The 109,939-nt window shown below is 68.1% G+C and carries 112 protein-coding genes, 1 tRNA gene and 1 other RNA gene (1 of these 114 cut by a window edge); 79 read left to right on the top strand and 35 right to left on the bottom strand.

The window, feature by feature from the left end:
- The 7 genes from M4578_RS02255 to M4578_RS02225 form a co-directional block, all read left to right on the top strand.
- Positions 1 to 785: the 3' portion of an aldo/keto reductase gene (locus M4578_RS02255; RefSeq protein WP_258091806.1), read on the top strand. 208 nt of this gene lie to the left of the window's left edge; the window shows 785 of its 993 coding nt (coding positions 209-993); its start codon lies beyond the left edge, outside the window; it ends in the stop codon at positions 783 to 785.
- A 114-nt stretch (positions 786 to 899) separates the two neighbouring features.
- Positions 900 to 1,127, top strand: coding sequence for a hypothetical protein (locus M4578_RS02250; RefSeq protein ID WP_258091805.1), 228 nt, complete (start codon positions 900 to 902; stop codon positions 1,125 to 1,127).
- 232 nt (positions 1,128 to 1,359) lie between these two features.
- Positions 1,360 to 3,036, top strand: coding sequence for a 30S ribosomal protein S1 (gene rpsA, locus M4578_RS02245; RefSeq protein WP_258091804.1), 1,677 nt, complete (start codon positions 1,360 to 1,362; stop codon positions 3,034 to 3,036).
- A 305-nt stretch (positions 3,037 to 3,341) separates the two neighbouring features.
- Entirely contained in the window at positions 3,342 to 3,623 is a 282-nt protein-coding gene (gene ihfB / locus M4578_RS02240; RefSeq protein ID WP_258091969.1) for an integration host factor subunit beta, read from the top strand.
- Positions 3,624 to 3,633: 10 nt separating this feature from the next.
- Positions 3,634 to 3,984, top strand: coding sequence for a LapA family protein (locus M4578_RS02235; protein WP_258091803.1), 351 nt, complete (start codon positions 3,634 to 3,636; stop codon positions 3,982 to 3,984).
- A gap of 68 nt (positions 3,985 to 4,052) precedes the next feature.
- The gene (locus tag M4578_RS02230) at positions 4,053 to 4,724 is read left to right on the top strand and encodes a phosphoribosylanthranilate isomerase (protein ID WP_258091802.1); all 672 of its coding nucleotides are present in this window, start codon (positions 4,053 to 4,055) and stop codon (positions 4,722 to 4,724) included.
- Positions 4,725 to 4,858: 134 nt separating this feature from the next.
- On the top strand, positions 4,859 to 5,686 hold the full coding sequence (locus tag M4578_RS02225) for a transglutaminase family protein (RefSeq protein ID WP_258091801.1): 828 nt from the start codon (positions 4,859 to 4,861) through the stop codon (positions 5,684 to 5,686).
- A gap of 161 nt (positions 5,687 to 5,847) precedes the next feature.
- On the opposite strand, the gene ykgO is transcribed toward M4578_RS02225, so the two are convergent.
- Complete coding sequence (ykgO, locus tag M4578_RS02220; protein WP_007792261.1) at positions 5,848 to 5,973, bottom strand: type B 50S ribosomal protein L36; 126 nt, start codon at positions 5,971 to 5,973, stop codon at positions 5,848 to 5,850.
- An 82-nt stretch (positions 5,974 to 6,055) separates the two neighbouring features.
- Positions 6,056 to 6,130, bottom strand: a tRNA-Val gene (locus tag M4578_RS02215).
- 203 nt (positions 6,131 to 6,333) lie between these two features.
- On the opposite strand from M4578_RS02215, the gene M4578_RS02210 reads away from it, so the two are divergent.
- The gene (locus tag M4578_RS02210) at positions 6,334 to 7,200 is read left to right on the top strand and encodes an N-formylglutamate amidohydrolase (protein WP_258091800.1); all 867 of its coding nucleotides are present in this window, start codon (positions 6,334 to 6,336) and stop codon (positions 7,198 to 7,200) included.
- A 35-nt stretch (positions 7,201 to 7,235) separates the two neighbouring features.
- Here M4578_RS02210 and lpxK read toward each other — a convergent pair whose 3' ends face one another.
- From lpxK to rbfA, 7 genes are all read right to left on the bottom strand, one after another.
- Entirely contained in the window at positions 7,236 to 8,225 is a 990-nt protein-coding gene (gene lpxK / locus M4578_RS02205) for a tetraacyldisaccharide 4'-kinase (protein ID WP_258091799.1), read from the bottom strand.
- A complete protein-coding gene (locus M4578_RS02200; RefSeq protein ID WP_258091798.1) occupies positions 8,225 to 9,469 on the bottom strand; it encodes a 3-deoxy-D-manno-octulosonic acid transferase in 1,245 nt (414 codons plus the stop codon). Before M4578_RS02200 ends, lpxK begins: the two co-directional genes overlap by 1 nt.
- Positions 9,470 to 9,474: 5 nt before the next feature.
- Positions 9,475 to 9,717 carry a DUF4170 domain-containing protein gene (locus M4578_RS02195; RefSeq protein WP_258091797.1) on the bottom strand — a complete coding sequence of 81 codons (243 nt, stop codon included), beginning with the start codon at positions 9,715 to 9,717 and terminating at the stop codon, positions 9,475 to 9,477.
- A gap of 142 nt (positions 9,718 to 9,859) precedes the next feature.
- Positions 9,860 to 10,639, bottom strand: a complete 780-nt coding sequence (locus M4578_RS02190) for an inositol monophosphatase family protein (RefSeq protein WP_258091796.1) — start codon at positions 10,637 to 10,639, stop codon at positions 9,860 to 9,862.
- Positions 10,626 to 11,972 (bottom strand): TldD/PmbA family protein, encoded by a 1,347-nt coding sequence (locus M4578_RS02185; RefSeq protein WP_258091795.1) that lies wholly within the window; start codon positions 11,970 to 11,972, stop codon positions 10,626 to 10,628. The genes M4578_RS02190 and M4578_RS02185 overlap by 14 nt, the downstream gene beginning before the upstream one ends.
- 85 nt (positions 11,973 to 12,057) lie before the next feature.
- Positions 12,058 to 12,807 carry a phosphodiester glycosidase family protein gene (locus M4578_RS02180; protein WP_258091794.1) on the bottom strand — a complete coding sequence of 250 codons (750 nt, stop codon included), beginning with the start codon at positions 12,805 to 12,807 and terminating at the stop codon, positions 12,058 to 12,060.
- A 4-nt stretch (positions 12,808 to 12,811) separates the two neighbouring features.
- Positions 12,812 to 13,207 (bottom strand): 30S ribosome-binding factor RbfA, encoded by a 396-nt coding sequence (rbfA, locus tag M4578_RS02175; protein ID WP_258091793.1) that lies wholly within the window; start codon positions 13,205 to 13,207, stop codon positions 12,812 to 12,814.
- A 94-nt stretch (positions 13,208 to 13,301) separates the two neighbouring features.
- Here rbfA and dapB point away from each other — a divergent pair, with 94 nt between their 5' ends.
- The gene (gene dapB, locus M4578_RS02170) at positions 13,302 to 14,117 is read left to right on the top strand and encodes a 4-hydroxy-tetrahydrodipicolinate reductase (protein WP_258091792.1); all 816 of its coding nucleotides are present in this window, start codon (positions 13,302 to 13,304) and stop codon (positions 14,115 to 14,117) included.
- Positions 14,118 to 14,272: 155 nt separating this feature from the next.
- Here dapB and M4578_RS02165 read toward each other — a convergent pair whose 3' ends face one another.
- The gene (locus M4578_RS02165; RefSeq protein WP_258091791.1) at positions 14,273 to 14,470 is read right to left on the bottom strand and encodes a DUF1674 domain-containing protein; all 198 of its coding nucleotides are present in this window, start codon (positions 14,468 to 14,470) and stop codon (positions 14,273 to 14,275) included.
- Positions 14,471 to 14,541: 71 nt separating this feature from the next.
- Here M4578_RS02165 and M4578_RS02160 point away from each other — a divergent pair, with 71 nt between their 5' ends.
- From M4578_RS02160 to purH, 3 genes are all read left to right on the top strand, one after another.
- The gene (locus M4578_RS02160; protein WP_258091790.1) at positions 14,542 to 15,804 is read left to right on the top strand and encodes an RsmB/NOP family class I SAM-dependent RNA methyltransferase; all 1,263 of its coding nucleotides are present in this window, start codon (positions 14,542 to 14,544) and stop codon (positions 15,802 to 15,804) included.
- Between the two features lie 94 nt (positions 15,805 to 15,898).
- Entirely contained in the window at positions 15,899 to 17,647 is a 1,749-nt protein-coding gene (locus M4578_RS02155) for a heparinase II/III family protein (protein WP_258091789.1), read from the top strand.
- A gap of 22 nt (positions 17,648 to 17,669) precedes the next feature.
- A complete protein-coding gene (gene purH, locus M4578_RS02150) occupies positions 17,670 to 19,259 on the top strand; it encodes a bifunctional phosphoribosylaminoimidazolecarboxamide formyltransferase/IMP cyclohydrolase (RefSeq protein ID WP_258091788.1) in 1,590 nt (529 codons plus the stop codon).
- A gap of 103 nt (positions 19,260 to 19,362) precedes the next feature.
- Here purH and M4578_RS02145 read toward each other — a convergent pair whose 3' ends face one another.
- The 4 genes from M4578_RS02145 to lspA form a co-directional block, all read right to left on the bottom strand.
- Entirely contained in the window at positions 19,363 to 20,679 is a 1,317-nt protein-coding gene (locus M4578_RS02145) for a M16 family metallopeptidase (protein WP_258091787.1), read from the bottom strand.
- Positions 20,676 to 22,040: a M16 family metallopeptidase gene (locus M4578_RS02140; protein WP_258091786.1), complete on the bottom strand. Its 1,365-nt coding sequence runs from the start codon at positions 22,038 to 22,040 to the stop codon at positions 20,676 to 20,678. Before M4578_RS02140 ends, M4578_RS02145 begins: the two co-directional genes overlap by 4 nt.
- A gap of 221 nt (positions 22,041 to 22,261) precedes the next feature.
- Positions 22,262 to 22,792 (bottom strand): DUF3035 domain-containing protein, encoded by a 531-nt coding sequence (locus tag M4578_RS02135; protein ID WP_258091785.1) that lies wholly within the window; start codon positions 22,790 to 22,792, stop codon positions 22,262 to 22,264.
- A 53-nt stretch (positions 22,793 to 22,845) separates the two neighbouring features.
- Positions 22,846 to 23,325: a signal peptidase II gene (gene lspA / locus M4578_RS02130; protein WP_258091784.1), complete on the bottom strand. Its 480-nt coding sequence runs from the start codon at positions 23,323 to 23,325 to the stop codon at positions 22,846 to 22,848.
- Between the two features lie 170 nt (positions 23,326 to 23,495).
- On the opposite strand from lspA, the gene M4578_RS02125 reads away from it, so the two are divergent.
- Positions 23,496 to 24,236, top strand: coding sequence for a hypothetical protein (locus tag M4578_RS02125; protein ID WP_258091783.1), 741 nt, complete (start codon positions 23,496 to 23,498; stop codon positions 24,234 to 24,236).
- Positions 24,237 to 24,340: 104 nt separating this feature from the next.
- Here the strand turns inward: M4578_RS02125 and dapA are convergent, their stop codons facing one another.
- Complete coding sequence (gene dapA, locus M4578_RS02120) at positions 24,341 to 25,216, bottom strand: 4-hydroxy-tetrahydrodipicolinate synthase (protein ID WP_258091782.1); 876 nt, start codon at positions 25,214 to 25,216, stop codon at positions 24,341 to 24,343.
- A gap of 135 nt (positions 25,217 to 25,351) precedes the next feature.
- Between dapA and M4578_RS02115 the strand changes: the two genes are divergently transcribed.
- On the top strand, positions 25,352 to 27,301 hold the full coding sequence (locus M4578_RS02115; protein ID WP_258091781.1) for a transglycosylase SLT domain-containing protein: 1,950 nt from the start codon (positions 25,352 to 25,354) through the stop codon (positions 27,299 to 27,301).
- A 24-nt stretch (positions 27,302 to 27,325) separates the two neighbouring features.
- Here the strand turns inward: M4578_RS02115 and M4578_RS02110 are convergent, their stop codons facing one another.
- The gene (locus M4578_RS02110; RefSeq protein ID WP_258091780.1) at positions 27,326 to 27,877 is read right to left on the bottom strand and encodes an LOG family protein; all 552 of its coding nucleotides are present in this window, start codon (positions 27,875 to 27,877) and stop codon (positions 27,326 to 27,328) included.
- Positions 27,878 to 27,979: 102 nt separating this feature from the next.
- On the opposite strand from M4578_RS02110, the gene M4578_RS02105 reads away from it, so the two are divergent.
- The 7 genes from M4578_RS02105 (at position 27,980) to M4578_RS02075 (ending at position 36,128) form a co-directional block, all read left to right on the top strand.
- Entirely contained in the window at positions 27,980 to 29,299 is a 1,320-nt protein-coding gene (locus M4578_RS02105) for a LysM peptidoglycan-binding domain-containing protein (RefSeq protein ID WP_258091779.1), read from the top strand.
- A 135-nt stretch (positions 29,300 to 29,434) separates the two neighbouring features.
- Complete coding sequence (locus tag M4578_RS02100; RefSeq protein WP_258091778.1) at positions 29,435 to 31,243, top strand: ABCB family ABC transporter ATP-binding protein/permease; 1,809 nt, start codon at positions 29,435 to 29,437, stop codon at positions 31,241 to 31,243.
- Positions 31,244 to 31,428: 185 nt separating this feature from the next.
- Complete coding sequence (locus M4578_RS02095; protein WP_258091777.1) at positions 31,429 to 31,812, top strand: hypothetical protein; 384 nt, start codon at positions 31,429 to 31,431, stop codon at positions 31,810 to 31,812.
- Positions 31,813 to 31,938: 126 nt separating this feature from the next.
- Positions 31,939 to 34,083: a malate synthase G gene (locus tag M4578_RS02090; RefSeq protein WP_258091776.1), complete on the top strand. Its 2,145-nt coding sequence runs from the start codon at positions 31,939 to 31,941 to the stop codon at positions 34,081 to 34,083.
- A gap of 152 nt (positions 34,084 to 34,235) precedes the next feature.
- Positions 34,236 to 34,664, top strand: a complete 429-nt coding sequence (locus tag M4578_RS02085) for a GlcG/HbpS family heme-binding protein (RefSeq protein ID WP_258091775.1) — start codon at positions 34,236 to 34,238, stop codon at positions 34,662 to 34,664.
- Positions 34,665 to 34,729: 65 nt separating this feature from the next.
- Entirely contained in the window at positions 34,730 to 35,506 is a 777-nt protein-coding gene (locus M4578_RS02080) for a gamma-glutamyl-gamma-aminobutyrate hydrolase family protein (protein ID WP_258091774.1), read from the top strand.
- A gap of 79 nt (positions 35,507 to 35,585) precedes the next feature.
- Positions 35,586 to 36,128 carry a flavodoxin domain-containing protein gene (locus M4578_RS02075; protein WP_258091773.1) on the top strand — a complete coding sequence of 181 codons (543 nt, stop codon included), beginning with the start codon at positions 35,586 to 35,588 and terminating at the stop codon, positions 36,126 to 36,128.
- A gap of 174 nt (positions 36,129 to 36,302) precedes the next feature.
- Here M4578_RS02075 and M4578_RS02070 read toward each other — a convergent pair whose 3' ends face one another.
- Together M4578_RS02070 and M4578_RS02065 are read right to left on the bottom strand one after the other, a co-directional pair.
- Positions 36,303 to 38,537, bottom strand: coding sequence for a xanthine dehydrogenase family protein molybdopterin-binding subunit (locus tag M4578_RS02070; protein ID WP_258091772.1), 2,235 nt, complete (start codon positions 38,535 to 38,537; stop codon positions 36,303 to 36,305).
- Between the two features lie 4 nt (positions 38,538 to 38,541).
- Positions 38,542 to 39,000 (bottom strand): (2Fe-2S)-binding protein, encoded by a 459-nt coding sequence (locus M4578_RS02065; protein WP_258091771.1) that lies wholly within the window; start codon positions 38,998 to 39,000, stop codon positions 38,542 to 38,544.
- 135 nt (positions 39,001 to 39,135) lie between these two features.
- Here M4578_RS02065 and M4578_RS02060 point away from each other — a divergent pair, with 135 nt between their 5' ends.
- Positions 39,136 to 39,678 carry a TetR/AcrR family transcriptional regulator gene (locus M4578_RS02060; protein WP_258091770.1) on the top strand — a complete coding sequence of 181 codons (543 nt, stop codon included), beginning with the start codon at positions 39,136 to 39,138 and terminating at the stop codon, positions 39,676 to 39,678.
- A 211-nt stretch (positions 39,679 to 39,889) separates the two neighbouring features.
- On the opposite strand, the gene kynU is transcribed toward M4578_RS02060, so the two are convergent.
- Positions 39,890 to 41,083 (bottom strand): kynureninase, encoded by a 1,194-nt coding sequence (kynU, locus tag M4578_RS02055; RefSeq protein WP_258091769.1) that lies wholly within the window; start codon positions 41,081 to 41,083, stop codon positions 39,890 to 39,892.
- Positions 41,084 to 41,216: 133 nt separating this feature from the next.
- Between kynU and M4578_RS02050 the strand changes: the two genes are divergently transcribed.
- The 6 genes from M4578_RS02050 to M4578_RS02025 all read left to right on the top strand — a co-directional run bounded on the left by M4578_RS02050 (position 41,217) and on the right by M4578_RS02025 (position 47,873).
- Complete coding sequence (locus tag M4578_RS02050) at positions 41,217 to 42,164, top strand: MBL fold metallo-hydrolase (protein WP_258091768.1); 948 nt, start codon at positions 41,217 to 41,219, stop codon at positions 42,162 to 42,164.
- A gap of 106 nt (positions 42,165 to 42,270) precedes the next feature.
- Positions 42,271 to 42,726 (top strand): methyltransferase family protein, encoded by a 456-nt coding sequence (locus M4578_RS02045; RefSeq protein ID WP_258091767.1) that lies wholly within the window; start codon positions 42,271 to 42,273, stop codon positions 42,724 to 42,726.
- 132 nt (positions 42,727 to 42,858) lie between these two features.
- Positions 42,859 to 44,433 (top strand): Re/Si-specific NAD(P)(+) transhydrogenase subunit alpha, encoded by a 1,575-nt coding sequence (locus M4578_RS02040; protein WP_258091766.1) that lies wholly within the window; start codon positions 42,859 to 42,861, stop codon positions 44,431 to 44,433.
- Between the two features lie 16 nt (positions 44,434 to 44,449).
- Positions 44,450 to 45,883: an NAD(P)(+) transhydrogenase (Re/Si-specific) subunit beta gene (locus M4578_RS02035; protein WP_258091765.1), complete on the top strand. Its 1,434-nt coding sequence runs from the start codon at positions 44,450 to 44,452 to the stop codon at positions 45,881 to 45,883.
- A 393-nt stretch (positions 45,884 to 46,276) separates the two neighbouring features.
- The gene (locus M4578_RS02030; protein ID WP_258091764.1) at positions 46,277 to 46,591 is read left to right on the top strand and encodes a hypothetical protein; all 315 of its coding nucleotides are present in this window, start codon (positions 46,277 to 46,279) and stop codon (positions 46,589 to 46,591) included.
- The gene (locus tag M4578_RS02025; RefSeq protein ID WP_258091763.1) at positions 46,527 to 47,873 is read left to right on the top strand and encodes a DNA-packaging protein; all 1,347 of its coding nucleotides are present in this window, start codon (positions 46,527 to 46,529) and stop codon (positions 47,871 to 47,873) included. Before M4578_RS02030 ends, M4578_RS02025 begins: the two co-directional genes overlap by 65 nt.
- Before the next feature lie 50 nt (positions 47,874 to 47,923).
- Here the strand turns inward: M4578_RS02025 and M4578_RS02020 are convergent, their stop codons facing one another.
- Positions 47,924 to 48,403 carry a GNAT family N-acetyltransferase gene (locus M4578_RS02020; RefSeq protein WP_258091762.1) on the bottom strand — a complete coding sequence of 160 codons (480 nt, stop codon included), beginning with the start codon at positions 48,401 to 48,403 and terminating at the stop codon, positions 47,924 to 47,926.
- A 226-nt stretch (positions 48,404 to 48,629) separates the two neighbouring features.
- Between M4578_RS02020 and M4578_RS02015 the strand changes: the two genes are divergently transcribed.
- The 17 genes from M4578_RS02015 (at position 48,630) to cysE (ending at position 62,071) form a co-directional block, all read left to right on the top strand.
- The gene (locus tag M4578_RS02015; protein ID WP_258091761.1) at positions 48,630 to 49,820 is read left to right on the top strand and encodes a phage portal protein; all 1,191 of its coding nucleotides are present in this window, start codon (positions 48,630 to 48,632) and stop codon (positions 49,818 to 49,820) included.
- Entirely contained in the window at positions 49,813 to 50,040 is a 228-nt protein-coding gene (locus tag M4578_RS02010; RefSeq protein WP_258091760.1) for a GTA head formation protein, RCAP_rcc01685 family, read from the top strand. The genes M4578_RS02015 and M4578_RS02010 overlap by 8 nt, the downstream gene beginning before the upstream one ends.
- Positions 50,041 to 50,063: 23 nt before the next feature.
- Positions 50,064 to 50,606: an HK97 family phage prohead protease gene (locus M4578_RS02005; RefSeq protein ID WP_258091759.1), complete on the top strand. Its 543-nt coding sequence runs from the start codon at positions 50,064 to 50,066 to the stop codon at positions 50,604 to 50,606.
- A gap of 30 nt (positions 50,607 to 50,636) precedes the next feature.
- Complete coding sequence (locus tag M4578_RS02000; protein ID WP_258091758.1) at positions 50,637 to 51,821, top strand: phage major capsid protein; 1,185 nt, start codon at positions 50,637 to 50,639, stop codon at positions 51,819 to 51,821.
- Between the two features lie 163 nt (positions 51,822 to 51,984).
- Positions 51,985 to 52,578, top strand: a complete 594-nt coding sequence (locus tag M4578_RS01995; RefSeq protein WP_258091757.1) for a head-tail connector protein — start codon at positions 51,985 to 51,987, stop codon at positions 52,576 to 52,578.
- Positions 52,575 to 52,913, top strand: coding sequence for a head-tail adaptor protein (locus M4578_RS01990; protein ID WP_258091756.1), 339 nt, complete (start codon positions 52,575 to 52,577; stop codon positions 52,911 to 52,913). Before M4578_RS01995 ends, M4578_RS01990 begins: the two co-directional genes overlap by 4 nt.
- On the top strand, positions 52,910 to 53,317 hold the full coding sequence (locus M4578_RS01985) for a DUF3168 domain-containing protein (RefSeq protein ID WP_258091755.1): 408 nt from the start codon (positions 52,910 to 52,912) through the stop codon (positions 53,315 to 53,317). The genes M4578_RS01990 and M4578_RS01985 overlap by 4 nt, the downstream gene beginning before the upstream one ends.
- 24 nt (positions 53,318 to 53,341) lie before the next feature.
- A complete protein-coding gene (locus M4578_RS01980) occupies positions 53,342 to 53,764 on the top strand; it encodes a phage major tail protein, TP901-1 family (RefSeq protein WP_258091754.1) in 423 nt (140 codons plus the stop codon).
- A 1-nt stretch (position 53,765) separates the two neighbouring features.
- Positions 53,766 to 54,089, top strand: a complete 324-nt coding sequence (locus tag M4578_RS01975) for a gene transfer agent family protein (protein ID WP_258091753.1) — start codon at positions 53,766 to 53,768, stop codon at positions 54,087 to 54,089.
- Positions 54,086 to 54,289, top strand: a complete 204-nt coding sequence (locus M4578_RS01970) for a rcc01693 family protein (RefSeq protein ID WP_258091752.1) — start codon at positions 54,086 to 54,088, stop codon at positions 54,287 to 54,289. Before M4578_RS01975 ends, M4578_RS01970 begins: the two co-directional genes overlap by 4 nt.
- Entirely contained in the window at positions 54,286 to 54,951 is a 666-nt protein-coding gene (locus tag M4578_RS01965) for a phage tail tape measure protein (protein WP_258091751.1), read from the top strand. The genes M4578_RS01970 and M4578_RS01965 overlap by 4 nt, the downstream gene beginning before the upstream one ends.
- 10 nt (positions 54,952 to 54,961) lie before the next feature.
- Positions 54,962 to 55,594, top strand: coding sequence for a DUF2460 domain-containing protein (locus M4578_RS01960; protein WP_258091750.1), 633 nt, complete (start codon positions 54,962 to 54,964; stop codon positions 55,592 to 55,594).
- Positions 55,594 to 56,475 (top strand): DUF2163 domain-containing protein, encoded by an 882-nt coding sequence (locus tag M4578_RS01955; RefSeq protein ID WP_258091749.1) that lies wholly within the window; start codon positions 55,594 to 55,596, stop codon positions 56,473 to 56,475. The genes M4578_RS01960 and M4578_RS01955 overlap by 1 nt, the downstream gene beginning before the upstream one ends.
- Positions 56,472 to 56,912: a C40 family peptidase gene (locus M4578_RS01950; RefSeq protein ID WP_258091748.1), complete on the top strand. Its 441-nt coding sequence runs from the start codon at positions 56,472 to 56,474 to the stop codon at positions 56,910 to 56,912. Before M4578_RS01955 ends, M4578_RS01950 begins: the two co-directional genes overlap by 4 nt.
- Positions 56,912 to 60,814: a baseplate multidomain protein megatron gene (locus tag M4578_RS01945; protein WP_258091747.1), complete on the top strand. Its 3,903-nt coding sequence runs from the start codon at positions 56,912 to 56,914 to the stop codon at positions 60,812 to 60,814. The genes M4578_RS01950 and M4578_RS01945 overlap by 1 nt, the downstream gene beginning before the upstream one ends.
- Positions 60,811 to 61,146, top strand: coding sequence for a DUF7742 family protein (locus M4578_RS01940; RefSeq protein WP_258091746.1), 336 nt, complete (start codon positions 60,811 to 60,813; stop codon positions 61,144 to 61,146). The genes M4578_RS01945 and M4578_RS01940 overlap by 4 nt, the downstream gene beginning before the upstream one ends.
- A gap of 106 nt (positions 61,147 to 61,252) precedes the next feature.
- Positions 61,253 to 62,071, top strand: coding sequence for a serine O-acetyltransferase (gene cysE / locus M4578_RS01935; protein WP_258091745.1), 819 nt, complete (start codon positions 61,253 to 61,255; stop codon positions 62,069 to 62,071).
- A 75-nt stretch (positions 62,072 to 62,146) separates the two neighbouring features.
- Here cysE and M4578_RS01930 read toward each other — a convergent pair whose 3' ends face one another.
- From M4578_RS01930 to pdhA, 4 genes are all read right to left on the bottom strand, one after another.
- On the bottom strand, positions 62,147 to 63,343 hold the full coding sequence (locus M4578_RS01930; RefSeq protein ID WP_258091744.1) for an MFS transporter: 1,197 nt from the start codon (positions 63,341 to 63,343) through the stop codon (positions 62,147 to 62,149).
- Between the two features lie 301 nt (positions 63,344 to 63,644).
- Positions 63,645 to 64,976 carry a pyruvate dehydrogenase complex dihydrolipoamide acetyltransferase gene (locus M4578_RS01925; RefSeq protein ID WP_258091743.1) on the bottom strand — a complete coding sequence of 444 codons (1,332 nt, stop codon included), beginning with the start codon at positions 64,974 to 64,976 and terminating at the stop codon, positions 63,645 to 63,647.
- A gap of 13 nt (positions 64,977 to 64,989) precedes the next feature.
- Positions 64,990 to 66,354: a pyruvate dehydrogenase complex E1 component subunit beta gene (locus tag M4578_RS01920; protein WP_258091742.1), complete on the bottom strand. Its 1,365-nt coding sequence runs from the start codon at positions 66,352 to 66,354 to the stop codon at positions 64,990 to 64,992.
- An 18-nt stretch (positions 66,355 to 66,372) separates the two neighbouring features.
- The gene (pdhA, locus tag M4578_RS01915) at positions 66,373 to 67,395 is read right to left on the bottom strand and encodes a pyruvate dehydrogenase (acetyl-transferring) E1 component subunit alpha (RefSeq protein ID WP_258091741.1); all 1,023 of its coding nucleotides are present in this window, start codon (positions 67,393 to 67,395) and stop codon (positions 66,373 to 66,375) included.
- A 199-nt stretch (positions 67,396 to 67,594) separates the two neighbouring features.
- Between pdhA and M4578_RS01910 the strand changes: the two genes are divergently transcribed.
- From M4578_RS01910 to M4578_RS01880, 7 genes are all read left to right on the top strand, one after another.
- Positions 67,595 to 68,149, top strand: a complete 555-nt coding sequence (locus M4578_RS01910; RefSeq protein ID WP_258091740.1) for a helix-turn-helix domain-containing protein — start codon at positions 67,595 to 67,597, stop codon at positions 68,147 to 68,149.
- Complete coding sequence (locus M4578_RS01905) at positions 68,146 to 68,673, top strand: GNAT family N-acetyltransferase (protein ID WP_258091739.1); 528 nt, start codon at positions 68,146 to 68,148, stop codon at positions 68,671 to 68,673. Before M4578_RS01910 ends, M4578_RS01905 begins: the two co-directional genes overlap by 4 nt.
- A gap of 318 nt (positions 68,674 to 68,991) precedes the next feature.
- Positions 68,992 to 69,780, top strand: coding sequence for a ribose-5-phosphate isomerase RpiA (gene rpiA / locus M4578_RS01900; RefSeq protein ID WP_258091738.1), 789 nt, complete (start codon positions 68,992 to 68,994; stop codon positions 69,778 to 69,780).
- A gap of 135 nt (positions 69,781 to 69,915) precedes the next feature.
- Positions 69,916 to 71,373, top strand: a complete 1,458-nt coding sequence (locus M4578_RS01895; RefSeq protein WP_258091737.1) for an FAD-dependent oxidoreductase — start codon at positions 69,916 to 69,918, stop codon at positions 71,371 to 71,373.
- A gap of 70 nt (positions 71,374 to 71,443) precedes the next feature.
- Positions 71,444 to 72,604 carry an FtsH protease activity modulator HflK gene (gene hflK, locus M4578_RS01890; RefSeq protein WP_258091736.1) on the top strand — a complete coding sequence of 387 codons (1,161 nt, stop codon included), beginning with the start codon at positions 71,444 to 71,446 and terminating at the stop codon, positions 72,602 to 72,604.
- A gap of 3 nt (positions 72,605 to 72,607) precedes the next feature.
- Positions 72,608 to 73,492, top strand: a complete 885-nt coding sequence (gene hflC, locus M4578_RS01885) for a protease modulator HflC (RefSeq protein WP_258091735.1) — start codon at positions 72,608 to 72,610, stop codon at positions 73,490 to 73,492.
- Positions 73,489 to 73,680 carry a DUF2065 domain-containing protein gene (locus M4578_RS01880; protein ID WP_258091734.1) on the top strand — a complete coding sequence of 64 codons (192 nt, stop codon included), beginning with the start codon at positions 73,489 to 73,491 and terminating at the stop codon, positions 73,678 to 73,680. Before hflC ends, M4578_RS01880 begins: the two co-directional genes overlap by 4 nt.
- 14 nt (positions 73,681 to 73,694) lie before the next feature.
- On the opposite strand, the gene M4578_RS01875 is transcribed toward M4578_RS01880, so the two are convergent.
- Both M4578_RS01875 and M4578_RS01870 read right to left on the bottom strand, forming a co-directional pair.
- Entirely contained in the window at positions 73,695 to 74,336 is a 642-nt protein-coding gene (locus M4578_RS01875) for a response regulator transcription factor (RefSeq protein ID WP_258091733.1), read from the bottom strand.
- Positions 74,337 to 74,514: 178 nt separating this feature from the next.
- On the bottom strand, positions 74,515 to 76,824 hold the full coding sequence (locus M4578_RS01870; protein WP_258091732.1) for a cache domain-containing protein: 2,310 nt from the start codon (positions 76,822 to 76,824) through the stop codon (positions 74,515 to 74,517).
- 420 nt (positions 76,825 to 77,244) lie between these two features.
- On the opposite strand from M4578_RS01870, the gene M4578_RS01865 reads away from it, so the two are divergent.
- Both M4578_RS01865 and M4578_RS01860 read left to right on the top strand, forming a co-directional pair.
- On the top strand, positions 77,245 to 78,861 hold the full coding sequence (locus M4578_RS01865; protein WP_258091731.1) for a Na/Pi cotransporter family protein: 1,617 nt from the start codon (positions 77,245 to 77,247) through the stop codon (positions 78,859 to 78,861).
- Positions 78,862 to 79,027: 166 nt separating this feature from the next.
- Positions 79,028 to 80,497 (top strand): DegQ family serine endoprotease, encoded by a 1,470-nt coding sequence (locus M4578_RS01860; protein WP_420854790.1) that lies wholly within the window; start codon positions 79,028 to 79,030, stop codon positions 80,495 to 80,497.
- A gap of 78 nt (positions 80,498 to 80,575) precedes the next feature.
- Here the strand turns inward: M4578_RS01860 and M4578_RS01855 are convergent, their stop codons facing one another.
- Together M4578_RS01855 and M4578_RS01850 are read right to left on the bottom strand one after the other, a co-directional pair.
- Entirely contained in the window at positions 80,576 to 81,373 is a 798-nt protein-coding gene (locus M4578_RS01855) for a pyrroline-5-carboxylate reductase family protein (RefSeq protein WP_258091730.1), read from the bottom strand.
- Between the two features lie 106 nt (positions 81,374 to 81,479).
- Entirely contained in the window at positions 81,480 to 82,019 is a 540-nt protein-coding gene (locus M4578_RS01850; protein ID WP_258091729.1) for a peptidoglycan-binding domain-containing protein, read from the bottom strand.
- A gap of 211 nt (positions 82,020 to 82,230) precedes the next feature.
- Here M4578_RS01850 and M4578_RS01845 point away from each other — a divergent pair, with 211 nt between their 5' ends.
- The 5 genes from M4578_RS01845 to M4578_RS01825 all read left to right on the top strand — a co-directional run bounded on the left by M4578_RS01845 (position 82,231) and on the right by M4578_RS01825 (position 86,993).
- Positions 82,231 to 82,554 carry a 2Fe-2S iron-sulfur cluster-binding protein gene (locus tag M4578_RS01845; RefSeq protein ID WP_258091728.1) on the top strand — a complete coding sequence of 108 codons (324 nt, stop codon included), beginning with the start codon at positions 82,231 to 82,233 and terminating at the stop codon, positions 82,552 to 82,554.
- Positions 82,555 to 82,574: 20 nt separating this feature from the next.
- Positions 82,575 to 83,312 (top strand): VCBS repeat-containing protein, encoded by a 738-nt coding sequence (locus M4578_RS01840; RefSeq protein ID WP_258091727.1) that lies wholly within the window; start codon positions 82,575 to 82,577, stop codon positions 83,310 to 83,312.
- Positions 83,313 to 83,456: 144 nt separating this feature from the next.
- On the top strand, positions 83,457 to 84,269 hold the full coding sequence (locus M4578_RS01835; protein WP_258091726.1) for a TIGR00282 family metallophosphoesterase: 813 nt from the start codon (positions 83,457 to 83,459) through the stop codon (positions 84,267 to 84,269).
- Entirely contained in the window at positions 84,266 to 85,192 is a 927-nt protein-coding gene (locus M4578_RS01830) for a DMT family transporter (RefSeq protein WP_258091725.1), read from the top strand. Before M4578_RS01835 ends, M4578_RS01830 begins: the two co-directional genes overlap by 4 nt.
- A gap of 22 nt (positions 85,193 to 85,214) precedes the next feature.
- Entirely contained in the window at positions 85,215 to 86,993 is a 1,779-nt protein-coding gene (locus M4578_RS01825) for an SLC13 family permease (RefSeq protein WP_258091724.1), read from the top strand.
- Positions 86,994 to 87,063: 70 nt separating this feature from the next.
- Here the strand turns inward: M4578_RS01825 and M4578_RS01820 are convergent, their stop codons facing one another.
- Positions 87,064 to 87,798, bottom strand: a complete 735-nt coding sequence (locus tag M4578_RS01820) for a glutamine amidotransferase (RefSeq protein ID WP_258091723.1) — start codon at positions 87,796 to 87,798, stop codon at positions 87,064 to 87,066.
- Positions 87,799 to 87,975: 177 nt separating this feature from the next.
- On the opposite strand from M4578_RS01820, the gene M4578_RS01815 reads away from it, so the two are divergent.
- From M4578_RS01815 to M4578_RS01765, 11 genes are all read left to right on the top strand, one after another.
- Positions 87,976 to 88,716 (top strand): YebC/PmpR family DNA-binding transcriptional regulator, encoded by a 741-nt coding sequence (locus M4578_RS01815; protein WP_258091722.1) that lies wholly within the window; start codon positions 87,976 to 87,978, stop codon positions 88,714 to 88,716.
- Between the two features lie 153 nt (positions 88,717 to 88,869).
- Complete coding sequence (locus tag M4578_RS01810; RefSeq protein ID WP_258091721.1) at positions 88,870 to 89,610, top strand: alpha/beta fold hydrolase; 741 nt, start codon at positions 88,870 to 88,872, stop codon at positions 89,608 to 89,610.
- A complete protein-coding gene (locus tag M4578_RS01805; RefSeq protein WP_258091720.1) occupies positions 89,607 to 90,200 on the top strand; it encodes a histidine phosphatase family protein in 594 nt (197 codons plus the stop codon). Before M4578_RS01810 ends, M4578_RS01805 begins: the two co-directional genes overlap by 4 nt.
- Before the next feature lie 26 nt (positions 90,201 to 90,226).
- Positions 90,227 to 90,664 (top strand): VOC family protein, encoded by a 438-nt coding sequence (locus M4578_RS01800; RefSeq protein WP_258091719.1) that lies wholly within the window; start codon positions 90,227 to 90,229, stop codon positions 90,662 to 90,664.
- Between the two features lie 112 nt (positions 90,665 to 90,776).
- Entirely contained in the window at positions 90,777 to 91,790 is a 1,014-nt protein-coding gene (locus tag M4578_RS01795; protein WP_258091718.1) for an ester cyclase, read from the top strand.
- A 196-nt stretch (positions 91,791 to 91,986) separates the two neighbouring features.
- Complete coding sequence (locus M4578_RS01790) at positions 91,987 to 92,697, top strand: alpha/beta fold hydrolase (RefSeq protein ID WP_258091717.1); 711 nt, start codon at positions 91,987 to 91,989, stop codon at positions 92,695 to 92,697.
- Positions 92,698 to 92,744: 47 nt separating this feature from the next.
- Positions 92,745 to 93,242: RNase P RNA component class A (gene rnpB / locus M4578_RS01785), an RNA gene on the top strand.
- Between the two features lie 106 nt (positions 93,243 to 93,348).
- Positions 93,349 to 93,516, top strand: coding sequence for a 50S ribosomal protein L33 (gene rpmG, locus M4578_RS01780; RefSeq protein WP_008885060.1), 168 nt, complete (start codon positions 93,349 to 93,351; stop codon positions 93,514 to 93,516).
- A 111-nt stretch (positions 93,517 to 93,627) separates the two neighbouring features.
- Positions 93,628 to 94,077, top strand: a complete 450-nt coding sequence (locus M4578_RS01775; RefSeq protein WP_258091716.1) for an HIT family protein — start codon at positions 93,628 to 93,630, stop codon at positions 94,075 to 94,077.
- Between the two features lie 61 nt (positions 94,078 to 94,138).
- Positions 94,139 to 95,290: an aminodeoxychorismate synthase component I gene (locus M4578_RS01770; RefSeq protein WP_258091715.1), complete on the top strand. Its 1,152-nt coding sequence runs from the start codon at positions 94,139 to 94,141 to the stop codon at positions 95,288 to 95,290.
- Between the two features lie 8 nt (positions 95,291 to 95,298).
- Positions 95,299 to 95,889: an aminotransferase class IV gene (locus M4578_RS01765; protein ID WP_258091714.1), complete on the top strand. Its 591-nt coding sequence runs from the start codon at positions 95,299 to 95,301 to the stop codon at positions 95,887 to 95,889.
- 385 nt (positions 95,890 to 96,274) lie between these two features.
- Here the strand turns inward: M4578_RS01765 and M4578_RS01760 are convergent, their stop codons facing one another.
- Together M4578_RS01760 and M4578_RS01755 are read right to left on the bottom strand one after the other, a co-directional pair.
- Entirely contained in the window at positions 96,275 to 97,012 is a 738-nt protein-coding gene (locus M4578_RS01760) for a Bax inhibitor-1/YccA family protein (protein ID WP_258091713.1), read from the bottom strand.
- A gap of 135 nt (positions 97,013 to 97,147) precedes the next feature.
- A complete protein-coding gene (locus M4578_RS01755) occupies positions 97,148 to 97,360 on the bottom strand; it encodes a DUF1127 domain-containing protein (RefSeq protein WP_258091712.1) in 213 nt (70 codons plus the stop codon).
- A gap of 124 nt (positions 97,361 to 97,484) precedes the next feature.
- Here M4578_RS01755 and M4578_RS01750 point away from each other — a divergent pair, with 124 nt between their 5' ends.
- Positions 97,485 to 98,357 (top strand): LysR family transcriptional regulator, encoded by an 873-nt coding sequence (locus M4578_RS01750; RefSeq protein WP_258091711.1) that lies wholly within the window; start codon positions 97,485 to 97,487, stop codon positions 98,355 to 98,357.
- Between the two features lie 22 nt (positions 98,358 to 98,379).
- On the opposite strand, the gene M4578_RS01745 is transcribed toward M4578_RS01750, so the two are convergent.
- A complete protein-coding gene (locus M4578_RS01745; protein WP_258091710.1) occupies positions 98,380 to 99,345 on the bottom strand; it encodes an NADPH:quinone oxidoreductase family protein in 966 nt (321 codons plus the stop codon).
- Between the two features lie 304 nt (positions 99,346 to 99,649).
- On the opposite strand from M4578_RS01745, the gene M4578_RS01740 reads away from it, so the two are divergent.
- The 5 genes from M4578_RS01740 to M4578_RS01720 all read left to right on the top strand — a co-directional run bounded on the left by M4578_RS01740 (position 99,650) and on the right by M4578_RS01720 (position 103,417).
- On the top strand, positions 99,650 to 100,021 hold the full coding sequence (locus M4578_RS01740; RefSeq protein WP_258091709.1) for a helix-turn-helix domain-containing protein: 372 nt from the start codon (positions 99,650 to 99,652) through the stop codon (positions 100,019 to 100,021).
- Between the two features lie 55 nt (positions 100,022 to 100,076).
- Positions 100,077 to 100,877 carry a histidinol-phosphatase gene (gene hisN, locus M4578_RS01735; protein WP_258091708.1) on the top strand — a complete coding sequence of 267 codons (801 nt, stop codon included), beginning with the start codon at positions 100,077 to 100,079 and terminating at the stop codon, positions 100,875 to 100,877.
- A gap of 110 nt (positions 100,878 to 100,987) precedes the next feature.
- Positions 100,988 to 102,346: an 8-oxoguanine deaminase gene (locus M4578_RS01730; protein ID WP_258091707.1), complete on the top strand. Its 1,359-nt coding sequence runs from the start codon at positions 100,988 to 100,990 to the stop codon at positions 102,344 to 102,346.
- A gap of 25 nt (positions 102,347 to 102,371) precedes the next feature.
- Positions 102,372 to 102,830, top strand: a complete 459-nt coding sequence (locus M4578_RS01725; RefSeq protein ID WP_258091706.1) for a CAP domain-containing protein — start codon at positions 102,372 to 102,374, stop codon at positions 102,828 to 102,830.
- 86 nt (positions 102,831 to 102,916) lie between these two features.
- Positions 102,917 to 103,417 carry a CAP domain-containing protein gene (locus tag M4578_RS01720; RefSeq protein ID WP_258091705.1) on the top strand — a complete coding sequence of 167 codons (501 nt, stop codon included), beginning with the start codon at positions 102,917 to 102,919 and terminating at the stop codon, positions 103,415 to 103,417.
- A 280-nt stretch (positions 103,418 to 103,697) separates the two neighbouring features.
- Here M4578_RS01720 and guaD read toward each other — a convergent pair whose 3' ends face one another.
- Positions 103,698 to 104,981, bottom strand: a complete 1,284-nt coding sequence (gene guaD / locus M4578_RS01715; RefSeq protein WP_258091704.1) for a guanine deaminase — start codon at positions 104,979 to 104,981, stop codon at positions 103,698 to 103,700.
- A gap of 119 nt (positions 104,982 to 105,100) precedes the next feature.
- Here guaD and mgtE point away from each other — a divergent pair, with 119 nt between their 5' ends.
- From mgtE to dps, 3 genes are all read left to right on the top strand, one after another.
- Positions 105,101 to 106,495, top strand: a complete 1,395-nt coding sequence (gene mgtE, locus M4578_RS01710; protein WP_258091703.1) for a magnesium transporter — start codon at positions 105,101 to 105,103, stop codon at positions 106,493 to 106,495.
- Positions 106,492 to 107,067 carry a 5-formyltetrahydrofolate cyclo-ligase gene (locus M4578_RS01705; RefSeq protein WP_258091702.1) on the top strand — a complete coding sequence of 192 codons (576 nt, stop codon included), beginning with the start codon at positions 106,492 to 106,494 and terminating at the stop codon, positions 107,065 to 107,067. The genes mgtE and M4578_RS01705 overlap by 4 nt, the downstream gene beginning before the upstream one ends.
- 104 nt (positions 107,068 to 107,171) lie before the next feature.
- On the top strand, positions 107,172 to 107,657 hold the full coding sequence (gene dps / locus M4578_RS01700) for a DNA starvation/stationary phase protection protein Dps (RefSeq protein WP_258091701.1): 486 nt from the start codon (positions 107,172 to 107,174) through the stop codon (positions 107,655 to 107,657).
- Between the two features lie 69 nt (positions 107,658 to 107,726).
- Here dps and M4578_RS01695 read toward each other — a convergent pair whose 3' ends face one another.
- Together M4578_RS01695 and purD are read right to left on the bottom strand one after the other, a co-directional pair.
- Positions 107,727 to 108,389, bottom strand: a complete 663-nt coding sequence (locus M4578_RS01695) for a hypothetical protein (RefSeq protein ID WP_258091700.1) — start codon at positions 108,387 to 108,389, stop codon at positions 107,727 to 107,729.
- A gap of 259 nt (positions 108,390 to 108,648) precedes the next feature.
- Positions 108,649 to 109,911 (bottom strand): phosphoribosylamine--glycine ligase, encoded by a 1,263-nt coding sequence (purD, locus tag M4578_RS01690; protein WP_258091967.1) that lies wholly within the window; start codon positions 109,909 to 109,911, stop codon positions 108,649 to 108,651.
- Positions 109,912 to 109,939 lie beyond the last annotated feature (28 nt).

Raw genomic sequence — 109,939 nt, 5'->3', positions numbered from 1 at the left:
ACCCCGGGGCCCGCGACAGGGTGCATATCGCCACCAAGGCGGGGATCACCGCCGATGCGCAGGGCAACCGCTGCTTCGACAATACGCCGGAGCATATGGAAGCGCAGCTCGATGCCTCGCTGGGCCGGCTGGGCGTCGATTGCGTCGATCTGTTCTATGTCCACCGCTATCAGGCCGAGATCCCGGTGGAAGAGGTGGCGGGAACCATGGGCCGGCTGGTGGCCAAGGGCAAATGCAAGGCCATCGGCCTGTCCGAGATCGCGCCGGCGACGCTGCGCCGGGCGCAGGCGGAATATCCGGTGGCGGCGGTGCAATCGGAATATTCGCTTTCGACCCGCGCGCCGGAACTGGGGCTGATCCAGACCTGCGCCGAGTTGGGCGTGGCGCTGGTGGCGTTTTCGCCGGTGGGCCGGTCGCTGCTGACCGACGATCCGGTGTCGCGCGCGCGGATCGAGACCAACCCGTTCCTGTCGATCAATCCGCGTTTCCTGGAGCCGAACTATTCGGCGAATCTGCGGCTTCTCGAGGGCTTCCGCGCGCTGGCCGCCGAGATGGGTCTGAGCGCGGCGGGGCTGTCGGTGGCCTGGGCGCTGCACAAGGGGTCGCATGTGATCCCGATTCCGGGCACCCGCTCGGTGCCGCATTTCCGCGAGCTGGTGGCCGGCGCCGAGGCCGCGCTGTCGCCCGAGGATATGGCGCGGATCGAGACGGTGCTGCCGGTGGGCTGGTGCCATGGCGACCGCTACGCCACAGTGCAATGGGTGGGGCCGGAGAACTACTGCTGAGCGCCGACGCGCAGGGGGTTCGGAAAATCGGGGTTTCGTGTTAGCCTGCTTGCCCGGGCGCCGGGATTTTCGGCGTCTCCGGATATTTTTGTCTGAATTGCAGGATTACGGATCATGGATCATTTCGTTTTCAAGAAACCCGGCGCCCAGGTCATCAACACCCTGAAGATCCCCGACATCGACGGGGAAAGCCAGATCGACATCTACCCCGTTGGCGGCAGCGGCGGCGTGAGACTCGTACATGTGGAGCCGCGCGCCTTCGACGGCGTGGACGGCGAAGCGAAGGATTTCGATCCCGGCCCCGCCGCCGTGGTCAGCTTCGACGACCCGCTTCTCGGCTGACAGGGGCGGATCAGAACCGGCCATCCGCTCTCCGGGCTTGATCCCGGGGGCGGCTTTGCGTATATCGCGCGCGTCAAGCAAGGCAAACAACGCCGCGGATGAAGAAACGAGCAGGGGTCGGCACAACACCGGCCCTCTTTGTTTTGCGGACCGCCCGAAGGACCAACCTCAAGACCGGTGGAGACAACCGCCCGGCCAGAAAAACTGAAGATGAAAAGGACATATACGCCACATGGCTAATGCAACCATGGAGGAATTCGAGGCCCTCCTTAATGAAAGCCTCGAAATGGACACCCCGGACGAAGGTTCGGTTGTCAAAGGCAAGGTCATCGCGATCGAAGCGGGCCAGGCCATCATCGACGTCGGCTACAAGATGGAAGGCCGCGTCGAGCTGAAAGAATTCGCAGAACCCGGTGAAGCGCCCAAGGTCGAGGTCGGTGACGAGGTGGAGGTCTATCTCCGCGCTGCCGAAAACGCCCGCGGCGAAGCCGTGATCTCCCGCGAGATGGCCCGCCGCGAAGAGGCCTGGGACCGTCTCGAGAAAGCCTATGCCGACGACGCCCGCGTCGAAGGTGCGATCTTCGGTCGTGTCAAAGGCGGCTTCACCGTCGATCTCGGCGGCGCCGTGGCCTTCCTGCCCGGTTCGCAGGTCGATGTGCGCCCCGTGCGCGATGCCGGCCCGCTCATGGGTCTCAAGCAGCCGTTCCAGATACTCAAGATGGACCGTCGCCGTGGCAACATCGTTGTGTCGCGTCGTGCGATCCTCGAAGAGAGCCGCGCCGAACAGCGTGCCGAGGTCATCTCGAACCTCACCGAAGGCCAGACGGTCGACGGCGTGGTCAAGAACATCACCGAATACGGTGCGTTCGTTGACCTGGGCGGTGTCGACGGCCTGCTGCACGTCACCGATATGGCATGGCGCCGCGTGAACCACCCGTCCGAGATCCTGTCGATCGGCGAGACCGTCAAGGTCCAGGTCATCAAGATCAACAAGGACACCCACCGTATCAGCCTGGGCATGAAGCAGCTCCAGGAAGATCCGTGGGATCTGGTGGCGGTCAAGTACCCGCTGGGCTCGGTCCACAAGGGCCGCGTGACCAACATCACCGATTACGGCGCCTTCGTGGAGCTGGAGCCGGGCGTCGAAGGTCTGGTGCACGTTTCGGAAATGTCCTGGACCAAGAAGAACGTCCACCCGGGCAAGATCGTCTCCACCTCGCAGGAAGTGGACGTCATGGTGCTCGAGATCGACCCGGCCAAGCGCCGCGTCTCGCTGGGTCTCAAGCAGACCATGCGCAACCCGTGGGAAGTCTTCTCCGAGACCCACCCCGAGGGCACGCAGGTCGAGGGCGAGGTCAAGAACATCACCGAATTCGGTCTGTTCATCGGGCTCGACGGCGAGATCGACGGCATGGTGCACCTCTCGGATCTCAGCTGGGATCAGCGCGGCGAGGAAGCCATCCAGGAATACCGCAAGGGCGACGTGGTTCAGGCCGTGGTCACCGAGGTGGATACCGAGAAAGAGCGCATCTCGCTCTCGATCAAGGCCCTGGGCGGCGACAAGTTCGCCGATGCCGTGGGCGGCGTGAAGCGCGGCTCGATCGTCACCGTGACCGTCACCGCGATCGAGGACGGCGGCATCGAGGTGGAATACGAAGGCATGAAATCCTTCATCCGCCGCTCCGACCTGTCGCGTGACCGTGCCGAACAGCGCCCCGAGCGCTTCTCGGTCGGCGACCACATCGACGTGCGCGTCACCAACATCGACTCCAAGACCCGCCGTCTGGGCCTGTCGATCAAGGCACGCGAGATCGCCGAAGAGAAAGAGGCCGTGGAACAGTACGGTTCCTCCGACTCGGGTGCGTCGCTGGGCGACATCCTGGGCGCCGCGCTCAAGGGCGACAACTGAGACCCACGCGGTTTCTGATGTGACAACCGACCCCCGCCGGAGCGATCCGGCGGGGGTTTTTCATGGCGCGGGCACCCGCCCGCCTGCCCGTTGCGCGCCCGAATCGTCGCCGCGCCGGTCGCTAGCCGCGCCGCAGCATTCCCGGGGCTTCGGGGCCCCATCCGGCGGAGCCTTGCCGAACCGGGCCTCAATGCGCTGCTTTGCATGGCTTTTTTGTGCGATCCCAAGGTTTCCATTTGGCGGGAAAGGGGGAAGTGTCGTAGAACACCGGGGCGCGAAAAGACGCCGCAAGGGGATGTGTGACGATGATCAGATCGGAATTGATCCAGAAGATCGCGGAGGAGAACCCGCATCTCTACCAACGGGACGTAGAGCGGATCGTGAACACGATCTTCGAGGAGATCACCAATGCCATGGCCCGGGGCGACCGGGTCGAACTGCGCGGCTTCGGGGCCTTTTCGGTCAAGCAGCGCGATGCCCGGCTGGGGCGCAATCCGCGGACCGGCGAAGCCGTCGAGGTCGAGGAAAAGCACGTGCCGTTCTTCAAGACCGGCAAGCTGTTGCGCGACCGGCTGAACGGAAAGTAAGACAAAGACCATGCGTTACATTCGCTACGCGTTTCTGGGCGCCCTCGCGGTTGTCCTTGTGGCCATCGCGATGGCCAACCGCTCCATGGTGGAGCTGCAACTGCTGCCGGACGAGCTGGCGGGGCTTCTGAGCTTTCAGAAGACGCTTTCGCTGCCGCTGTTCCTGGTGTTCTTCGGCGGGATCGTCGCGGGGCTGCTCATCGGGTTCTTCTGGGAGTGGCTGCGCGAGCACAAGCATCGTGCGGCGGCGGCCGAGCGCAAGACCGAGGTGCGCAAGCTCGAGCGTGAGCTGAAGAAGACCCAGGCCGAGCGCGACAAGGACAAGGACGAGGTCCTGGCGATTCTGGATCAGAGCGCCTGAGATCCCGGCAGGGCGGGGCGCGCGCGGGGATCGCGGGCGCCGGTGGACAAGCTGAGAGCGGGCGCGGGATGACCGAGATTCGCGTGAAGATCTGCGGGCTGAAACGGCCCGAAGAGATGCAGGCCGTGGCTGCGGCCGGTGCCCGCTATGCCGGGCTCGTGTTCTTTCCCAAGAGCCCCCGCTACGTGAGCATCGCCGAAGCGCGCGATCTGGCGCTTTCGGCGCCGGTCGGGCTCGCCAAGGTGGCGCTGGTCGTCGACGCGGAGGACGCGCTGCTCGACGCGATTCTCGCAGAGGTGCCGCTGGACATGTTGCAACTGCACGGGCGCGAGAGCGTGCAGCGGGTGGCCGAGGTGCGCGCGCGCTACGGGTTGCCGGTGATGAAGGCGGTGGGCGTGGCCTCGGAGGCGGATCTGCCGGCGCTGCTGGACTATGGCAAGGTGGCCGATCAGATCCTGGTGGATGCCAAGGCGCCGAAGGGCGCGGTGCTGCCGGGCGGCAACGGGCTGGCCTTCGACTGGCGCCTGATCGCCGGGCGGCGCTGGCCCTGCCCGTGGATGCTGGCCGGCGGGCTGACCCCCGAGAACGTGGCGCAGGCGGTGCGGATGACCGGGGCGCGGCAGGTGGATGTCTCCTCCGGGGTGGAATCCGCCCCCGGCGTCAAGGATCCGGCGCGGATCGCGGCGTTTCTGCGCGCGGTGACCGATGCCGAAGAGGCGGCGGCGGTGCCCCGGCTCTGAACCGTCGCGCGCGCGGAAAAATCGGGCGCGCCCGGGGCGGGGCCGCGGCTGCGGCGTTGAATTGGCTGGTCTTGACGCCCGCCGCGGTGCTTTTCTGATCTGCGGAGCAAGAGGCTGCGGGCAGAGAGGCCGTGATGCGATTTTCCGTCCGACATGAGACGCTTTACCGCTATGCCACGCCGGTGACCCTGGCCGCGCACCGGCTGCGCCTGACCCCGCGCGGCGATGGCGGGCGGCTGCTGCTGCGCGCGCTGGTGATCGAGCCGGAACCCGCCGCGATCGTCGAGCAGGAAGACGCCCATGGCAATGTGCTGACGCTGGTGGAATTCGGCGGGGCGACGGATCTGCTGCGCATCGACAGCCAGTTCGAGATGGAGACACAGGCGCCGGTGCCGCTGGCGGGGGGCGCCGTGCCGCTTCTGCCCTGGGCGCTGCCGGACGCGGCGCTGGCGCCCTATCTGGAGCAGCCCGATCCCGGGGCGGCGGTGCGGGCCTTCGCGCAGTCGATGGCCGATGTCGCCCGGGGCGAGGCGCCGGTCTTTCTCGACAAGCTGACCGAAACGCTTTTTGCGCGCACCGACCGTCGAATCCGCGACACCGGCTATGCCCAGAGCCCCGAGGACACGCTGTTGCGCGCTGTGGGCGCCTGCCGCGATCTGGCGGTGCTCTTCATCGCCTGTTGCCGGCTGATGGGCCTGCCCGCGCGGTTCGTGAGCGGCTATCAGGCGCGCGCCGAAAGCGTCGATGGCAAGCGCCATTTGCACGCCTGGCCCGAGGCGTTTCTGCCCGGCATCGGCTGGCGTGGCTATGATCCGACCCATGGCACGCGGGTCAGCGACGGCCATGTGGCGCTATGCGCGGCGCCGGGGCAGGCCGAGACGATGCCGGTGGAGGGCGGGTATTATGGCGCGCTCACGGGATCGGAACTCAGCTACCGGGTCGAAATCGTGGCGGAGGAGTGAAGGGGGCTGCGCGGCAACTCGCCGGCACGGACAAGTCGCGCGGCGTTTGGGCGCCAGAGGCGCCCCTTCCCGCAGAGGCCGCGACAATCATGCTTCGGGCCCAAACAGCAGAAAGGCCACCCGAAGGTGGCCCATTCCGTCTTTCGCGATCCGTTGCCGGTTCAGCCCTGGCGGGCTTTGAAACGGCGCTGGGTCTTGTTGATCACGTAGACGCGGCCCTTGCGGCGCACAACGCGGCAGTCGCGATGGCGCTTTTTGAGCGAGCGGAGCGAGTTTGCGACCTTCATCCTGGTCTCTCCTCTTGTCGCGGCGCGCGAGCGCCTGGCGTTGCGATGACCCCCGGGCGAACCCGCGGGGCGGTGAAGTCCATGGTGGGCGGTACTGGGATCGAACCAGTGGCCCCTACGATGTCAACGTAGTGCTCTACCGCTGAGCTAACCGCCCATTCATGGCCTGCGCGATACTTGTCTCTGTGCCCCAGAATGAAACGGGGCGCGGAGAGACCGCGCCGGTGGAGGGCTCTATAAAAGGAGTCGGAGACGGTGGCAAGGGCTTTTCCCGCGCCCGGTGTCGGTTTCCTAAGTGCTTGCAAAACGGGCTTTTGGAGACGGGGGAATTGGGGCTAAACTGCGCTCGAAGGAGCCCGAATGCCGAAAGTCGCCTATCACCTCGATCTGCCCGAGACACCCACCTCCTGCGTGGTCTTCGCCTCACCGCATTCCGGGCGTGATTACCCGTGGAGCTTTCTGCGCGGCACCGTTCTGGACGAGCATTCGATCCGCTCTTCCGAGGATGCCTTTGTCGACCGGTTGTTCGATTGTGCGCCGCAGTTCGGCGCGCCGCTGCTGCGCGCGGGCGCCCCGCGCGCCTTCATCGACCTCAACCGTGCCGCCGAAGAGCTCGATCCTGCGCTGATCGAGGACGTGCGGCGCGGCGGGCACAATCCGCGGGTCTCGAGCGGGCTGGGCGTGGTGCCGCGGGTGGTGGCGAATGGCCGGGCGATCTATCGCGGCAAGCTGCCGCTGGCCGAGGCCGAGCGGCGGATCTCGCGCTACTGGCATCCCTATCACGAGCAGTTGCGGCGGTTGCTGGAGCAGGCGCGGGTGCAGTTCGGCGAGGCGATCCTGATCGACTGTCACTCCATGCCGCACGAGGCGGTGGACGGGGTGGCGCGCACCGCCGCGCGGCGGCCCGAGATCGTGATCGGCGACCGGTTCGGCGCCTCGGCGGCGCCCGAGATCGTGGCGCGGGTCGAGGCGGCCTTTGCCGGCGCCGGGCTGGCGGTGGTGCGCAACGCGCCCTTTGCCGGCGCCTATGTCACCCAGGCCTATGGCCGCCCGTCGCGGGGGCAGCATGCGATCCAGATCGAGATCGACCGTTCGATCTATATGGACGAGGCGCGGATCCGGCCGAACGCGAATTTCCAGGCGTTCCGGCGCCTTCTGCGCGGGGTGGTGGCCGAGATCGCCGCCATCGGGCACCGCGACCGCGAGCAGCCGCTGGCGGCGGAATAGGCGGGCGCCGGGCCGCGCGGAACTCTGCCCGGACTCTAGCCGAACAGCCGGGAGAGCGCGGTTTCCAGCGGCGCGGGGTCTTCGATTTGCAGCCGCACCGGCAGGGTCAGCACCTTGGGGCGGAAGGCGGCGGGCAGGCGCACGGCGTCCTTCTCGGTGGTGACGAGCTGCGCGCCGAGCCGGGCGGCATCGGTTTCGAGCCGGGTCAGCAGCGCCTGGGTAAAGGGCTGGTGATCGTCCAGCGCCTGGGTTCCGCGCAGCTCGGCCCCGAGCCCCTTCAGCGTGGCAAAGAACTTTTCCGGATGGCCGATGCCGGCAAAGGCGAGCGCTGGCAGCCCCTCCCAGTCCATGCCGGTCTGCAACGGCGCCAGATGGCCGGTGAGATGGGGCAGGGCGCTTTGCGCGATCTGCGTGCCCCAGGTGGCGGCAAAGCGGCGCTGCGCCGGGTCCGGGCCGATGGACAGCAGCAGATCGGCGCGCGCCAGTCCCGGGGCGACGGGTTCGCGCAGCGGCCCCGCCGGCAGGCAGCGCCCGTTGCCGAACCCCTTGGCGGCATCCACCACGATCAGCGACAGGTCCTTGTGCAGCGCCGGGTTCTGGAACCCGTCGTCCAGCAGGATGACCCCGGCGCCGGCCGCGACCGCCGCGCGGGCGCCCGCCGCGCGGTCGCGGGCCACCCAGACCGGTGCGAAGGCGGCCAGCAGCAGCGGCTCGTCGCCAACATCGGCGGCGCTGTGGCTGCGCGGATCGACCTGGACCGGGCCTTCCAGCCGCCCGCCATGCCCGCGCGAGACCACATGCGCGCGCGGACCCAGTCGCTCGATCAGCGCGATCACCGTCGGGGTCTTGCCGGTCCCGCCGGCATTGAGATTGCCGACGCAGATCACCGGCACGCCGGGCTCCGTTCCGCGGCCCGCCACGCGGCGCGCGGTGGCACGGGCGGTGAGTGCGCCAAGCGGCGCCAGCAGGCGGGCCTGCCAGCCGGGGCGGTCGGGCGGGTGATACCAGAAACCGGGCGGGCGCATCAGGCGGCCTCACCCGTGCCGTTGCCGCCGTCGTCGCCGTCGAGCCATTGGAAGGCGAGCGCGATCACCTCGTCGGTCAGCGCCGCGCCCTGGCTCACCACATCCCAGCCGGCATGGGCCATGGCGGCGGCGCGGTCGGGGGCGACAAGCTGCGAGACCGCCGCGGCCAGCGTGTCGAAATCGCGCACGATGCGCGCCGCTCCGGCTTCGACCAGCCGCGTATAGGCGGAAAGATGGCGCCCGACATTGGGGCCGTAGAGCAGGGCGGCGCCATGGGCCGCGGCCTCGAGCGGATCCTCGCCGCCATGGCCGGGGCGCAGCGAGCCGCCGAGAAAGGCGATGGGGGCCAGCCGGTACCAGAGCCCCAGCTCGCTGGCATCCTCGGTGAGCAGGACCTGGCAGTTCTCGTCCGGCATCTCGCCCGCATCCCAGCGCGCGACGCGCAGGTCGGAGGCGCAGGCGGTCTCGGCGATGGCGGCGCCGTCCCGGGGGCTTGCGGGCACCAGGATGAGGATCAGCCGGTGCGCGAGCCGGGTGGCGCGGCGATGGGCGCGCAGGATGTCCGTCGCCTCGTCCGCGCGCACCTTGGCGGCGAGCCAGACCGGGCGGCCGGACAGCGTCTGCGCCATTTCCTCATGCAGCTCGGGCGGGCAGTCGAGCGGCGGCGCCGTCTCGCTCAGCGGGCCGGCGCGGCGCAGCAGGCTGTCGGGCAGCCCCATGCGGCGCAGGCGGCGCAGGGCGGGGTCGTCCTCGGCGAAGATCCGGTCGAAGAGGGCCAGCGCGGCGGTGGTGCAATCGGGCACCCAGAGCGGCGCGGGCACGTACCAGGTCTCGTTGCGCGCGCCCAGATGCGCGAGCCGGGTGCCCGCCTCGGAGAGTTTCGTCAGCAGCGCCGGGCGCAGGGTCTGGCCGGTCCAGAGCCCGAGATCCGGGCGCCAGTAGGCGGCGAAGTCCTGCGCTTCGGACAGGCTGTCGCCGGGCAGCGGCTGGGCAAGGCAGTAGCGCGGGGCATCGGGGGGCGTGGCCATGCCGGCGGGCCAGGTGAGCAGCGCCGCGACTTCGGGGCGCTGGACCTGCATGCGCGCCGCCAGCGCCGCCAGGGCGCGGGCGGTCTCGGCCCGGTCGGCATGCAGCCAGATCAGCGGCCCGTCCGGGCGCGGTGCCGGCGGCGGCGCGGGGGGCGCGGCGGGGCGCCCCCGGGCAAAGGCCAGATAGGCCGAAAGCGCGAAAGGTTTGCGCGTCAAGACGGTCAGCCGAGCTCCTCGGTGGTCGAGGCTTCGGTCTCCTCGTCGCGCAGCCGGTGCAGATGGGCGATGAAATAGCGCATATGGGCGTTGTCCACCGTGCGCTGCGCCTCGGCCTTCCAGGCATCGTGGGCGCTGGCATAATCGGGGAAGATGCCGACGATATGGATGTCATCGACATTCTTGAAGGCGTTCTTTTCCGGGGTCACGAGTTCGCCGCCGAAAACCAGGTGGAGTCGCTGAACCATGCTGAAGTCCTTTCTCGCACTGACGGGGGCAACCTACGGCCTGTCCGGGCGAGGTCAAGCATCGAGCGGGGCGCGCAAAAGTTTTCGAAAACTTTTGCAAATTTCTTCAAAGAAATTTGCAGCGCCGGTGACCGGGGAGGCGTCAGGGCATCTGCCGCAGGCGCCTGAGGATGTCGTCGTGCAGCGCCGGGTTGGCGGCGACCAGCCCTTCATGCAGGGGCCTGGCGGCGTTGAAGCGGATCGGCGCCCCTCTGCGGTCGGTCAGCCGGGCCCCGGCCTCGGAGAGCAGCAGCGCGCCCGCCGCGATGTCCCATTCCCAGGACGGGCGGAAGGTGAACATCGCGTCATAGCGGCCTTCGGCCACCAGCCCCAGCCGATAGGCGATCGAGGGACGGTGGCTGCGGGTCAGCTCGGGCGTGGCGCGCCAGTGGGTCGGGTCGAGCGCCGGCTTCGTGGCCAGCACATGCGCCCGCTCCAGTACCGCGACCCCGCTTGTGCGCAACGGCGCGCCGTTCAGCCGCGCCCCGCCGCCCGCCGCCGCCTCGTAGAGCTTGCCGCGCTTCGGCAGCAGCACCACGGCGGCGGTGATCGCGCCGTTGCGCGCCACGGCCAGCGAATGCGCCCAGCTTTCAGACCCTTCGATGAAGCTGCGGGTGCCGTCGATCGGATCGACGATGAACACATGCTCGGCGCCCAGCCGCGCCGGATCGTCGGCGCTTTCCTCGCTCAGCCAGCCGTAATCGGGCCGGGCGCCGCGCAGGATCTCGCCCAGCACCGCGTTCACCGCGAGATCGGCATCGGTGACCGGGCTGCCATCGGCGGGTTTGTGGCGGACGTTCAGCGCCTCGCCGGCATAGCCTGTCGCGACCTCGGCGGCGGCCTCTGCGGCCCGGATGAGCAGCGCAAGGTCACTCTCCGGCAAGGGTGAGCCCCTCGACCAGCAGGGAGGGCACGACGCGCGAGAGCCAGGGCCGGGCGTCGTTCGCGGGGGTCATCCGGCGCAGCATGTCGCGCAGATTGCCGGCGATGGTCACGCCGGAGACCGGATAGGCGGGCGCGCCGTTTTCGACCCAGACCCCGGCGGCCCCGCGCGAATAATCGCCGGTATTGGGGTTGATCGTCGCGCCGATCATCGAGGTGACGATCAGCCCGGTGCCCATCTCCGCGATCAGGTCCTCGCGGCTCTGCGGGCCCTGGGTCAGCGCCAGGTTCCAGTTGCTGGGCGCGGGCGCGCCGGAGGTGCCGCGCGCGGCGTTGCCGGTGGGCGCCAGGCCCAGCTTGCGCGCATTGGCGAGGTCGAGCGTGAAGCCGGTCAGCACGCCGTTCTCGACAAGCGCCCGGCGTCGGGTCGGCAGGCCCTCGGCGTCGAAAGGCCGCGATCCCGAGATCCGCGGGCGCAGCGGATCCTCGATCAGCGACAGCGCGGCGGGCAGCACCTGCTCTCCCAGCGCGTCGCGCAGCCAGGAGGCGCCGCGGGCCACCGCCGCGCCATTGGCCGCGGCGGTCAGATGGCCGATCAGCGAGGCGGCGATGCGTTCGTCGAACAGCACCGGATAGGCGCCGGTCTTCGGCTTGCGCGGGTCAAGCCGTGCCAGCGCGCGCTCGGCGGCACGGCGGCCGATCTCTTCGGGCGCGCGCAGATCGGTCTGGAAGGTGCGGCCGTCGCCATCGTAATCGCGCTCCATCGCCAGCCCCTCGCCGGCGATCGCCACGCAGGACAGGGCCCGCGAGCTGCGGGTATAGCCGCCCGAGAATCCGTTGGTCGCGGCCAGATGCACCCTTTGCCGCCCGTAGCTTGCCGAGGCGGACTGGACCTGTGCGATCCCCGCCACCGCCAGCGCCGCCGCCTCGGCCGCGCAGGCGTCTTCCTGCAGCGCCGCCGGGGCGGGCTCGGGGGTCGGATCGGCCAGTTCCAGCGCGTCGATGTCCCAGTCGTGGGCGAGCTGTTCGGGCGCGGCGAGCCCGGCATAGGGATCCTCGGGCGCCTCGCGGGCCATGGCGACGGCGCGTTCGGCCATCGCGGTCAGCGTCTCGTCGCGCGTGTCCGAGGCGGAGACCACCGCCGAGCGCTGGCCGACGAAGACCCGCAGCCCGATGTCGGTGCCCTCGGCGCGTTCGGCCTTTTCCAGCGTGCCGTTCCGCACGTCGATCTCGATGGCGCTGCCGTCCACGGCCATGGCATCGGCCGCATCGGCGCCGGCTTTCCGCGCGGCGCCCAGAAGCGCTTGGGTCAGGGTGTCGAGTGGTCGGGCCATGTCTCCTCCGCGTCGCATCTGTCCCGAGGTAGGCCGGGCGGCGGCGCTGTGCAAGGAAAAGGCGCGGTCCGGCCCGCCCGGCGGCTCACTCGACGGGTTCGACGACGCCCAGAATCGGGCCCATGCTGCGCCCGAGGTCGCGGCGCCCGATCTCGGGCGCATAGAGCCGCGAGACATTGCCATCGAGGAACAGCGCCTGGGGCAGTTCCAGCCGGTCGCGGAACAGCCGCGCGAATTCGTGGAAGGTCACCGCGTTTTCGGAAATCGCAAAGACCACCGTCTTGCCATCGGCGGAGCTGCCAACGCCGTTGCGGATGTAGCGCGAGCTGCTGTCGGGCAGGAAGCGCGGATGCAAGGCGCCGTCGATCACCAGCATCGGCCCGGATTGCGTCGCATAGCGGCAGCGCGGGCGGTCACGCAGGAAGGCGCGGGTCTCGATCACATCGGCGCGGCTGGCGCGGATGCAGAAGATGCCGTTTGGCAGCAGGCCGAAATTCCCCGGTCCGGCGCTGGAGATCACCCGCATCTCCTCGCGCCGGTTCTCGACATAATAGCCGACCGGCGCGCGGTCTTCGTGATACATGCCGCCGTTCATGCCGAAGACGAGGGTCCGGCCCTCGGCCTTCAGCGCCGCCTCGAGGGGCGCGAACTGCCCCCAGGGCGTGCCCTCGGGGGTGTAGAGGAAGCTGCGCAGGGTTTCGCGGGCGGCATCCACGGTGCAAAGCGTGTAGCGGTTGCCCTCGTAGGTTTCGCTTTCGCAGGTCACCGCGCGCGCGGGCAGCGCGGCAAGCGCCGCCAGCGCCAGCGTCCCGGCGATGGCGAGCCAGCGGCGCACCGGGCTACTCCTCCAGATCGCGGCGCACCGCGTCCTGGGAAAACAGCCGCCGCGTCTCGTCGAGCCGGTCGAAGGTTTCGTCCAGGCGAAACCGCAGCTCGGGGGCGAATTTCAGCGTCAGCCCTTTCGAGACCGCCCGGCGCAGCTCGGATTTGTTGCGCTTGAGCAGGTCGAACATCTCGTCGGAGTGACCGCCGCCCAGAGGCACCACATAGGCGGTCGCGACCTTGAGGTCGGGCGAGACGGTGACCTCGCCCACGGTGATCGACATCCGGTTCAGCTCGGGATCGTGGATGTCGCCGCGCGTCAGTACCTCCGAGAGCGTCCGGCGAATGAGTTCGCCGACCCTCAGCTGCCGCTGGCTTGGCCCGTGCCCGTCATGGAATCTGTTCTTGCCCATGCCTTCCCACTTAGTCCTTGCCCGCCCCTTTGCCAAGCGCGCCGGAGCGCGCTAAGGAGACGCGGATGAGCGCAGGCGCAGATTGGAGGGCGCGATGACCGAAAAGCCGGGTGTTGTGGTGACGGGGGTCTCGGGCCGCATGGGGCAGATGCTCGTGCGCGAGGTGCTGAAAAGCGACCGGCTGACGCTGGTCGCAGGGGTCGAACGCAGCGGGCACGCCTGGGTCGGGCGCGATCTGGGCGTCTGCATGGGCGGCACCGAGCTGGGCGTGGCGGTGACCGATGACGCGCTCGAGGCTTTTGCCAAGGCGCAGGCGGTGATCGACTTCACCGCCCCGGCGGCGACGGTGGCATTCGCCGAGCTGGCGGCGCAGGCGCGGGCGGTGCATGTGATCGGCACCACGGGGCTTTCCGAGGAGGATCTGCACAAGATCCATGTTGCCGCGCGCCATGCGGTGATCGTGCGGGCCGGCAATATGTCGCTGGGCGTGAACCTGCTCACCAAGGTGACGCAGCAGGTGGCCGCCGCGCTCGATGCCGATTGGGACATCGAGATCGTCGAGTCGCATCACAACCAGAAGGTCGATGCGCCCTCGGGCACCGCATTGATGCTGGGCGAGGCCGCCGCCGCCGGGCGCGGCGTGGCGCTCGAGGAGGTCTCGGACCGGGGCCGCGACGGGATCACCGGCAAGCGGGAGCGGGGCCATATCGGCTTTCACGCCCTTCGCGGTGGCGATGTGGTGGGCGAGCACGAGGTGATCTTTGCCACCGCCGGCGAGCGCATCGTCCTCAAGCATATCGCCTCCGATCGCGCGCTTTTTGCCCGGGGCGCGCTGAAGGCGGCGCTCTGGGGGCAGGACAAGGGGCCGGGCGAATACGACATGCTGGACGTGCTGGGCCTCAAGGACTGAGGCCCGCGCCTCTGGCGCCGCAGTTTTTTTGCGTATTTGAAAAGAGAAGAAAGGGCAGGGGCTGTCCCCGTCTTTGATCTTCTTCTCTTTGACAAATACGCAGGGCGTGGCGTGCGGGCCCGCGCCGCCGCGGGGATGACCGTGCTGCCTTCCGGTCAGAAGTCGATGGCGATGCCCTTTTTCTCCCAATCGCCGTAGCGCGCGGGATCGAGCCCGTCGCGGCCGCCGTATTCCTTGGGCGCGGGGTTCTTCGCGGCCTCGTCCTCGGCCAAGCGCCGGCGCTCGGCGGCTTCGGCCAAAGCGCGCTGCGCGGCGGGGGGAAGGTCTTGGCGGGCGGTATTGTCCTCGGACATGGCGGCTTTCCTCGGCTGGTTGCCTTTGATATACGCGCCGCCACCCCAGCGACAACCCCCGGAGAGACCTCATGCCGCCCATCCCGACCGCCCGCGCGCAGGCCGTGGCGCTGCTTGGCCAGGTTCTGGGCCAGGGGCGGCTGATGTCCGACGCCATGACCGGCCCCGCCTGGGCGGCGCTGGCGCCTGCCGACCGCGCTGCCGCACAGCGCATGGCGGCGGAGGTGCTGCGCAATCTCGAACGCTGCGACCGGGTGCTGAAGCCGCATCTGCGCAAGGGGCCGCCGGTCTTTGTGAAGAATGTGCTGCGGCTGGGCGCCTGGGAGCTGTGCACCGGCGGCGCGGCCCATGGGGTCGTGAACGACTGCGTGCAGATCGTCGCGCAGGACCGCAAGGCGCAGAGCATGAAGGGGCTGGTCAACGCGGTGCTGCGCAAGATCGCCGCCGAGGGCCCGGCGGAATGGGCCAAGCTGCGGGTGCCGCGCCTGCCGCGCTGGCTGCGCGCGCCGCTGGTGGCGGCCTGGGGCGGCAAGGCGGTGGCGGCGATGGAGGCCGCGCATCTGGCGGGGGCGCCGCTGGATCTGACGGCAAAGACCGACGCGGCGGCGCTGGCGCAGACGGTGGCGGGCGCGCTTTTGCCCACCGGATCGGTGCGGCTGGCACAGGCGGGGCAGGTCTCGGCGCTGCCGGGCTACGCGGCCGGCGACTGGTGGGTGCAGGATGCGGCCGCAGCATTGCCGGCGCGGCTCTTGGGCGATGTCGCGGGGCTGCGGGTGCTGGACATGTGCGCGGCGCCCGGCGGCAAGACCATGCAGCTTGCGGCGGCGGGGGCGCGGGTCACCGCGCTCGATCTGTCGGAAACGCGGCTGGCGCGGGTGTCTGAGAACCTCGCCCGCACCGGGCTCGAGGCCGAGATCGTGGCGGGCGATGCGCTGGAGCATGAGGGGCGCTATGACGCGATCCTGCTCGATGCGCCCTGTTCGGCCACGGGCACGATCCGGCGCCATCCCGATCTGCCGCATGCGAAACAGGGCGAGGGGATTTCGGACCTGATCGGCTTGCAGGCGGCGATGATCGACCATGCGCTGGACCTGCTGGTGCCGGGCGGGCGGCTGGTCTTCTGCACCTGTTCGCTGATCCCCGACGAGGGCGAATGCCAGATCGAGGAGGCGCTGGTCCGCCATGCCGGGCTGACGGTGCTGCCCGCGGAGGCGCCAGGGATCGCGCCAGCCTGGCGCAGTTCCGAGGGCGGGTTGCGGCTGCGGCCCGATTTCTGGGCGGATCGCGGCGGCATGGACGGGTTCTATATGGCGCTGCTGCGGAAACCGGGCTGAGACCGGCCATTCCAAGGTGACTCGCCCCGGCCCGCAGGTTATCATCGCCGCAAAGAACAGCCGCGATCAGAGCGGGCGAGAGGCACGAGGGCGCATGTCACAAAACGGAAGCTGCTCCGCCGCCGTGACGCGGTTTCTGAACCGCTTTCATGCGCGTATGGCCACCCGTGCCCGGCCTGCCACCGGCTTTGTCTCGCAGCCCGAACCGCGCAGCACCGGCAGTTTCGCCAAGGGGCGGCAGCTTTGCGCGGGCAATCTGATGTTCGCGGGCCATCTGGTCGAGGCGCCCGAGGTGATGATCTGGGATCTCGACACGCCGGATGCCGCCTGGGAGGAAGAGATCCACGGCTTCCGCTGGCTCGACGATCTGGCGGCGGTGGGCGATGCGCGGGCGCGGGCGGTGGCACAGAAATGGCTCTGGGGCTGGATCCTGCGCTATGGCAACGGTCGCGGGCCGGGCTGGACGCCCGAACTGGCCGGGCGGCGGCTGATCCGGTCGATCCATCATGCGCTGTTCGTCCTGCGCGGCATCGACAGCGAGAAATCGACCGATTTCTATCGCGCGCTCGCCTGTCAGACGATCTTCCTCAGCCGGCGCTGGTCGAGCTCGGCGCCCGGGCTGCCGCGCTTCGAGGCGCTGACCGGTCTGGTCTATGCGGGGCTGTCGCTGCAGGGCATGGGCGCCCATGTGGAGCCCGCCCGTCGCGCGCTGGGGGCGGAATGTGCCCGGCAGGTGGATGCGCTGGGGGGCATTCCGACGCGCAATCCAGAAGAGCTTCTGGAGGTCTTCACCCTGCTCACCTGGACCCAGGCGGCGCTGGAAGAGGGTGACAGGCAGCCCGACGAGGCCCATCTTGCCGCCATCGCCCGCATCGCGCCGACGCTGCGCGCGCTGCGCCATGCGGATGGCGGGCTGGCGCGGTTCCAGGGCGGGGGCCGGGGGCTCGACGGGCGGCTCGATCAGGCGCTGGCCGCCTCGGGGAGCAAGAAGCGGCAGGCCGACGGGCTGGCCATGGGCTATGCGCGGCTGTCGGCGGGGCGCACCAGCGTCATCGTCGATGCGGCGCCACCGCCGGGCGGGCGGGCCTCGGCCGATGCCCATGCCTCGACGCTGGCCTTTGAACTGACCTCGGGGCGGCGCCCGCTGGTGGTGAGCTGCGGCTCGGGCGCGGTCTTTGGAGAGGACTGGCGGCGCGCCGGGCGCGCGACGCCTTCGCATTCGACCCTGTGCCTGGACGGCTATTCCAGCGCCCGGCTGGCGTCGCCGCGCCGGGTGGGCGGCGCCGAGCGCGAATTGCTCGAGGATGCGCCGCAGAACGTGCCGGTGCAGATGACCCCCGCCTCGGACGGGATTCGTTTCGAAGGCGGGCATGACGGTTATCGCAAGACGCACGGTCTGACCCATGCGCGGGTGCTGGAGCTGACCTTCGACGGTCGCGGGCTGGTGGGCGAGGATCTGCTGATGACGCTCAGCGATCCCGACAAGCTGCTGTTCGACCGGCGCATGGATGCGGTGAAGCTCTCGGGGCTGCCCTGGCAGCTCCGCTTTCATCTGCACCCGGAGGTGGATGCCGAGCTGGACATGGGCGGAAGCGCCGTTTCCATGGCGCTGCGGTCGGGGGAAATCTGGGTTTTCCGCTTCGATCCGGGGCCGGAGCTGACGCTGGAGCCGTCGGTTTATCTGGAAAAAGGCCGTCTGCGGCCCCGTGCCGCCAAACAGATCGTTTTATCCGGGCGCGTGATGGAGTATGCGACGCGCATCCGCTGGTCGCTGGCCAAGGCGCAGGACACCGCGATTGCGGTGCGCGACCTTGCCATGGACGACGCGGATGAGACGCTATGAACCATCTGGGGACCCCATCCGAATGCCTGATCTGCACCCTGTCGCCCGCGCGCTGATTTCCGTTTCCGACAAGACCGGCCTTATCGAGCTTGGCCAGGCGCTGGCCGCGAGGGGGATCGAGATCCTCTCCACCGGCGGCTCGGCCAAGGCGCTGCGCGAGGCGGGCGTCGCGGTGACGGATGTGGCCGAGGTCACCGAATTTCCCGAGATGATGGACGGGCGGGTCAAGACACTGCATCCGCGCATCCATGGCGGGCTGCTGGCGCTGCGCGACAATGCCGAACACCGGGGCGCGATGAAAGGCCACGGCATTCCCGAGATCGACCTGCTGGTGGTCAATCTCTACCCGTTCGAGGAGACGGTGGCCAAGGGCGCCGATTACGAGACCTGCATCGAGAATATCGACATCGGCGGCCCGGCGATGATCCGCGCGGCGGCCAAGAACCACGGCTTCGTCAATGTGGTGGTGGATGTGGCCGATTACGACGCGCTTCTGGCCGAGCTCGACGCCCATGACGGCGCCACCAGCTATGCGTTCCGGCAAAATCTGGCGCTGACCGCCTATGCCCGCACCGCCGCCTATGACGCCGCCGTTTCGGGCTGGATGGCAGGCGCGCTGAAGGCGGCGGCACCGCGCCGCCGCGCCTTCGCGGGCGAGCTGGCGCAGACCCTGCGCTATGGCGAGAACCCGCATCAAAGCGCGGCCTTCTACCGCGACGGCTCGGCCCGTCCGGGGGTGGCGACGGCTGAGCAGCATCAGGGCAAGGAGCTCAGCTACAACAATATCAACGACACCGATGCGGCATTTGAGCTGGTGTCGGAGTTCCTGCCCGCCGACGGGCCGGCCTGCGCGATCATCAAGCACGCCAATCCCTGCGGCGTGGCGAAGGGCGCAACGCTGAAGGAGGCCTATCAGAAGGCCTTCGACTGCGACCGCACCTCGGCCTTCGGCGGCATCGTGGCGCTGAACATGGTGCTGGATGCCGAGACGGCGGAGGCGATCACCGAGATCTTCACCGAGGTGGTCATCGCGCCGGGCGCAGACGATGCCGCGAAGGAGATTTTTGCCCGGAAGAAGAATCTGCGCCTGCTGACCACCGGCGCGCTGGCGGACACCGCCGAGCCGGGTCTGGCCTATCGTCAGGTCTCGGGCGGGATCCTGGTGCAGGACAAGGATAACGGGCGGATCACGCGCGACGATCTGAAGGTGGTGACCAAGCGCAAGCCCACGGATGACGAGCTGGCCGATCTGCTTTTTGCCTGGAAGGTGGCCAAGCATGTGAAATCGAACGCCATCGTCTATGTGAAGGACGGCGCGACCGTAGGGGTGGGCGCGGGCCAGATGAGCCGGGTGGATTCGGCGCTGATCGCGGCCAAGAAGGCCGAGCGCATGGCCGAGGCGCTGGAGCTGTCCGCGCCGCTGACCAAGGGCTCGGCGGTGGCGTCGGACGCGTTCTTCCCCTTTGCCGACGGGCTGCTGGAAGCGGCGGCGGCGGGGGCCAGCACGGTGATCCAGCCGGGCGGCTCGATGCGCGACGATGAGGTGATCGCGGCGGCCGACGCGGCGGGGCTGGCGATGGTCTTTACCGGCATGCGGCATTTCCGCCACTGAGGCGCCGCTCCTCGAGCCCTTGCGGGCTCTCCTCGCGGGGACCGAAGCAAAGAAGGCCGGAGCGATGCTCCGGCCCTCTTTCCATTTCCGGGGAAAACGCGGGTTACTGTCCCGGCGTTTCCTCCAGCCCCTCGGGCTGGCCCACGACCACGAAACGCAGCGCATCGGGTTTCAGAAGATCGCCGGCGACGCGCTTCACATCCTCCAGCGTCACCGCCTCGACCTGGGCGTTGCGGGTGGTCACGTAATCCGGCGTCAGCCCGTCCATCTGCATCCCCACCAGAATCCGCGCGATCGGGCCATTGCCGTCGAAGCGCAGCGGATAGGCGCCGGTCAGATAGGTCTTGGCCTGGTCCAGCTCTTCCCGGGTCACACCGTCCCGCGCCATCTTGGCCCATTCGTCGCGGATCACCGTGATCGCCTCGGCGACCCGGTCATTGGCCGAGGCGACGCGGCCCAGATAAAGCTCCGCATGATCCAGCGGCACGAGATAGGAATAGACGCCATAGGTGAGCCCGCGCTTTTCGCGCACCTCGGTCATCAGCCGCGCCTCGAAGCCGCCGCCGCCCAGAATCGTGTTCATCACATAGGCGGCGAAGAAATCGGGATCGTCGCGCTTGAGCCCCTTCTGGCCGAACATCGCCACCGATTGCGGCGTGTCGAAGGGTACCACCGTGACGCCGGCGGTGGTCGTCACCTCGAGATCGGCGGGCAGCGGCGCGCCGGTCGCCGGCAGATCGCCCAGCAGCCCGTCGATCAGGCTGGACAGCTCTTCGGCGGAAATGTCGCCGGCGGCAGCGATATAGACCCGGTCACGGGCCAGCGCCGCCTTGTGCGCGGCGATCAGATCGTCGCGGCTGAGCGCCGAGACGCTCTCTTCGGTGCCTTCGGGCTGCGAGCCGTAGGGATGATCGCCAAAGAGCATCCGGTCGAAGGTCGCGTTGGCGATGGCATCGGGATCCTTCGCATCGCTGCGGATGCTGGAGAGCACCTGCGCGCGGACCCGCTCGACGGCGTCCTCGTCGAAGCGCGGGGCGACCAGGCTTTCGCGCAGCAGCGCCATGGCCGCGTCGCGGTTCTCGGTCAGGAACTTCGCCGAGACCGAAACCGTGTCGGGGCCGGAATCGTAGCGGAAGCTGGCCGCCAGCGCCTCGGAGGCTTCGGCAAAGCCGCGCGCGTCATACTCGCCCGCACCTTCCTCGAGCAGCGCCACCATCAGATGGGTCGCGCCGCGCTCGCCCGGCGCATCGAGCGAGGTGCCGCCCTCGAAGCGGATTTCCAGCGAGGTGAAGGGGATCGACGGCTCCTCGACCAGCCAGGCGGTAAAGCCCTTCGGGGTCTCGACCGTCTGGATGTCGATTTCGGCGAGCGCCGGGGCGGCCAGGAACAGGCTGAAGACAAAGGCGAGAAGCGGCTTCATTGCGAGACCTCCTGCGCCGCGGGCGCGGCCTCGTCGGGCAGCAAATACCCGGTCACCGAATGATTGCGGTCGAAGACCTTGCGCGCCGCCGCGACGATCTCGTCGCCGGTCACAGATTGCAGGATGTCCGGCCAGGCCTGCACATCCGCGACCGTCAGCCCCGAGGTCAGCGCGCCGCCATAGCGCCGTGCCAGCCCCTGGACATCGTCGCGGGCATAGATCTGATCGGCGCGGAACTGGAACTTGATCCGGTCGAGCTGCGCCGGATCGACACCCTCGTCGAGAAACGCCGCCAGGGTCTCGTCGAGCGCCGCTTCGGCCGCGTCCAGCGTCACGCCGGGGGCGGGCACCACGATCAGGCCGAAGCTGGTGTCGTCATAGGAGGTGCCGTTGTAGAAGGCCGCCGTGTATAGAGAGACCTTGCGGTCGAACTGAAGGTCGCGGTTCAGCACCGAGGTCTGCCCGCCGCCGAGGATCTCTTCCAGCAGGGTCAGCGCCGCCGCCTCGCGCTGCGCGCCCGCGTCCCGCTCGGGGGCGAGATAGCGGCGCATCACATAGGGCTGCGCGACGCGCGGGTCCTTGAAGATCAGCCGCCGCTCGGCCATCTGGCGGGGCTCCTGCGGGCGGGCGCGGGGGGCGCCGACCTCGGGGTTGGCGGGCACCGGGCCGTAATGCTCTTCGGCGAGGCGCCGGACCTCGTCCGGGGTCACGTCGCCGGCAACCACGAGGATCGCGTTATTGGGCGCGTAGAAGCGGTGGTAATAGCTGTAGGCGGCGTCGAGATCGAGGGTTTCCATCTCGTCCCGCCAGCCGATGATCGGCACGCCGTAGCGGTGATTGAGATAGAGCGCCGCACCGAGCTGTTCGCGCATCAGCGCCGCGGGGTCGTTTTCCACCCGGGTGTTGCGCTCTTCGATGATCACGTCGCGCTCGGTGAGGATGTCCTCTTCGTCGAGGCGCAGATTGACCATCCGGTCCGCCTCCATCTTCATCATCAGCCCCAGCCGGTCGGCGGCGACGCGCTGGTAATAGGCGGTCTGATCGGTGGAGGTGAAGGCGTTGTCGGTGCCGCCGTTTTTGGCCACAACCTGCGAGAATTCACCCGGGGCCAGCGTGTCTGTGCCCTTGAAGAGCAGGTGTTCGAGAAAATGCGCGACCCCGGATTTGCCGGGGGTCTCGTCGGCGGAGCCGGCGCGATACCACACCATGTGAACCACGACCGGCGCGCGATGATCCTCGATCACCACCACCTCCATGCCGTTGTCCAGCGAAAAGCTGGTGACTTGATCCTCCGTGCCCTCGGCAAGCGCGGGCAGGGCGGTCAGGAACAGGGCGGTGCAGGCCGCGGCCAGTCGTCTCATCGGCAATTTCCCCGGTCTCTATGCGGTTGGTGCGCTTCAACCTACGCGCTCGGCAGAGGTAATCAAGCCGGGCTTGCGGTTTCGTGAAGGGGGCGGGGCGCGACGGAACCGGCCCCGGATGGCGGCGGCAGGCATGGCCGCCTTGGCTGCAGGCCCGCCGGCGCAGCACCCGCAGGGCGGGGCCGCTGCGGGGTGGGGCGGTTTGCCGCGGGCGCGGGGGGTTAGTTTTCCCAGCCTTCGGGCGGGGCGGAGGGCGTGCGGACGCCGGCGCGGCGGAAGGCGTCGAGCACCGCATAGGTGTCGAGCCACTGCCGGCGGTAGGCGTCGTAATATTCGTCCTGCGGCACGAGCTTCCAGGTGAACAGCGACTTGCGCTTGCGGAACTCCAGATCCTCGGCGGCAAGCTGTTCGCGGATGCCCGCATCGCGGCCATAGCGCGAGGCGCTGTTGATCAGCGCGCCGTCGCCGCTCGGGGCGCCGCCGCTGGCGGTGACCCGTGCCGGGTTGCCCCCTAGCGCGGCCACGGCATCGGCCTTGGGCGTCTGGTCGCTGCGGTTGGCGCTGCCCGGGGTCGGGGCCGGAAGCGCCGCCATGGTCTCGGGCATTTCCAGCGGCCGGTTCGGCACGATGGCAAATTCCTCGGGCGTGCCCTTGTTGCTGCGCAATTCGTGCAGGCGAATATCCCGCTCGCGCCCGGAACAGGCGGCGAGCCCGATCAGCCCCATCATCAGCACGACGTGCGACAGCTTCATTGCCACCCTCCGGTTCTTGCCTGTCCCTGCTTTAACGTATGATTTGCGCGGCGTCACGAGGCGTTTTTCCCTGCCTTGCGCCCGGGAAACAGCACCAGCCCCAACGCCCCGGCAAAGATCGCGATGTCCGCGACGTTGAAGGCGAAGGGGTTGTCGATGCCGCAGCAGGACATGTTGAGAAAATCCGCCACCGCGCCATAGAGCAGCCGGTCGACCACATTGCCGAGCGCGCCGCCCACCAACAGCCCGCCGGCGAGCAGGCCCGCAAGGCCCGGCGGATCGCGGCGCAGCCAGACCAGCACAAAGAGCACGATGCCGAGCGCGACCGAGATCAGGATCCATTTCGTCGCAGCGGCGCCGCTGCCCAGAAGGCCGAAATTGATGCCGTAGTTCCAGGCCATGCGGAAATTCAGGACGGGAGGCAGCACGTCGATGGCCAGCCGCGTGTCCAGCGCCATCACATGTACGACGATCCATTTCGTCAGTTGGTCGAACAGGAAGGTGAACAGCGCCACCCATGCCACGATCCGCACGCGTTGCCTCCATCGTTTGGCTTTCGCCACGCTCTACCCTCCCGCAGCGCCGATGAAAAGGTCCGGGGCAGGGTGCCCCTGTGGCCACCGGGTCACAAGCGCAAAACGTCCTCCCCGCCGGGCAGGGCAGAGCCGCATTGATGCCGGATTCGGCGGCCATTCCCGGGCCCATGACCCAGCAGCCCGATCCCCTGCGCTCCCTGAGCATCGAATTGGCCCTTCAGATCGCCGCTGCGCTTTTGCGGCACCGCCCGCCCGCGCGCTGGCGGGCGGGTGGCTGGTTCGACGGTTCGCCCAGCAGAGAATGGTCGGCCGCCTGCAGGTTGCTCGACACCATGGGCCTGCTTGATCGCCGCTACGACGGCTGGCGCTGGACCGTCGCCCACGAAGGCTGGCGCACGCATCTGGACAGCATGCCGCCGCCCGCGAACCTGCTCGACCTGCTGCTTGAAAGTTTTATCGGGGTAACCTGTTTCGAGGCGCGGCTTCCCGTCACCCGCCGCCCCTTCGCGCCGCCGCCCGATTTCAAGCCGGTGATCTGGGCGCTGGCCCGTTGCGGCTACATCCGCTGTGAAGCCGGTGGCTTCGTATGGACCGACCGCGTCGCCCCCATGATGATCCAGGCAGGCGAATGGACCGCTGAGGGGAGGTCACTGGAAGATCGCGCCGCCGGGACCAAGAGCCTCGCCGACCGGATCTGGGGCTCGATCGAGCCCGATCGCCGCGCCTGCCTCGCCCGCGCGCTGTCGACCAAGAGCCGCGCCGAACGGCTGCGATATATAGACGACCGCTGGACGGGTGACCGCCTTCGGCTGGCCCCGCGGCCGAAGGAGGGCTGGCATGTCATGCCCCCCGATCTCCCGTCCGCGGTGGACGAGATCATGACCCGCCTGAGCATGCACACAGGCTGACCGAACAAGCATAGGGGCCGCCACGCAGCCCCTATCGTCTTCTGTTCGAAAATGCACCGGGCGGAGCCGAAGACGGGGGCAGCGCCCCCTTGCTCCATCGGATCTCAGTTCAGAAGCCCGGCATGGCGCAGGGCGCTGTCCAGCCGCGCGCGAACCGGCTCGGTGACCGGCAGCAGCGGCAGCCGCTGCTCTTCCGCGCAGAGCCCCAGCCGGTGCATGGCGTATTTCGCGCCGCTGACGCCCGGCTCGGCAAAGATCGCCTGATGCAGCGGCATCAGCCGGTCCTGGATCTCCAGCGCCTTGCCGTAATCGCCGGCCAGCGTGGCCTCCTGCAACTCCGAGCAGAGTTTCGGTGCCACATTGGCGGTGACCGAGATGCAGCCGGTGCCGCCCTGGGCGTTGAACCCGTGCGCGGTGGCGTCCTCGCCCGAGAGCTGGATGAAGTCCGGCCCGCAGGTGATGCGCTGCGCGCTGACCCGCGCCAGATCGCCGGTGGCGTCTTTCACACCGACGATGCGCGGCAGCTTTGCCAGCGCGCCCATGGTGGCGGGGGTCATGTCCACCGCCGAGCGGCCGGGGATGTTGTAGATCACGATCGGAATTTCGGCGCAGTCGTGCAGCGCGGTGAAATGCGCGATCATGCCGGCCTGGGTCGGCTTGTTGTAATAGGGCGTCACCACCAGCGCCGCGCTGGCGCCGACCTTCTCAGCGAATTGCACAAAGCGCATCGCCTCGTCGGTGTTGTTGGAGCCCGCGCCCGCAACCACCGGCACGCGGCCCGCCGCGGCCTCGACCACGCAGGCGATGACGGCCTCGTGCTCCTCGTGGGTGAGGGTGGGGCTTTCGCCGGTGGTGCCCACCGGCACCAGCCCGTGGCTGCCCTGCGCAATCTGCCAATCGACCAGACGTTTGAGCGTGTCGAAATCCACCGCGCCGTCCTTAAACGGCGTGACCAGGGCAGGCATCGAACCTTTCAACATGACACGCTCCATTTCTTGCTGTCTTTCCTCCGGCGGATCACCGCGCCCTGCCGGGATTGTGAGTTGGAAGCCTTCCGGCCGCGCGGTATCCTCTGGCCAGCGTCTATTCCTTTTCAGATCGGAAATTGCAAGCTCATGTCGCGCCTCTGGGCCCTTCTCCTCCTGATCGTCACCAGCTTCCCCGCCCAAGCCCAGCAGGACCGTCCGCTGGCGCAGGCCATGACGGCCATGCGCCAGGGCAACTGGGCCGCCGCGCTGATCGATTCGCGCGGTGACGGGCAGGCCGCGCTCGATGTCATTCTGTGGCATTATCTGCGCGCCAGCCGGGGCGACGCGGCGCAGATCATGGATTTCCTCAAGCGCAACCCGGACTGGCCGGGGATGCCCTATCTGCGCGAAAAGAGCGAGATCGCGATCTCGGAATCGGGCGACAACGATATTGTTCGCGCGTTTTTCGAGGGGTATCGCCCGCAGACCGGCGCCGGGGCGCTGGCGCTGGCCCGCGCCTATCTGGCCGAGGGCGAACGCGGTGCCGCCGAGGCCGAGGTGGTCATGGCCTGGCGGACGCTGCCGCTGTCCTCGGAAGAGCGGCAGACTTTCCTGTCGGACTGGGGCACGCTGCTGAAGCCGCATCACGAGGCGCGGCTGGACATGGCGCTGTGGAAGGGCTGGGAGTCCAACGCCCGCGCGATGATCCCGCTGGTCGGCGAGGACTGGCAGAAGCTGGCCGAGGCACGAATCGCGCTGCGCGATATGGAGGCGGGGGTGGATGTCCGCATCGAGGCGGTGCCGGACAGGCTCAAGAACCACCCCGGTCTGGCCTATGAACGTTACCTCTGGCGCGTCCGCAAGGGGCGCGACGCCGATGCCATCGCGCTGCTGCTGGAGCATTCCAAAAGCGCCGAGACCCTGGGCGAACCCTGGGCCTGGGCCGGGCGGCGCGACGATCTCGCCCATGAGCTGATGCTGGAGGGCAAGTATCGCGATGCCTATCGCGTCGCCTCGACCCATCATCTGGTCGAAGGCTCGGATTATGCGGGGCTGGAATGGCTGTCGGGCTATATCGCGCTGCGTTTCCTGGACGATCCGCAGACCGCGCTCGGCCATTTCCGTGGCCATGGCGGCGCGGTGGATACGCCGATCTCGCTGGGCCGGGCGGGCTATTGGACCGGCCGCGCGCTGGAGGCGCTGGGCGACGATGCGGGCGCGCGCGACGCCTATCGGCAGGGCGCGCGCTGGCAGACCTCCTTCTACGGGCTGCTCGCCGCCGAAAGGGCGGGCGTGCCGGCGGATCCGGCGCTGGCCGGTACCGAGGCCTTTCCCGACTGGCGCCAGGCGCCCTTTACGCAGTCCAGCGTCTACAAGGCGGCGGTCCTGCTGCTCGCCTCGGGAGAGGTGAGCCTGGGCGAGCGCTTTCTCACCCATCTTGCCGAGGGGCTCGACCGCCAGCAGATCGGCCAGCTTGGCGTCATGCTGGCCGAGCTTGGGCGGCCGCATGTGCAGGTCATGCTGGGCAAGCGCGCGGCGCGGTTCGGGATCGAGCTGCCGGGGCCGTATTACGCGCTGCATCCGGACATCGTGAAAACCGAGTTTCCGGTGCCCAAGGAGCTGGTGCTGGCCATCGCGCGGCGGGAATCGGAGTTCGATCCCGACGTGGTGTCGGGCGCGGGCGCGCGCGGGCTGATGCAGCTCATGCCGGGCACCGCCAAGGAGGTCTCGGGCTGGCTCGACGTGGCCTATTCGCATGACGGTCTCACCGAGGATCCGGCCTATAATGCGCGGCTGGGGTCGGAATATCTGGCGAGCCTGGCGCGGCGCTTCGACGGCAACGCGGTGATGATGGCGGCGGGCTACAATGCCGGCCCTTCGCGCCCGATCCGCTGGATGGAGCAGTTCGGCGATCCGCGGAAGGGCGAGATCGACGTGGTGGACTGGATCGAGATGATCCCCTTCAACGAGACCCGCAACTATGTGATGCGGGTGGTCGAAAGCCTGCCGGTCTATCGCGCGCGGCTGGGCGGCAATCCGCTGCCGGTGCCGTTCAGCGCCGAGCTGGTGGGCAGCACATTGCTGCCCAGCGACTGACCGACTGGCCGACGGGCGCGGCGCTCAGGACAGGGCGCGGCGCAGGGTCTCCATGACGCCATGGGCCGATTCGGCGCTCTGCACGAAATCCAGCAGCGAGGGATCGGCGAATTCCTCGTCCACGATATGGCGCAGCAGCGCCTTGAGCGGCCCCCAGAACCCGTCCGCGTCGAGCAGGACGATGGGTTTGTCGTGCAGCCCGAGCTGGCGCCAGGTGAGCACTTCGAAGAACTCGTCGAGGCTGCCGGCGCCGCCGGGCAGCATCACGATGGCATCGGCGTTCATCACCATGACCTTCTTGCGCTCGTGCATGGTTTCGGTGACGACAAAGCGGGTCAGGTCGGTCTTGCCGACCTCGCGTTGCAGCAGATGGGTGGGGATCACGCCGAAGGTCTCGCCGCCGCCCGCCTGGGCGGCGCGGGCGACGATGCCCATCAGCCCGACATCGCCGGCGCCGTAGACCAGCCGCCAGTGCTCGGCGGCGATGCTCTGCCCCAGCGCCTCGGCGGCGGCGGCATAGGCGGAGTCGCGGCCCGGTCGGGAGCCGCAGTAAACACAGACGGATTTGGGGATCATGGCGCGGACTCGTCCAATTTGCCGTTTTGACCGGTGATAGCGGGATTGATATAGGTTCTCAACCGCGTCGCTCCGACGCGGGCAGGGGATGCAAGGCGAACTATGGCAACAAAGGCTCTGGGCTGGGGGATTCTGGGCGCCGTCGCGGTGACGGCGGGGCTCTATCTTGCCGGGGTGATTGGCCCGGATACGGGGCCGCTGACGCTGGTCTCGCCGCCGGCGGAGGCGCCCGCAGCGCCCGCTCCGGACGTGGCCGACGATCCCGTGACAGAGCCAGCGCCCGTGGCGGAGGCGGCGCCCGCTGTGGCGCCGGTGGTCGAGCCCGCACCCGCCGCTGAGGTCGAGCCCGCGCCGCAAGCTGCCGCCGCGCCCGCGCCCGAGGCGATGCCCGACGCGCCGCGTTTCGATCTGGTGCGCGCCGATCCCGGCGGCCAGACGCTGGTGGCGGGCAGCGCGGCGCCGGGCGCGCAGGTCGCGGTGCTGCTCGATGGCGCGCCGCAGCCCTATGCGCCCGCCGACGGCTCCGGCCGGTTTGCGCAATTCCTCGATCTGCCGCCCTCGGGCAGCCCGCGCGTGCTGCGGCTGCGGATGCTCTGGCAGGGGCAGGAGATCGAGTCCGCCGATGAGGTGATCCTCGCGCCGCCGGTGCTTCCGGCTGCGGCGCCGGCGCCCGAGCCGCCCGCAGAGCCCATGCCGGTGGCCCCCGAAACGCTGGCCGAGGCGCCCGCCGCCGCGCCTGTGCCGCAAGCCGGGCCCGCCGCGCCGGCGCCAGAACCGCAAGCCGAAGCGGTTGCCGCGGCAGAGCTGCCGGTGCCGCGGGACGATGCGGCCGCGCCTGCCGCTGCTCCGGAGCGCGCCGCGCCGGTTGCTGAACCGCGGCCCGAGGCGCCCGCCGTGCTGCTCTCGACCGCCGAGGGGGTCGAGGTGCTCCAGCCCTCGGCGCCCTTGGTCGCGGATCAGGTGGCAATCGACGCCATCACCTATGACGACGCGGGCAGCGTGACGCTGTCGGGCCGGGGCAACGCCGAGGCGCGGCTGCGCATCTATCTCGACAATCGCCCCGTCGCGACGGCGGATGTGCCCGCCAGCGGGCGCTGGCGTGTCGCGCTGCCGCAGGTCGCGGCCGGCACCTACACGCTGCGTGTCGATCAGCTCGATACGGCGGGGCAGGTGAGCGCGCGTGCCGAAAGCCCGTTCCTGCGCGAAGCCCCGGAAAAGCTGGCCGCCGTTGCCGCGCAGGAGGAGACGGCACAGGCGCCGGTGCGTGCGGTGACCGTGCAGCCGGGCAATACGCTTTGGGCGCTGGCCCGCGACCGCTATGGCGAGGGCACCGCCTATGTGAAGCTCTTCGAGGCCAACCGCGACCAGATCCGCGACCCGGATCTGATCTATCCCGGTCAGGTTTTCGACATTCCCGACTAGGGTCCGTTCCCTCCGCGCGGGCGTTGCGCTGGGGGTATGGCGGGGCTGCGTCCCGATGCGCCCGGGGGCTGCCCTCTGGCACCCGGCGGCCGTCCGGTCTATGTGGCGCTGACCGCCGCCGCAAGAGGATCCGCCATGCCCCCCGACAGCTCCGCCGAGATCGCCCGCGAGGAACGCCGCTCGGGCTGGCGCACCATCCGCCGCGTCGGCCCCTATCTCTGGCCCGACGGCATGGCCTGGGTGAAACGCCGCGTGGTGATCGCGATGGTGCTGCTTCTGGTGGCCAAGCTCATCGCGGTGGGCACGCCGATCCTGTACAAACGCGCGGTCGACAGCCTGTCCGGCGAGGTGCCGGACCTGATGCTGGGCGCCGTGGGGCTGACCGTCGCCTATGGGCTCGCCCGGCTGACCACGGTGGGGTTCCAGCAATTGCGCGACGCGATCTTCGCCCGGGTCGGCCAGCGGGCGCTGCGGCGGCTGGCGCTCGAGACCTTCACCCATATTCACCAGCTTTCGCTGCGGTATCACATCACCCGCAAGACCGGTGGGCTCAGCCGGATCATCGAGCGCGGGGTGAAGGGGGTGGAGTTCCTCCTGCGCTTCATGCTGTTCAGTGTCGGCCCGCTGATCATCGAGCTGCTGCTGGTGGGCGCGGTGCTCTTCTATCTGTTCGATGTCTGGTATCTGGCGGTGGTGGCCGTCACCATCGCGCTCTACGTCTGGTTCACCTTCAAGGTCACCGAATGGCGCGTGCAGTTGCGCCGCAAGATGAACGAGCAGGACACCGATGCCAACCAGAAGGCCATCGACTCGCTGCTGAACTTCGAAACGGTGAAATATTTCAATGCCGAAGCGCGCGAGGCGGCGCGCTATGACGTGGCGATGCGCGGCTACGAGGCGGCGGCGGTGACGACGACGACCTCGCTGGCCTTCCTCAACTTCGGCCAGTCCTTCCTGATCACCTCCGGGCTGGTCGCGGTGATGATCATGGCGGCGCTGGGGGTGCAGAACGGCAGCCTCACCGTGGGCGATTTCGTCATGGTCAACGCCTATATGATCCAGATCACCATGCCGCTGAACTTCCTCGGCACGGTCTATCGCGAGATCCGTCAGAGCCTGGTGGACATGGGCCAGATGTTCGATCTGCTCGATCAGCCGCAGGACGTGACCGACAAGCCCGGGGCCAGGCCCATCGCCGTGACCGGCGGGGTGGTCGAGCTGGACGGGGTGGTATTTGCCTACGATCCCGAGCGGCCCATCCTCAAGGGCGTCTCCGTCACCGTGGGCGCGGGGCAGAACGTGGCGCTGGTCGGGCCTTCGGGCTCGGGGAAATCCACCATCGGGCGGCTGCTCTTCCGCTTTTACGATGTGGCGGGCGGGGCGATCCGCATCGACGGGCAGGATCTGCGCGAGGTGACCCAGGACAGCCTGCACGCGGCCATCGGTGTGGTGCCGCAGGACACGGTGCTGTTCAACGACACGATTCGCTACAACATCGCCTATGGGCGCGACGGGGCCGGCGAGGCCGAGATCGTGGCGGCGGCGAAGGCGGCGCAGATCCACGATTTCATCGAGAGCCTGCCCGAAGGCTACGACACCCAGGTGGGCGAGCGCGGGCTGAAGCTGTCCGGCGGCGAGAAGCAGCGGGTGGGCATCGCGCGCACGCTGCTGAAGAATCCGCCGATTCTGCTTCTGGACGAGGCGACCTCGGCGCTGGATACCGAGACCGAGGCCGAGATCCAGACCGCGCTGAAACGCGCGGGCGAGGGCCGGACGGTGATCACCATCGCGCACCGGCTGTCCACCATTGCCGACGCCGACCGCATCGTGGTGCTGGAAAAGGGCGAGGTGGTCGAGGAAGGTACGCATGAAGCGCTGCTGGCACGGCAGGGGCGCTATGCGCAGCTCTGGGCGCGCCAGCAGGCCGAACGCGACGCGGCCTGAGCCGGGGGCAAATTTTTCGGGGAAAAATTTGCAAATCTCTTTGCAAGAGATTTGGCGCGTCTGGCCGGTCTTTGTCTTGGAATGGTCATCGCAGACCGGTTTGATCGTGACAGGGCGCCGACCGGGGCCTAGGCTTTGCGTCGTGGGTTTTCCGGGGATGTCGTTTGATGAAGAAAAGTCTTTCCGTGCTGGCCGCCGCCTTCTTGCTGTGTGCGCCGGCATCCGTGCGCGCCGAGTCCCTGATCGTGGAGTATTTCACGCTGCTGGGGCCGGCGGATGCCTGGAACTCGCGTGGCCAAAGGCTGGACGAGCTTTGTGCCATCGTCCAGCAGGACCGCGCGAACTGGCACCGTTTCGGCAATCGCGAACAGGGCGATGGCGGCGATCCGTTTTTCAACACGAGCGAACGGCGGGCGAGGATCGCGGGCAAATGCGCTTATGACCGGTCTTACTATGCCGATGCCGGCGCGCGCATCCGCAGCGGATCGAGACATTTCTATGTTTATGTCCGGGTGTTCGGGACAGGTGATCGCATCTCGCGGGTCGTGATTGCGGAAGGCGCCGGCTGAGACCGGCCTGCCGCTTCGGCAAGCGGAGGGTGGCGGGAAATTGGTCAAATAATCTGACCGCACTTGTTTCCGATCGGAAACTTCCCTAGACGGAGCGGGTATCCCGATTCCGCCTGGAGGCTTGCCATGACCGACCGCATCACCCGCAACGGGTTGCAGATCGACCCCGTTCTGTTCGCGTTTCTCGAAAACAAGGCGCTGCCGGGCAGCGGTGTGGTCCCTGCGGTGTTCTGGGAAAAGCTGTCGGAACTGGCGCATGGGTTCGGGCCGCGCAACGCGGCGCTGCTGCAAAAGCGCGAGGAGATTCAGGCGCAGATCGACGCCTGGCATCTGGCGCGCAAGGGCCAGCCGCACGATGCCGCCGCCTATCGCGCCTTTCTCGAGGAGATCGGCTATATCGTGCCCGAGGGCCCGGATTTCCAGATCGAGACCGCCAATACCGATCCCGAATTCGCCGCCGTGCCCGGTCCGCAGCTTGTGGTGCCGATCACCAATGCCCGCTACGCGCTGAACGCGGCCAATGCCCGCTGGGGCTCGCTCTACGATGCCTATTACGGCACAGACGCTCTGGGCTCGCTGCCCTCGGGCGGCGGCTTCGATATGGATCGCGCGGCGCAGGTGGTGGCGCGGGCCAAGGCGTTTCTCGACGAGACCTTCCCGGTGGCGGGCGGCAGCCATGCCGGTGCGGACGGCTATTCCATTGTGGGCGACACGCTGCGGGTCTCCGGCAAGCCGCTGGAGAGCCCGGCACAATTCGCGGGCTATCGCGGGGCTGCCGAGGCGCCCGAGGCGGTGCTGCTGCGCAACAACGGCCTGCATGTGGAGCTGGTGATCGACCGCGCCCATTTCATCGGCAAGACCGATCCGGCGGGGCTGGCGGATGTGCTGATGGAGGCGGCGGTTTCCGCGATCATGGATTGCGAGGATTCGGTCGCCTGCGTCGATGGCGCCGACAAGGCGCTGGCCTATGGCAATTGGCTGGGGCTGATGGCGGGCGATCTCGCCGACACGTTCGAGAAGGGCGGCAAACCCGTCACCCGCACCCTGCACGATGACCGGAGCTATACCGCGCCCGACGGCTCGGAACTGGTGCTGAAGGGCCGCGCGCTGATGCTGGTGCGCAATGTGGGTCACCTGATGACCAACCCGGCAATCCTGCTCGAAGACGGCTCGGAGATCCATGAAGGTCTCATGGACGCGATGGTGACCACGCTCATCGCCAAGCGCGATCTCGACAAGACGGAGGGCGCGCGGAATTCGGTCTGCGGTTCGGTCTATGTGGTGAAGCCCAAGATGCACGGACCGGAAGAGGTGGCGTTTGCCGACGAGATTTTCTCCTTTGTCGAAGACGCGCTGGGGCTGCCGCAATACACGGTCAAGCTCGGTATCATGGACGAGGAGCGCCGCACCTCGGTGAATCTCAAGGAATGCATCCGCGCGGCGAAGCATCGGGTGGCCTTCATCAACACGGGCTTCCTCGACCGCACCGGCGACGAAATGCATACCTCGATGGAAGCGGGTCCGATGATCCGCAAGGGCGATATGAAGGGCACCGCCTGGATCGCCTCATATGAGGACCGCAATGTCGATATCGGTCTGGCCTGCGGGCTGCGCGGCAAGGCTCAGATCGGCAAGGGCATGTGGGCGATGCCGGATCTGATGGCCGACATGCTGAAGGCGAAGATCGGCCATCCGCAATCGGGCGCCAACTGCGCCTGGGTGCCGTCGCCCACCGCCGCGACGCTGCACGCGCTGCATTACCACAAGGTGGATGTGCTGGCGCGTCAGGGTGAGATCGCCGCCGGGGGGCCGCGCGGCACGCTGGAGGATCTGCTGACCTTCCCGGTGGCCACGGGCGCCAACTGGTCGGACGGTGAGATTCGCGAGGAGATCGAGAACAACGCGCAGGGCATCCTGGGCTATGTGGTGCGCTGGGTCGATCAGGGTGTCGGCTGCTCCAAGGTGCCGGATATCCACGATGTCGGGCTGATGGAGGACCGGGCGACCTGCCGGATTTCCTCGCAACACCTGGCGAACTGGCTGCATCACGGCGTGGTTTCCGAGGAGGAAGTCATGGCGGCGATGAAGAAGATGGCTGCCGTGGTGGACCGGCAGAACGCGGACGATGCGGCCTATCGACCGATGGCGCCGGGGTTTGACGGGGTGGCCTTCAAGGCGGCCTGCGATCTGGTCTTCGAGGGGCGGGTGCAGCCCTCGGGCTATACCGAGCCGGTGCTGCATCGCCGGCGGCTGGAGCTGAAGGCCGGCTGAAGAGGCGCTGAGGGGTTGCGCCGCGGCTTTGCCGCGTCGCCCTGGAAGGGCGCTGAGAAGTTGCGCCGCGGCTGTGCCGCGTCGCCGGGGGCGCGGGCCTGCGGCCCGCGCAAGAGGCGTATTTGGAAAGAGAAGAAACAAGGGAGATGGAAATGGCCGGGATTTCGTTGAGCCGGGCGCGGGTGATGATCCGCAAGACGCTGGAGACGGGCAAGGCGCTGGGGCTGAACCCGCTCTCGGTGGTGGTGCTGGATGCGGGTGGCAATGTCATCGCCTTCGAGCGGCAGGACGGGGCGAGCCCGGGGCGCTTTCAGATCGCCCATGGCAAGGCCTATGGCGCTGTCATGCTGGGCATTCCGGGCAGTGCACAGATGGCGCGCGCTGAAGCACAGGCCTATTTCATCGCCGCCGCCAACGGCGCCTATGGCGGCGCGCTCATTCCGGTTCCCGGGGGCGTTTTGGTCAAGGATTCCAAGGGGCGTGTGCTTGGGGCGCTGGGGGTGACCGGCGACACGTCGGACAATGACGCGGCTGCCGGGAAAGCGGGCGTCGAGGCCGCGGGGCTGGTGCCCGAGGTCTGAGCCATCTTTCGGATTGCCGGGCGATGCACTATGTTGCAGTGCAGCAGCAGCGAAAAGAGGTTTCCATGGCCCGCCCGGTCGTCGGCATCATCGGCAATCACCACCTGATCAACGACAGTTATCCCGCCCATGCGGGCGGGGAAATGAACACCGAGGCGGTGGCCTGCGTCGCCGGATGCCTGCCGCTGCTGGTGGCCGCCGATCCGCGCTTTGTCAGCGTCGAGGAGCTGATGGAGGTCTGCGACGGCTTCCTGCTGACCGGCGGGCGGCCGAATGTGCACCCCGAGGAATACGGCGAGGAGGCCACTGCCGCGCATGGCGATTTCGACCGGGCGCGGGATGCCATCGTGCTGCCGCTGGTGCGTGCCTGTGTCGAGCGCGGCCAGCCTTTCCTCGGCATCTGCCGCGGCTTTCAGGAGGTGAACGTGGCGATGGGCGGCACGCTTTACCCTGAGATCCGCGATCTGCCCGGGCGGATGAACCACCGCATGCCCCCCGACGGCACGCTGGAAGAGAAATTCGCGCTGCGCCACAAGGTGACGCTGACCGAGGGCGGGGTGTTCCACAAGCTCTTCGGCGCCAGCGAAGTGATGACCAACACGCTGCACGGTCAGGGGATCAAGCGGCCCGGCGCGCGGATCGAGATCGAGGGCTTTGCGCCCGATGGTACGCCCGAGGCGATCTGCGTGAAAGGGGCGCCGGGATTCACCCTGTCGGTGCAGTGGCATCCGGAGTGGGATGCGGCGAACGATCCGGTCTCGCGCCCGCTGTTCGAGGCCTTCGGCGAGGCCGTGCGCGCCTGGGCCGGCTGCAAGCGCAGCCCGCAGCGCATTTCCGCCTGAACGGCGCTTTGCGCCAGCGCAAGGCGCCGGCGGCCGCGATGGTATAGGCTGCGCCTCGTATCGCAGAGGGGGTCGGATCATGCGTATTCTTGTCGCCTATGCCACGACCGAGGGGCAGACCCGGAAGATCTGCCGCTTCGTGAGCGACCGGCTCGCGGGGAACGGTCATACGGTGGAACTGCTGAACGTTGCCGATGCCGAGGGGCTTGATGCCGCGCGTTTCGATGCGGCGGTGCTGGCGGGTTCGGTGCATGTGGGCAAGCTCCAGCCGGCGCTGATCGCTTTTGCGCGGGCGCAGGCCGGGGCGCTTGCCGAGCGGCCGACGCTGTTTTTGCAGGTGTCGCTGGCCGCGGCGGGGCAGGCGCCCGAGGATTGGGAGGAGCTGCGCGCCATCGCGCGCGAGAGCTTCGACGAGGCCGGCTGGACGCCGGGGCGCATCGAACATGTCGCCGGGGCGTTCCGGTTTTCCGAATACGATTTCTTCCGGACCTGGGCGATGCGCTGGATCGCGGCACAGCAGGGCCAGAAGGTCGATCCGAAGAGCGACCGGGAATATACCGATTGGGGCGCGCTGGGCGCGGCGGTGGACGACTGGGCGCGGAGTGCGGCGGAGCAGCGCTGAGGCCGGTTTTGTGGCCTTTCCTCTGGTTGTACGGGACGGGCAGCGCGGCAAAGGCGAGGCCCTTGGCGCCGGTATTGGCCATTCTTTTGCGATGCTGGCGGGCAAGCTGCGAGCGCTTGGGCTAAGGCGCCGACCGCTTGCGCACGGGAGTGCGCAAGCGGCTGTCGGGCGGTCTCAGACGAAAGAGACCGAGCGGTTGAGCGGCAGCGTCCGGTGCCGTTCTCCAGTCAGGTCGAAGAGCGCATTGGCCAGCGCCGGGGCGGCGGGCGGGGTGCCCGGTTCGCCGATACCGCTGATCCAGCGTTGGGTCTGGAGGATGCGGGTCTCGACCACGGGCATCTGCCCCATGCGCAGCGCGTCGTAATCGGGGAAGTTCTGCTGCTCCGCCCTGCCGTCGGCGAAGGTGATCTCGCCCATCATCGCCGCCGAGAGCCCGTAGACCAGCCCGCCCACAAGCTGCTGGTCGAGAATGCCGGGATCGAGCGCCACGCCCACATCCGCCGCGATCCAGGCGCGGGTGAGGCGGATGGCGCCATCCTCGTCGGCCACCTCGACGACGCAGGCCGCCGGCGTGCCGAAGCTGAAGCAGAGCGCCACGCCGCGCCCGGTGCCCTGCGGCTTGTCGGGCCAGCCGGACATCTCGCGGACCGCCTCGAGGCAGGCGGCGGCGGGGCCCCAGGCCTTGCGGGCCAGCGCCAGGCGGAAGGCCAGCGGGTCGGCGCCCGCCGCATGGGCCATCTCGTCCATGAAACTTTCATGGATGAACCCGTTGTAGCTGTTGCCGACCGAGCGCCAGAAGCCCACGGGCACCTGAAGATCGGCGGCGATATAGCCGCGTGCGCGGATATTCGGGATGGCGTAGGGCTGGTTCCAGAGCCCCTCCACATGGACCTGATCCGGCCCGGGTGGGGCGAAGCCCATCCAGCGCTTGAGCGCCGGGCGCGCGGTCGAGGGGCCGGCCACGGCGGCGTCGAGCAAGACCGCCGTGCCGTCGCGGACCGCGCCGCGCATGCGGCCAATGGCGGCGGGGCGGTAGAAATCCTGGGTCATGTCCTCTTCGCGCGACCAGGTGGTCATGACCGGCGTTCCGGGCAGGGCCATGGCGACGCGGGTGGCGAGCACCGAGAAATCCAGCTCGCCGCGCCGTCCGAAGCCGCCGCCCATCAGTGTGGTGTGCACGGTGACGCGCGTCTCGTCGAGCCCGGCTTCCTCGGCGCAGGCGCGGCGCACGAAGGTGGGGAGCTGGTTGCCCGACCAGATCTCGAGCCCCTCGGCGCTGATCTTTGCCGTGGCGTTGAGCGGCTCCATCGTCGCATGGGCGAGAAAGGGGACGCGGTATTCGGCGGTGACCTCGGTGGCACCTGCGGGGAGCGTGTCGGCATCGCCCTCGTCGCGCAGGGTGCTGTCGGGGGTGTTGTCGAAGGCGGCCGCGATCTCGGCCATGATCGCCTCGGAGGTTTCGGGATAGGGGGCGGGGCCCCAATCGGCGTCGATGGCGTTCACCGCCTGCATGGCGAGCCAGGTGTTCGAGGCGATGACCGCGACACCGTCGCCCAGATCGACGATCTTTTCGACGCCCGGCATGGCCTGCGCCTGAGTGGCGTCGAAGCTCAGCATCGCGCCGCGCCTGGGCGACATGCGGAGGGCCGCGAATCTCAGCCCCTCGGGCCGCATGTCGATGGCGTATTGCGCGGTGCCGGTGGTCTTGGCCACCATGTCGAGCCGGGGCAGGGCGCGGCCCAGAAGTTTCCAGTCGGAGGGATCGCGCAGCACCACCTCGCGCGGGGCGATACCTGCCGCCTCGGCGGCCAGATCGGCATAGGGGAGCACGGTGCCGTCGGGGGCGATCACCGCGCCGTTTTCCGTGCGCAGCCTTGCGACATCGACGCCCAGCCGCTGCGCGGCGGCGGTTTTCAGCATCTCGCGGGCAGCGGCGCCGGCGGCGCGCATGCGCTCGAAGCCGTCCTTCATCGCGGTGGAGCCGCCGGTGACCTGCATCTTCAGCGGTTTGCCGAGCGTGCCCATGGCCTTGCCGACCGCATGCTGGAAGGCGCTTTTGCCATAGGCCGGGCCGGGGGCGTTTTCGGCCATGAGGGCGGCGTTGTAATAGGCGGTCGCGGGCGGGCCGTGAATCACGCGGACCTGCTCCCAGGCGAGATCCAGCTCTTCGGCGATGAGCGCCGCCCAGGTGGTGTGCACGCCCTGACCCATCTCGGCGCGCGGCGCGATCAGCGTGACGCCGCTGCCGTCGATCAGCACGAAGGGGCTGAGGCTGGTTTCGCCCTCTGCGGGTTTCAGAGGGTTGGGCGCGGGGGCCTTGAGATACCAGACGCCAAGCGCCACGCCCCCGGCGATGGCGGCGGAGCCGAAGAGGAACGTGCGGCGGGCGATTTTTCCGAGGCTGGCCATGGTCTCAGCCCTCCATTCCGGCGGCGGATCTGATCGCGGCGCGGATGCGGGGATAGGTGCCGCAGCGGCAGAGATTGCCGGACATGGCGGCGTCGATCTCGGCATCGCTGGGGCGCGGGGTCTCGGCAAGAAGGGCGGCGGCCTGCAGGATCTGGCCGGACTGGCAATAGCCGCATTGCGCCACCTGATGATCGACCCAGGCCTGCTGGAGCCGCGACAGGCTTTCGGGCGTGCCCAGCCCCTCGATGGTGGTGACTTCGCCCCAGACATCGCCAAGCGCCACCTGGCAGGCGCGCACCGCCTCGCCGTCGATATGGACGGTGCAGGCGCCGCAGGCGGCGACGCCGCAGCCATATTTCGTGCCGGTGAGGGTTAGCGCGTCGCGCAGCACCCAGAGCAGGGGAACATCTTCGGGCAGATCGACCCGATGGGCGGTGCCGTTGACGGTGAGGGTGGTTGGCATGGGCGTCTCTCCCCTTGCTGACTCGATTTCTGACAGATTTTCCGAATTTTGTCAGTTCGTCAATTGACAAAATTGCAAAATTTTGTCAGATCGTCAGGCATGGCAGAAGCGTTTCCCGGTTCGGATCCAAGAGCGGTGGCAATCCTGGAGGCCGCGTTCGAGCAGTTCGCGGCCTATGGCTATCGGCGTACCTCGATGGAAGACATCGCGCGCGCGGCGGGCATGTCGCGCCCGGCGCTTTACATGCATTTCGCCGGCAAGGAGGCGATCCTGCGGGCGCTGGTGGGACTTTACTATGCACGGCTGGGCGAGGCGGTGGCGCAGGCGCTGGCGCGGACCGGCCCTCCGGAAGCGGTTCTGGAGGCGGCGCTGGCCTGCCACGCGGCGGCGATCCCTGCGGCGGTGCTGCGCGCGCCGCATGGGGAGGAGCTTCTGGACAGCACCTCGGCGATCTGCGGCGATGTGTTTCAGGAGGGCGAGGCGCGGCTGGCCGAGCGTTACGTCGCCTGGCTGACACGGGAGGCGGCCGCGGGGCGGCTGCGGCTCGAGGAGGCGCCGGCGCTGGTGGCCGAGACGCTGCTGGCGGCGGCAAAAGGCGCCAAGCGGCCGCCCTACGAGGCCTATCCCGAACGGCTGCGGCTGCTGGCGCGGATGATCGGGCGCGGGCTGCGGGCCTGATCCGGCGGGGCGCCTGCGGCGCGCAGGTCCTGTCGCCTTGCGGCCCGTCGGGCCGCCGTCTCCGCGCCTGTGGCGGGCGTGACGCAGAGGGCGGGCGGTTTTCCCGGTGGCCGGTGTCGGAGGGCGTATTTGCCGAAGAGAAGAAAGCCAGACCGGTGTGTGTTTCTTCTCTTTCCAAATACGCAAAATCGCGGTGCCCCGGGGCCGTCGCTCAGGTCACCGGTTTGCGCCGCTGGTATTTCGGGTGGTCCCAGAGCGCGCCACGCAGGACACGGGCCAGCACCTCGACCGCCTCGCGGATCTCCTCTTCGCCGATATAGAGCGGGCTGATGCCGAAGCGCAGGATGTCGGGGGCGCGGAAATCGCCGATGACGCCGAGGTCGATCAGCGCCTGCATGATCGGATAGCCGTGTTCGGAGCGGAAGGAGACCTGGCTGCCGCGCGCCGCGTTGTCGCGCGGGGTGGCGAGTTTCAGCCCCGGGCAATGGGTTTCGACCTCTTCGATCATCAGGCCGGTCAGCGCCAGCGAGCGCTTGCGCAGCGCCGCCATATCGACCCGGTCCCAGACATCCAGCGCCGCGTCGAGCGCGGCCATCTGCAGCACCGGCGGGGTGCCGACGCGCATGCGTTCGATGCCCTCGCCGGGGCGATAATCCTGTTCGAAGGCGAAGGGGGCGGCGTGGCCGAGCCAGCCTGCAAGCGCGGGATCGGCATGGTCCACATGTTCGGGAGAGACATAGATGAAAGCCGGGGCGCCGGGGCCGGCGTTGATGTATTTGTAGGTGCAGCCCACGGCGAAATCGGCGCCGCCGGCGGCCACATCGACGGGCAGGGCACCGGCGGAATGCGCCAGATCCCAGACCGCCACGGCCCCCATGTCATGCGCCCGGCGGGTCAGGGCCTTGAGGTCGTGGCGGCGGCCGGTGCGGTAATCGACCTCGGTCACCAGCAGCACGGCGACCTCGTCGGTGATCGCGTCCTCAAGCTCGTGCGGGGCGACGAGGCGCAGCTCGTGACGGTCGCCGAGCAGGCGGATGAGCCCTTCGGCCATGTAGAGATCGGAGGGGAAATTGCCCCGGTCGGACAGGATCACCCGGCGCTCGGGGCAGATCTGCAGCGCCGCCGCGAGCGCCTGGAACACCTTGATCGACAGCGTGTCGCCGACCACCACGTGATCCTCCTCGGCGCCGATGAGCCGTCCCAGACGGTTGCCGAGCCGGCGCGGCAGATCCATCCAGCCGCAGGCGTTCCAGCCGCCGATCAGATGTTCACCCCATTCCTCGGAGAGCATGCGCTCCATCCGCGCGGGGGTGGCCTTGGGCAGCGGGCCCAGCGAATTGCCGTCGAGATAGATCAGGCCGAGGGGGATGTGGAACTGGTCACGGGTCCAGGCGAAATCGGTCAAAACGCTCCTCCGGAAAAATACGTCGCCAGACCCTGACGCGGTTTCGCGGCGGGGGCAAGCGGCGGGATTGCTGCTTGCCATACCTATTCGCATCTGTGAATGTCACGCGCGCGAGCCATAGGGAGGAGCGACCATGCGATTTGGAGTGACGATCGGAGCGATGCTGCTGGCGGGAAGTGCCGTGGCGCATGAGGATATTGCCGATCAATATCCGCAGTCGGAGCTGTACAACAAGCCGGTGGAGGTGATCCCCCATGTCTGGAGCGCGATCGGGGCGACGGCCCCGCCGACTTACGAAAACTCCGGTCATAACAACAACCTGAGCTTCGTTGTTACGGGAGACGGTGTGGTGGTGATCAACGGCGGCGCCTCGGCGCGGCTGGCGCGCGCGCTGCATGACGAGATCAAGGCCGTGACCGACCAGCCGGTAAAGCTGGTGATCAACGAGAACGGCCAAGGCCATGCAATGCTTGGCAATTCCTATTGGGCGGAACTTGGCGTAGATATTCTGGCCCATGAAGATGCCATCGAGGTTTTCGAGAAAGACGGTGATTTCATTCTGCAGGGCATGCAGAATTACAACCGGGACAAAGCGGAAGGCACCGTGGTTTCGGTGCCGAACTTGTCTTTTTCCGACAAGAAGACCGTTCAGATGGGGGATGTGACCTTTGAGGTGCTGCATCTGGGGCCGGCGCATGATCCGGGCGACACGCAGGTGTGGATTCCGCAATGGGGTATCGTGATTGCGGGGGACATCGCCTTTCACGAACGCATGCCGCCGATCTTTGCCGAGACCTGCACGAGCTGTTGGATCGAGACTTTCGACGGGCCCTTCACCGATCTGGGCGCGACCTATGTGATCCCCGGGCACGGACATCCGACCAATATGGCGCAGGTGACGCGCTACACCTCCGATTACCTCAAGGATCTGCGGGCGAAGATCCGGGTGCATATCGACGAGGGTGGCGATCTGGCCGGCGCCTATTACGTGGATCAGGCGAACTGGGCGCAGCTCGACACGTTCGAGGAACTGGCAACGAAAAACGCGGGCCGGGTCTTTGAGGAGATGGAATGGGAGTGAGCCGCTCATTCGCCCTTGCGGGCGGCTTCGCAAGGGGATGAAACTGGCGGGAGGGGCGCGGCCCCTCCCGGTCCGGGCCGGGGCGAGAAGAAGGAGACGGTGCGCGATGCTGCGCAAATGGGTCGATATGCCGCCGGTTTGGCTGCTGGGCTTTCTGGCGCTGGCGCGCTGGCAGGTGCAGGCGTTTCCGATGGGGCTGAGCTTTGGGCCGGTCTGGGCGGATCTGCTGGGCGGGCTGCTGGTGGGCGGCGGTGTGCTTCTGGCGGGGCTGGCGCTGGTCGAGATGCGGCGGCATCACACCACCGTCCTGCCGCATGAAGAGGCGGCGCATCTGGTGACCGACGGCATTTTCAAGCGGTCGCGTAATCCCATCTACCTCGGCGACGTGATGATTCTGGCGGGCTTCATCCTGTTCTGGGATGCGGTGCTGGCGCTGCCGCTGCTGCCGGTCTTCGTCTGGGTAATCGAGAAACGCTTTATCGAGCCCGAAGAGCTGCGGTTGCAGCGAAAGTTTCTTGCGCGATATGCGAAATATTCGCAACAAACGAGACGGTGGCTTTAATTTCATGCCGGGATGTGATTAACCGTCGCGACGACGTTGTGAGCGGCCGGTCTGGATTGTAGACACGGTCCTGGTCGGCATGCGCCGTAACGTAAAGAGAATGCCTCAGGAACCTTAAGGGGGACGACAGACGTGAAGATAGGGACGCCGAAGGAGTTTTCGGTTGGCGAGAACCGTGTGGCGATGACGCCTGAGTCAGCGCTGCAGCTTCAGAAACTGGGCTATGAGTGCCTTCTGGAGCGTGGTGCGGGGGCGAATGCCGGGTTTGCGGACAGCGCCTATGAGGCGGCCGGTGTGACGCTTGTGGACGGGGCGGAGGCGCTCTGGGCGCAGGCCGACATCGTCGCCAAGGTGCAGCCGCCGAGCGCGGAGGAGGCCGGGTGGCTGACCGAGGGCAAGCTGCTGATCTCGTTCTTCTGGCCCGCCGCCAACGAGGCGCTGATGAAGGAGGCCGCCGACAAGGGGGCGTCGGTCATCGCCATGGACATGGTGCCGCGGATCTCCCGCGCGCAGAAGATGGACGCGCTGAGCTCGATGGCCAATATCGCGGGCTACCGCGCGGTGATCGAGGCGGGCAACAATTTCGGCCGCTTTTTCACCGGCCAGGTGACCGCCGCCGGCAAGGTGCCGCCCGCCAAGGTGCTGATCGTCGGCGCCGGTGTGGCGGGTCTTGCCGCCATCGGCACCGCGACCAGCCTCGGCGCCATCACCTACGCCTTCGACGTGCGGCCGGAAGTGGCCGAGCAGGTCGAGTCCATGGGCGCGGAATTCGTCTATCTCGACTTCGAGGAAGAGCAGGCGGACGGCGCGAGCTCCGGCGGCTATGCCTCTGTGTCGAGCCCGGAATTCCGCGAGGCGCAGCTGGCGAAGTTCCGCGAGCTGGCGCCCGAGATGGACATCGTCATCACCACCGCGCTGATCCCCAACCGCGAGGCGCCCGAGCTCTGGACGCCGGACATGGTGGCCGCGATGAAGCGCGGCTCGGTGATCGTCGACCTTGCCGCCGAGCGCGGCGGCAATTGCAAGCTGACGGTGAAAGATGAAAAAATCGTCACCGAGAACGGCGTGACGATTGTCGGCTACACCGACTTCCCGAGCCGGATGGCGGCGCAGGCCTCGAGCCTTTACGCCACCAACATCCGCCACATGATGACCGACCTGACGCCGGAAAAGAACGGCACGGTCGATCACAATATGGAAGACGACGTCATCCGCGGCGCCACCATCGCGCACAAGCACGATGTGACCTGGCCGCCGCCGCCGCCGAAGACCAAGGCGATCGCGGCGCAGAAGCCCAAGGAGAAGGCACCCGAGCTGACGCCCGAGGAGAAACGCGCCAGGGAAGTGGCCGCCTTCAAGGCGCAGACCAGGTTCCAGGTGACGCTGCTTGCGGTGGGCGCGGCGCTGATGCTGCTGGTGGGGGCCTTTGCGCCCGCAAGCTTCATGAGCCATTTCATCGTCTTCGCGCTGGCCTGTTTCGTGGGCTTCCAGGTGATCTGGAACGTCTCGCACTCGCTGCACACGCCGCTGATGGCGGTGACCAACGCGATCTCGGGGATCATCATCCTCGGCGCGCTGCTGCAGATCGGCTCGGGCAGCTGGCTGGTGGTTCTGCTCTCCGCAATCTCGGTGCTGATCGCTTCGATCAACATCGTCGGCGGCTTCCTGGTCACGCGCCGGATGCTTGCCATGTTCCAGAAATCCTGAGCGAGGGGGAGAGATCATGTCGATCGGTATCGTTTCCGCCGCCTACATCGCGGCTGCCGTGCTCTTCATCCTGTCGCTTGGGGGGCTTTCGGGCCAGGAAAGCGCCAAGCGGGCCGTGTGGTACGGCATCACCGGCATGGCGCTGGCGGTCGTTGCCACGGTCTTCGGGCCGGGGATGGGCAATTACCTGATCCTGCTGGTGATGGTCGCCGCCGGGGCCTTTGCGGGCCAGTTCGTCGCCAAGCGCGTCGAGATGACCGAGATGCCGCAGCTTGTGGCGGCGCTGCACAGCTTCGTGGGTCTGGCCGCTGTGTTCATCGGCTTCAACGCCCATATCGAGCTGGGCCGCGTGCTGGCGATGAGCCCCGAGCAGAAAGAGGCGCTCGACGGGTTCGCCGGGGTTCTGGCGCATAAGGACAGCGTCGAGCAGGCGATCCTGAAGGTCGAGGTGTTCCTCGGGGTCTTCATCGGCGCGGTGACCTTCACCGGCTCGGTCATCGCCTTCGGCAAGCTTGCGGGCAAGGTGACCTCGAAGGCGACGAAGCTGCCGGGCGGGCACATGCTGAACGCGGCTGCGGCGGCGCTGTCGCTGCTGCTGCTGGTGCTCTACGTGAACGGCGCGGGCTTCTGGGCGCTGGGTCTGATGACGCTGCTGGCCTTCTTCATCGGCTACCACCTGATCATGGGCATCGGCGGCGCCGACATGCCGGTGGTGGTGTCGATGCTGAACAGCTACTCGGGCTGGGCGGCCTCGGCCATCGGCTTTACGCTGGGCAACGACCTGCTGATCGTGACCGGCGCGCTGGTGGGCTCCTCGGGGGCCATCCTGTCCTACATCATGTGCAAGGCGATGAACCGCAGCTTCGTGTCGGTGATCCTGGGCGGCTTCGGCAACACCACGGGCCCGGCGATGGAGGTCGAGGGCGAGCAGGTGGCGATCGACGCCGACGGCGTGGCGGCGGCGCTGGAGGATGCGGATTCCGTGATCATCGTGCCGGGCTACGGCATGGCGGTGGCGCAGGCGCAGCAGAACGTGGCCGAGCTGACCCGGCGCCTGCGGGCGAAGGGCAAGGAGGTGCGCTTTGCCATCCACCCGGTCGCGGGGCGTCTGCCGGGGCATATGAACGTGCTGCTGGCGGAGGCGAAGGTGCCTTATGACATCGTGCTGGAAATGGATGAAATCAACGAGGACTTCCCGGACACCGATGTGGTGATCGTGATCGGCTCGAACGACATCGTGAACCCGGCGGCGCAGGAAGATCCGAACTCTCCGATCGCGGGGATGCCGGTTCTGGAAGTGTGGAAGGCCAAGCAGGTCTTCGTGTCGAAGCGCGGCCAGGGCACCGGCTATTCCGGCATCGAGAACCCGCTCTTCTACAAGGAGAACACCCGGATGTTCTATGGCGACGCAAAAGCCTCCCTCGGCGAATTGCTCAACCGCGTCGAGTGAGCCTCTGAAAAAAGCGGTGGGCAGGATTGCCCACCCTACGGGCGAGGCGCGTCTCCGGTCGGGGGCGCGCCTTTTTCTTGCCTGCGGGCATCTGGCCGCTGTGGGATGCCTCCGGCGGGAGTATTTTACGAAAGATGAACCGGCGGAGTTCTGGGGGTTAATGAGGAATTTATAAGTATTAACAGGGTGTTGTGGGGCGGCGCACGGTGCCGGAATTTGACGGGGCGCGCGGTCGCGGGTAGAGTTTTGCCATGCTGGACAAATGGGTGGACGGCGTCGGGGACAGGCCCCCGGCAGTCGTATTTCGATGTCTTCATCTGTCCTGCTGCCTCGGGCGGAGACCCACAGGCAAGAAAGGTATCGAGCATGATCCTTATCCATCTCGAAGAGGAGATGTCGCGACTCGAAGACGAGCGCGACCGGATCGTCGGCGTTCTTCAGGAGCTCGGCGCGGAAATCAGACGCCTCAAGGCGCAGATCGAAGACGGGGAGGAGGTGTCCAAGACCGAGGCGGGCAAGCTGATGAGCGATGTCCGCTACTGGATGAGGGCGTCGCATGAAACGGAGGCGCAGATCGCCAATGTCAGACGAAAACAGAAGGGGATTGCCGGAGACTGGGCTCTGGATCTCGAACGGGCGCGCGATGAGATCGGGTGCCGCATGGCTCGCCTCCGCCGGTGCTGCGGTGCGGGAGGGGTTTCTGAGTGAGCTGACGGAGGGGGAGTGCCTGGCACTCCCCTTTCTCTTCGAGTTCTGGGCGATGGCGCATCAATTGCCGCCTGAGGGCGACTGGCGCGCCTGGGTGATCATGGGCGGGCGCGGCGCCGGCAAGACGCGGGCCGGGGCGGAATGGGTGCGCGCCTGCGTGGAAGGGGCTTTGCCGCTGTCGCCGGGGCGCTGTCGGCGCGTGGCGCTGGTGGGCGAGACGCTGGATCAGGCGCGCGAGGTGATGGTGTTCGGTGAAAGCGGGCTGCTGGCCTGTTCGCCGCCGGACCGCAGGCCCGAGTGGCAGGCAACGCGGCGCTGCCTCGTGTGGCCGAACGGGGCGGAGGCGATGGTGTTTTCGGCGCATGATCCGGAGGCGCTGCGCGGGCCGCAATTTGATGCCGCCTGGGTCGATGAGCTGGCCAAGTGGAAGAAGGCGCGTGAGACCTGGGACATGCTGCAATTCGCGCTGCGGCTGGGGGAGCGGCCGCAGGTCTGCGTGACCACGACGCCGCGCAATGTCGGCGTGCTGAAGGAATTGCTGGCGCTGGAGAGCACGGTGGTGACGCGGGCGAAGACCGAGGTCAACCGCGCCAATCTGGCGGCGTCGTTTCTGGAGGAGGTGCGGGCGCGCTACGGCAACACCCGGCTGGCGCGGCAGGAGCTGGACGGGGTGCTGGTCTCGGATGTGGACGGGGCGCTCTGGACGGCGGAAATGCTGGACCGGGCGCAGGGGCTGCCGGTGCCGGAGCGGTTTGACCGCATCGTGGTGGCGGTAGATCCGCCGGCGGGGGCGGGCAAGACCTCGGATGCCTGCGGGATCGTGGTGGCCGGTGTGCTTTGCGAGGGGCCGCCGCAGGGCTGGCGGGCGGTTGTGCTGGAGGATGCGACGGTGCAGGGCGTCTCGCCCACGGGCTGGGCGGAGGCGGCGGTGGCCGCCTATGAGCGCTGGCAGGCGGACCGGGTGGTGGCCGAGGTCAACCAGGGCGGTGCCATGGTGGAGACGGTGCTGCGGCAGGTGGCGCCGCAGATCGCGCTGCGTCAGGTGCATGCGACGCGGGGCAAGGTGGCGCGGGCGGAGCCGGTGGCGGCGCTCTACGAGCAGGGGCGTGTGGGGCATGCGGGGGGCTTTGCCGCGCTCGAGGAGCAGATGGGGCTGATGACGGCGGCGGGGTTTCAGGGGCAGGGTTCGCCCGACCGGGTGGACGCGCTGGTCTGGGCGCTGACCGAGCTGGTGGTGGCGCCGATGCAGGGCTGGAAGCGGCCGGCGTTGAGGGTGCTGTAGGGTGGGCAATTTGCCCACCGCCCGCGATAAAGTTGGGCAAATTGCCCACCCTACAGGGGCTTGCGCATCTTGTAGTTGATGAGTGCGACGCCGCGGCGGATTGCCGATTGCTCGCGCAGGACTTCGAAGCCGTGGCGTTCGAAAAACGGGCGCGCGGCTTTGCTGACATCGGAGGTGAGCTGTTTCGCGCCGCTGGCGCGGGCGATGGCGGTGAGCGCTTCGAGCAGCCGCGCGCCGATGCCTTCGCCGGCGGCGGAGGGGCGCACGAAGGCGAGGTCGATGTGATCCGGCGCCACCAGGGTCATGAAGCCCACCGGTACGCCGTTGCGTTCGGCCATGAGCCCCACCGAGGCGCCGATGCGGTCGCACCAGCGGTCGGGGTCGGGGCGCGGGCCGGCCCAGGCGCGGCGCTGCTCCTCGGTATAGTGGCGGGCGGTGCCGTTCAGGACCGCGTCGAGAAAGATCTCGGCCACGACGGCCGCATCCTTTGAGAGCAAAGGGCGCAGGTCGATCGTCGGCGTGGCGGTCATTCAGGGTGTCTCGGGAGCTTCGGTGGGGTGATTGCGGGAGCGTAACCGGCGCGAGGCAGCGGAGCTAGGGCGTTGAGCGCATAGCTGCCTTTCACCGGTACCGAGGCGTTGCGCGTGTCGCGCGCGGTGCCGGCAGAGCGTTTTAACCTTCTCTTCATAGGGTCTCTTTCGAACGCGATGCGGGCCCCGGCGGCCCGGGCCGGAACGGATGAAGGAGCGTCAGGCGATGGTATTCGAATTTCTGCGAAAGGGCCGGGACGCGGCGCGCTTGCCCGAGGCCAAGGCCTCGGCCACCGGGCCGGTCATGGCCTATGCCAGCGCCGGACGTGTGGCGTGGAGCCCGCGAGACACCGGGTCCCTGACGCGGGCGGGCTTTGCCGGCAATCCGGTGGGGTTCCGCGCGGTGAAGCTGATCGCCGAGGCCGCCGCCGCGCTGCCGCTGGTGTTGCAGGACGAGATGCAGCGCTACGCCAGCCATCCGATCCTGTCGCTGGTGACGGCGCCGAACCCGGCGCAGGGCAAGGCGGAGCTGTTCGAGGCGCTCTATGGCCATTTGCTGCTGTCGGGGGATGGCTATGTGGAGGCGGTGAACGATGGCGCGGGCGCCCCTGCCGAGCTGCATGTGCTGCGCTCGGACCGGATGCGGCTGGTGCCGGGGGAGGACGGCTGGCCGGTGGCCTATGACTATATGGTGGATGCGCGCCGGCACCGGTTCGACGTGACCGGCGCGGTGTCGCCGATCTGCCATATCAAGGCGTTTCATCCGCAGGACGATCACTACGGGCTCTCGCCCATGCAGGCGGCGGCACAGGCGGTGGATGTTCACAACAGCGCGTCACGCTGGTCGAAAGGGCTGCTCGACAATGCAGCGCGGCCTTCGGGCGCCATCGTCTGGACGGGTGCCGACGGGCAGGGCGCGATGAGCAACGATCAGTTCGAGCGACTGCGCGACGAGATGGAGAGCCTGCACCAAGGCGCGCGCAATGCCGGGCGGCCGATGCTGCTGGAGGGCGGGCTGGACTGGAAGCCGATGGGGTTCTCGCCCTCGGATATGGAATTCCAGAAGACCAAGGAGGCGGCGGCGCGCGAGATCGCGGTGGCTTTTGGCGTCCCTCCGATGCTGCTGGGGATCCCCGGCGAGGCGACCTTCGCGAATTACCAGGAGGCGCATCGCGCCTTCTACCGGCTCACCGTGCTGCCGCTGGCGACACGGGTGACGGCGGCGGTGGGGCGGTGGCTGTCGGCGCATCTGGGCGAGGAGGTGGCGCTGTCGCCCGATCTCGACCAGGTGCCGGCGCTGGCCGCCGAGCGCGATGCGCAATGGGCGCGCGTCGCGGGGGCCGATTTCCTCACCGCCGCCGAGAAGCGCCGGATGCTGGGCCTGCCCGCGCTGCCGGAGGGCGGCGAGGGTGAGTGAGCGCAAGCTGGAATACGAACCCTTTGCCTGCGCGCCGGCGCTGAAGCTGGAGGCGCATGAGCGGGTGAGCCGCTTGCAGGTCGAGGCGCTGAACGGGCGGCTCGACCGGATCGAGGGGCTGATCGAGCGGCTGGAAAAACGGTTGTGGCTGGCGGTCTACGGGGTGGCCGGGGTGATCCTGGCGCAAGCCTTTGTCGGGCTGATGAGCGTGGCCCCGTGAACGGATTTCGGAAAGGAACGGGAATGGATCTGGAGCACAAGTTCTGCCGCTTCGACGCGGAGGTGACGCTGGTCGAAGGAACGAAGATCGAGGGCTATGCCTCGTTGTTCGGGGCCTGCGATCAGGGCGGCGACGTGGTGGCGCCGGGGGCCTATGCGGCCTCGCTGCGGCGGCTGGGTGCCGAAGGGCGCGCGGTCAAGATGCTCTGGCAGCACGACCCGGCCCAGCCCATCGGGATCTGGGAGGAGGTGCGTGAGGATGCGCGCGGGCTCTATGTGAAGGGGCGCCTTCTGGACACGGTCGAGAAGGGCCGCGAGGCGGCGGCGCTGATCGCGGCGGGGGCCATCGACGGTCTGTCGATCGGCTATCGCACGCTGAAGGCGCGCAAGGACGAGAAGGGGCGCAGGCTTCTTACGGAACTGGAGCTTTGGGAAGTGTCGCTGGTGACCTTTCCGATGCTGCCCAGTGCGCGGGTGGCGGCCAAGGGCGAGAGCCCCGACGACGCCATGCTGCGTGAATTGGCGCAGGCGCTGGAGGGCGCGCGTCTGGATCTGGCGGGCGGCTGACGCGCGCCTCTTAGGAACGGGATCGAGATCATGAGCAACTCCGAGACTGGTTCTCGGACCGGGGAAGATCTGTCTCCGGTCGCCCGAGTGAGCGCCGCTGTTGCGGGACTCGTCGGGGACTTCAGGGCCATGCAGGCCGATTTTCAGGTGAAGCTTCAAAAACAGGAAGAGCGACTGACCATGCTTGACGCAAAGATGACCACCCCGCGCGGGCGCCCGGCGCTGGCCACCACGGCCGAGATCCATGCCCCGCATCAGACGGCGTTCGACGCCTATCTGCGCACCGGCGATGACGACGGGCTGCGCGGCCTCGTGCTGGAGGGCAAGGCAATGTCGACCGCCGTGGCGGGCGACGGCGGCTATCTGGTCGATCCGGTGACCTCGGAGACCGTTCGTTCGGTGCTCGACAGCACCGCGTCGATCCGTGCCATCGCTTCGGTGGTGACGGTGGAGGCCACGTCTTTCGATGTGCTGATCGACCGGGGCGAAACCGGTGCGGGCTGGGCCGACGAGACGGCGGATGCGAGCGAGACCGGCACGCCGACCATCGACCGGATCTCGATCAAGCTGCATGAGCTGTCGGCGCTGCCGAAGGCGAGCCAGCGGCTGCTGGACGATAGCGCCTTCGACATCGAGACCTGGCTGGCGGGTCGGATCGCCGACAAGTTCTCGCGCGCCGAGGCAGCGGCCTTTGTGAGCGGCGACGGCGACGACAAGCCGCGCGGTTTCCTCGACCATGCCGCGGTGGACAACGCGGTCTGGACCTGGGGCAATCTGGGCTATGTGCCCTCTGGCGTGGACGGGGCCATCGGCGATGGCGATGCGATCATCGACCTGGTCTATGCGCTGGGGGCCGAGTACCGGGCCAAGGCCAGCTTCGTGATGAACTCGAAGACCGCCGGTGCGCTGCGCAAGCTCAAGGATGCGGACGGGCGGCATCTGTGGTCGGACGGGCTGGCGGCGGCGGAGCCCGCGCGGCTCATGGGCTATCCGGTGCTGATCGCCGAGGACATGCCGGACATCGTCGCCAATGCCTTTGCCATCGCCTTCGGCGATTTCAGCGCCGGTTACACCATCGCCGAGCGCCCGGACCTGCGGGTGCTGCGCGATCCGTTCAGCGCCAAGCCGCATGTGCTGTTCTATGCCACCAAACGCGTGGGCGGCGACGTGAGCGATTTCGCCGCCATCAAGCTGCTGCGCTGCGCGACCGCCTGAGACTGACGCGGACATGAGGGCGGGCCTGGCCCGCCTTCATGGGGCGCGTGCCGGAAGAACTCGCGTTGTCCAGCTGCTCCCCTCCGTCCGAGCAACGTGGGCGGCACGCGCCCGCCTTGAGCCCCGGTCGCGGAGGTCGGGAGAGGATTGCGGAGAAAATCAGATGATGTTGATCGAAGAAACACAGGTGCCCGACGCGGCCCTTCCGGTCGAGGCGCTGAAGCGCCACCTGCGGCTGGGCAGCGGCTTTGCCGAAGACGATGTGCAGGACGCGGTGCTGGGCTCGTTCCTGCGTGCGGCGCTGGCGGCCATCGAGGCGCGGACGGGCAAGGCGCTGATTGCGAGGGGCTTTGTCTGGACGCTGCACGGCTGGCGCGACGCGGAAGCTGCGGTGTTTCCGGTGGCGCCGGTGAGCGCGGTGAGCCAGCTTTCCGTCGTGGATCGGTTCGGGGCGGCAGAGGTCATCGACCCGGCGAGCTACCGGCTGGAGGCGGACGGACAAGCGCCGAGGCTGCGCCCGCAGGGCACGGCGCTGCCGGCGATCCCCGAGGGCGGCGCGGCAGAGATCCGGTTTACCGCCGGTTACGGCGCGGCGTTCGACGATCTGCCCGCCGATCTGGCGCAGGCGGTGCTGCTGCTGGCGGCGCATTACTACGAATACCGTGACGAGACGGCGCTGGGACAGGGCTGCATGCCTTTCGGGGTGACCTCGCTGATCGCGCGGTATCGCCCCGTGCGTATGGGGTTCGGCGCATGAGCGCGCCGGTTTTGAACCGGGCTCTGGTGCTCGAGGCGCCGGTTCCGGCCCCCGACGGGGCAGGCGGGCTGACGGAGACCTGGACGGCGCTCGGCTCGCTCTGGGGCGAGCTGCGGCCCCGGACGGGCCGCGAGGTGACGGGCGAGGCCGGGGCGGTTGCGGTGAACGCGGTCCGGGTGACCGTGCGCGGGGCGCCGCAGGGCGCGTCGAACCGACCGGTGGCGGGGCAGCGGTTTCGCTGCGGGGAGCGGATCTTCCGGATTCTCGCGGTCACCGAACGCGCGCCGGACGGGATGTATCTGATCTGCGAGACCCGCGAGGAGGTGGCGGCATGAGCTATGCGATGTCGGCGGCGCTGCAAAGCGCCGTGTATCAGCAGCTTTCGGGCGACGGGGCGCTGTCGGCGCTGGTGGGCAGCGACATCTACGACGCGCTGCCGGCGGGCACGCTGCCCGGGCTCTACGTCATGCTGGGGGCGGAGAGTGCCCGCGACGCCTCGGACCAGACCGGCATCGGGGCCTGGCACGATCTCAACGTGGCGGTGGTGACCGATGCGGCGGGGTTCCAGATCGCCAAGACCGTGGCGGCGGCGGCCTGCGATGCGCTGAACGGCGCCGGGCTGACGCTGGACCGGGGGAGGCTGGTGAGCCTGCGGTTCCTGAAGGCGCGGGCAAAGCGCGAGAGCGGCGGGCTGCGGCGGATCGACATGACCTTCCGCGCCCGCGTCGAAGACGATTGATCCCTTTCATCAAGGAGTAAGGCAATGGGTGCCCAGAACGGCAAGGATCTTTTGATCAAGGTGGATCTGACCGGCGACGGCCAGTTCCAGACCATGGCGGGGCTGCGCGCCACGCGGGTGAGCTTCAATGCCGAAAGCGTCGATGTGACGACGCTGGAAAGCCAGGGCGGCTGGCGCGAGCTGCTGGCGGGGGCCGGGGTGAAATCGGCCAGTATCTCGGGCTCGGGCGTGTTCAAGGACAGCGGCACGGACGAGCGCGCGCGGCAGATCTTCTTCGATGGCGAGACCCCGGATTTTCAGGTGATCATCCCCGATTTCGGCACCGTGGAGGGGGCGTTCCAGCTCACCTCCATCGAATATGCCGGGTCGCATAATGGCGAGGCGACCTATGAGGTCGCGCTGACTTCGGCGGGGGCGCTGTCCTTCGTGCCGGTGCCGGTGGCCTGACATGGCCAATCCGTGGCGGGGAGAGGTGGCGCTGACCCTCGATGGCGAATGCCGGGTGATGCGGCTGACGCTGGGGGCGCTGGCCGAGCTGGAGGCGGGGCTGGACGAGGGGTCTCTGGTGGCGCTGGTGCAGCGCTTCGAGGAGGGCCGGTGCAGCACGCGCGACGTGCTGGCGCTGATCGTCGCGGGGTTGCGCGGCGGCGGCTGGGAGGGCGGCGCGAAGGATCTGCTGCGCGCCGAGATCGCCGGCGGGCCGATGGTTGCGGCGAAGGCGGCGGCGGAGCTGCTGGCGCGGGCCTTCATGCTGCCGGAGGAGAGCGGATGAGCGCGGGCTTTGCCTGGCAGCACTTGCTGCGCGCGGGGCTGCGCGGGCTGCGGCTGACGCCCGAGCAGTTCTGGGCGCTCACCCCCGCCGAGCTGCGGCTCATGCTGGGCGAGGAACGCGGCGCGAGGCCGATGGGACGGGCGCGGCTGGACGAGCTGATCGCGGCCTTCCCCGACGAGGTGAAAGGAGACGGTCCATGACCGACATAGAGACGCTGGACGATCTGGAAGCCGAGCTTGCGGGGCTGGAACAGAGCCTCGGTTCGGCGACCGCGATGGCGGCGGGGTTCGATGCGGAGATGAAGCGCATTCACCAGACCTTTTCGGCCACGGGCCGCAATGTGTCCAAGCTCGAAGGGGCGCTGAGCAAGGGGTTGGGGCGGGCCATCGACTCGGTCGTGCTGGATGGCGCCCGGCTGAGCGAGGCGCTGGAGCAGGTGGCGCGCTCGATGATCGACGCGGCCTACAAGGCCGCCGTGCAGCCGGTGACGCAGCATGTGGGCGGGCTTCTGGCAGGGAATATCGCAGGGCTCTTCGGCGGGTTTTCCTGGTTCGAGAAAGGCGGCTCGTTCAGCCAGGGACGGGTGATGCCCTTTGCCTCGGGCGGGGTCGTGTCCGGCCCGGTGAGCTTTCCCATGCGCGGCGGCACCGGGCTCATGGGCGAGGCGGGGCCGGAGGCGATCATGCCGCTTAGCCGGGGCGCCGATGGCAAGCTGGGGGTGCGCGCGCAGGGCGGCGGCGGACAGCCGGTCACGGTGGTGATGAACATCAGCACGCCGGATGCGCAGAGTTTCCGGCGCAGCCAGTCCCAGATTGCGGCGCAGATGGGCCGCGCGCTGGGACAGGGCGCACGCAACAGGTGAGGGACGGGCGATGAGCTTTCACGAGGTGAGATTTCCGGCGGATCTGAGCTTTGGCGCGCTGGGCGGGCCAGAGCGGCGGACCGATGTGGTCGAGCTGACCAGCGGTTTCGAGGAGCGCAACAGCCCCTGGGCGCATTCGCGCCGGCGCTATGACGCGGGGCTGGGGCTGCGCGGACTGGACGACATCGAAAAGCTGCTGGCATTTTTCGAGGCGCGGCACGGACAGCTTTACGGGTTCCGCTGGAAGGACTGGGCGGATTACAAATCCTGCAAGCCGAGCGGGAAGATAACGCCGAACGATCAGGTGATTGCCCATGGCGATGGCGAGACGCGGGCCTTTCAACTGGTGAAGAGCTATCGCTCGGGCGGGGTTGTCTATGAGCGGCCGGTTTCCAAGCCCGTGGCGGGATCCGTGCTGGCCGCGGTGCAGGATGTGGAGATGCGCGAGGGCGTGCATTTCGACATCGACCTCACCACCGGCATCCTGACATTCGCCGAGGCGCCGCTGGCGGGGGTCGAGGTTTCGGCGGGCTATGAGTTCGACGTCCCGGTGCGCTTCGATACCGGCCATATCGCTGTCAGCGTGGCGAATTTCCAGGCCGGGCAGGTGCCCGACGTGCCCGTGGTCGAGGTGCGGGTCTGATGGGCGCGGCGGAGCTTCACGCGCATCTGGCCGGCGGGCTGACCACCGTGGCGCGGTGCTGGGCGGTGACGCGGCGCGATGGCACCCGCTACGGGTTTACCGATCACGACCGGGATCTGAGTTTCGACGGGCTCGTGTTTCGCGCCGACACGGGGTTGTCGGCGATGGCGTTGCAGCAGGCGACGGGGCTGGCGGTGGACAACACCGAGGCGATGGGCGCGTTGCGGGACGATGCGCTGTCGGATGCGGACATCGAGGCCGGGCGCTTTGACGGGGCCGAGGTGGTGTCTTGGCTGGTCAACTGGCGGGAGGTCGCACAACGGCGGATGCTGTTCCGCGGCACCATCGGCGAGATCCGCCGGGCCAATGGCGCCTTTCACGCGGAGTTGCGCGGTCTGACCGAGGCGCTGAACCGGCCCGTCGGGCGGGTGTTTCAGACGCCGTGCGCGGCGGTTCTGGGGGATGGCACCTGTCGTGTCGATCTGAGCGAGCCCGGCTATGTCCACGAGACGGCACTGCTGGCGGCAGAGGAGAGCCGGTCGTTCCGTCTCGGCGATCTGAACGGGTTTGAGGAAGGCTGGTTTCAACGCGGCCGGCTGGAGGTTCTGAGCGGCGCGGCGGCGGGGCTTGGCGGCACCGTCAAGCGGGACCGCGTCTGGAACGGCGAGCGCGCGGTCGAGCTGTGGGAACCTCTGGGGGCGCCGGTGCAACCCGGCGATCTGATCCGGCTGAGCGCGGGCTGTGACAAGCGGTTCGAGACCTGCCGGCTGAAGTTCAACAACCTTCTGAATTTTCGGGGTTTCCCGGATATTCCCGAGGAGGATTGGATCATGGTGCATCCGGCTCAGGCGAAGGCTCAGAGCGGCGGGAGCCGGCGATGAGCGGGGCGAAGATCGTAAGCGCGGCGCGCGGCTGGATCGGCACGCCCTATGTGCATCAGGCTTCGGTGCGCGGTGCGGGTTGCGATTGTCTCGGGCTGTTGCGGGGGGTCTGGCGCGAGCTGATCGGCCCGGAGCCCGAGCGCGCGCCGGCCTATACGAAGGACTGGTCCGAGCCGCAGGGCGACGAGGCGCTGCTGCGCATCGGGCTGCGCTACATGCGGCGCAAGGGGCGCGATGACGAGGCGCCCGGCGACGTATTGCTCTTCCGGATGCGCGAGGGGTCGGTGGCGAAGCATCTGGGCGTGCAGGCCGAGATCGGCGAGGGGGCGAGCTTTGTGCACGCCTATACCGGGCACGGGGTGATCGAGAGCCCGCTGAGCCTGCCCTGGCGCCGCCGTGTGGCGGCGCGTTTTGCCCTTCCAATGGAGACGACATAATGGCGACGATCCTTTTCTCGGCGGTCGGGGCCGCGGTTGGCAGCGCGGTGGGCGGCTCGGTTCTGGGGCTCTCGATGACCGCCGTGGGCCGGTTCATCGGCGCGAGCTTTGGCCGGGCGCTGGACCAGCGGCTGATGGGGCAGGGGGCCGAGACCATCGAGACCGGGCGGGTCGAGCGGTTCCGGCTCAGCGGGGCGGGCGAGGGGGCCGCGATTGCCCAGGTTTACGGGCGCATGCGGATCGGCGGCCATGTGATCTGGGCGACCGAATTCACCGAACATGTGAAGAAGAAAAAGGCCAGCGGCGGCGGTAAGGGTGCGCCCTCGCAGCCCACGGTGAAGAGCTACAGCTATTCCGTGAGCCTTGCTCTGGCGCTGTGCGAGGGCGAGATTTCCGGCGTGACCCGGGTCTGGGCGGATGGTGCCGAGCTGCCGGTGGGCGACCTGAACATGCGGGTCTATCCGGGCAGCCTCGACCAGCAGCCCGATCCCAAGATGGAGGCGGTGGAAGGTACCGGGATGGTGCCCGCCTATCGCGGCACCGCCTATGTGGTGATCGAGGATCTGATGCTGGAGAGCTTCGGCAACCGGGTGCCGCAATTCAGTTTCGAGGTGACGCGCCCGGTGCAGGACGATCCCGAGGATGTGCCACATGCCATTCGCGGCGTGGCGATGATCCCCGGCACCGGGGAATATGCGCTGGCGACCGAGCCGGTGCATATGTCCTATGGCGGCGGCTCCTCGGCGGTGGTGAATGTGAATTCGCCGACCGAGGCGCCGGATTTCAACAGCTCGCTCGACCAGCTCACCACCGAGATGCCGGGCTGCGGCGCGGTGTCTCTGGTGGTGAGCTGGTTCGGCAGCGATCTGCGCTGCGCGCATTGCGAGATCCGGCCCAAGATCGAGCAGGCCGAATTCGACGGGAAAAAGATGAAATGGAAGGTGTCGGGGCTGGCACGGGGTGACGCTCTGCTGGTGCCGCGCATCGACGACCGTCCGGTCTATGGCGGCACGCCTTGCGACGAGTCGGTGGTGCAGGCGATCCGGCGCATGACCGATCAGGGGCTGTCGGTGATGTATTACCCGTTCATCCTGATGGATCAGCTTGCGGGCAACGGGATCGAAGACCCCTGGAGCGGGGCGACCGATCAGCCCACGCTGCCCTGGCGCGGGCGGATCACGCTGGATGTGGCGCCCGGGCGCGACGGCTCGGCCGATGGCAGCGCGGCGGCGGCGGTCGAGGTGGCGGCGTTCTTCGGGGCGGTGACCGCGGCGGATTTCTCGGTCGGGAACGGGACGGTCGGCTATTCGGGGCCGGCGGAATGGTCCTACAGCCGGTTCATTCTGCATCAGGCGGCGCTTTGCGCGGCGGCGGGCGGGGTCGAGGCGTTTTGCATCGGCTCGGAGATGCGCGCGCTGACGCAGATCCGCTCGGACGCGGGGTTTCCCGCCGTTGCGATGCTGCGGGCGCTGGCAGCAGAGTGCCGGGCGCTGCTGGGGCCGGGGGTGAAGCTCGGCTATGCCGCTGATTGGTCGGAGTATTTCGGCTATCATCCCGACGATGGCTCGGGCGATGTGTATTTCCATCTCGATCCGCTTTGGGCGGATGATGAGATCGACTTCATCGGGATCGACAATTACATGCCGCTGTCCGACTGGCGCGATGGCGACGATCATGCGGATGCCCATTGGGGGGCGATTTACAACCTCGACTATCTCATGGTCAATGTCGCCGGCGGCGAGGGCTATGACTGGTATTACCCCAGCGCCGAGACCCGCGCCGCGCAGCGCCGCGAGCCGATCACCGACGGTGCCCATGGCGAGCCCTGGGTCTGGCGCTACAAGGACATTCGCGGCTGGTGGGAAAACGCCCATCACGAGCGCATAGGCGGCCTGCGCCAGACCCAGCCCACCGCATGGGTGCCGGCCTCGAAGCCGATCCGCTTTACCGAGCTTGGCTGTGCGGCGCTCGACAAGGGGACGAACCAGCCCAACAAGTTCCTCGACGCGAAAAGTTCGGAAAGCCGTTTGCCCCATTATTCCAACGGGCTGCGGGACGAGCTGATTCAGCGCCATTACCTGCGGGCGATGCACGGCTATTGGGGCGATCCGGCCAACAACCCGGTGTCCGAGGAATATGGCGGGCCGATGCTGGACATGGATCACGCCTATGTCTGGGCCTGGGATGCGCGGCCCTACCCATGGTTTCCGGGACTGTCGGGGCTCTGGTCGGATGGCGACAACTACCGGCGCGGGCATTGGCTGAACGGACGGGTGTCCTCGCGCACGCTGGCGTCGGTGGTTGCCGAGATCTGCGACCGCGTGGGGCTGCACGATTACGATGTCAGCGGGCTTTACGGCTGGGTGCGGGGCTATGTCGTCGATCAGGTTGGCGATGCCCGGCGGTCGTTGCAGCCGCTGATGCTGGCGCATGGCTTCGATGCGATCGAACGCGACGGGGCGCTGAGCTTTGTCACCCGGCGGGGGCGCGGCGCGGTGGCGCTGGCGCCCGAGACCCTGGCGGTGTCGGAGGATCTGGAGGGCGATCTGGTCCGGACCCGGGCCAGCGAGGCCGAGATGGCGGGCCGGGTGCGGCTGCGTTTTGTCGAGGCCGACGGCGATCATGCCATCGCCGCCGAGGAGACCGTGCTGCCGGACGAGGAAACCCATGCGGTGGCCGAGACCGAGCTGTCCATGGCGCTGACCCGCCGCGAGGCGCGGATGACGGTCGAGCGCTGGCTGGCCGAGGGGCGCATCGCGCGCGAAACGCTGCGGTTTGCGCTGCCGCCCTCGCGGCTTGCGGTGTCGGCGGGGGATGTGATCTCGTTGCCGGCCGAGGCGGGCCGGGTGCTGGCGCGGGTGGACCGGGTCGAGGTGGGCACACATCAGCTTGTGGAGGCGGTGCGCATCGAGCCCGATGTCTATCTGCCCTCGGATTTTCTCGACCAGTTGCCGAACCTGCGCCCCTTCACCCCGGCGGTGCCGGTGCTGCCGCTGTTCATGGACCTGCCCTTGATGAGCGGCGAAGAGGTCGCGCATGCGCCGCATGTGGCGCTGACCGCCGACCCCTGGCCGGGCTCGGTCGCGATCTACGATTCCGCCTTTGACGGGGATTACGTGCTGAACGAGATCGTCGCGGCCCGCGCGGTGGTGGGGGTGACCGAGACCGAGATGCACCGCGCGCCGGAGGGCCGGTTGGATCACGGACCGCTGGTTCAGCTACGGCTTTTCTCGGGCGCGTTGCAGTCGATCTCGGACGAGGCGCTGCTGGCGGGGGGCAATCTCATGGCGATCGGCGACGGCACCCCCGGCAACTGGGAAATCTTTCAGTTTCGCGATGCGCAGATGGCGGGTGAGAATGTCTGGTTGCTTGGGCACCGCTTGCGCGGACAGTTCGGCACCGATGGCGGCATGCCCGACGCCTGGCCGGCGGGATCCTGGGTGGTGGCGCTGGACGGGACGCCGCAGCAGATCGCGCTGGCGGCGGCGCTGCGGCGGCAGCAGCGGCATTACCGCATCGGCCCGGCCCGCCGGCCCTATGACGATCCGGCCTATGTCCACGAGGTGCATGCCTTCGACGGCAACGGGTTGCGGCCTTATCGCCCGGTGCATCTGCGGGCATCGGAAAGCGGCGGGATCGTATCGCTGAGCTGGGTCCGGCGCACGCGCATCGACGGCGACGACTGGACGCTGGAGGAGGTGCCGCTGGGCGAAGAGAGCGAAGCCTATCAGCTTCGGGTGATGCAGGGCGAGACCCTGCTGCGCAGCGCTCAGGTGGCGCAACCGTCCTGGAGCTACGATCCGGCGCTCGACGGGATTTCCGGCGTCTACGCCATCGAGGTGGCGCAGATTTCTGCGCGTTACGGGGCCGGACCGTTTGCACGGGTGTCGCTCTCGGCATGAGGCCGGTTCTGCACGGCGATCTGATCTGCGCGGCCTGCGCGCTGCTGGCGGTGCCGCGCGGGCAGCGTTGGCGGTTCGCGCGCGATCTGGTGGCGCGGGCGGATGCGGCGGATCGCTACCGGCGGCATCTGGGCCGGGCGCATCCGGACTGGGGGAACGGCACGCTGATGGCGGCGGCGCTGGCGCATGTGCTGGCGCCGGAACGGCGGCTCGACGATCCCGACTATGCCGAATGCTTGATCCTCGTGCTCGAGGCGCTGCGGGTCTGGCGCGCGGGGCGCGGGCGGCTGCCCGACACCGCGCGCGGCGGCGGTGAGGGGCCGAGAGGCTGATCTTCTGCGCCGCGGCCATCGCTGTCCGCGATCTTTCCCATCACGGTTTTGCGTTTCTGCCCCGCGCGCCTATCTGCTATAAGAGTCGGATCGAACGGAGGGAAACATGGCCGAAACCCGCGCAAGGATCGCCGAGCTGGACCCTGTCTGGGCCCGCATCACCCGCGAGGCGGAAGAGGCGGTCGCCGCCGAGCCGCTGCTGGGCGGCATGGTGCATGTCTCGGTGCTGCACCACGCCACCATCGAGGGGGCGCTGGCGTTCCGCATCTCGATGAAGCTCGCCAATGGCGAGATGTCGGAACAGATCCTGCGCGAGATCTGCGACGAGGCCTATGGCGCTGACCCGTGGCTGGCCCGCGCCGCGCGGGCCGACATCCGCGCCACCTTCGAGCGTGACCCGGCCTGCCATCGCTTCCTTCAGCCGCTGCTCTACTTCAAGGGGTTCCAGGCGGTGCAGAGCCAGCGCGTGGCGCATTGGCTCTGGCAGCAGGGGCGCAAGGATCTGGCCTTCTTCTTTCAGATGCGGTCCTCGGAGCTGTTCGGTGTCGACATTCACCCGGCGGCGAAGATCGGGCAGGGGATCATGATCGACCACGCCCATTCCATCGTCATCGGCGAGACGGCGGTGGTCGGCAACAATGTCTCGATCCTGCATTCGGTGACGCTGGGCGGCACCGGCAAGGAGGACGAGGACCGTCACCCCAAGATCGGCGATGGCGTGCTGATCGGCGCGGGCGCCAAGGTGCTGGGCAATATCCGTATCGGCAACGGCTCGCGCGTCGCGGCGGGCTCGGTGGTGCTGGAAGAGGTGCCGCCCTGCAAGACCGTGGCGGGGGTGCCGGCAAAGATCGTCGGCGATGCCGGCTGCGACCAGCCGTCGCGCAACATGGATCAGAAGCTCACCGGCTGCAACTGTTCGGGCTGAGCGGGTCACGGGCGCAAAAATCTTCGGACGAAGATTTTTTGCGCCTCTCCAGACAGGTGTTTTCGAACGGCGCGCTCAGCAGCCCTGAGCGGGAACAGCGGATGCGCGCCGTCCCGGCCGCGCGTCGAGCCAGGCGAGGCCCAGAACGGCGATGCCGCCCAGAGCAAGCGCCGCGGCCACATGGCCGGTCACGCTCCAGCCATAGCCCGCAGCCAGCCCGATTCCCGCCAGCCACGGCCCCAGCGCATTGGCGGCGTTGAAGGCCGCGTGGTTCAGCGCGGCGGCCAGCGTCTGGCCTTCGCCCGCCACATCCATGAGCCGCATCTGCAGCGGGATCACCAGACCGGCGGTCAGGCCCAGCACCGCCACCACCAGCGCCATGGCGATCCAGTTGCCCATCACCGCCGCATAAAGCAGCGAGGCGGCGGCCATGCCCAGCAGCAGCACCAGCGCGCCGCCCAGATGCGACCAGCCCGCCAGCCGCCCGGCGTAGTAATTGCCCGCCGTGGCGCCGATGCCGAAGCCCGAGAGCGCCAGCGGGATCGCCCATTCCGGCGCACCGCCCACCGCGATCATCGCGGCGGAGAAATAGGAATAGACCGCAAAGACCGCGCCGAAGCCGATCGCGCCGACCAGCAGCGTCAGCCAGACGGCACGGTTGGTGAGCGCCGAAAGCTCGCGCAGCAGGCTGGGGGCCGGGCCGTCCTGCGGCTGCGGCGCGACGCGGGCGATCATCGCCGCCGAGCCCGCCGCGATCACCGCCACGATGACAAAGCACCAGCGCCAGCCAAAGGCCTGACCCACGGCGCCCGCCAAGGGCACGCCGATCACATTGGCCACCGTCAGCCCCATGAGCACCTGCGCCACGCCCGCCGCCTTGCGGCCCTCGGGCGACATCTCGGCGGCAAAGAGCATGCCGATGCCGAGAAAGGCGCCATGCGGCAGCCCGGCCAGCACACGCGCGATCACCAGCGTGTCGAGCCCGGTGGAGCAGGCGGTGAGCAGGTTGGCGAGCATGAAGAACGCCATGAGCAGCACCAGCAGCAGCTTGCGCGGCAGGAAGCTGCCCAGCACCGCGAGCACCGGCGCGCCCACGACCACGCCGATGGCATAGGCGCTGACCGCGTGGCCCGCCTGCGGCTCGCTCACGCCGAGATCGACCGCGTAATAGGGCAGGAGGCCCATGGCGGCGAATTCGGTCACACCGATGCCGAAGGCCCCCAGCGCGAGGGACAGGATCGTCAGGCGGGCCTGGCGCTCGGTATAGACCATGGATCTGCTCCGGATGTCGGGGTGGGGCGCGGCACAGAACGATTCGTGCTTGCCGCAATGCAGCATGACCTACGCTAACGGGATTTTGGGCGGGGCGGCAAGCGCGGGTTCTGCATGAAAGACATGAGTGGTGCGCATATCTTTCAGGCGCGGGACGGCGCTGCGGACACCGCGCTTGGATGGGCTGCCATCGCCTAAAGGCAACAGAGGTCTCGGGGGGACGTGTAACCCATTGGGAGAAAAGGAAACGCCCGCCGGTGGGCGGCGGGCGTTTGGGACGATGCGTGGCCTGCCAGACATGTCAGGCGAGCATCACCATCGGGTTCTCCAGGTTCTCGACGATGGCCTGCAGGAGTTCGGCCCCCAGCGCGCCGTCAATGACCCGGTGATCGACGCTCAGCGTCACCGACATGACCGTGGCCAGGGTCAGCTCGCCATCGGCGCCCACGACCGGCTTCTTGACGCCCGCGCCCACGGCGAGGATGGCGCCATGCGGCGGGTTGATGACGGCGTCGAAATTGTCGATCCCGTACATGCCGAGGTTGGAGATTGCGAAGCTGCCGCCGACATATTCATGCGGCGCAAGCTTCTTGTTGCGGGCGCGGGTCGCCAGATCCTTCATCTCGGCGGAAAGCGCGGAGAGCGATTTCATCTCGGCATCCTTCAGCACCGGAGTGAAGAGCCCGCCCTCGATCGCCACGGCGACGGCGACGTCGGAGGGCGTGAGTTTGAGGATCCGGTCGCCGGCCCAGACCGCATTGGCGTCGGGCACCGATTGCAGCGCGAGCGCACAGGCCTTGATGATGAAATCGTTGACAGAAAGCTTCACGCCCCGGGCTTCGAGCTGCTTGTTCAGCTGGCTGCGGAACTTCAGCAGCGCGTCGAGCTTGATGTCGCGGCGCAGGTAGAAATGCGGGATGGTCTGCTTGGCCTCGGTGAGCCGCGCGGCGACCGTCTTGCGCATGCCGTCGAGCTTGACCTCTTCGTAGGCGCGGCCCTCGTACATTTTCATGACCTGGGCGGCGGCGGGGCCGGTGGGCATCGCGGCAGGGGCGGCTGCCGCTGCGGGGGCCTCGGCGGCCGCGGGCGCGGCCTTCTCGGCGGGGGCGGCGGTGGCATTTTCCACATCCGCCTTGACGATGCGGCCATGCGGGCCCGAGCCCTTGATCTGTGCCAGATCCAGCCCCTTGTCGGCGGCGATGCGGCGCGCCAGCGGCGTGGCGAAGACGCGGGAGCCGTCGGCTGCGGCGGGCGCCGCCGGGGCAGGGGCGGCGGTCGTCTCGGAGCCCCCTGCGGGGGCCGCCTCGGCGGTCGGCCCGGAAGACTCGGCAGCCGGTTTCGGCGCCTCCGCAGCCTTAGCGGGCGTCGCGGCGATGTCGGAGGCCGACTCACCCTCTTCCAGCAGCACGGCGATGGGGGTGTTCACCTTCACGCCCTCGCTGCCCTCGGCGATGAGGATCTTGCCGATGGTGCCTTCGTCCACCGCCTCGAATTCCATCGTCGCCTTGTCGGTTTCGATCTCGGCGAGAATGTCGCCCGAGGCAACGGTGTCGCCCTCTTTTACCAGCCATTTGGCCAGTGTGCCTTCCTCCATGGTCGGCGACAGGGCGGGCATCAGGATTTCTGTGGGCATCGTCTGCGCTCCCTTACCGATAGGTCACTTGCTTGACCGCCTCGATCACCTCGGCGGTGGTCACCAGCGCGTGTTTTTCGAGGTTGGCCGCATAGGGCATGGGCACGTCCTTGCCCGTGCAGTTGATCACCGGAGCGTCGAGCCAGTCGAAGGCGTTCTGCATGATATAGGCGCCAAGGTGGTTGCCGATGGAGCCCACCGGGAAGCCCTCTTCCACGGTCACGCAGCGGTTGGTCTTTTTGACGCTTTCGATCAGCGTGCCGTAGTCGATGGGCCGCAGCGTCCGCAGGTCGATCACCTCGGCGGAGATGCCCTCCTCGGCGAGCTTGTCAGCGGCTTCCAGCGCGTATTGCATGCCGATGCCGAAGCTCACGATGGTCACATCCGTGCCCTCGCGCCAGATCTTGGCCTTGCCGAAGGGGACGGTGAAATCCTCCATATCCGGCACCTCGAAGGAGCGCCCGTACAGGATCTCGTTTTCGAGGAAGATCACCGGGTTCGGGTCGCGGATCGCGGATTTCAGCAGGCCCTTGGCGTCGGCCGCCGAATAGGGCATCGCCACCTTGAGGCCGGGGATCATCGCGTACCAGGCGGCATAGTCCTGCGAGTGCTGGGCGCCCACGCGGGCGGCGGCACCGTTCGGACCACGGAACACCATGGGTGCGCCCATCTGGCCGCCGGACATGTAAAGCGTCTTGGCGGCCGAGTTGATGATCTGGTCGATCGCCTGCATGGCGAAGTTGAAGGTCATGAATTCGACGATCGGCTTCAGCCCGCCAAAGGCCGCGCCCACCCCGATCCCGGCAAAGCCGTGCTCGGTGATCGGCGTGTCGATCACACGCTTGGAGCCGAATTCGTCGAGCAACCCCTGGGTCACCTTGTAGGCGCCCTGATACTCGGCCACTTCCTCGCCCATGACGAAGACATTGGCGTCCGAGCGCATCTCTTCGGCCACGGCATCCCGCAGCGCCTCGCGCACGGTCTGGGTCTTCATCTTGGTGCCTTCGGGCCAGTCCGGCGCGGCGGCGGCTGCGGGCACGCTCGACGCGGGCGCGGCGGCTTGCGCCGGGGCGGCCTCTGCCGCGGCGGGCGCTTCGGCGGCGGGGGCGGGGGCTTCCGCGTCAGCCACGCTTTCGCCCTCCTCGACCAGCACCGCGATGGGGGTGTTCACCTTGACCCCCTCGGTGCCTTCCGCGATCAGCAGCTTGCCGACGATGCCCTCGTCCACCGCCTCGAATTCCATCGTCGCCTTGTCGGTCTCGATCTCGGCGAGAATGTCGCCCGAGGCGACGGTGTCACCCTCTTTCACCAGCCATTTCGCCAGCGTGCCCTCTTCCATCGTGGGAGAGAGGGCGGGCATGAGAATCTGCGTTGCCATTGTCGTTATCCTCCTGCCTCAAGCCTTGATCGCGGCGCCCTGGGGCACTTCACCGGCATAGATATCGGTCCAGAGCTCCTCGAGCGCCGGTTCCGGGCTCTCCTTGGCGAATTCCGCCGAGGCGTTCACGATGTCCTTGATGTCCTTGTCGATCGCCTTGAGATCGTCCTCGGTCGCATGTTTGCCCTGCAGCAGCAGGTCGCGCACATGCTGGATCGCGTCGCGCTCCTCGCGCATCTTCTGCACCTCTTCGCGAGTGCGGTATTTCGCCGGGTCCGACATCGAGTGACCCCGGTAGCGGTAGGTCTTGATCTCGAGGATATACGGGCCCTTGCCCGCGCGGCAATGCGCCACGGCCTTCTCGCCGGCCTCTTTCACCGCCAGCACATCCATGCCGTCGACCACCTCGCCGGGAATGCCGAAGGGCACGCCACGGGTGTGGATGTCCTCGGTCGAGGTCGAGCGCTTCTGCGCCGTGCCCATGGCATACTGGTTGTTCTCGATGACAAAGATCACCGGCAGCTTCCAGATCGCGGCCATGTTGAAGGTCTCGTAGACCTGACCCTGGTTTGCGGCGCCGTCGCCGAAATAGGTGAAGGTCACGCGCTTGTTGTCGAGATAGGCGTCGGCAAAGGCCAGACCCGCCCCCAGCGGCACCTGCGCGCCGACGATGCCGTGGCCGCCGTAGAAATGCTTTTCGCGGCTGAACATGTGCATCGAGCCGCCCTTGCCCTTGGAATACCCGCCCTCGCGGCCCGTGAGCTCGGCCATCACGCCGTTCGGGTCCATGCCGCAGGCCAGCATATGGCCGTGATCGCGGTAGGAGGTGATGCGCTTGTCGCCGTCCTCGGCGGCGGCTTCGAGCCCGACGACGACGGCTTCCTGGCCGATATACAGGTGACAAAAGCCCCCGATGAGCCCCATGCCATAGAGCTGACCGGCTTTTTCTTCAAAGCGCCGGATCAGCAGCATGTCGCGGTAATATTGCCGCAGCTCCTCGGGCGAGACATTCGGCTTGGCGGCGGGTTTCCGGGCGGCCATGGCGATTCCTCCCCAACTAGTTTAGTGTTAAACTTTCTCGTACACTATCCAGAGCTAGCCCGGCTGTCAAAGGGCTCAAGCCTCACGTTCGGGAAAAACTTCGCCGCCCCGGCGCGCCGCCACGCGCGGGGATTCCGCTTGCATCCTGCGGGCGGCCCGCTACCCTCCCGGATATGAGAATAATTCCCGGAGATATGTGGTGACCGAAACCCTGACCGACCGCCTGTCCCAACGCCTCGCCCGGCTGCGCGCCGAGCGCGGGCTGACGCTCGACCAGCTCGCCGAGCAGAGCGGGGTGAGCCGCGCCGCCCTGTCGCGGCTGGAGAAAGGCGAGGTCAGCCCCACCGCCGAGGTGCTGGGCAAGCTCTGCGCCGCCTATGGCATGACCATGTCGCGGCTCCTGGCGATGGTGGAGGACGGCTTCACCCCGCTTCTGCGGCGCGACGACCAGGCGGTCTGGCGCGACGGCGGCTTCACCCGGCGCGTGGCCTCTCCCGGCGGCGCGGCGCTGGCGGCCGAGGTGCTGGACTGCCGACTCGAACCGGGCAGCCGCATCGCCTATGACGCCGCCCCGGTGCCGGGGCTGGAACATCACCTGCTGCTGATCTCCGGCCGGCTTCAGGTGACGCTGGAGGGCGAAACCCACAGCCTGCGCCCCGGCGACACGCTGCGCTACAGGCTGACCGGCGCCTCGGTCTTCGAGACGCCGAAGGAAAAGGGCGCGAAATACGTGCTGGTGCTGGTGACACCGTGAGCCTCGCAATCCGCACCCTCTCCGCGGCAGAGACCGAGGCGCAGATCCCGGCGCTGGGGACATTGTTGCGCAACTGCGTCGCGCAGGGTGCCAGCGTCGGTTTCGTGATGCCCTTCGCCCAGCGGGAGGCCGAGGCTTTCTGGACGCAGGCGGTGCTCCCGGGGCTGCGCGCCGGCGACCGCCTCCTCTGGGCCGCGTTCGACACGGGCACATTGGTGGGCACGGTACAGCTCGCGTTCGCCACGATGCCCAACCAGAGCCACCGCGCCGAGGTCTCCAAGATGCTGGTTTCGCCCGCCTGCCGCCGACGCGGCATCGCCCGCGCCCTGATGCAGGCCCTGCTGGCCCGTGCCGCCGAAGAAGGCCGCAGCCTGATCACCCTCGACACCCGCAGCGGCGACGCCGCCCAGCCGCTCTACGCAAGCTGCGGCTTCGCGGTGGCGGGCGAAATTCCGGGCTACGCGCTCGCCCCCGACGGCAGCCCCCGCCGCGACCCGACGACGGTCATGTACCGTAGCCTTTAACCCTTTCTTCTCTTTCCAAATACGCAAAAAGAGACCGGGGCACCTGCACAGCCTGCGACCCCCCCCGTCACGGCTCCACAGGCCCGAGCCCGCCAAAGCGGGCGAGACGACCTGAGCGGCGCTTGCGCCGCTCCTTGCTCCCTTTCCCGGCCTGCCATGGCGGGCCGGACAGGTCCCGGGAAAGCGGCGCCCGCCCGGCGGAAAGCGAAAATCGCGGCGCGGCGCGCCCGAAAACCCGCCGCCTGCGGCGAATCTGTTGTCGCACAGCCTCGCGGCGGCGACTATAAGGCCGCGACACCGAGGATTCTGGGGGACACCATGACCGGAGAGCTTTCGCCCATCGACAAGGCCAAGTTCGTGGCCGCAAAACGCGCCGCCGAATTTGTCGAGGACGGCATGCGTGTGGGCCTCGGCACCGGCTCCACCGCCGCCTGGCTGGTGCGCTGCCTGGGCGAGATGGTGCGCGAGGACGGGCTGAAGTTCCGCGGCGTGCCGACCTCGACCCGCACCGCCGAGCTGGCCCGCGAAGTGGGCATCGAGGTGATCTCGCTCGACGAGGCGCGCTGGCTGGACCTGACCATCGACGGCGCCGACGAATTCGATGCCGAGCTCAATCTGATCAAGGGCGGCGGCGGCGCGCTGTTGCAGGAAAAGATCGTGGCCACCGCCAGCGACCAGATGATCGTCATCGCCGATGCGGCGAAAGAGGTCGAGACGCTGGGCGCCTTCCCGCTGCCGGTCGAGGTCATTCCCTTCGGCTGGACCGCCAGCCAGGCGCTTCTGGAAGAGGCGCTGGTCTCGATGGATGTGATGGGGCGCAAATCGACGCTGCGCATGAACGGCGACCGCGCCTTCCTGACTGACGAGGGCAATTACATCCTCGATCTGCATCTCGCGCGGATCGGCAACCCGCGCCAGCTTGCGCTGGTGCTGAACCAGATCCCGGGCGTGGTCGAGAACGGCCTGTTCATCGACATCTGCGATCAGGTGGTGATCGGCTATGGCGACGGCCGGGTCGAGACCCGCAACATCAACACCGGTACGGTGACCGAGGATCGGCTGGAGTTCGTCGAAAGCGACAACCTCTTCCGCGATCTGGGAGAGTGAGCGGCGGGGCGGGGTAACGCCCGCCTCACGCCAGCGGCACCCGCGCCGCGCGCGGGGCCATCCCGGGGCTCTCGGCTCTGGTCATCTACCGCCCCGTGTGGTCTATCTTGCGCGCAAGCGGACAAGGGGTAATTCATGAGCGAATTCGACTACGATCTCTTCGTTATCGGCGGTGGTTCCGGCGGTGTACGGGCGGCGCGTGTTGCGGCGGGCGAGGCGGGGGCCAAGGTGGCGCTGGCCGAGGAAGACCGCTATGGCGGCACTTGCGTGATCCGGGGCTGCGTGCCCAAGAAACTGATGGTCTTCGCGTCGGAATATGCCGATGTCGTCGAGGACGCGCGCAACTACGGCTGGGATCTCAAGGAAGGCGCTTTCGACTGGGCGGGGTTCAAGGACCGGCTGAATACCGAGCTGGACCGGCTCGAGGGCGTCTATCGCACGCTGCTGAAAAACTCCGGCGTCGCCAGCTTCGATGCGCGTGCCAAGGTCAAAGACGCCCATACGGTGGAGCTGTCCACCGGCGAAACCTTCACCGCCAAGCACATCCTCGTGGCCACCGGCGGACGCCCGGTGCGGCCCGATCTGCCCAACGCCGATCTGGGGATCGTCAGCGACGACATCTTCCACCTGCCGAAACTGCCGAAAAGCATCCTGATCGTCGGCGGCGGCTATATCGCCTGCGAATTCGCCTGCATCCTGAACGGGTTGGGCGTCGAGGTGACGCAGATCTACCGCGGCGCGCAGATCCTGCGCGGCTTCGACGAGGAGGCGCGGGGCCTCATCGCCGACAGCATGAAGGAACGCGGCATCGACCTGCATCTCGGCACCGACATCGTCGAGATGCGCTGCGCCACCGAAGACGATCTGGCCGGCCATGCCGAAGGGCGCATCTCGATGGGCACGCCGATGCACGAGGACGCAGCGCTGCACCCGGTCAGCGACAAGCGCGACGGGCCGATCTGGGTCAAGGCGACCAACGGGCGGTCGCGGGTTTTCGACGCGGTGTTCTTTGCCACGGGCCGGGCGCCCAACACCGTGGATATGGGGCTGGAGGAACTGGGCGTGAAGCTCGGCCGCAAGGGCGAGGTGATCGTCGATGACTACAGCCAGACCGCCGTGCCCTCGATCTACGCCATCGGCGACGTGACCGACCGGGTGAACCTGACCCCGGTGGCGATCCGCGAGGGCATGGCCTTTGTCGAGACCGTCTTCAAGGGCAACCCCACGAAGGTCGATCACGATCTGATCCCCTCCGCCGTCTTCACCCAGCCGGAATTCGGCACCGTGGGGCTGAGCGAGGAGGAGGCCCGCGAGCAGGAGCCGGTGGAGATCTACTCGACCTCCTTCCGCCCGATGCAGACGGCCTTTGCCGGCCGCTCGGACCGGGTGATGATGAAACTCGTGGTGTCCAAGGCGACGCGCAAGGTGCTGGGCTGTCATATCGTCGCGCCGAACGCGGGCGAGATGATCCAGCTTGCCGGCATCGCCGTGAAGATGGGCGCCACCAAGGAAGATTTCGACCGCACGGTCGCCGTTCACCCGACCATGTCGGAAGAGATCGTGACCATGCGCAAACCGGTCCGTACCGCTTGAATCCCTGTCACGAATGCACAGGTAAAAGCGGGACCGGAAGACAGGATATTACGGGAAGGGAAAGAGCTTCATGGCAGGAAACAGCGGCGGCCCCTGGGGCGGCGGTGGCAATCGGGGCGGTGGCCAGCCGCCCAGCGGCGGTGGCGGCAATGGCGGCCGCCGGCCGGAGGATCCGCAGATCCCCGAGATCGACGAGCTGGTGAAGAAGGGCCAGGAGCGTCTGCGCGTGCTCATGGGCGGGCGCGGCGGCAATGGTGGCGGCACCGGGGGCTCCGGCGGCGGCAATGGCGGGCCGGGGCTGACCAAGGGCACCGTGGGCATCGGCGCGCTGATCGCGCTCGGGCTCTGGGGCTATATGAGCTTTTACACCGTGAAGCCGGAAGAGCAGTCGGTTGAACTGTTCCTCGGGAAGTACAGCTCGACCGGCAATCCCGGTCTGAACTTCGCGCCCTGGCCGCTGGTCACCGCCGAGGTGGTGAACGTGACCTCGGAACGCACCGAGACTGTGGGCGCCGGGCGGGGCAGCGCCTCGGACGGGCTGATGCTGACCACCGACGCGAATATCGTGGACATCGAATTCCAGGTGGTCTGGAACATCAACGACCCGGCCAAGCTGCTGTTCAACATCCGCGACCCGCAGCTCACCGTTCAGGCGGTCTCCGAGGCGGTGATGCGCGAAATCATCGCGGCATCGAACCTCGCGCCGATCCTCAACCGCGACCGGGGCGTGATCGCCGATACCGCCATGGAGCAGATCCAGGCGACGCTCGACGAATACGACAGCGGCATCAACGTGGTGCGGATCAACCTTGCCAAGGCCGACCCGCCGCGCGAGGTGATCGACGCCTTCCGCGAGGTGCAGGCCGCCGAGCAGGAGCGCGACCGTCTGGAACGTCAGGCCGATGCCTATGCCAACCGTGTGGTGGCCGAGGCGCGCGGTCAGGCGGCGCAGATCCGCGAAGAGGCCGAGGGCTACCGTGCCCGCGTGGTCAACGAGGCGGTCGGTGAGGCCAGCCGCTTCTCTGCCGTGCTCGAGGAATATTCCAAGGCGCCCGAGGTCACCCGCCGCCGTCTCTATCTCGAGACGATGGAGCGTGTGCTGGGCGATGTGGACAAGACCATCCTCGACGAAAGCCTGGTCGGCGGCAGTCAGGGCGGTGGCGGCGGGGTCGTGCCCTATCTGCCGCTGAACGAGCTGAACCGCAGCCGCACGACGACGGGGGGGAACTGATCCATGCGCAAGACAACCTTTATCCTGCCGGCGATCTTCGTGGTCCTCGTGGTCGTGCTGTCCTCGGTCTTTGTGGTGGACGAGCGCGAAAAAGCGCTGGTGCTGCAATTCGGCCAGATCAAATCGGTCAAGGAAGATCCGGGCCTCGCCTTCAAGATCCCTTTCATCCAGGAAGTGGTGAAATACGACGACCGCATCCTGTCGCTCGACACCGAGACCATCGAGGTGACGCCCTCGGATGACCGCCGTCTCGTGGTCGACGCCTTCGCGCGCTACCGCATCGCCGATGTGGTGCAGTTCCGTCAGGCCGTCGGCGTGGGCGGTGTGCGCACCGCCGAGGACCGGCTGTCGGGTATCCTGAACGCGCAGATCCGGGAAGTTCTGGGCGCCGATCAGGTGACATCGGACACGATCCTCTCGGCCGACCGCCGGGCGCTGACCAACCGCATCCGCGACCAGGCCCGTGCCGAGGCGCTGTCGCTCGGGCTCGACGTGGTCGATGTGCGGCTGAAGCAGACCAACCTGCCGGCGCAGAACCTCGAGGCGACCTTTGCCCGGATGCGTGCCGAGCGCGAACGCGAAGCCGCCGACGAGATCGCGCGCGGCAACGAGGCGGCGCAGCGGGTGCGGGCACTGGCCGACCGGACCGTGGTGGAAACCCAGTCCGAGGCCGACCGCGATGCCAACGTGACCCGAGGCGAGGCGGATGCCGAACGGAACGGCATCTTTGCGGAAGCCTATGGCGCTGACCCGGAGTTCTTTGCCTTCTACCGCTCGCTTCAGGCCTATGAGACAGCGCTTGAGGGCAGCAACTCCACGCTGGTGATGACGCCCGACAGCGAGTTCTTCGAGTACTTCAAGAACCAGGGCGCCACGGGGGCGAATTGACGCTGACCGACATCGGCACGGGGATCGCTCTGGTCCTCATTATCGAGGGGCTGGTCTATGCACTGGCCCCTTCGCTTGTGGAGCGTCTGCTGGAGGCGCTGCGCGAGATGCCGCTTGAGACGCGGCGCAATTTGGGGCTGCTGACGGTGGTGACCGGCGTGCTGCTGCTCTGGGTGTTCCGCGGCTGATCGGCGGGGACGGGTCAGAGCCCGGCCTGGCCGCCGCCGTTCTTCAGCCTGGCCACCAGATCGACCAGTTCGACCAGCGAGCGCACTTCGAGCTTTTCCAGAATACGCGCGCGGTGGTGATCGACGGTGCGCGGGCTGATGCCGAGGAAATTCCCGATTTCCTTGCTCGAAACCTCTGCCGGGTTGTCCAGCATCCGCGCGACGATCTCTTCTTCGCGCGCCGTCAGCCGGTCGAACCGCGCCTGGATGCCCTGGCGCGTCGCCCGCGCCGCGCGCTTGGCCTCGGCCAGCTCCAGTGCGGTTTCGATGCGTTCGATCAGCACCGACTGGCGGAACGGTTTCTCAAGGAAATCCACCGCCCCGGCCTTCATTGCCTGAACCGATTCCGGCACGCCGCCATGGCCGGTGACGAACACCACCGCCAGCGGGTTGTCCTGCCGGTTGAGCAGGGCCTGCAATTCCAGCCCGGTCATCTCGGGCATGCCGTAATCGAGCACGAGACAGGCCGCCCGCGTGCCGTCATAGGCGGCGAGAAAGGCTTTCGCCGAGGCATAGGCCGCCACCTCGAACCCGCGCTGGCCGAGCGCCCTCGTCAACGACGTGCGTATGTCCTGATCGTCGTCGACGATGAAGACCATCGGCGTTCTGTCAGTCATGCGGATCCATTCGCGTGTTATCCCCTGCGCTGGCGCGGCAGAGCCGCCCCGCAGGAAGGTGTCAGGGCAATGTCGCATTTTTTCAAGTCTTTCGTGCAAGAAACGCAGGTGTTGAAATAAAAACGTCGGGTTCAGAGGCAGCCGGCGCCGCCCCCGCGCGGGTCCGGCAGGGCGCCGGTCATGCGGTGGCGGCGTTCACCGTAAAGCGGAAACAGGCGCCGTGCGGCTCTGCGCCCTCGTGCCAGAGACGGCCGTCATTGGCCTGCACGATGGATTTGCAGATCGACAGGCCCAGCCCCATGCCGCTGGATTTCGTGGTCTCGAAATCGGTGAACAGGCTGATCTTGGGATCGACCCCGGGCCCGGTATCCTCGACGGTGACCAGCACCTGACCGTCCTGCCGGCAGGCGCGCACCGTCACCCGGCGTTCGCCCCGGTCGTTCTCGGCCACCGCCTCGATGGCGTTGCGCAGCAGGTTGACCAGCACCTGCGCAATTTGCAGGCGGTTGGCGTTGACCGGCGGCAGATCGCCCAGCTCGCAGACCATCGAGGCGCCCGCCGCGCGGGCCTCGGCGGTGACCAGCCGCAGCGTCTGCTGCACCAGTTCTCCAAGGTCGAAATCCGTCCGGTTGCCGTCGTCGCGGCGGATGAAGCCGCGCAGCGCCTTGATGATGTCGCCCGCGCGCATGGATTGCTCGGCGATCTCTTCCAGCGTCTCGCGCAGCGCGGGGTCGGCCCCGGTCATCTGATCGACCGCGAAGAGCGCGCTGTCGGCGTTCTGGGCAATCGCGGTCAGCGGCTGGTTCAGCTCGTGGGCCAGCCCGGCAGCGACCTGGCCCATGGTGTTGTCGCGCGAGAGATTCGACAGATCCTTGCTCAGCTCGGCGATCTGCGCCTCGGTCTGCTTGGCCTGGGTGATGTCGTCCATGGTCAGCACGAAATGCAGCGGCTTGCCTTCCTGGTTGAAGATCTGGATGGCGTTCACCGCGATCCAGATCGTCTCGCCGCCGCGGCGCAGGCAGCGCATCTCGTGGTTGATCTCGCGCGGGGCATCGCGGCGTTCGCGGTCGAAGAGCAGGAAGGGCGGGTCGGCGGGATGCGACAGATCGGCAAAGACCATGCCTTCCAGCTCTTCCGCCGGATAGCCGGTGATCTCGCTGAACCGGTCGTTCACCCGCAGGAAACGGCCGGTCTTGGCGTCGATCTGCGCCATCCCGCGTGAAGACAGGGCAAAGGTCCGCCCGTATTCTATCTCGGTTTCGCGCCGCGCCGCGATCTGCTGCATCAGCGTGCGGTTGGCGTTCTCCAGCTCTTCATAGGTCTTGGGCAGCGGCTCGGACGGATCCAGCTCGCCCTGCGAGATCAGCGCCGAGCGCACGGCAAAGGCGCGCACCGGCTTGTAGATGTAATTGGCCAGCGCCAGCCCGCAGAGCCCGGTGATCGCGGCGACCAGCGCGGCGATCCAGATATTGGTGCGCCGATTCTGCTTGATCACCTCGGTGAAATCGCTTTCGAGCGCATAGGCGGCGATGGTCCAGGGCAGCGTTTCGCTGATCGGCGGCATCACCACCGAAACATAGGTTTCGCCGCCGTAATTGAACTGCGACAGCGTCTCGCGCGCGACCGGGACGACGCCATTGGCAATGGGCTGGGCAAAGGCGGCGCGGGCGATCGGATCTTCGAAATGCTCGATGTCCACAAAGCGCAGCGTGCCGTCCGCGTCCTCGGTCTTGAGCAGGTCCTTGTTGGGGTGGGCGATCACGTCGCCATTGCTGTGGATGATCAGTGCGCGCCCGGTCGCGCCGATGCGCAGCCGGGCGAGGAAATCGGAAATGTCGCTGATTTCGATATCGACGCCGACGATGCCCCGGATCCGGCCGGGGCCGTCCATCACCGGCGAGGCCAGGGTGATCCCGGGCTGCTGCGACGAGAAGAAGATATAAGGATCGGTCCAGATCGTCGCCAGTTCGGCGCGGGCGCGGATGTACCAGGGGCGGGTGCGCGGATCGTAGGTGTCTGTCGGGTCCATGCGCCGGGCGATGACGTTGAACTCGTTGTCGCGCCAGATCAGCTCGGTGCTCCGCGTGTCGCCGTCCACGCGGATGATCTTGGTGCGGAAGGGGCCGGGGCCGTCCGAGCGCATCACATAGACGAAATCGCCGTCCTCGCTGCCGTGATAGACGCCGGAGAACTGCGGTGCGAGCTGGAGCTGCTGGAACAGAAGCTGCTCGAGCAGCTCGGGGATGTCGCTGGCGATGACCCGGTCCTGCGCCAGCCGCGCAGAGAGCTCGGCGGCGCCGCGCGCCGGGCCGAGAAAGCCGCGCGAATGCTCGATCGTGTTGCTGCCGATGTCGCTGAGCAATTCGCGCGCGTGATCGAGCAGCGCGCGTTCGGAGGTGACATAGGACGAGAACACCACCGCCAGAACCGCCACGAATTGCAGTCCCGCCAGACCGAAGGCCAGCATTGCCCCGAGTGAATTCCGCATCGTTCTCCGCCCTGTCCGGGCCCCTCCGGCGCCGGCCGGACGGTGTCTGGCCCGCGCTTTCCGACATTCCACATCCGGTCCCGTGGGGCAACAGCGGGGGCGGCGTTGACCTATAGGCAATATTGCCCAGGCAATGACGCGAATTTCCACTTCCCCGCTTCTGTGCAACCTTTGCCGCGTCGTTTCAGGGATGTGTCGAGTTCCCGTAAAGTATCTTTGAAACGTCCGTATTTAAGAAGTGATTTTGTGGCGCAGGTGAGTGGGCGCCTATACGATATTATTTAAGTACAGTAGCCGGTGTCAGGTATCCCCACTTGGCACCGGCTCTACTTTTTGGGAACCCTTCCTCTTCCTGAATGTCCTCTGCCTGCCGCGATGCAAGCGCTTGTCAATGCGGCGCCGCAGGCGAATAGTCGGCGCATGTTCTGGGACGTGATCAATGCGCTGGGCGGCGTCGGGCTGTTCCTCTTCGGGATGATCTGGCTGACCGAGGGGTTGCGGGGGCTGGCGGGGCAGACCCTGCGCCGGTCGCTGTCGCATTTCACCAACACCCCGCTGAGCGGCGCGATCACCGGGGCGGCCACCACCGCGCTGATCCAATCGTCGAGCGCGACAACCGTTACCGCGGTCGGCTTCGTGAGCGCGGGGCTGCTGACCTTTCCGCAGGCGCTTGGGGTGATCTTTGGCGCCAATATCGGCACCACGATGACCGGCTGGCTCGCCGCGATCCTCGGGTTCAAGCTGGATCTGGGGCAATTGACGCTGCCGCTCGTCTTTCTCGGGGCGCTGGCGCGGCTCTTCGGCGGCGCGCGTCTGCCGCTGATCGGCACGGCGCTGGCGGGCTTTGCGTTGATCTTCCTCGGGATCGACGTTCTGAAATCGAGCCTCGCGGAGTTCGAGGGGGCGGTGACCCCGGCGGATTTCCCGCAGGACAGCCTGTTCGGCCGGCTGCAACTGATTCTGATCGGCGCGGTGATCACCGTGGTCACCCAATCCTCCAGCGCCGGGGTCACCGCCGCGCTGGCCGCGCTCGGGGCGGGGGCGATCAATCTGCCGCAGGCCATGGCGCTGGTGATCGGCATGGATGTGGGCACGACGGTGACCGCCGCGCTGGCGACGCTGGGCGGATCGACCGCCGCCCGGCGCACCGGCCTGTCGCATGTGATCTACAATTGCCTGACCGGGATCATGGCGTTTTTGCTGCTCAGCCCCTACAGCGCGCTTGTCGCGAGGCTCGGGGGCGGGCTCGACAGCCAGATCGCGCTGGTGGCGTTTCATACCGGCTTCAACATCCTCGGCGTGGTGCTGATCCTGCCGTTCACCGGCGCCTTCGCGCGGCTGGTCGTCTTTCTGGTGCGCGACAAGGGCTCGGCGCTGACCCGCACGCTGGGCCGGGAAATGCTGGGCGATCCCAACGCGGCCGCCGATGCGGCGGTGTCGGCGCTGGACGCGGTGGTGCGGGCGCAGTTCGGCTTTCTTGCAGAGCGCTTGCGCCACCGCTCGGCCACGCGGGACGACAAGGAGCGCCTGACCGAGATCGGCGAGGCGGTGACGACGTTGCAGGGCTTTGTGGACGGGGTGCCGCCCACCCGCAGCGATCACCCGGCCGCGGCCCGGCTGGGATCGGTCCTGCATGTGACCGATCACCTGGGCCGGCTCTATTTCCGCTGCGGCCAGGAGGCGCGCATCGCCGAGGTCGGTGCCGATCACCGGTTGCGGCGGCTGAGCCGCCTTCTCTGCGCGCTGGCCGCCGAGGCCGCCGCGGCGCAGGACGCGGTCGCGGCGGAGGCGCGGCTCAACCGGCTTCGCCGCCTGATGCGGGCGCAGCGCGAGATCTATCGCGCGCGCATCCTGACGCTGGCCGCGCACAAGGCGCAACCCGACGAGGTGCTGGCCGGGCGGCTCGACGCGATGCGCTGGTTGCAGCGGGTAAGCTATCACCTCTGGCGCATCCAGCATCACATGGCAAAGCTCCAGGAGGGGCGGGCGCCCAGCTCGCCGCGCCGCGAGGCGGCGGTCGAGGTGCTGGAGGACTGATCGGGCCGGTGCCGCGATCCTCCCGGATTTTCACATGCGCTTGATCCTCTGCAACCTTTTCTTTGGTGGCGCCCGGCGCGTCCTATGTTAGCCTCACCATGAGGAGGCAGGGCAGCCGGCGCGCGCCCTCACGCGCGGCTGCCCTTCCGCAAAGAAGGAGACCCAGGTGAAACCCCAAACACTTGCTGTGACGCGCGACAACGCCACACCGCTTCGGCTGTTCTGGCTTGCGACGCTGTCGATGTTCCTGATCGTATCGCAGGCTCTGATGGCGCAGGCGCGTGGCGTGCCCGAGAGCTTTGCCGATCTGGCCGAACGCATCAGCCCCTCGGTGGTGAACATCACCACCTCGACCATGGTCGCCGGCCGCACCGGGCCGCAGGGGATCGTGCCCGAAGGGTCGCCCTTCGAGGATTTCTTCCGCGAGTTCCAGGACCGCAACGGCCCGCAGGGCGACCGGCCGCGCCGCTCTTCGGCGCTGGGCTCGGGCTTTGTGATCTCGGAGGACGGCTATATCGTCACCAACAACCACGTCATCGACGGCGCGGACGAGATCGAGATCGAGTTCTTCGAGGGCTTCACGCTGCCCGCCAAGCTGGTCGGCACCGATCCCAACACCGACATCGCGCTGCTCAAGGTCGATGCGGACGAACCGCTGAAATTCGTCAATTTCGGCGACAGCGATCAGGCGCGCGTGGGCGACTGGGTCATGGCCATGGGCAACCCGCTGGGCCAGGGCTTTTCGGTCTCGGCAGGCATCGTGTCGGCCCGCAACCGGGCGCTTTCGGGCACCTATGACGATTACATCCAGACCGACGCGGCGATCAACCGCGGCAACTCGGGCGGCCCGCTCTTCAATATGGAAGGCGATGTCATCGGCGTGAACACCGCGATCCTGTCGCCCAACGGCGGCTCGATCGGCATCGGCTTCTCGATGGCCTCGAACGTGGTGACCAAGGTGGTGACCCAGCTCAAGGAGTTCGGCGAGACCCGCCGCGGCTGGCTGGGCGTGCGCATCCAGGACGTGACCGACGACATGGCCGACGCGCTGGGTCTGGCCTCGGCCAAGGGCGCGCTGGTTTCCGACGTGCCCGAAGGTCCGGCGATGGATGCCGGCATGGAAGCGGGCGACGTGATCGTCAGCTTCGACGGCAAGGAGATCGAGGACACCCGCCAGCTCGTGCGCATCGTCGGCAATACCGAGGTGGGCAAGGCCGTGCGCGTGGTGGTGAACCGCAACGGCACGACCGAGACGCTGCTGGTGACTCTGGGCCGTCGCGAAGAGGCCGAGCGGACCTTCCCCGCCTCGCAGGAGGTGACCCCGGAAGAGCCGTCCGAGCTGGAGCTGATGGGGCTCACGCTGACCCCGCTGACGCAGGAGCTGCGCGACGAGATGCAGCTTCCCGCCAGCGCCACGGGGCTGGCCGTGACCGCGGTGGACGAAACCTCGGAAGCCTTCGAGAAGGGCCTGCGCGCGGGGGATGTGATCACCGAAGCCGGTCAGGCGCAGGTGCTGAGCGTTGCCGAGCTGCAGGACAAGATCGACGAGGCCAAGGAGGCGGGGCGCAAGTCGCTGCTGCTTCTGGTGCGCCGGGGCGGCGATCCGCGCTTCGTGGCGCTGTCGCTCGAGGAGTGATCCGGGGCGCGGGAGACCGCGTTTGAGACCTCGGAGAAAGCGGGCCCTCGGGCCCGCTTTTTCATGTGATGCGCTGTCTCAGCCGATGCCCCGGGCACGGTCGGCGGCGGCGGCGAGCCCCTCGGCGATGGCGGCGCGGATCGGGCCCTCTTCCATCACGGTCAGCCCGGCGGCGGTGGTGCCGGCATAGTCGATCATCTCGGCCACATGGGCGGCGGGGGTCTTGTCGCCTTCGGCCAGCATCCGGCCGCCGGCCAGAAAGAGCTGCCGGATCGCGCGGTCGGCCAGATCGGGCGGGGCGCCCGCGTCGATGGCGTAACGGGTCATGGCGTCGGCAAAGAAGGCCACGAATCCCGGCACCGGGCCGGTCAGGGCGGTGAACTGGTCGATCAGCGCTTCGCTGGCGACCTCGTCGCTGGTGCCGATGGCCTCGAACAGCCGCGTGGCGCGCTGCCGGTCCTCCGCGCTCACCGGATCGCTGGCGATCCAGGGCGTGTAGGCCAGCCGCAGCGCGGCGGCGGGGCTGCTCATGGCGCGGATCACCCGAGGACTGCCGGTGATCCGGCTCAGCGCCGCGCGCGTGACCCCGGCCATGACCGAAAGCACCAGATGACCGCCGGCGGGAAGGCGTAGCCCGGCGGCCTGCGCCGGCGGAACGCACAGCAGCAGCGTGCCGCAGCTTGCGCAAAGCGTCTGCGGATCGGTGGTGAGCGCAAGGCCGGGGAACCGCGCAAGCGGGCCGGCAGAGCCCGAGCGGTTGAGCACGGTGAGTGCGCTTTCGGTGACGCTGCCGCTGGCGATCAGCCCCTGCACGATGGCGCTGCCCAGCATGCCGCTGCCGCCGACGATCCCGATCCGGTCCTTTACGTCTGGCATCCGCTATCCCCCTGCGTGTCCAGGCGGAAGCCTAGCGCGACGCCCGCGAAAACGAAACCGGGGCGCGGGGCGGTATCGGGCAAGGGCCGCCGGCGCCCCTGCGGGCTCAGAGCTCTTCGAGCGGGGTGGCCACCAGACCCAGCGCGCGGGCGGTTTCGAGCGAGAGCTGGCCGCTGTCGAGCCCGCGTTCGGTCTGGTATTTGCGGATCGCCGCGGTGGTGGCGCTGTCGATGCGGCCGCTGACGCTGCCGCTGAAATAGGACCGCGCCGCCAGCGCACGCTGCACCGAGGCGATGAACTCGGGTGTCATCTGGTCGGGGCAGGGGGTTTCGAAGCGCAGCTCGCCGCGCGGGCGCACCACCTTCGGCACCGGGGCGCGGCGATAGATCGGCGGGCGGATCACCGTGCCGTCCTCGGCGATCTCGGCCTGCACGACCTGGATCTCGCCCATCACATGTTCATAGATCGCCGGGGTCACCTCGCGCGCCCAGCAGGTGCCGTCGGCAAGCTGCTCGGGCGCGGGCGGGGCTTCGCCCGGCCAGGCTCCGGTGCCGTCGGCGGGCGGCGCGTCGCAGGCGGCGAGCGTCAGCGCCAGCGCGGCGCAAAGGGCGGTGGGGCGGTGCATCTGCTCGGAGCCTCGGTTCATGCGGGCCGTTGCGCCAGAGACTAGCCGGTTTGTTCTCCGGGGGGAAGGTTTGCCTCGGGATGGTCAGGAAACGGGCAGAGCGGGTGCGCAGGGTGCGGCACATTTGACGAACATCCGCCCCCTGCGGCCTCGCGTCCCGGCGATGGGGCTGGCGTTGCCGTCGCGGGCTGACTAGGTAGGGGCGAGATCGAGACGATGGAGCGACCAGGCAATGGCCAAGATCACCTATATCGAGCATAACGGCACAGAGCATGTGGTGGATGTGCCGACCGGGCTGACCGTGATGGAAGGGGCCCGCGACAACAACATTCCCGGCATCGAGGCCGATTGCGGCGGCGCCTGCGCCTGCTCGACCTGCCACGTCTATGTGCATCCCGACTGGGTGGCCAAGCTGCCTCCGAAGGAGGACATGGAAGAGGACATGCTGGATTTCGCCTACGAGCCCGATCCCGCACGCTCGCGGCTGACCTGCCAGCTTAAGGTGTCCGATGCGCTGGACGGGCTGATCGTGCAGATGCCGGAGAAGCAGATCTGAGCGGCGCGCCGCGACAGCTCTTGCGCCGCTGGCGCCGGACCGCGCGCGGCGCGGTGGCGGCGCTGGGCCTGTGGCTGACGCTGCCGGGCGCGGCAGAGGCCGCCCCGCGCCTGATTGCCGCCGAATATCTGGAACCGACCACGCGCTACGATCACGGCGTGCTGGGCGACGCGGTGGAATGGGGCGCGCTGCGCCTGCGGATCGAGGACTGCGCGGGCTGCGGCAAGCGCGACGTGGTGATCCGGCTGCCGCAGGAGCGGGTGTTCGAGGATGTGGCGCCCCGGCTCGTCGATCTGGGCGGGCGGGACGCGGTGATGGTGGTGGAAAGCGATCTGGCGCGCGGCGCGCGGCTGGCGCTTTACACCGAGACCGGGCTGCTGGCCGCCGCGCCCTTCATCGGCCAGCGCAACCGCTGGCTCGCGCCGGTGGGCGCCGGCGATTTGGACGGAGACGGGCGCATAGAACTGGCCTATGTGGACCGCCCGCATCTGGCAAAGCTGCTGCGCGTCTGGCGCTATGTGCCCGGCAGCCGCGAGCTGCGCGCGGTCGCGCAGCGGGCGGGGCTGACCAATCACCGGATCGGCTGGGGCTATATCGAGGGCGGGCTGCGCGATTGCGGCGCCGGCCCCGAGATGATCACCGCCGATGCGGTCTGGGGACGGGTCATGGCCTCGCGCCTGCATGCGGGCCGGATCGAGACCCGCGCCCTGGGGCTTTACGGTGCCGGGGCCATGCGCGCGGCGATGGACTGCCGGTAGCGCAGCGCCCCGCCATCCGGCGCGGTCCGGCGATCAGGCGGGGGCCGGTTTCGAAGCCATCCGGTCCCGGACAGGTCCGTCCGGTCCGCGTCCGCCTGCAAATGGGGCTTTGCTTTCCGCGCCGTCCCTTTTACGGATTGAACCATGAGATTGCTTTTTCTTGGAGATGTGGTGGGCCGGGCCGGGCGCGCCGCCATCTCGGAAACCCTTCCCCGGCTGCGCGATGACTGGAAGCTCGACTTCGTGGTCGTGAATGGCGAGAACGCCTCGAACGGGGCGGGTCTGACCGGCGAACATGCCAAGGGGCTGCTCGAGGCGGGCGCCGATGTGGTGACGCTGGGCGATCATGCCTTTGATCAGAAGGACATGCTCAGCTTCATCGAGAGCGAGCCGCGGGTGATCCGCCCGCTGAACTTTGCCAAACAGGCGCCGGGGCGCGGGCACGGGCTGTTCAAGGACCGGCGCGGGCGCAAGGTGCTGGTCACCCAGGTGCTGGGGCAGGTCTTTATGAAACGCCCCTTCGACGATCCTTTCTCGGCGATGGATGCGGTGCTGCGCGCGCATCCGCTGGGCGGTCAGGCGCAGGCCATCCTGGTCGATGTGCATTGCGAGGCGACCTCGGAAAAGATGGCGCTGGGGCATTTCTGCGACGGGCGGGCGAGCTTGGTGGCGGGCACCCATACCCATGTCCCCACCGGCGACGGGCAGATTCTGCCCAAGGGCACCGGTTTTCTGTCCGATGCGGGCATGTGCGGCGATTACGATTCGGTCATCGGCATGGACAAGGTCGAGCCGATGCGCCGCTTCGTCACCGGCATGAGCAAGACGCGCTATCAGCCGGCGCTGGGCGAGGCCACGCTCTGCGGGCTGTTTGTCGAGACAGACGACCGCACGGGCAAGGCGGTGGCCGTGAAGATGGTGCGCCAGGGCGGGCGGCTGGAGGCCTCGGGGCCGTGATCCGCCGGCTTGCGCCGTTTCTGGCGCTGGCCGCGATCGGAGCCGCCTGGGGCGCGACGCAACCTCTGGCGAAACTGGCGGTCTCTGAAGGGTATCGGCATTTCGGGCTGCTGTTCTGGCAATTGAGCATCGGCGCGGTGCTGCTGGGCGGCGTGACGGTGCTGCGCGGACGCGGGCTGCCCTTCGACCGGCGCAGCCTGCCGCTTTATCTGATCATTGCGCTGGTGGGCACGGTGCTGCCGGGCGTCACCTCTTACACCGCGGCGATCCACCTGCCGTCCGGGGTGCTGTCGATCCTGCTGAGCTCGGTGCCGCTCTTCACCTTTCCCATGGCGCTTGCGCTGGGCAACGACCGGTTCAGCGTCCGGCGGTTTCTGGGCCTGTGCCTGGGGATGCTCGGGGTGGCGATTCTGGTGCTGCCCAGGGCAAGCCTGCCGGATCCGGCGATGGCGGCCTGGATTCCGGTGGCGCTGATTTCCTCGGCGTTCTACGCGGCAGAGGGCAATTACGTGGCACGCTGGGGGATGCGCGGGCTCGACCCGGTGCAGACGCTGGCAGGGGCTTCGGTGCTGGGGGCGGCGATCTGCCTGCCGCTGGCGCTGGCGACGGGGCAGTTCATCGACCCGCGCCCGCCCTGGGGCGTGCCCGACCGCGCGCTGGCGGCCAGCGCGCTGCTGCATGCGGTGGCCTATGCGGGATATGTCTGGCTGGTGAGCCGGGCGGGGGCGGTGTTTGCGGTGCAGGTGAGTTATCTCGTCACACTCTTCGGGCTGTGCTGGGCGATGCTATTTCTGGGCGAAGCCTATACCGGCTGGGTCTGGGCGGCGCTGCTTGTGCTGTTCTCAGGGATGGCCCTGGTGCAGCCGCGACCGCGCAGCACGCTTGCAAGACCTCTGACGCCTCGTCAGAATGCGCCGGGTTGAGCAGAAACAGGCTATTCATTCCATGAATTTGATTGATCTGAGTCAGACGGCCCAGGCCTATGTCACGATTGCCACGGTCGTGGCGATGTTCGTGATGTTCGTGCGCGAGCGCTATCCGACCGAGGTGGTGGCCATCGGCGGGGTTGCGGTGCTGCTGGCACTGGGGGTTCTGCCCTATGATGCGGCGCTGAAGGTGCTGTCGAATCCGGCCCCCTGGACCATCGCCGCGATGTTCGTGGTGATGGGCGCGCTGGTGCGCACCGGCGCGCTGGATGCCTTTGCCACCTTCGCACAGGGCCAGGTGGCGCGGCGTCCGCGCCGGGCGATCGCGCTGATCATGCTGGTGGTGATTCTCGCCTCGGCCTTCATGAACAACACGCCGGTGGTGGTGATGATGCTGCCGATCTTCGTGCAGATCTCGCATTCGCTTGGGGTGCAGCCCTCGAAATTGCTGATCCCGCTGAGCTATGCCGCGATTTTGGGCGGCACCACCACGCTGATCGGCACCTCGACCAACCTGCTGGTGGACGGGGTGGCCCGCAGCCAGGGCATGGCGCCCTTCACGATCTTCGAGGTCACGCCGCTGGCGGTGATCCTCGTGGCCTGGGGCATGCTCTATCTGGTGGTGGCGGGCCGCTTCCTGCTGCCCGAGCGGCATTCCATGGCCGGGATGCTGTCGGACCGGTCGCGGATGAAATTCTTCACCGAGGCGGTGATTCCACCCGAATCGAACCTCATCGGCCGCGAGGCTCTGGGAGTGCAGCTCTTCAAGCGCGAGGGGGTGCGGCTGATCGACGTGATCCGCGGCGATGCCTCGCTGCGCCGCGATCTTCAGGGCGTTGTGCTCGAGGTGGGCGACCGGGTGGTGCTGCGCACGCAGATGACCGAGCTTCTGAGCCTGCAACGCAACAAGTCGCTGAAGCGGGTGGACCAGATCTCGGCCAAGGAGACCACCACGGTCGAGGTGCTGATCACCCCGGGCTGCAAGATGGTGGGCCGGTCGCTGGGCGCGATGCGGCTGCGGCGGCGCTATGGCGTCTATCCGCTGGCGGTGCACCGCCGCAACCAGAACATCGGCCGCAAGCTCGACGATCTTGTGGTGCGGGTCGGCGATACGCTGCTGCTCGAGGGCGCGCCGGAGGACATCAAGCGGCTGGCGGGCGATATGGAGCTGGTGGATGTCTCGCATCCCTCGGCGCGGGCGTTCCGGCGCGGTCACGCGCCGATCGCCATCGGCGCGATGGCCGGGATCGTGGTGCTTTCGGCGCTGGGGGCCGCGCCGATCCTGGCGCTGGCGGTGATCGCGGTTGCGGTGGTGCTGCTGGCGCGCTGCATCGACGCGGACGAGGCGTTTTCCTTTGTCGAAGGGCAGTTGCTGGCGCTGATCTTCGCCATGCTGGCCATCGGTGCGGCGCTGGATGCCTCGGGCGCGGTGGCGCTGATCGTGGGCGCGGTGGCGCCGGTGATGGAGCTGCTGCCGGGGCCCTTGCTGATCTGGGCGGTGTTCCTGCTGACCTCGGTGCTGACCGAGGCGGTCAGCAACAACGCGGTGGCGGTGGTGGTGACGCCCATCGCGATCTCGCTGGCCGAGGCGCTGGGGGTCGATCCGCGCCCGCTGGTGGTGGCGGTGATGGTGGCGGCCTCGTGCAGCTTCGCCACGCCCATCGGCTATCAGACCAACACGCTGGTTTACGGGCCCGGCGGCTACCGGTTCTCGGATTTCCTCAAGGTGGGGGTGCCGCTGAACTTCAGCGTCGGGGTGCTTTCGGCGCTGGTCATTCCGCTGATCTGGCCGCTCTGAGAGGCGGGCCCAGGATTTTTCGTACGAAAAATCCTGGGCGCAAAACGCTTCGGAGGAAGCGTTTTGGGGCTCAGCCGTAGCGGCTGACGAAGGTCCGCAGGATCTGCTCCGGCCAGGTTACATTCGCGGCGCGGCACATGGCGATCAGCGCCTCGGCCTCGGAGGGCTCGAAATAGCCCTTGTGGCGGTAGATGCGGATCCGGGTTTCGAAGCCGGCGGCGTCGGCCTCGGGGTGGAACTGCGTGGCATAGACATTCTCGCCATGGCGGATCATCTGGAACGGGCAGGGGGCCGAGCGCAGCAGATGCACGCAGCCGCGGGGCAGGTGCTGCACCGCCTCCTTGTGCCCCACGAAAGCGTCGAAGCGCTCCGGCAGCCCGGCAAGCAGCGGATCGCGCGCGCCCTCCGCCGTTATCTCGCAGGCGACATGCCCCACCGGCTCGCCGTAGCGGGCCTTGCCCACCTCGGCGCCGAGATGATGCGCCAGGATCCCGATGCCGTAGCAGCAGCCCAGAAAGGGCACGTCGGCCCTGGTGATCGCAGGCATCAGCGACAGGCAGGCGGCCTCGATCCGGGCTTCCACCGGGGTCTTCTTCTCGGGGGCGTCCGACACGCAGCCGGGCCCGCCGCCGACGATCACCCCGGCATAGTCGCGCGGATCGAGCCCTTCGGGCAGATCCTCCCGGTCGAGCCGGATGCGGTACACGGCCTCTTCGGACAGCCCGCCCTTGCGCAGAAAGGCGGCGAATTCATCGTCGCTGGCCTCGGTTTCGGGGCGGAGCTGGAGGATCAGAAAGCGGCTCATGAGGCAGGCTTTACCCCGGTTGCGCGTTCCGGAAAAGGGGGCGCTCGCGGTGCGCGCCGGCGGGTGTATTTGCCGGAAAGATGAAAGGGCACGGGCGACGGGCTTGCGGCAGAGCCCGGCTCTGGGCTATAGCGCGTGGCGACATTTCAACCTGATCCGACAAGGCAAGGGGCATCCATGGCCGGCCATTCCAAATGGGCAAACATCCAGCACCGCAAGGGCCGTCAGGACGCGGTGCGCGCAAAGCTGTTCTCGAAATTCTCCAAGGAGATCACCGTCGCCGCCAAGATGGGCGACCCCGATCCCGACAAGAACCCGCGCCTGCGGCTGGCCATCAAGGAAGCCAAGAGCCAGTCCATGCCCAAGGACAATATCGAACGCGCCATCAAGAAGGCGACGGGCGGCGAGGGCGACAATTACGAAGAGATCCGCTATGAGGGCTATGGCCCCAACGGCGTGGCGGTGATCGTCGAGGCGATGACCGACAACCGCAACCGCACCGCCTCGAACGTGCGTTCGACCTTCACCAAGAATGGCGGCAACCTGGGCGAGACCGGCTCGGTGGCCTTCATGTTCGAGCGCAAGGGCGAGATCGTCTACCCGGCGGATGCGGGCGATGCCGACACCGTCATGATGGCGGCGATCGAGGCTGGCGCCGAGGATGTGGAAAGCTCGGAAGACGGCCATGTCATCTATTGTGCCGACACCGATCTGAACGAGGTCTCCACCGCGCTCGAGGCGGAGCTGGGCGAATCCGAGAGCACCAAGCTGATCTGGAAGCCGGGCACCACCACCGAGCTCGATCTCGATGCCATGCAGACGCTGATGAAGCTGGTCGATGCGCTGGAGGACGATGACGACGTGCAGCGCGTGACCACGAATTTCGAAGCCTCCGACGAGGTCATGGCGCAGCTCTGACCGCGTGCCGCGACGCAAGATAGCATAAGGCCCGGGACCGTTCGGTTCCCGGGCCTTTTTCTGTCCGGCGGGCTCCGGTCCGGGGCGAAACCCGGTTGCATCCGGACAGCGCCCGGGGCCACAGTCGCGCCGACCGACCGTGGAGGGAGTGCGATGGCCGAAACCGCTTATCTCGAGGGCCCGAAGGCGCGGCTTGCCTATGCCTATACGCCGGGTTCCGGCCCGGTCGTGGTGTTCCTCTCGGGCTACAAATCCGACATGGAGGGCACCAAGGCAGTGCATCTCGAAGCCTGGGCCGCGGCCCGGGGCCGGGCCTTTCTGCGGCTCGATTATTCCGGCCATGGCCAGTCCGGCGGCGCCTTCCAAGAGGGCTGCATCGGCGACTGGGCGGCGGATGCCCAGGCGGTGATCGAGGCGGTGACCGAGGGGCCGCTGCTGCTTGTCGGCTCGTCCATGGGGGGCTGGATCGGCTGCCTGATGACCCAAAGGCTGGGCGCGCGGGTCGCGGGGTTCGTCGGCATCGCGGCGGCGCCGGATTTCACCGAGGACGGGTTCTGGGCCGGGTTCTCGGAGGAGGAGCGCCGCAAGGTGATGGAGGAGGGCGTGACCTATCTGCCCTCGGCCTATGGCGATCCCTACGCGGTGACACGGCGGCTGATCGAGGACGGGCGCGACCATCTGGTGCTGCGCGCGCCGCTGCCCATGGGGTTTCCCGTGCGGCTTCTGCAGGGCAGCGCGGACGAGGCGGTCAGCCGCGAGACCGCGCTGCGGCTCTTCGACCATATCGACGGGCCGGATGTGCGGCTGAGCTTTGTGAAGGGGGCCGATCACCGGTTTTCGGAGCCGGAGAATCTGGCGATGATCGAAGCCGCCATTCTCGAGGCCGGGGGATGAGGCAGCTTCTCTTCCTGTCCCATGCGGAGGTGCGGATCGACCCTGCGGTGCCGGTGCCCGACTGGCCGCTGTCGGACAAGGGCCGGGCGCGCCACGCGGCGTTTTCCGACCGCTGCGACGGGGTGAGCGCGATCTATTGCAGCGCCGAGCGCAAGGCGCGCGACGGGGCGGAGATCCTTGGCGACCGATTGGGCCTCGTGCCGCAGATCGTCGAGGCGCTGCACGAGAACGACCGCTCGGCCACGGGCTATCTGCCGGCCGAGGAATTCGAGACGGTGGCGGATGCGTTCTTTGCCCGCCCGGAGGAGAGCGTGCGCGGATGGGAGCGGGCGCAGGATGCCCAGGCGCGCATCGTGGCGGCGCTGCGCGGGCTGGTGGCCGCAGACGAGACGCAGGGCGATATCGCGGTGGTCGGCCATGGCGGGGTGGGGGCGCTGTTCCGGGCGCATCTGCTGGGCGCCCCGATCGCGCGCAGCCACGATCAGCCCGCGGGCGGCGGCAATGTGCTGCGAGTCTCGCTGCCCGGCTGGCGGCTTGTCGAGGGCTGGGTGCCGATGGAGCGGATGTTCGGCGGCGCGCCGCAGGGCTAGGATATGCACGGCATGGAGGAGCGCAGATGGAACAGAGAATCAGCCTGATCACCCTGGGGGTGCGCGATCTGGAAGGCGCGGCGGCGTTCTACGAGGCGCTGGGATGGGTCCGGACCGAGGGCCCCGGCGGGGTCATCGCCTTCGATCTGCTCGGGCAGACGCTGGGGCTCTTCGGGCTCGACGCGCTGGCCGAGGATATCGGCCTGCCGGTGGACGAGCTGGGCAGGGGCGCGCTGACGCTGGCGCATAACCTGCGCAGCAAGGCCGAGGTCGATGCGCTGATGAGCCGGGCAGAGGCCGTGGGCGCGCGCATCCTGAAGGTGCCGCAAGAGGTGTTCTGGGGCGGCTATCACGGTTATTTCGCCGATCCCGACGGCCATATCTGGGAGATCGCCTACAACCCGTTCTCGCCGCTGCGTGCCGGGGATGGCGCCTTTCGCTGGCAGGGATATGGCGAAGGTTGAGGCCGGGTTGCCGCCCGGGCGCCGAAGCGCGCGTCGGCAGGAAGGGCGTGTGGCAACCATTTCCTAACCCGTGACGTGCCAGACTGCCTCCGAACATAGACAGGAGGGCAGGATGCTTTGGCGCGAGGAGGGGCTTTGGCGCGACGAAGGCGGGCAGGCATATCCGGCGTTTCTGCGTCTGGTGGCCGAAACGCTCTGGAACCGGCGCAGCCTCGAGGCGGGGCTGCGCGATCTGTGCCATCCGCAGATGATCCACCGGCAGGCGCTGGCGATGGGCTATGGCCCCGCCGCGCTGCGGGACGAGGCGGTTGGTCTGCTGGCGGCGCTGCCGGATCTGGCCGCGCGTTCCGAAGATGTGATCTGGTCGGGCGCGCCCCGGCTCGGGATGCTGGGCGCGCAGCGGTTGCTGTTGCAGGGCGGGCATGACGGGGCGGGGCTTTTCGGCGCCGCCAGCGGGCGCCGGCTGCGGTTCCGGCTGCTGGCCGATATCTACGCCAAGGACCGGCGCATCAGCGAGGTCTGGGCGGTGCGCGACACCGGGGCGATCCTGCGCCAGCTCGGGCTGGGGGTTTCCGACTGGGCGCGGCAACATGCCGTCGCGGGCGATCCGGAGGGCGGGCCGTTCCATCCGGGCATCGACCAGCCCGGGCCCTATACCGGGCAGGGCAATGGCAACCAGTGGGGCGCGGCCTTTGCCGGGCTGCTCGAACGGATCATGTCGGCGGCCTTTTCCGAGATCGCCGCGCAATACGATCCCGCCGCGCGCATGGCTTATCCCGGAGGGGTGGCGGCGCAGGGGCCGGGCGGGGCGGAACGGTTCTGGTTCGGGCTGCGCGCGGCCTTTCCCGATGCCCGGTTCCGCATTCACCACCAGATCGGCCTGGAAGAGCGGCTGATGCCACCGCGCGCCGCGCTGCGCTGGTCGCTCACCGGGCGCCATGCGGGCTGGGGGCCTTTCGGCCGGCCGAGCGGCGCCGAGGTACATGTGATGGGGATCAGCCACGCGGAATTCGGGCCCGCCGGGCTGCGCCGGGAATGGACGCTGTACGACGAGGCCGCCGTCTGGATGCAGATCCATGCGGCCAGCGGCCTGGGCACCGCGCCGCGCGCCTTGGCGGCGGAGTGAGGCACGGGCCCCGGGGGAGCGGGGGACGCCGGCGGCCCCGGCGAGGCCGCTTTGGGCAAAGCCTTGCCCGGCCGGCGCATTCCCGCTTTCCCTCGCCGCGCTCTTTGATAGGATTCCGCCAAGGTCCGCACAGAGCAGATGGGGCAGGGAATGGTGATCTCCGCGAGGGAGCGGTTTTTGCAGGTATCGGGGCGGCATGGCTGAGCCGTTGGTGTTGTTGCCCGATCTGATGTGCGATGCGCGGCTCTACGGGCCGCAGATCGCCGATCTTTCGCGGGAAATGGCGGTGATGGTCGCACCGGTGACCGGCGGCGAACGGGTCGAGGAGGTCGCCTCGGGGCTGCTCGATCTGATGCCGCGGCGCTTTGCTCTGGCCGGGCTGGGGCTCGGCGGGATCGTCGCGATGGAATTGCAGCGCCGGGCGCCGGACCGCGTCTCGCGGCTGATGCTGATGAGCACCACGCCGCTGCCCGAGACGCCGCAACAGGCCGCCGAGCGCGATCCGCTGATCATCAAGGCGCGCGCCGGGCGGCTGGACGCGGCGGTGCGGGCGATGATGCCGGGCGACAGCCTGGCGCCCGGGCCGTTCAAGATGGAAATCCTCGCCATGCTCGACGAGATGGCCGCGGGTCTTGGGGTCGAAGCCTTTGTGCGGCAGGTCCGCATTCTTCAGCGGCGGCGCGACCAGCAGGGCGCGCTGCGCCGGATGCGGGTGCCGGTGACGGTGCTTTGCGGCGCGCATGACCAGCTCTTCCCGGTCAAGCGGCAGGCGTTTCTGGCCGAGCTGATCCCGGGCGCGAGGCTGGAGGTGATCGAGGAGGCGGGCCATCTGCCGCCGCTCGAGGCGCCGGACGCGGTCAGCGCGGCGATCCGCGCCTGGATGAAAGAGCCGCTGCTGCTGCGCTGAGCGCCGGCCATTGACGCCGCCACATGCCGCGCCTATGTCGGGCGCGCGTGGAGGGCCGGGCGGCCGCTGTCGGCGGGGGAACCCGCCGGGAGAGGAAAGTCCGGACTCGCCGAAGCGCCGGTGCCGGGTAACGCCCGGGCAGGGCAACCTGACGGAAAGCGCCACAGAGAAGAGACCGCCGTCGCACCGAAGGTGCGCCAACGGGAGCACCGAAGGTGCGCCAACGGGAGTACCGGAGGTGCGCCAAAGGGAATACCGGAGGTGCGCCAAAGGAGACTGCGACGGCAAGGGTGAAACGGTGGGGTAAGAGCCCACCGGGGGACGGGCAACCGGACCCGCATGGCAAGCCCCACCGGGAGCAATGCCAAATAGGGACCTCGCGCGGGGCATGATCTCTTCGGGGATATCGCCGCAGGGCGGCTTCGGCCCGAGAGGTCCGGGTTGGCAGCACGAGCCCGCGGGCAATCGCGGGCCAAGAGGAATGGTCGCCGATCGGCAGGGAGACCTGCCGGGAACAGAATCCGGCTTACAGGCCCTCCACGCGTATATTTCCGCACGATGCCCGGTTGACTCGGGCGCGCGCTTGGGTAAAAGGCGGGCTTCAAGGATTTCACGGGACGCGGAAAGCGGCCCCGTTGCAGGAGAAGAAGAATGGCGAAGCCGACCACCATCAAAATCCGCCTGAACTCGTCCGCGGGCACGGGCCATTTCTATGTGACCAAGAAGAACGCCCGCACGATGACCGAAAAGATGACCGTGCGTAAGTACGATCCGGTTGCGCGGAAGCACGTCGAATACAAGGAAGGCAAGATCAAGTAAGCCTTACCTCGTCAGGGACAGTGACAGGCCGCGCGGGACCCCACCTGCGCGGCCTTTTCCTTTTGGGGCTCCAGGCGGGGCGCGCGCCGGGCCGAACCAGGAGGAATCCCGATGCACCCCGACTGCCTCTTTTGCGACATCGCCCGCGGGCGCAGCCCGGCGCATGTGGTCTTCGAAGACCGCCGGTTCATCGTCTTCGCCGACCGCGCGCCGATCCGGCCGGGGCATCTGCAGATCGTGCCGCGCGCGCATTACCCCTGTTTCGACGATCTTCCCCCGGCGCTTGCCGGCGGGCTGATCCGGCTGGGGCAGCGGCTCGCCAAGGTGCTCAAGGCGGAATATCGCGTGGCGCGGGTGGGGTTCGTGCTGACCGGCAACGACGTGCCGCATGTGCACGCCCATCTGGTGCCGATGCAGGAGGCGAGCGACATCACCTCGCGCCGCTATATCCCGCTTGACGAGGTGCCCTTCGCGGCGCCGGAGCCGCTGGACCGGGGCGTTCTGAGCGACACCGCCGACAGGCTGCGGGCGCGGCTTGCGGCGCTCGAGGCGCTTGTGTAACCGCCTCGTCAACGCCGCTTGCGGCTGGTAAGAGGGCGCGCAGTCAGCAAGGCAGGGGCGCATGGAAGCGGACAGGCAAAGCGTGTTGGTCGAGGCGGGCCCGTCGGGGCGCCCGGCGCTCTTTGCGCGGCCCGAGGAGGTGATCGTCGCCCGTGACGGCGCCGAGGCGCGCGCCGCGCTGGAGCGGCTCGAGGCGGCGCGCCGCGCCGGGTTCTGGATCGCCGGGCTGGCCTGCTACGAGCTGGGCTATGCGCTTGAGCCGGTGCTGGGCGATCTGCTGGCGCCGGGGGCGCCGCTGTTGGCCTTCGGGATCTTCCGCGGGCCCGAGGCGGCGGAGGGCGTGTTGGCCGAGGCCGCCGCGCAGGCGGCGCAGGCGCGGGTGATCCGCGCCACGCCGCTCTGGAGCCCGGCGGATTATGCCGGGCGGTTTCACGAGATCAAGGCGATGATCGCCCGGGGGGATCTTTATCAGGTCAACCTGACCTTGCCGGTCGAGGTCGCGTTCGAGGGGACGGAGCTGGGGCTCTGGGGCCGGATGCGGGGCTTTCAGCCGGTGGGCTATGGCGCGGTCGTGGCGCTGGGCGGGGTGCAGGTGCTGTCGCGCTCGCCCGAGCTGTTCTTTCAGGCGGATGCGGCGGGCGGAATCGCGGTCGCGCCGATGAAGGGCACGGCGCCGCGCGGCGCCACGGGCGCGGCCGACACGGCGCTGCGCGAGACGCTGGCGCGCGACGAGAAGAACCGCGCCGAGAACATCATGATCGTGGATCTGATGCGCAACGATCTCGCGCGGATCGCGCGGGTGGGCTCGGTACGGGTGCCGGAGCTGCTGAAGGTGGAGACCTACGAGACGGTGCATCAGATGGTGTCGCGGGTAGAGGCGCGGCTTGAGGGCGAGGCGGCGCTGCCGGCGCTGATGCGGGCGCTCTTTCCCTGCGGGTCGATCACCGGCGCGCCGAAGATTGCCGCGATGCAGGCGATTCACCGGCTCGAGGGCTGGACACGCGGCGCCTATTGCGGTGCCATCGGCTGGGCGGCGCCGGACGGGCGGGCGGCGTTCAACGTGGCGATCCGCACGCTGACACTCACCGGGCCCGGGCGCGCCGAGATGGGCGTGGGCGGCGGCATCGTGCATGACAGCCAATGCGATGCGGAATATGAGGAGGCGCTGTGGAAATCCCGCTTTGTGACCGGACTGATCCCACCCTCCGCGTGATCGAGACGATGCTCTGGCTGCCAGGCTCGGGCATCGTCCGCGAGGCGCTGCATCTGGCGCGGGCGGAACGCACCTGCGCGGCGCTGGGCTTTGCCTGGGACGCGGCGGCGGTGCAGATGCGGCTGTTGTCGGTGCAGGGCGGCGAAGCGCTGCGGTTGCGCATGACGGTTGGCCGCGCGGGCGATGTGGAACTGACCCGGCAGCCCTTCGACCTGGGCTCTGCCCCGGTGGCGGCGCCGGTGGCCCTGTCGCCGCAGCGGCTCGATCCGGCGGATCCCTTCCTGCGGCTCAAGACCACCCGCCGCGCGCTCTACGACCGGACCTTGCGCGGCAAGCCCGAGGGCATCTTCGATGTGCTTTTCTTCAACACGCGGGGGGCGCTCTGCGAGGGGGCCTTCACCAATGTGTTTCTGGAGATCGGCGGGGAGCGGCTGACCCCGGCGCTGGATTGCGGGCTCTTGCCCGGGGTGCTGCGGGAGAGCCTGCTGCTGACGGGGGAGTTCCGGGAGGCGGTGCTGACGCGGGCCGATCTGGACCGGGCCGAGCGGCTCTGGGTCGGAAATTCCCTGCGCGGGCTGATCCCGGCGGTGCTGGCCTGAGGGGCGTGTTGTAAGGGCTTTGGGAAGGTGGGCAGATTGCCCACCCTACGAAACCGTCCGGACGGGGCGACGGGGCGACGCGCCATCGGCGGCCCGTCCCGGCGGGCAGGCGATCTTGAGAGGTCAGATCCTCGTTGCGAGGTCCTGCGGATTTGGCCGGGATAAATCGCGGGGCGCGCGCAGTCGCGTCGCCATCCCACCGGCCGGCGATGGCATGGCTCTTCGGGACATGGGGCCAAGGACGAGCAATTTTTCCGTGCTTGCATGCACGGCTCTTATGGAACGGTCCTTCGGTGGAGCGCACGCGCCGCCCGTCTCTCCAAGAAAAAAGGCCCCGCACCGGGCGGGGCCTTTGTCTGGTTCCGTGGCCTGCGGCCGAAGCGGATTATTCGCGGTTCCCGAGAAGTTGCAGCAGGAACATGAACATGTTGATGAAGTCGAGGTAGAGGTTCAGCGCGCCCATGATGGCGGCCTTGCCCATCCACTCGCTGTCGCCATGCGCGGCGTGCTGAAGATAGGTGTTCTTGATGTTCTGCGTGTCATAGGCGGTGAGACCCGCGAAGATCAGCACACCCAGGACCGAGATCGCGAACATGATCGCGGGCGAGCCCAGGAAGATATTGATGATCGAGGCCACGAGAATGCCGATCACACCCATGATCAGGAACGAGCCCCAGCCCGAGATGTCCTTTTTCGTGGTGTAGCCCCAGAGCGACAGGCCGGCGAAGGCGATCGAGGTCACCAGGAAGACCTGGGCGATCGAGAAGCCGGTGAAGGCCACGAAGATCCAGCTCAGCGACAGGCCCATCACCGCCGCGAAGGCGTAGAAGAAGGTCTGCGCGCCGGCGGCGGACAGGCGGTTGATGGCGGCGCCGAAGGCGAACACCATGATCAGCGGGGCGAACATGACGATCCAGCCCAGAATGTTCGGGCTGAGGGTCACCGGATCGCGGAAGACGCCGAGCAGGCTCGGGCTGGTGCCGATGGCCCAGGCCACTGCGAAGGTGATCAGCATCCCGATGGACATGGTCCCGTAGACCTTGTTCATATGGGTGCGAAGCCCTTCGTCAATCTGGGCCGCGCTGGTTCCGGTGGCGGTCCGGATTGTTCTGTAGTCTGCCATCTATACCTCCAAGCTATATCCCGAAGTGGGAAAATACGGTTTTCGCTTTCGATATTGGCAGAGCGGTGGCCTATTTCAAGACAGCTCTCCCGCGAAACGCAGTGTTTTCGCACCATTCGCGGAAGAGCGCTGTCCTCAGCGGCGCCAGCTCTCGGGCGCGTCCCAGAACGGGCGCTGTGCCTCGTACTCAGCATCGTGCCGCGAGATCCCCAGATCGCGCAACGCGGCGGCGTCGAGATCGGCCAGGCGGCGGCGCTGGCGGTAGAGCGCCTGCCAGGTCAGAATGCGCGTCAGCAGCGGGCGGCGGGCGCGGCGGGCGGGGCAGGGCAGGGCGGTGTCACGGATCATGATGATCTCCTTCACGAAATGTGATGTGAATTTGTCTTTCATCGTCTTGCGTGATGTATATGCTTGCCGGCACGTCATCTGTAAAACGAATGTTCTTGAAGTTTGTCATCACGAGGTGTGATCAATGCGCAATCTCGACATCACCACGCTGCGGTCGTTCCTCGCAGTGGCCGATGCCGGCGGGGTCACCCGCGCGGCGGGATTTCTGAACCTGACGCAATCGGCGGTCTCGATGCAGCTCAAGCGGCTGGAGGAGACGCTGGGCCTTGCGCTGCTCGACCGGAGCGGGCGCGGGGTCAGCCTGACGCCGGCGGGAGAGCAACTGCTGAAATACGCCCGCAAGATGGTGGAACTGAACGACGAGATCTATGCGCGGCTGACGCTTCAGGACTGGGAGGGCGAGATCGTGCTGGGGGTGCCGCATGACGTGGTCTATCCGGTGATTCCGCGGGTCATGAAGCGGATGCAGCGCGATTTCCCGCGCGTGCGGCTGCAACTGCTCAGCTCCTATACCGCCGAGCTGAAGGATCTGTTCGCGCGCGGTGCGGTGGATGTGATCCTCACCACCGAGGCGGAGCCGGGCGAAAACGGCGAGACGCTGCTCGATGTGCCGCTACGCTGGTACGGGGCGCTGGGCGGCACCGCGTGGAAGGCGCGGCCGTTGCGCATCGCCTTTTCGCGGCGCTGCGGCTTCCGCCCGGTCGCCATCGCGATGATGGAGCATGAGGGGTTAGAATGGGAACTGGCGGTGGATTCCGAAAGCGACCGGACCATCGAAGTGTCGGTCTCGGCCGATCTGGCGGTGACCCCGGTGCTGGAAGGCCACGCGCCGGCGCATTTCGAGCTGATCCCCGGCGGCGTGCTGCCCGATCTGGGGATGCAGAAGATCTGTCTTTACGCCTCGGGCGCCCGCCCGCAGATCGTCGAGCCGCTGCTCGAGTCCCTGCGCAGCGAATTCTGCGCCCTGCGCCGGCGCAGCGACATGGCGGCGGAATAGCGGGGCCCGCCGCCGGGCGGGGTTATTCGGGAATGCGGATCACCACCTTGCCGGTGGATTTGCGGCTGCGCAGCAGCTCCAGCCCCTCGGTCGCGCGCGCCAGCGGCAGGACGTGGCTGATATGCGGGCGGATGCGGCCCTCGGCGTACCAGGCGAAAAGCTGCGCCATGGAGCGGGTCAGCACCTCGGGGCGGAAGGTCAGGTAGCCGCCCCAATAGAGCCCCATCACGGTGAGGTTCTTGACCAGCAGGTGGTTGGCCTTGATCTGCGGCACCTCGCCGCTGGCGAAGCCGATGGTCAGCAGCCGTGCCTCGGGGCGGCAGGCGCGAAAGGCGGCGGCGAATTGCGCGCCGCCCACCGGATCATAGACCACATCCGCGCCTCCCAGCGCCTTCACCGTCTCGCGGATGTCGTCGGTCTTGGCGTCGATCAGATGATCCGCCCCGGCCTGACGTGCGATCTCGAGCTTGTCGGCGCCTCGGGCGCAGGCGATCACCCGCGCGCCCATGAGTTTGCCGATCTCCACGGCGGTCAGCCCCACGCCGCCGGCGGCGCCCAGCACCAGCAGCGTCTCGCCGGGGAGCAGCCGCGCCCGGTGGTCGAGCGCCAGATGGCTGGTGCCATAGGCGATCTGGAACGCGGCGGCGTCCTCGGGGGGCATCGTGTCGGGCATCTTGACGGCGCGGTCGGCGTCGAACACGCCGAACTCCGCCAGCCCGTCGCGGCCGCCATAGACCGCGACGCGGTCGCCGGGGGCCAGACCGGTCACGCCGGCCCCCAGAGTCTCGACCGTTCCGGCCACCTCAAGACCCAGCGTGAAGGGCAGGGCGGGGGTGTCCTGATAGCGCCCCTCGATCATCAGCAGATCGGCGAAATTCAGGCCGCAGGCCCCGATCCGGAGCCCGATCTGTCCCGGGCCGGGAACCGGTTCGGGCAGGTCGGTCAGCGTGGGGGGCGACTCATGTGACGTGAGATGTAGCGCGCGCATCGGGGTCCTCGGCTGTTCCGGGCGACCCTGCCTGTGTTTCCGCAGCTTTGTCAAATGACCCCTTGGTGCTGAGTTTTGTTAACGATTTGTTAACCTTTGCAACCATCGAGTGCATGGAATTAACCGCGTTTAACGCTAGGGGCGCAAATTGCTTGATTTTTTGCGGCAACCCGATGTAGCGTCCCGGTCAGCCGGGAACTGGTTCCCGATCGTGTGGGTCGCGCGTTCGGAGAAGTGGCGCGGTTATCGCGCTTTTGGAAATAGTCGCCCCCGAGAGAGAGGGGTGTGGTAGAAGGAACATCCGATGACGCATCCCGTGGACGTCCATGTGGGCAAACGCATTCGTCACCGCCGCTGGCTGGTGGGGATGACTCAGCAACAGCTTGCCGAACATGTCGGGATCAAGTTCCAGCAAATCCAGAAATACGAAACCGGCGCCAACCGCGTCAGCGCCTCCCGCCTCTGGGATATCGCCGATGCGCTCGATGTGCCGGTGAGCTTCTTCTTCGAAGGGCTCGACACCGAACAGGACGCCGCCGAGGCGCCCGCCGCGATGCCCGCCGACATCCTCGGCGACAAGGAAGCGCTCGATCTCGTGCGGTCCTATTACGCCATTCCGGAAAATCAGCGCCGCCGGCTGTTCGAGCTGGCCCGGGTTCTGTCCGACGTGGCTTGAGCCTCTCCGCCCGCTGCGATAGCTGATCCCGGGATTGAGCTGCGGGGTGGGCGCGATGGCCGATATTTCAGAAAATCTGGCGAAAGAGCTGTGGGAGACGGCGCATGCGCTGGCGGATGCCGCGCGCGCGGCGATTCTGCCGCATTTCCGCGCCCACGGGCTGGATGCCGAAAACAAGGAAGCGGGCGGGTTCGACCCGGTCACAATCGCCGACCGCGCCGCCGAGGAGGCGATGCGCGACCTCTTGGCGCGTCGCCGTCCCGAGGACGGCATTCTGGGCGAGGAACTGGGCACCACCGAGGGCACATCGGGCCTGACCTGGGTGCTGGACCCGATCGACGGCACGCGCGGCTTTCTCAGCGGCACACCCACCTGGGGCGTGCTGGTGGCGCTTGCGGATGAGAGCGGGCCGCGCCTTGGCCTGATCGACCAGCCCTATACCGCCGAACGCTTCTGCGGCGGGCTGGGCCAGGCGCGCTGGAGCGGGCCGCTGGGCGAGGCGCCGCTGCGGGCACGGGCGCCGCGCGGGCTTGACGAGGCGATCCTGTTCACCACCTTCCCCGAGATCGGCACCGAAGCCGAGCATGCGGCGTTTTCGCGGGTCAAGGCGCAGGCGCGGCTGACCCGCTACGGCATGGATTGCTATGCCTATGCGCTGGTGGCCGCGGGGCAGATCGACCTGGTGATCGAGGCCGGGCTGAAACCCTATGACATACAGGCGCCGATTGCGGTGATCGAGGCGGCCGGCGGTGTCGTCACCGATTGGGAGGGCGGGCCCGCCCATCGCGGCGGCCGCGCGCTGGCCGCCGCAAATCCCGAGCTGCACGCGGCGGCGCTGGCGCTTCTGAACGCTTAGGCGGCGATGCGCGCGGTTTTGTCACTGGCGGGCGGGTTTCCGCCCGGCCCGGCTTTCCTTTCCGCGTGGCAAAGGCCACGCTGGGCGCGCAGCAGACGGAGCCTCACGCCATGCCGGAAATCCTGATCCGCAACGCCCGAAGCGTTCTGACCATGGACGACGGCGACCGCGAATTCGAAGCGGTCGATCTGCTCTTGCGGGACGGGGTGATCGCGGCGCTGGGCAAGGGGCTGGCGACCTCGGGCGAGATCGTCGAGGCCGCGACCTGCGTGGTGACGCCGGGGCTGGTGAATACCCATCACCACCTCTACCAGACGCTGACCCGCGCGGTGCCCGGCGGGCAGGACGCGCTGCTCTTCGGCTGGCTCAAGACGCTTTACCCGATCTGGGCCCGTTTCGGCCCCGAGGAGATGCGGATTTCCGCGCTCACCGGGCTGGCGGAGCTGGCCCTCAGCGGCTGTACGCTGACCTCGGATCACCTCTATCTCTATCCGAACGGCGCGCGGCTGGACGACACGATCGACGCCGCGCAGGAGATCGGGCTGCGCTTCCACGCCACGCGCGGCGCCATGAGCATCGGCGAAAGCGACGGCGGGCTGCCGCCGGATGCGCTGGTCGAGCGTGAAGCCGCGATCCTGGAGGATTGCATCCGGGTCGTCGACGCCTTTCACGACCCGTCCGAGGGCGCCATGCTGCGCGTCGGCGTCGCGCCCTGTTCGCCCTTTTCGGTGAGCCGGGAGCTGATGCGCGACGCGGCGCTTCTGGCGCGCGACAAGGGGGTGATGCTGCACACCCATCTGGCCGAGAACGACGAGGACATCGCTTATTCCATGGCGCAATTCGGCTGCCGTCCCGGCCAATATGCCGAAGAGCTGGGCTGGACCGGGCCCGATGTCTGGCACGCGCATTGTGTCAAGCTCGACGGTCGGGAGATCGACCTTTTCGCGCAGTCCCGGACGGGTGTGGCGCATTGCCCCTGTTCCAATTGCCGGCTGGGCTCGGGGATCGCGCCGGTGCGGGCGATGGTGGATGCCGGCGTGCCGGTGGGGCTGGGCGTCGATGGCTCGGCCAGCAACGACAGTTCCAACCTCATGGCCGAGGCGCGTCAGGCGATGCTGCTGCAACGGGTGACGCGCGGCGCCGACGCGATGAGCGCGCGCGAGGCGCTGCGCCTCGCCACGCGCGGCGGTGCCGAGGTGCTGGGGCGGCACGATTGCGGCCAGATCGCCGTGGGCAAGCGCGCCGATCTGGCGCTCTGGGACGTCAGCGGCATCGACAGCGCGGGAAGCTGGGACAAGGCGGCGCTGCTGCTGGCGGGGCCGACGCGGGTGCGGCACCTGTTTGTCGAGGGGCGGCAGGTGGTGCGCGACGGGCAGCTTGCGACGATTGATCTGGGCGCGACGCTGGCGCGGCAGGACGCGCTGGCGCAAGCGCTGGCCGGGCAGGCCCAGCGACCGGGACGGATGTGACAAAGCGACAAGGGAAAGGGGTCTCATGCGATGGATGATCGTGGCGCTGGCGCTGCTGGCCGGCTGCGCCCAGACAACGACGGTGGCGACAAGTCAGGAGGCGCCGGGGCAGGGCAGTGTCGCGGTGTTGGGCGGGCACTCGCTGAACGCCTATCGCACGGCCAGCGGGCTCCGGCCGCTGGCGCTGTCGCCGCGGCTTCAGGCCGCCGCCGAGATCCATGCGCGCGATATGGCCGCGATGGCGAAAATGACCCATACCGGCTCTGACGGAAGCGAGGTGGCCGACCGGGTGAAGCGGCAGGGCTTTCGCTATCGCCGGGTGGCCGAGAACATCGCCGAGACCGGGCGCGGGCTCGACCGGGCGATGGAGCTCTGGACGGCCTCGGCGCCGCACCGCAAGAACATGCTGCTGCGCGACGTGACGCATTACGGCATCGCGCAGTCGGGGGATTACTGGGCCATGGTGGTGGCAAGACCCCGCTGACGGCGGGGCGCTCCGGTTGGGCCTTGGGCGGTGCCGCGCTATCTGAGGGCGGTCGCCCCGAGCGACGGGTGCGAACCGGAGGTGCGATGAAACCGCTTGCCGCAGCGCTGCTGCTTCTGCCGCTTGCCGGCTGTCTTGAAACGGAGCTGGCGCCGGGGGCGTCCGGCGCCGGGTCGGACGGGCTCTATTACAAATACGGGGAGGCACCGAGCGCGCCCGATGCGCAGGTCGATCCCGGCAGGGCACTGAATGCCTATCGGACAGAGCGCGGGCTGCCGCGACTGCGGGTCTCGCCGCAGCTTGCGGCGGCGGCACAGGCCCATGCGCGGGACATGGCGCGCATGGGCAAGGTGGGGCATGTGGGCTCGGACGGCAGCAGCGTGATGCAACGGGTCCGGGCGCAGGGCTATGACGCCGCCGAGGTGGCGGAGAATGCCGCCTGGACGGCGCGGGGCTTTCCCACGGTGCTGGAGGGCTGGGACGAGTCTCCGAGCCACCGCAAGACGCTGCGCCGGCGCGACGTGGCCGATTACGGCATCGGCCGCGCGGGGGATTATTGGGTGCTGCTGGTGGGGCTGCGGAAATAGCGCTTGGGCAAGGGGCTGGTGGGCAGATTGCCCACCCTACGTTTGTGCGGTGTCCCGGCGCGGGACAAGGCGCGCCGCGCCATCGCCGGCCCGTCCCGGCGGGCTGGCGATTGTGAGACGACAGTCCTTCGTTGCGAGGGTCTTCGGATTTGGCCGGGATAAAACAAGGGGTTCACTCGGTTGCATCGCCATCCCACGGGCCGGCGATGGCGCGGCTTTACCAATCGTAACGCCGTAGGGTGGGCAATCTGCCCACCGCACCCGGCCCATATCGCGGAGCTTAAAGCCGCTTCCCGGCCACCCGCGTCTCCACAATCGCGCGGTCGTCGCCCATCATGATCGTGGGGAACAGCGCTTCCCAGATGTCCTCCGCCCGCGCGCTGCGCTGCGCGATGGCGGGGGTTGAGGCGAGGTCGAGCACGATGAAATCCGCCTCCATCCCCGGCGCGAGATTGCCGATCCGGTCCGCCACCCGCAGCGCGCGGGCCGAGCCCTGCGTCGCCAGCCACAAGAGTTCCGAGGCATGCAAAGGCCGGTGGCGGAGCTGCGCGATCTCATAGGCCGCCGCCATGGTGCGCAGCATCGAGAAACTCGACCCGCCGCCGGTGTCGGTGGCGAGCCCGACGATCTGGCCTTCCTTCGTCAGCCCGTCCATGTCGAAGAGCCCCGAGCCGATGAAGGTGTTCGAGGTGGGGCAATGCACCAGCGCGGCGCCCGTCTCGCGCAGCCGGCCGCGTTCGCGCGGCTCCAGATGGATCGCATGGCCGAAAAGCCCGCCGGGACGCAACAGCCCGTAGCTTTCATAGGTGTCGAGATAATCGCGCGCCTGCGGGTAGAGCGATTTCACCCAGGCGATCTCGTCCGTCTGCTCGGAGAGATGCGTCTGCATCAGGCAATCCGGGTGTTCCGCCCAGAGCGCCCCCAGCGCCTCCAGCTGCGCCACCGTCGAGGTGGGCGAAAACCGTGGCGTGATCACATAGGAGGCGCGGCCCTTGCCGTGCCAGCGCGCCAGCAGCGCCTTGCTGTCGTCATAGGCCGATTGCGCGCTGTCGCGCAGCCCCTCGGGCGCGGTGTCGCGGTCCATGCAGGTCTTGCCCGCAAAGACCCGCATGCCGCGCGCCTCCGCCGCCTCGAACAGCGCATCGACCGAGCCGGGATGGATCGTGCAATAGGAGCAGACCGAGGTGGTGCCATGCGCCAGCAGCAGGTCGAGATAGCGCCCCGCGATCTCGTGCGCATAGGCGGGATCGGCGAAACGCATCTCTTCTGGGAAGGTATAGTGGTTCAGCCAGTCGATCAGCCGCTTGCCCCAGCTCGCGATCATGCCGGTCTGCGGGTAATGCGCATGGGCATCGACGAAACCGGGCAGGATCAGCCCTTCGCCATGATCGACGATCCCGGCGAAGGGATGGGCGGCGCGCATCGCCTCCGCCGGCCCGAGCGCGAGAATCTTGCCACCGTCCTCCACCAGCCCGCCATGGCGTTCGTGCCAGGCGGCATCGTGGCCGTCCTCGAAGGGCGAGCCGTCGAAGCTCAGGATTTGTCCCAGATGCAGCGTTGCCATATGTCCCCCGTGCCTTACCCTTGCCAGCATGAAGCGCCGCGCGCCGGGGCGCAATGTGCCCTGTTGCTTCGCGCCGCGATGGCCTAGTCTTTGCGCGAACGGCAGGCAGCGGAGCAGCAATGACCGAAGAGACCGAAAACACGGTATTGGAGGAAGAGCGCGAGGAGGACGCCTACAGCCTGCAGCGCAAGGACGTTGCGGCGATCCTCTATGCGGTGGATGTCGGTGACCGCGAAAAGCTCGTGGAGCTGATGGAGCCGCTGCACGCGGCCGACATCGCCGACATGCTCGAGCAGATCAACGCCTTCGACCGGATGCGGCTGATCAAGCTTTACGACAAGGAATTCGACGGCGAAATCCTGTCGGAACTCGACGAGTCGATCCGCGAGGAGGTGATCCGCGCGCTGCACCCCGCGGTGCTGGCCGAGGCCGTGCGCGAGCTCGAATCCGACGATGTGGTCGACCTGCTCGAAGATCTCGACGAGGCGCAGCAGGAAGCCATTCTGGAGGTGCTGGAAGACAGCGACCGGGTCGCCGTCGAACAGTCGCTGACCTACCCGGAATATTCCGCCGGTCGTCTGATGCAGCGCGAGGTCGTCATGGCGCCCGAGCACTGGAATGTGGGCGAGGCCATCGACTATCTGCGCAACACCGAGGATCTGCCCGAGCAGTTCTATCACATCGTGCTGGTCGATCCAAAGCTGCGCCCGGTGGGCAATATCACGCTGGGGCGGCTGATGGCCTCGCGCCGCGAGGTGCTGCTGCGCTCGATCATGGAAGAGACCTTTCACGTCATCCCGGTGACCCGGCCCGAATCCGAGGTCGCTTATGCGTTCAACCAGTATCACCTGATCTCGGCTCCGGTGGTGGACGAGAACGAGCGTCTGGTGGGGGTGATCACCATCGACGACGCCATGGCGGTGCTGGACGAGGAACACGAAGAGGACATCCTGCGCCTTGCCGGGGTGGGCGAGGAATCGCGGCTGTCGGACAGTGTGCTGGAGACCACCAGGCAGCGCTTTCCCTGGCTGGCGGTGAACCTGCTGACCGCAGTGCTGGCCTCGATCGTCATCGCGCAGTTCGAGGCGGCCATCACCCAGGTGGTGGCGCTGGCGGTGCTGATGCCCATTGTCGCCTCGATGGGCGGCAATGCGGGCACCCAGGCGCTGACCGTGGCGGTGCGGGCGCTGGCGACGAAGGATCTCACCGGCTCGAACGTCTGGCGGATCATCGGCCGGGAGGCGATGGTGGGGCTGGTGAACGGCGTGGCCTTCGCCCTTGTGATGGGGCTTGTGGGGCTCTTCTGGTTCGGCTCGGCGGCGCTTGGCGGCGTGATCGCCACGGCGATGGTCATCAATCTCGTGGTGGCGGGCCTGGCAGGGATCATCGTGCCCGTGGTGCTGGAGAAGCTGAAGGTCGATCCGGCGCTGGCCTCCGGCGCCTTCGTGACCACGGTCACCGATGTGGTGGGGTTCTTCGCCTTTCTGGGCCTTGCCGTGGTGGTGCTGCTGTGAGCGCTCCCCTGGCGGACCCGCTGGCCGAGGCGAAACAGGCGGCGCGCAAGGCGGCCTTTGCCCGCCGCAGGGCCGCGCATGACGCCGATCCCGGCACCGGGGCAGGGCGGCTTTCCGAGCTTCTGGCCGGGCATCGCGGCGTGCCGGTGGCAGGCTATATGCCGATCCGCACCGAAATCGACCCGCTGCCCGCCATGGCGGAGGCGGCGGCCTACGGGCCGGTCTCCGTTCCGGTGATCGAGGCGCAGGGCCAGCCGCTGCGCTTTGCGCTCTGGGAGCCGGACATGGCACTGGTCGAGGGCGCCTTTGGCGCGCGCATCCCCGAGGCGCCGGAATTCGTGACCCCGGAAATCCTGATCGTGCCGCTGGTGGGGTTCACCCGCGCGGGCGCCCGGCTGGGCTATGGCGGCGGGTTCTATGACCGCACGCTTGCGGGGCTGCGCCGTGCCGGGCCGGTCCTGGCCATCGGGTTCGCCTATGCGGCGCAGGAGGCCGAGGCGCTGCCCTTCGATCCCAACGACCAGCCGCTCGACCTGATCGTGACCGAGCGCGAGGTGATCGTGCCGGGCTGACGGAACCTCGCGGCGGGGCGGGGCGTTCTTTCTCCACACACCGGCAGACAGGCCGGGGCCGCATCCGATGCGGCCGATCCGAGACAGACAGACTGGAGAGAATGATGCCGCAGAATTTCGTCCCTTTCCTGAAAGAGAACGCCCGCACCGAGATGATCGCCGTGCTGAACGAGCGCCTCGCCGACACCATCGACCTGGGCAATGCCGTGAAACAGGCGCACTGGAACCTCAAGGGCACCGGCTTCATCGGCGTGCACGAGCTGCTTGACGAGGTGGCGGGCCATCTGCGCGAGGGGGCCGATCTGATGGCCGAGCGCGTGGCGATGATGGGCGGGCTTGCGCAGGGCACCTCGCAGACCGTGGCGGAGAAGAGCACCCTCGCGGCTTACCCGACCGAGATCGTGGCGCTTCAGGACCATGTGGAGGCGCTGGTGACGCGGTTCAACAGCTACACGGTCAAGCTGCGCGAGGGCATCGCGGCGGCGGAGGAGGCGGGCGACGAGGACACCGCCGATCTCTTCACCGAGGTGAGCCGCATCGCCGAGAAAGACGCCTGGTTCATCGGCTCGAACAGTGCCAAGGCGGCCTGAGCCATGTCCCACTGAAGATTGCAGGCGCGGCGCCCCCTGCGGGCGCCGTTTTTTGCGGCGCGGGGATGGTCAGAGGTCCCCGGCGGGCTCCGGCGCCTTTCGGCGGATGCGCTCCACCAGAATGATCTCGCAGGCGCCCGCGCCGCCGTCTGTGCGCACCCGCGAGCTGCGCCACTGGCCCCCGCGGGGGGAGGTGACATCGACGAGATAGCCTTCGATGATCACCACATCGCCCTTGCCGATCTGCTTCATCGCGGCGCGCTGCGCGGCGGTTTGCAGGATGAGATGCATATTGGCGCTCGACACCTTGATCTCTGCGGGGGTGAGCCGGGCGTCGGGATTCGGGCGCCAGTGATAGAACCGCCCGGACTGGGTGATCTTGATCTCCTGCACCAGCGCCGGGTTCGACATCGGCCCCCAGCCCAGGGCGAGATCGGTGGCGCTGAAGGCTGCCGTGCGGTCGAAGCGGTAGTCGCGCCGCGACAGCACCAGCGCCTCGACCCGGAAGCGGGCACAGGCCGCCATGTCGTGATCGTTGACCGTGCTGCGCCGGAGCGCGGGCAGGGCGGTTTGCGCCGGGGCACGCGGGGCCATCTGGGTCTCCACACCCTCCGTCCGCGCCATGGCGGCGGAACGGTGCCAGACCGAAGGTCCGCTCCGGCTCTCCTTGAGGATCGGCAGGGCAAGGAAGATCGCAACCGCCACCGCGATCATCTTGAGGCCGGTCTGCATGTCGCGATCCCTGTTCCGCTGCTGCTCGGAACCGGAGCCTGACCGCGAAAAGCGGCCATTCGCGGACATTCCAGAGGTCTTGCCGGGGCGAGCCGCCCGGCACGGACCGCGCCTCGGGCCCCTCTCGCACAGCGGCACGAGCCGCCGCCCGCTGTGTTTCCATTGGCGCAAAATATCCCGGGGGAGGCGCGGCCCGCCGCGCCGTGGGGGCAGCGCCCCCGCACGGCGCCGTCAGGCGCCGTCCAGCAGGCTCATCGGTTCAAAGCGCCCGCCAGCCGATATCGCGGCGGCAGAAGCCCTCGGGCCAGTCCACCGCATCGACCAGCGCATAGGCGCGCTCGGCGGCCTCGGCCAGCGTCGCGCCCCGCGCGGTGGCGTTCAGCACTCGGCCTCCGGAGGCGACCACCTGACCGTCCTTCTCGGACGTGCCTGCGTGGAACATCTGGTGGAAACTGTCCTCTTGCAGCCCGCCCATCCCGCCGATCGCCGAGCCCTTCTCATAGCTGCCGGGATAGCCCCTGGCGGCCAGCACCACGGTCATCGCGTGATCGTCCGCCCAGGTCACCTGCGCGCCCGCCAACCGCCCCTCGGCGCAGGCGTGAATAAGATCCAGCGCCTGGGCACCCAGCCGCATCATCAGCACCTGGCATTCGGGATCGCCGAAGCGCACGTTGTATTCCACCAGCCGCGGCTGCCCGTTCTCGATCATCAGCCCGGCATAAAGCACGCCGGAATAGGGCGTGCCGCGCTTCACCATCTCCGCCATGGTGGGCTTGACGATCTCGTCGAGCGCCTTCTGCGCCACCGCGTCCGAGAGCACCGGGGCGGGGGAATAGGCGCCCATGCCGCCGGTGTTGGGCCCGGTGTCGCCTTCGCCCACGCGCTTGTGGTCCTGCGCGGTGCCGATGGGCAGCACGTCCTCGCCGTCGACCAGCAGGAAGAAGCTCGCCTCCTCGCCGGTCATGAACTCCTCGATCACCACCTCGGCGCCCGCGCCGCCGAAGGCGCCGCCGAACATGTCGTCGATGGCGGCCTCCGCCTCGGCCACGGTCTCGGCGATGATCACGCCCTTGCCGGCGGCCAGCCCGTCGGCCTTGACCACGATGGGCGCACCCCGGTCGCGGACATAGGCCTTGGCCGCCTCGGCATCGGTGAAATGGCCATAGCCCGCCGTCGGTGCGCCCGCCGCGTCGCAGATCTCCTTGGTGAAGCTCTTCGAGGCTTCCAGCCGCGCCGCCTCCTTCGAGGGGCCGAAGACCGGAATGCCCGCATCGCGCAGCGCGTCGGCGACGCCTGCGGCCAGCGGTGCCTCGGGGCCGACGATCACCAGGTCGATGGCGTTTTCCCCGGCGAATTCCACCACCGCGCCGCCATCCTCGATGTCGAGCGTGGCGCATTCGGCGATCTGCGCGATCCCCGCGTTGCCCGGCGCCACGATCAGCTTGTCGCATTTGGGGTTCTGCATCACCGCCCAGGCCAGCGCATGTTCGCGCCCGCCGCCGCCGAGAATGAGGATGTTCATCGTCCTGCCGCCTTTCGCCCGTGCCCGT

The sequence above is a fragment of the Salipiger pentaromativorans genome, from assembly GCF_024721115.1.
GTDB lineage: Bacteria > Pseudomonadota > Alphaproteobacteria > Rhodobacterales > Rhodobacteraceae > Salipiger > Salipiger pentaromativorans.
The sequence above is the reverse complement of the archived record's forward strand: the minus strand, read 5'-3'. Positions and strand labels throughout refer to the sequence as shown.

What these genes read in the sequence shown, in the direction of transcription:
- purD (WP_258091967.1), bottom strand. Translation starts at nt 109,911, where the DNA reads ATGAACATCCTCATTCTCGGCGGCGGCGGGCGCGAACATGCGCTGGCC.
- M4578_RS02000 (WP_258091758.1), top strand. Translation starts at nt 50,637, where the DNA reads ATGAGCAACTCCGAGACTGGTTCTCGGACCGGGGAAGATCTGTCTCCG.
- M4578_RS01945 (WP_258091747.1), top strand. Translation starts at nt 56,912, where the DNA reads ATGGCGACGATCCTTTTCTCGGCGGTCGGGGCCGCGGTTGGCAGCGCG.
- M4578_RS01720 (WP_258091705.1), top strand. Translation starts at nt 102,917, where the DNA reads ATGAAACCGCTTGCCGCAGCGCTGCTGCTTCTGCCGCTTGCCGGCTGT.
- rpmG (WP_008885060.1), top strand. Translation starts at nt 93,349, where the DNA reads ATGGCGAAGCCGACCACCATCAAAATCCGCCTGAACTCGTCCGCGGGC.
- hisN (WP_258091708.1), top strand. Translation starts at nt 100,077, where the DNA reads ATGGCCGATATTTCAGAAAATCTGGCGAAAGAGCTGTGGGAGACGGCG.
- M4578_RS01990 (WP_258091756.1), top strand. Translation starts at nt 52,575, where the DNA reads ATGAGCGCGCCGGTTTTGAACCGGGCTCTGGTGCTCGAGGCGCCGGTT.
- M4578_RS02015 (WP_258091761.1), top strand. Translation starts at nt 48,630, where the DNA reads ATGGTATTCGAATTTCTGCGAAAGGGCCGGGACGCGGCGCGCTTGCCC.
- M4578_RS01745 (WP_258091710.1), bottom strand. Translation starts at nt 99,345, where the DNA reads ATGCGCGCGCTACATCTCACGTCACATGAGTCGCCCCCCACGCTGACC.
- M4578_RS01730 (WP_258091707.1), top strand. Translation starts at nt 100,988, where the DNA reads ATGCCGGAAATCCTGATCCGCAACGCCCGAAGCGTTCTGACCATGGAC.
- M4578_RS02075 (WP_258091773.1), top strand. Translation starts at nt 35,586, where the DNA reads ATGCGTATTCTTGTCGCCTATGCCACGACCGAGGGGCAGACCCGGAAG.
- M4578_RS01790 (WP_258091717.1), top strand. Translation starts at nt 91,987, where the DNA reads ATGGCTGAGCCGTTGGTGTTGTTGCCCGATCTGATGTGCGATGCGCGG.
- M4578_RS01985 (WP_258091755.1), top strand. Translation starts at nt 52,910, where the DNA reads ATGAGCTATGCGATGTCGGCGGCGCTGCAAAGCGCCGTGTATCAGCAG.
- M4578_RS01875 (WP_258091733.1), bottom strand. Translation starts at nt 74,336, where the DNA reads ATGACTGACAGAACGCCGATGGTCTTCATCGTCGACGACGATCAGGAC.
- M4578_RS02080 (WP_258091774.1), top strand. Translation starts at nt 34,730, where the DNA reads ATGGCCCGCCCGGTCGTCGGCATCATCGGCAATCACCACCTGATCAAC.
- M4578_RS01975 (WP_258091753.1), top strand. Translation starts at nt 53,766, where the DNA reads ATGGCCAATCCGTGGCGGGGAGAGGTGGCGCTGACCCTCGATGGCGAA.
- cysE (WP_258091745.1), top strand. Translation starts at nt 61,253, where the DNA reads ATGGCCGAAACCCGCGCAAGGATCGCCGAGCTGGACCCTGTCTGGGCC.
- ihfB (WP_258091969.1), top strand. Translation starts at nt 3,342, where the DNA reads ATGATCAGATCGGAATTGATCCAGAAGATCGCGGAGGAGAACCCGCAT.
- M4578_RS01810 (WP_258091721.1), top strand. Translation starts at nt 88,870, where the DNA reads ATGGCCGAAACCGCTTATCTCGAGGGCCCGAAGGCGCGGCTTGCCTAT.
- M4578_RS01835 (WP_258091726.1), top strand. Translation starts at nt 83,457, where the DNA reads ATGAGATTGCTTTTTCTTGGAGATGTGGTGGGCCGGGCCGGGCGCGCC.
- rpsA (WP_258091804.1), top strand. Translation starts at nt 1,360, where the DNA reads ATGGCTAATGCAACCATGGAGGAATTCGAGGCCCTCCTTAATGAAAGC.
- M4578_RS01750 (WP_258091711.1), top strand. Translation starts at nt 97,485, where the DNA reads ATGCGCAATCTCGACATCACCACGCTGCGGTCGTTCCTCGCAGTGGCC.
- M4578_RS02100 (WP_258091778.1), top strand. Translation starts at nt 29,435, where the DNA reads ATGCCCCCCGACAGCTCCGCCGAGATCGCCCGCGAGGAACGCCGCTCG.
- M4578_RS01760 (WP_258091713.1), bottom strand. Translation starts at nt 97,012, where the DNA reads ATGGCAGACTACAGAACAATCCGGACCGCCACCGGAACCAGCGCGGCC.
- M4578_RS01725 (WP_258091706.1), top strand. Translation starts at nt 102,372, where the DNA reads ATGCGATGGATGATCGTGGCGCTGGCGCTGCTGGCCGGCTGCGCCCAG.
- M4578_RS01870 (WP_258091732.1), bottom strand. Translation starts at nt 76,824, where the DNA reads ATGCGGAATTCACTCGGGGCAATGCTGGCCTTCGGTCTGGCGGGACTG.
- M4578_RS02135 (WP_258091785.1), bottom strand. Translation starts at nt 22,792, where the DNA reads ATGAAGCTGTCGCACGTCGTGCTGATGATGGGGCTGATCGGGCTCGCC.
- hflK (WP_258091736.1), top strand. Translation starts at nt 71,444, where the DNA reads ATGGCAGGAAACAGCGGCGGCCCCTGGGGCGGCGGTGGCAATCGGGGC.
- M4578_RS02225 (WP_258091801.1), top strand. Translation starts at nt 4,859, where the DNA reads ATGCGATTTTCCGTCCGACATGAGACGCTTTACCGCTATGCCACGCCG.
- M4578_RS02065 (WP_258091771.1), bottom strand. Translation starts at nt 39,000, where the DNA reads ATGCCAACCACCCTCACCGTCAACGGCACCGCCCATCGGGTCGATCTG.
- M4578_RS01955 (WP_258091749.1), top strand. Translation starts at nt 55,594, where the DNA reads ATGGGCGCGGCGGAGCTTCACGCGCATCTGGCCGGCGGGCTGACCACC.
- M4578_RS02115 (WP_258091781.1), top strand. Translation starts at nt 25,352, where the DNA reads ATGTCGCGCCTCTGGGCCCTTCTCCTCCTGATCGTCACCAGCTTCCCC.
- M4578_RS02125 (WP_258091783.1), top strand. Translation starts at nt 23,496, where the DNA reads ATGACCCAGCAGCCCGATCCCCTGCGCTCCCTGAGCATCGAATTGGCC.
- M4578_RS01940 (WP_258091746.1), top strand. Translation starts at nt 60,811, where the DNA reads ATGAGGCCGGTTCTGCACGGCGATCTGATCTGCGCGGCCTGCGCGCTG.
- M4578_RS01980 (WP_258091754.1), top strand. Translation starts at nt 53,342, where the DNA reads ATGGGTGCCCAGAACGGCAAGGATCTTTTGATCAAGGTGGATCTGACC.
- M4578_RS02145 (WP_258091787.1), bottom strand. Translation starts at nt 20,679, where the DNA reads ATGAAGCCGCTTCTCGCCTTTGTCTTCAGCCTGTTCCTGGCCGCCCCG.
- M4578_RS01805 (WP_258091720.1), top strand. Translation starts at nt 89,607, where the DNA reads ATGAGGCAGCTTCTCTTCCTGTCCCATGCGGAGGTGCGGATCGACCCT.
- M4578_RS02105 (WP_258091779.1), top strand. Translation starts at nt 27,980, where the DNA reads ATGGCAACAAAGGCTCTGGGCTGGGGGATTCTGGGCGCCGTCGCGGTG.
- dps (WP_258091701.1), top strand. Translation starts at nt 107,172, where the DNA reads ATGCCGCAGAATTTCGTCCCTTTCCTGAAAGAGAACGCCCGCACCGAG.
- M4578_RS02210 (WP_258091800.1), top strand. Translation starts at nt 6,334, where the DNA reads ATGCCGAAAGTCGCCTATCACCTCGATCTGCCCGAGACACCCACCTCC.
- M4578_RS02160 (WP_258091790.1), top strand. Translation starts at nt 14,542, where the DNA reads ATGCCGCCCATCCCGACCGCCCGCGCGCAGGCCGTGGCGCTGCTTGGC.
- M4578_RS01820 (WP_258091723.1), bottom strand. Translation starts at nt 87,798, where the DNA reads ATGAGCCGCTTTCTGATCCTCCAGCTCCGCCCCGAAACCGAGGCCAGC.
- M4578_RS01920 (WP_258091742.1), bottom strand. Translation starts at nt 66,354, where the DNA reads ATGGCAACGCAGATTCTCATGCCCGCCCTCTCTCCCACGATGGAAGAG.
- M4578_RS02195 (WP_258091797.1), bottom strand. Translation starts at nt 9,717, where the DNA reads ATGGTTCAGCGACTCCACCTGGTTTTCGGCGGCGAACTCGTGACCCCG.
- M4578_RS02250 (WP_258091805.1), top strand. Translation starts at nt 900, where the DNA reads ATGGATCATTTCGTTTTCAAGAAACCCGGCGCCCAGGTCATCAACACC.
- M4578_RS01770 (WP_258091715.1), top strand. Translation starts at nt 94,139, where the DNA reads ATGGAAGCGGACAGGCAAAGCGTGTTGGTCGAGGCGGGCCCGTCGGGG.
- M4578_RS01960 (WP_258091750.1), top strand. Translation starts at nt 54,962, where the DNA reads ATGAGCTTTCACGAGGTGAGATTTCCGGCGGATCTGAGCTTTGGCGCG.
- M4578_RS02070 (WP_258091772.1), bottom strand. Translation starts at nt 38,537, where the DNA reads ATGGCCAGCCTCGGAAAAATCGCCCGCCGCACGTTCCTCTTCGGCTCC.
- M4578_RS01925 (WP_258091743.1), bottom strand. Translation starts at nt 64,976, where the DNA reads ATGCCCACAGAAATCCTGATGCCCGCCCTGTCGCCGACCATGGAGGAA.
- M4578_RS02155 (WP_258091789.1), top strand. Translation starts at nt 15,899, where the DNA reads ATGTCACAAAACGGAAGCTGCTCCGCCGCCGTGACGCGGTTTCTGAAC.
- M4578_RS02110 (WP_258091780.1), bottom strand. Translation starts at nt 27,877, where the DNA reads ATGATCCCCAAATCCGTCTGTGTTTACTGCGGCTCCCGACCGGGCCGC.
- M4578_RS02185 (WP_258091795.1), bottom strand. Translation starts at nt 11,972, where the DNA reads ATGGCCCGACCACTCGACACCCTGACCCAAGCGCTTCTGGGCGCCGCG.
- M4578_RS02085 (WP_258091775.1), top strand. Translation starts at nt 34,236, where the DNA reads ATGGCCGGGATTTCGTTGAGCCGGGCGCGGGTGATGATCCGCAAGACG.
- M4578_RS02025 (WP_258091763.1), top strand. Translation starts at nt 46,527, where the DNA reads ATGAGATCGGGTGCCGCATGGCTCGCCTCCGCCGGTGCTGCGGTGCGG.
- rbfA (WP_258091793.1), bottom strand. Translation starts at nt 13,207, where the DNA reads ATGGGCAAGAACAGATTCCATGACGGGCACGGGCCAAGCCAGCGGCAG.
- M4578_RS01895 (WP_258091737.1), top strand. Translation starts at nt 69,916, where the DNA reads ATGAGCGAATTCGACTACGATCTCTTCGTTATCGGCGGTGGTTCCGGC.
- M4578_RS01775 (WP_258091716.1), top strand. Translation starts at nt 93,628, where the DNA reads ATGCACCCCGACTGCCTCTTTTGCGACATCGCCCGCGGGCGCAGCCCG.
- M4578_RS02005 (WP_258091759.1), top strand. Translation starts at nt 50,064, where the DNA reads ATGGATCTGGAGCACAAGTTCTGCCGCTTCGACGCGGAGGTGACGCTG.
- M4578_RS01800 (WP_258091719.1), top strand. Translation starts at nt 90,227, where the DNA reads ATGGAACAGAGAATCAGCCTGATCACCCTGGGGGTGCGCGATCTGGAA.
- pdhA (WP_258091741.1), bottom strand. Translation starts at nt 67,395, where the DNA reads ATGGCCGCCCGGAAACCCGCCGCCAAGCCGAATGTCTCGCCCGAGGAG.
- purH (WP_258091788.1), top strand. Translation starts at nt 17,670, where the DNA reads ATGCCTGATCTGCACCCTGTCGCCCGCGCGCTGATTTCCGTTTCCGAC.
- dapB (WP_258091792.1), top strand. Translation starts at nt 13,302, where the DNA reads ATGACCGAAAAGCCGGGTGTTGTGGTGACGGGGGTCTCGGGCCGCATG.
- ykgO (WP_007792261.1), bottom strand. Translation starts at nt 5,973, where the DNA reads ATGAAGGTCGCAAACTCGCTCCGCTCGCTCAAAAAGCGCCATCGCGAC.
- guaD (WP_258091704.1), bottom strand. Translation starts at nt 104,981, where the DNA reads ATGGCAACGCTGCATCTGGGACAAATCCTGAGCTTCGACGGCTCGCCC.
- rpiA (WP_258091738.1), top strand. Translation starts at nt 68,992, where the DNA reads ATGACCGGAGAGCTTTCGCCCATCGACAAGGCCAAGTTCGTGGCCGCA.
- M4578_RS02165 (WP_258091791.1), bottom strand. Translation starts at nt 14,470, where the DNA reads ATGTCCGAGGACAATACCGCCCGCCAAGACCTTCCCCCCGCCGCGCAG.
- M4578_RS02050 (WP_258091768.1), top strand. Translation starts at nt 41,217, where the DNA reads ATGCGATTTGGAGTGACGATCGGAGCGATGCTGCTGGCGGGAAGTGCC.
- M4578_RS02035 (WP_258091765.1), top strand. Translation starts at nt 44,450, where the DNA reads ATGTCGATCGGTATCGTTTCCGCCGCCTACATCGCGGCTGCCGTGCTC.
- dapA (WP_258091782.1), bottom strand. Translation starts at nt 25,216, where the DNA reads ATGTTGAAAGGTTCGATGCCTGCCCTGGTCACGCCGTTTAAGGACGGC.
- M4578_RS01795 (WP_258091718.1), top strand. Translation starts at nt 90,777, where the DNA reads ATGCTTTGGCGCGAGGAGGGGCTTTGGCGCGACGAAGGCGGGCAGGCA.
- M4578_RS01845 (WP_258091728.1), top strand. Translation starts at nt 82,231, where the DNA reads ATGGCCAAGATCACCTATATCGAGCATAACGGCACAGAGCATGTGGTG.
- M4578_RS02045 (WP_258091767.1), top strand. Translation starts at nt 42,271, where the DNA reads ATGCTGCGCAAATGGGTCGATATGCCGCCGGTTTGGCTGCTGGGCTTT.
- M4578_RS01930 (WP_258091744.1), bottom strand. Translation starts at nt 63,343, where the DNA reads ATGGTCTATACCGAGCGCCAGGCCCGCCTGACGATCCTGTCCCTCGCG.
- M4578_RS02090 (WP_258091776.1), top strand. Translation starts at nt 31,939, where the DNA reads ATGACCGACCGCATCACCCGCAACGGGTTGCAGATCGACCCCGTTCTG.
- M4578_RS01995 (WP_258091757.1), top strand. Translation starts at nt 51,985, where the DNA reads ATGATGTTGATCGAAGAAACACAGGTGCCCGACGCGGCCCTTCCGGTC.
- M4578_RS01695 (WP_258091700.1), bottom strand. Translation starts at nt 108,389, where the DNA reads ATGCAGACCGGCCTCAAGATGATCGCGGTGGCGGTTGCGATCTTCCTT.
- M4578_RS01765 (WP_258091714.1), top strand. Translation starts at nt 95,299, where the DNA reads ATGCTCTGGCTGCCAGGCTCGGGCATCGTCCGCGAGGCGCTGCATCTG.
- M4578_RS01825 (WP_258091724.1), top strand. Translation starts at nt 85,215, where the DNA reads ATGAATTTGATTGATCTGAGTCAGACGGCCCAGGCCTATGTCACGATT.
- M4578_RS02020 (WP_258091762.1), bottom strand. Translation starts at nt 48,403, where the DNA reads ATGACCGCCACGCCGACGATCGACCTGCGCCCTTTGCTCTCAAAGGAT.
- M4578_RS01740 (WP_258091709.1), top strand. Translation starts at nt 99,650, where the DNA reads ATGACGCATCCCGTGGACGTCCATGTGGGCAAACGCATTCGTCACCGC.
- M4578_RS02235 (WP_258091803.1), top strand. Translation starts at nt 3,634, where the DNA reads ATGCGTTACATTCGCTACGCGTTTCTGGGCGCCCTCGCGGTTGTCCTT.
- M4578_RS01865 (WP_258091731.1), top strand. Translation starts at nt 77,245, where the DNA reads ATGTTCTGGGACGTGATCAATGCGCTGGGCGGCGTCGGGCTGTTCCTC.
- M4578_RS01855 (WP_258091730.1), bottom strand. Translation starts at nt 81,373, where the DNA reads ATGCCAGACGTAAAGGACCGGATCGGGATCGTCGGCGGCAGCGGCATG.
- hflC (WP_258091735.1), top strand. Translation starts at nt 72,608, where the DNA reads ATGCGCAAGACAACCTTTATCCTGCCGGCGATCTTCGTGGTCCTCGTG.
- M4578_RS01970 (WP_258091752.1), top strand. Translation starts at nt 54,086, where the DNA reads ATGAGCGCGGGCTTTGCCTGGCAGCACTTGCTGCGCGCGGGGCTGCGC.
- M4578_RS02030 (WP_258091764.1), top strand. Translation starts at nt 46,277, where the DNA reads ATGTCGCGACTCGAAGACGAGCGCGACCGGATCGTCGGCGTTCTTCAG.
- lpxK (WP_258091799.1), bottom strand. Translation starts at nt 8,225, where the DNA reads ATGCGCCCGCCCGGTTTCTGGTATCACCCGCCCGACCGCCCCGGCTGG.
- M4578_RS02140 (WP_258091786.1), bottom strand. Translation starts at nt 22,040, where the DNA reads ATGAGACGACTGGCCGCGGCCTGCACCGCCCTGTTCCTGACCGCCCTG.
- mgtE (WP_258091703.1), top strand. Translation starts at nt 105,101, where the DNA reads ATGACCGAAGAGACCGAAAACACGGTATTGGAGGAAGAGCGCGAGGAG.
- M4578_RS01950 (WP_258091748.1), top strand. Translation starts at nt 56,472, where the DNA reads ATGAGCGGGGCGAAGATCGTAAGCGCGGCGCGCGGCTGGATCGGCACG.
- M4578_RS01965 (WP_258091751.1), top strand. Translation starts at nt 54,286, where the DNA reads ATGACCGACATAGAGACGCTGGACGATCTGGAAGCCGAGCTTGCGGGG.
- M4578_RS01850 (WP_258091729.1), bottom strand. Translation starts at nt 82,019, where the DNA reads ATGAACCGAGGCTCCGAGCAGATGCACCGCCCCACCGCCCTTTGCGCC.
- M4578_RS01755 (WP_258091712.1), bottom strand. Translation starts at nt 97,360, where the DNA reads ATGATCCGTGACACCGCCCTGCCCTGCCCCGCCCGCCGCGCCCGCCGC.
- M4578_RS01815 (WP_258091722.1), top strand. Translation starts at nt 87,976, where the DNA reads ATGGCCGGCCATTCCAAATGGGCAAACATCCAGCACCGCAAGGGCCGT.
- M4578_RS02230 (WP_258091802.1), top strand. Translation starts at nt 4,053, where the DNA reads ATGACCGAGATTCGCGTGAAGATCTGCGGGCTGAAACGGCCCGAAGAG.